The sequence below is a fragment of the Sulfitobacter sp. D7 genome (assembly GCF_003611275.1).
Taxonomy (GTDB): Bacteria; Pseudomonadota; Alphaproteobacteria; order Rhodobacterales; family Rhodobacteraceae; genus Sulfitobacter; species Sulfitobacter profundi.
In genome coordinates this window covers 1522235-1634132 of the sequence record NZ_CP020694.1, presented here as the reverse complement: position 1 = coordinate 1634132, position 111898 = coordinate 1522235, and the positions used below count along the sequence as shown (strand labels likewise).

The window sequence follows — 111898 nt, the reverse complement described above, 5'->3', positions numbered from 1 at the left end:
ATATCGACGCCATGCTCGCCCCCTTGGGCGACAACGAATTGAAGTTGGAGGAAAATTCATGAGCAATCTTACAATCGGTTTCATCGGTCTGGGCAATATGGGCGGGCCCATGGCCGCCAATCTCGCCGCCGCTGGTCATACCGTGCGCGGCAATGACGTGGCCGGCACCACCGCCGAAGGGGTCGCCGAGGCCAAGACCATCGCCGAGGCGGTCGGGGATGCCGATGTGGTCATCACCATGCTGCCCAACGGCGCAATCCTGCGCCAAGTGGCCGAAGAAGCGGTCGCACATATGGCAGCGGGCGCGCTGCTGATCGATTGCTCCACCGTCGACGTCGAAAGCGCGCGTTTCGCGGCAGAGGCGGCGCAGAAGGCCGGATTGCTCTTTGTGGATGCCCCCGTCTCTGGCGGGATCGGCGGCGCGCAGGGCGGCACGCTCACCTTTATGGCGGGCGGCGCGGAGGCGGCCTTTGAAAAGGCCAAACCGCTGTTCGACATCATGGGTCAGAAAGCCGTTCATTGCGGTGATGCGGGCGCCGGCCAAGCGGCGAAAATCTGCAACAACATGATCCTTGGCGCCACGATGATCGCCACCTGCGAAGCCTTTGCACTGGCTGACAAACTGGGCCTTGATCGCGAACGGATGTTCGATGTGGTCAGCACGTCTTCGGGCTATTCATGGTCGATGAACGCCTATTGCCCGGCCCCCGGCGTCGGCCCCCAATCGCCTGCCGACAACGACTACAAACCGGGGTTCGCGGCAGAGCTGATGCTCAAAGATCTGGGGCTGTCCCAGCAGGCCGCGGAAATGGCCAATGCCGACACGCCGATGGGCGCGCTGGCCAAGGAACTCTACACCCGTTTCGTCGAGGAAGAAGGCGGCAAGGGCAAAGACTTCTCTGCCATGCTGCCCCGTTTTGAGCAGCGCGGCTGGCAAGGTTAAGCCGACCGCCCCCCACGCGGGAACGACATGACCCGAGCAGGCGTTAACTTCAGAATGACCCCATCTGAGGAGATCACCTGATGCGACGCCTGCTCATTACCACAATCCTGACCACCGCCTGCGCGACCGGCCCGCTGGCCGCCGCCGGAACCGGCTTTGCCCCGGCCCAGCCCGCGGTTGCCTTTGACAGCAGCGGCCCTGAGACGCTTTGGCTCGCCAAAGACGACAAGGGCGATAAGGGCAAAGACAAGAAAGACAAAAAGGCCAAGAAGAAGGACAAGCAGGAAAAGAAGGCCGAGAAGAAGAGAGAAAAGCGCGAGGAAAAGGCCGAGAAGCACAAAGAGAAGAAGGCCAAAAAAGACAAGAAAGACGATAAGATCGAGATCAAAATCAACGGTGATAAGGTCAAGATCAAAGGCGATGAGGTCAAACTGCCCAAGGGCATGGACCGCGCCGACTTTGATGAGCGCGTGACCCGCTTTACGCAGGACCGCGAGACTGTGGTCACCCGTCTTTTGAACACCCCGGCGCCCGAAGGGCGTGACATGGCCGCTATCCTCGGTGCGGCGGCGCTTGCCTTGGCCGCGCCTGAATTGAACGCAGCCGCCGTGCCCGAGGACGAGCTGATTACCTATCGCAACTGCCCCCCCGGTCTGGCCAAGAAAGACCCGCCCTGCGTGCCCCCCGGACTGGCAAAACAGGGCGTGACCTATGAACAATGGGCCAGCTATTCCGACAACGAGCTGGACACTCTGCTGGAAGAGCGCCGCCAACCCTATCTTGAGGCCGATCCGCTGACGGAACGCGAGTTGCTCCTACTGGAGTCCAACCAGATCGCACAGCTCTACAGCCTTGATGCCGCGCCTGCTGGTCATCGCTACGCGCTGATCGATGGCCAGCCGGTGCTGCTGAGCAACGAAGATCACACCGCCCTGCTGCGTATCAACGAATTGGCGCGGGTGCCCACCATTGGCTCAGGTGTGAACATCGCTCCGACCGCCGCGCTGACGCAGGCGGACCTCATCAATCTCTACCGTCTGGCCGAGCCGGAAGAAGGCTATAACTACGCGGTACTGAATGGGCAGGTGATTTCGCTGCGCGATAGCGCTTATGAGACGCTGCAACTGATCCGCATCGCCCGTGCCGTGTTGTAAGGACACGCCGCAGGCCAAGCCAACCAAGTGGCGGCGGTTATTCCGCCGCCACTTTTGTCTGCTTATATAGCATCGGTTTGAGGTACTTCCCGGTATGGCTTTCGGCCACGTCCGCGACCTTTTCGGGCGTCCCTGTAGCCACAACCCGGCCACCGCCGTCACCGCCTTCAGGGCCGATATCAATAATATGATCGGCGGTTTTCACCACATCTAGGTTATGCTCAATCACAACCACGGAATTGCCCTGATCGACCAATTCGTGCAGCACTTCCAACAGTTTGCGCACGTCTTCGAAATGCAGACCCGTTGTCGGTTCATCAAGGATATAAAGCGTGCGCCCGGTGGAGCGTTTGCTCAACTCCTTGCTGAGCTTCACCCGCTGCGCCTCACCGCCCGACAGGGTCGTGGCCTGCTGTCCGACCTTGATATAACCCAGCCCCACGCGCATCAGCGCATCCATCTTTTCACGGATCGACGGCACGGCGGCAAAGAAGCTTTGCGCATCTTCCACCGTCATATCGAGAACATCGGCGATGCTCTTACCCTTGAACCTCACCTCCAGCGTCTCGCGGTTATAGCGCGCGCCTTTGCAGGTCTCGCATTCCACGTAAACATCAGGGAGGAAGTGCATCTCAATCTTAATGACCCCGTCACCCTGACAGGCCTCGCAACGCCCGCCTTTGACGTTGAAAGAGAAACGCCCGGGCTTATAGCCGCGCTCTTTCGCTTCCGGCAAACCGGCGAACCAATCCCGGATCGGCGTGAAAGCCCCGGTGTAAGTCGCTGGGTTCGAACGCGGAGTCCGCCCAATGGGCCGCTGGTCAATGTCGATGACCTTGTCGAGATGTTCCAACCCTTTGATGGTCTGACAAGGCGCAGGTGTCTGCCGCGCGCCATTCAGGTTCATCGAAGCGGTTTTGAACAGGGTTTCAATCGTAAGGGTGGATTTGCCGCCCCCCGACACGCCCGTAACACAGACGAATTTACCCAGCGGGAAATCTACTGTCACATTCTGCAAATTGTTGCCGGTGGCCTTCACGACCTGCAGCTTCTTCTTGTTCCCCTTGCGCCGCTTCGCCGGGACCGAGATTTCACGAACGCCGGTAAGATACTGACCAGTAACAGAATTCGGATCATTCGCCACCTGTTCTGGCGTGCCATGGCTTACCACTTGCCCGCCGTGAACCCCAGCACCCGGCCCGATGTCGAACACATAATCAGCCTCGCGGATGGCCTCTTCGTCATGCTCTACAACGATCACCGTATTCCCCTGATCCCGCAGGTTCTTCAAGGTATCCAGCAATCGGTCATTATCGCGCTGATGCAGCCCGATCGACGGTTCATCAAGCACGTAAAGCACGCCCGTCAGACCAGAGCCAATCTGGCTTGCCAAGCGGATTCGCTGGCTCTCGCCACCACTTAAAGTACCACTTGAACGCGACATCGTAAGGTACTCAAGACCCACGTTATTTAGAAACCCAAGACGTTCCCGAATTTCCTTTAAAATGGCTTTCGCGATTTCATTCTTCTGCGGGGTCAGATGGTCTGGTACCGCCTTGCACCAGTCAAAGGCTTCACGGATCGACATCTCCACCACCTTACCGATGTGGAGCAACTCGTTCTCATTGCCAGTCGTGGGGCCAATGCGTACCGCAAGCGCTTCGGGCCGCAGGCGATAGCCGCCACAGGTGCCACAGGGACGGTTGTTTTGATAGCGCTCAAACTCCTCGCGGACCCAGTTGCTGTCCGTTTCGCGGTAGCGGCGCTGCATATTGGGGATCACCCCCTCGAACACCCGCTTGACCTCATAAACGCGCCCGCCTTCGTCATAGCGGAAGGTAATCTCTTCTTTGCCGGAACCACGAAGGAACACCTCTTGCACCTTCTCAGGCAGGTCTTTCCAGCGGGTCTTTTGGTCAAAATTATAATGTTTCGCAATGGCTTCGATGGTTTGCTTAAAGTACGGGGACTTCCCCTTACGCCAAGGCGCCAAGGCCCCGTCATAGATTTTCAGGTTCTGATCCGGCACCACCAAACGCTCGTCAAAAAAGAGCTCGACACCAAGGCCATCACAAGAGGGGCAAGCCCCAAAAGGCGCGTTGAAGGAAAACAGTCGCGGCTCAATCTCGGGAATCGTGAAGCCACTGACAGGGCAGGCAAATTTTTCCGAAAACGTATGACGCTCGGGCTCGCCTTCACTGGGCGCCGTTTCGAGAATGGCGATGCCATCGGCAAGGTCGAGCGCCGTGCGCAGCGAGTCCGCCAGGCGCGTTTCCAGCCCTTCGCGCACCACGATCCGGTCGACGACAACATCAATGTCATGGCGGAATTTCTTGTCCAACGTCGGCGGCTCATCCAGATCGTAGAATTCACCGTTCACCTTGACCCGTTGAAAGCCTTGCTTGCGCAATTCTATGAACTCTTTGCGGTATTCGCCTTTGCGGTCGCGAATAATCGGCGCCAGCAGATAGGCCCGCGTGCCCTCTTCCATGGTCATGATCCGGTCGACCATGTCCTGCACCTGCTGGGCTTCGATAGGTTTGCCGGTGGCCGGGCTATAGGGAGTGCCGACGCGGGCGAACAAAAGCCGCAGATAGTCGTAAATCTCGGTCACTGTGCCGACGGTGGATCGGGGGTTCTTTGAGGTGGTCTTCTGTTCGATTGAAATCGCGGGGCTGAGACCGGAAATGTGATCCACATCCGGTTTTTGCATCATATCAAGGAACTGCCGCGCGTAGGCCGACAGTGATTCCACATAGCGCCGCTGCCCTTCGGCATAGATCGTGTCGAAGGCAAGGCTCGACTTGCCCGAGCCGGAAAGCCCGGTAATTACAACCAGTTGGTCACGCGGAATATCCACGTCGATGTTCTTTAGATTGTGCTCGCGCGCGCCGCGCACTTCGATGTTCTTCAACTCAGCCATGACATGCCCCTCTTAACGGTTTGTACATAGGTGCTGATGCAGTGTTTTCCAACGGAAAAGTGAGAACTAAACAGGAACGCACCGACTGCGACGTCGGGCCGCACCAAGGAGGAGATGTGCCACCAGCCCCATAACAAAGGCCCCACCCGCCAATAACGGCAAGGCCGCGCCGCCAAAGCTCGCCAAGCCAAATGCCATAACAGGTGTGCCAAGGCTGTTTCCAAGGTTCCCCATCTGCGCCACTGCGCCGTTTGCCTGCGCCTGCGCGGCGGGGCCGCTGTTGAGTTGCGCGACCGCGGTAAAACTTGCGCCTTGAATCAGCCCCATGGCCCCAGCCAGTGCCAAACAGGCCAAGGGCGCGCCGGGCGCGAGCCAGAGCCAAAGCATAGAAAGGGCGGAAAGGGCAAAACCAGTTTGCACAACAGAGACCGCCGGTAGACGGCGGAGCAACGCGACGCCGATGGTCATCGAGACCGCGATGCTGGTCAGCGGCATGGCCGCCATGGTGGGCGCGCGCCATGCTTCCGGGAGGTAGGGCGGCAAGACAGTGAGGATGGAAACGAAACTGAATGTATAGAACAGCCAACCCGCCGCCGGGGCGGAAAGGAAGGGAGAGCGGTAGATCGCGAGGTGATCACGCAGTATCTGCGGCAAAGAGAATGGCGGCTGAGGGCCCTCGTCCGGCAGGCTGCGTAAACTGCCGGAAAGCACCAGCGCACAGCCCGCCATATAGAGCGCGTGGACGGCGAAAAGCGCAGGCACGCCCCATGTCAGCGCAAGCGGGCGGCCTATGAGGGTCAGGATCGCGAAAGCCACGCCAAAGAAGGTGCCCCAGAGGGTCAGGGTAAACCCACGGTCCTTCACGGTACTGAGTTGCGCAATCAACGTCGGCGCAGCAACGACGATGGCCAGATGCGACAGCCCTTCGACCACGCGGCTGGCCAGCATCCAACCGAAATCCGGCAGCACTGCCTGAAAAGCCGATACAGCCGCGCCAAGCCACAGGGCAAATAGCAGCGCGCGACGGTAGCGGATACGGGCGACCACCAGCCCCGCCACAACGCCAAGGAGGATACCGACACCGCCCACCATTGAAACCAAGAAGCCCAGCGACGCTCCGGCCTGCGGATAAATCTTTGGAAGCAGGTCGAAGATGACGCTCATCTTCCCATATTGCGCCGCCGCCCCCAGGCCCGCGGCCCAAAGCGCGAACACGCGCGGAAAGGAGGTTTGGTCAGCCATTAGCTCTCAGTTCTTCTGGGCCAGCGCCCAAGCGCAAAGCGGCATTTCGGGATCGTTAGTCAGGTCATCCGTGTTTTTATCGAAACGCGGCGGCCAGTCGGGTTCAAGATTGCGGGCGGCGGCGGCACGGTTACCCCATTGTCGCGCGATGACCCGGCTCTCGTCGAAGCCGGCTTCGATCAGCAAGTTCTTCAGCCCCCGTGCGGACCAGCGCGAATTGTCATTGGGGGCCGCATGAAAGGGGATGAAAAACGGAACAGCGATCCAGAAATACCCGCCCGCTCTGAGCATCTGTTGCACATGGGCCAGCGACGTATAAGGCCGGTCAAGATGCTCCCAGACCTGATTGGCGAGGATCAGATCAAACTGCCGCACGGCACTGATTTCGGGGTCGGTAAATGGACCTGCGCAGATGTCATAAGCCGGGTAGCCAAACTGGATATAGCTCTTGAATGCGAAGCGCTTACCGAACCTGCCAGAGATTTCGGCGGCATCCAGCGTCGCCGGGTTCAAACGGCCAATCAGCCGACGGCTGCTGCGGTGCATGACGACACGGTTAAGGCTGACCACGACATGGCTCCCGACGGATTGGCCAAATTGCGGCGGGGCGAGGCGCGGTCAATGCACCCTGCCCCGCCCGCGTTACATGTGGATCACGCGGTCAAAGGCGTCGAGCACGGATTCGTGCATCATCTCGCTGAGTGTTGGATGCGGGAAGACGGTGTTCATCAGGTCTTCTTCGGTGGTCTCCAACTGGCGGCCCACGACGTAGCCTTGGATCAGCTCGGTCACCTCGGCCCCGACCATATGCGCGCCCAGAAGTTCGCCAGTTTTGGCATCAAAGATGGTTTTCACCAGCCCTTCCGGCTCCCCCAAGGCCACGGCCTTGCCATTGCCGATAAAGGGGAAGCGACCAACCTTGATGTCATAGCCTTGCTCTTTGGCCTTCGCCTCGGTCAGGCCGACAGAGGCGACCTGCGGGTGGCAATAGGTGCAACCGGCGATGCTTTCGGGTTTGACGGGATGTGGTTTCTGGCCCGCGATGAGTTCGGCCACCATCACCCCTTCATGGCTCGCTTTATGCGCAAGCCACGGCGCACCAGCGATGTCGCCGATGGCATAGAGCCCGTCGACACCAGTGCGGCAATATTTGTCCGTCACCACATGGGTCCGGTCAACTTTGACGCCAAGTTCTTCCAGGCCCAGAGCTTCGGTATTGCCGACAATGCCAACCGCAGAGATCACGGTGTCGAACTCAAGCTTTTCGACTTTGCCGTCACGTTCGATATGGGCGGTAACCTTGTCGTCCGCACGGTCGAGTTTCTTGACCGTGGCCTTTTGCATGATGGTCATGCCCTGCTTCTCAAACGCCTTCTTGGCGAATTTAGAGATTTCTTCATCTTCTACTGGCAGAACACGGTCCATCACCTCGACCACGGTCGTGTCAGCGCCGAGTGTGTTGTAGAAGCTGGCGAATTCGATCCCGATGGCGCCGGAGCCGATGACCAGCAGCTTCTTGGGATCATGGACGGGCTGCAAGGCGTGGCGGTAGGTCCAGACGCGCTTGCCATCCGCCTCGAGCCCCGGCAGTTCGCGGGCGCGGGCGCCGGTTGCCAGAACGATATTCTTGGCCGTCAACTCTTCGCTGCCCTTGTCAGTTTTGACAGAGACCTTGCCCTTTGCCGGGATCGAGGCTTCGCCCATGAAGACGTCGACCTTGTTCTTCTTCAGCAGATGTTTGACCCCGCCTTCCATCTGCTTGGCGACGCCACGCGAGCGTTTGACCACCGCTTCGAGATCATAGTCGATCTTATCCGCTGCCAGACCAAAGTCCTTGGCGCGGTGCATCAGGTGAAACACTTCGGCAGAGCGCAGCAGCGCCTTGGTGGGGATACAGCCCCAGTTGAGGCAGATGCCGCCCAGATTTTCTCGCTCAACAACCGCGACCTTCAGGCCTAGCTGTGCGCCACGGATGGCGGCGACATAGCCGCCCGGCCCCGCACCGATCACGATCAGATCAAAGGATTTGGCAGCCATGGCAAGGACCTCGCGTTAGGGTTTGCAAATATAGTTTACCGCTAAACCATATTTGCAATCGCCACAACCACGCGAATTTACCCTGCCCTGCCGAAGCTCAGGCCGCTTGCAGATTTTCACGCAGCTGTTTGACGGTCCGGCCATATCCGCCCTCGTCGATATAAGAGGTCTCCTGCGCGGTGAAACTGCGCGACAGCGCCGCGTTTCGGTAGGGAAAGCGGCCAAACTGACGGATCACTTCGCGGTGCGCGCGGGCGTGCAGCAGGTTGCTGCCATTGCTTTCCGGCATCCGTTCGCACATCAAACGCACGCAACGGTCCTGATCGCAGAGGTTCTCTGAATGCATCAGCGGCAGGTAGAAAAACTGCCGCTCGGGCGCTTCCACGCGCATGTCCCAGCCCTTCTCGATCCCCAGCTTCGCGGCCGCGAGCGCGATACGATCGCTGGCAAATGCCTTGCCGGTATCGCGGAACATATTGCGCGGGAATTGATCGGTCACGATCAAAAAGGCCAGCGCGTCGGTAGGATTGGTCAGCCAATGGTTCAGCTTGCCCGCCTCTGCCTCACTCCAGAGCCCCTCGAAACGGCTGCGGATCTCGGCGTCCAGCGCATCGGAACTATTGTACCATCCCGCCGGACCCACGTCCTTGAGCCAGAAATTCAGTACATCTTGGGGTTCTGCATTTGTGGCAGCCATCCCGCACACTCCTTTGCCGTCATCTGGGCGTTTCGTTAAAGTTAAGAACGTCTTACCCCAAAAGCCTAGTCACGTTTTATGTCATCCGCGACATCGTTATCGCTATCAGGGGCGTTTTTGTCAGCTTCGGCGTTTTCTTGGGCAGCTTCTTCGGCGGCTTCCTGTTCCGATTCAATGGCATACTCTTGCGCGATTTCCACGGCCACAGCGGTGGCAGAGGGGTAAATCGGCACGTAGTTGCCCGTTTCGTCCACCGGAACCGCAGCACGCTGCGTCTTACGGTAGGAAGCATAGCCGGCCAGCGCGGCAAAGAGCACGGCGGTAAAGAGGTAAAAGCCCCCCGGCCCCAGAGCCGTGCCCATCATCCAACCGGTAATCACCGGGCCGAGGACGGCACCTAAGCCGTTGATAAACAACATCCCACCCGAGGCCGCGGCCATATCCTCTTGTTCGAGGAAATCGTTGGTATGGGCCATGATCAGCGAGTAAAGCGGGTTCGACATGCCGCCCACAACAAAGGCCGTGGCGAGCAAGATCGGGAAAATATGCCCCAGCATCATGCCGACCATGGAGCCCGCGCCACCGATCAGCGCGGTGATGACGATCAGGCTGCGTCGGTCCATCCGGTCAGAAATCCAGCCGATGGGATATTGCAGGATCACCGAACCGACAAAGAAGGCCGCCACGAAAAGTGAGATCTGCGCGACGCTCAGCCCTGCCTCGGCACCGTAAACCGCCGCCATCCCGAACTGCGCCGAGAAAACACCGCCCAAAAGGAACATGCCGACACAGCCGAGCGGAGAGGTCTCCATCAGGGTGCTCAAGCTCATCGGTTTGGTGGTGCCGAAGGGCGGTGTGGGGCTGATCGACAGCAGGATCGGCGTGACCGCGATGCTCACCAAAACCGAAGGAATGACAAAGAGCACAAAGCCCGACGGGTCAGCCGTCAGCAACAGCGCTTGGGCGATGACGATGCCGAGTGTTTGCACGATCATATAGGCCGAAAGCGCCTGCCCCCGGTTCTCGTTGGTGGCGGCATTGTTGAGCCAGCTTTCAGCGGTCACGTAAACAGCCGAGAAACAAAAGCCGATCAGCACCCGGCCCAGCGACCAGACGATGGTATTGGGGAATGTCGGGTAGAGGATCATCACCGCCGAGATCAGCGAGGCCAGCGCCGCAAAGACCCGCACGTGGCCCACACGCCGGATCATCCCCGGCGCCATCCGCGACCCGCCTAAAAAACCGACGAAGTAAGCCGACATGACGATCGACATTTGCAGGGTCGAAAACCCTTCGATGCCGCCGCGAATACCCAGCAAAGTGCCCTGCATGCCGTTGCCGACCATCAACAGGCACATGCCCAGCAATAGCGCCCATGCGCTTGAAACCACTTGAATCATCGGTCAATTCCTTGTTCGCCCAAGCCCTCCCATGGACGGCAATCGCAGGCTAGTCACCCCCTAGAACGACATTCAAGCGGGTTTTTGCGCCTCAGGCAGCAGAAGAGAGGAATCGCCGTATGAAAAGAAACGGTATTTTTCGGCGATGGCATGGGCATAAATGTCTTTTACCTGCTGCACGCCCATCAGGGCCGAGACCAGCATCATCAGCGTGGATTTGGGCAGGTGAAAATTCGTCATCAGCCCATCGGTCACATTGAAGTCGAACCCCGGCGTGATGAAAATATCGGTATCCCCTTCCCACGCCGCGATCTGCCCGCCGCGCGCCGCTGTTTCGATCAGGCGCAGCGCGGTGGTGCCCACGGGGATCACGCGCCCTCCGGCGGCACGGGTGGCGGTGATCTCTTTGGCGGCCTCGGCGCTCACCCGGCCCCATTCGGCGTGCATTTTGTGCTCGGAAATGTCATCGACCTTGACCGGCAGGAAGGTGCCCGCCCCGACATGCAGGGTGACATGGCTAAAGGTGACCCCCTTAGCCGCCAGCGCCCCGAGCAGCGCTTCGTCGAAATGCAGCGAGGCCGTGGGGGCCGCGACCGCGCCTGCGTGGCGGGCAAAGACGGTTTGGTAATCCGTCATATCCTGCGCGTCAGCCGCGCGCTTTGCGGCGATATAGGGCGGCAGCGGCATGGCCCCGGCCGCGTTCAGCGCAGCATCGAAATCATCACCTGTGCAGTTGAACCGCAGATGCCCTTGCCCGTCTTCCACCGCCTCAAGCGTGGCGCGCAGATCGTCGGAAAAGACGACTTCTTCGCCGATTTTCAGCTTGCGCAGGGGTTTGATCAACGCCGACCACGTGCCATCGCCGCGTGGCTCTAAAAGCGTGACTTCGATTTTGGCCTGCACCGCCCCTTGGGCCGAGGCACGGTGGCGCAGCCCAGAAAGCCGCGCCGGGATCACGCGGGTGTCGTTCAGCACCAAACGGTCGCCGGGGCGCAGCCAGTCTGTCAGGTCGGTCACGCGGCGGTCATGCAACTGATCCCCCGCGGCCACCAGCAACCGGGCGGAGCCGCGCGGATTGGCGGGGCGCGTGGCAATCAATTCCTCGGGCAGGTCGAAATCGAAATCGGAGAGCTTCATCGGTCGGCGTTCCTATTGGTCTGGCAGCATAGGTCGCCCGGCGCTTAGCGGTCCTCTGGCACCCGGGCAACCGGATTCGCTTGGCCCTGCACCGCCGGGGGTGTTGGGGGCGGGCGGCGGAACAACTCGCGGAACATGCCGGGCGTGAGCGCCGAGAGCGGATTGACCGAGACGCTCGGCTCTTTCGCGGCACCGGTCAGACGGTAGTTGAACCCGATCAGCCCCTCGCCCTTGCGGGTGAACAGCGACCCGATCCCGTTGAACATGTAGACCGGAGAGATCACGCCCTGCATGTCGATCAACCCACTGTCGAGCGCATAGACCCCATCCATCGACAGCCCCAAGGACGCGCCCACGGCGCTGGCCTCGGTCAGGGTCAGGCGGTTCGGGGTCAGGCGAAACTTCGCCTCCACATCGTCAAAGTAAATGCCATCGCCGTTGAGTTCGTTGATCAACCCCACGACCGAAATGGCATTCACCAGCGCCGCGATCCCGGGCGCGTCTTGAATGGCGACATTGCTGACCTCAAGCTGCCCATCAAAGGCCCCGCCTGACCCGACAGGCAGCAGGGTAAGCGACAGATTGCCCCCGACGACCTGTTTCACCAGCCCGGCCGAGCGCAGTATCCCGCCCGCATCATCCGAGACCACGCGCACCGCGCTGCGCCCGCCTTGGGGCAGGACACGCCCTTGCACAGGCGTGCCGCCGTTGAGCCGCGCGGTAAAGGATCCGTCCATCCCCTTGGCCGTGTCAAAGGTGCCTGCAAGGTTCGTGAGGTAAATCGTATCGGTGATCTGCAACCGGTCCAGCGCCACGCGCATCGGCGGTCCGGCTTGCCCCCCGGCCCCGCCAAACTCCGCCCGGCGCATGTCCAGCGTGCCGCCGCCCAGCACCACCTGCACCGGATTGCCCTTGCCACGCCCGATCAGTTGCACGGGGATATCAAGCCAGTCGCCGCGCCGCAGCCGGTCGATCCGCACGCGGTCCAACGCGCCGCCGGGTTTCAGGTCGATGGAGCCTGCCACCCGCAGCCCCGGCGCGTTCAGTTGAAAGGCGTCGATGTTCGGCGTCTCGCCCAACCGTCCGGCCAGCCGCAATTCGCCTTTGGTCGCCGGTGCTTTGGACCACGATAGCTGAGGCACGGAAACGCCCAAGCCCGCCAAATCGCTTCGCAGTGAAAACCGCGGTGCCGCGCCTTTCTTGAGGTCCACCGCAATCTGTCCGCTGCTCTCCCCGCGAAGGCTGCCGGGGGGCAGTGCGACGCCAAAAGCTTCGAGCCCGGCAGGAGTCAGCGCCACTTGGGCAGTCAGCCTGCTTTCGTCAGAGCCGGGCGCAATCGCCTGCGACCATTCCCCGTCGAAACCCACGCCATCGATACGTCCTTCGCCGCCGATGGTGATCCGATCATTGCTGGCGGTGATGGCCAGTTTGCTGGCCTGAAGGCTGCGGTTCTTGACCAGCGTATCGGTCGAAAGCGACAGCAAATCCCCCGCGAAGTGATAGCGCACATCTTCGGGCTTGCCGCCCTTTTTCAACGGCAGCGCCAGCGTGCCCTTCAGCACTGCCTCCCCATCCGCAAGCGTCACCGGCAGCCCGGCCTTGTCCATCACCCGCATCGGCGGCTGGTTCAGCAGCGACAGCGCGGCGGTCAGGGTTGACCGGGTATTGAGCCGGATCACCGAAGGGCTGCCGTCTTTCACGCGCACATCCGGGATGATGAAAGACGACCCATCCAGCGTCACCGCCCCGCCCTGCGGCGCGATCACCTCGCCTGCGTCCACCGTGACGACAAGACGATTATCGAGCAGGCTCATATGGCCGCTGCCGTCGGTGATATGCGGCAGGGTTTTCAAAAACCGCACCTCGGCCCCGGCGTAGTCGAAGGCCACATAGGTCTGCGGCACCTGCCCCGGTGCCATGCGCAGCGCCAGATCAAGGTTGCGCATCCGGCCTGAATGAAGGTTCTCGTCCAGCCATTTGCGGGTCTTGGGTTTCACCCCCTCGGGCCAGAGCGCCAGCAGACGCTCCGGGCTCAGCCTGTCCATGCGCCCATCTAGCGACAGGTTCCAGCCCTCAGGCTCGGCCACAAGCGCCCCATCAAGGCGCAGGCTACGGCCCTGATCGCTGATCTCCAAACGGCCCAGTTTCAGGCGAAACGGGTTGAGGCTGAGTTCAAAGTCGATATCCGCCTGATCCAAGGCCACCGTCTCGGGGTAGACTTCCGCCGGATTGGCGCGCAGATCGCGTAAGGAAAACTGCCCCACCATCCGCCCCGGAATGCCCCCCGTGACATCGCCCAGTTGCGAAGTGCCGGTGATGTTGCCCGACACCCAAGGGCTGTCGAGTGACATCTCGTCAAAGCGCAAAAGCTGGCGCGCGGGGTCATAGCTGAAGTAGCTCTGCGCCCCATCAAAAGGGATCGGCTTGGTCTGTGAGTTGGGCTGCAACACGCCTTTGCCGATTTGCAGCGATGCGTTGATCGGCGCAAAGCGGCCCGCGCTGTCGATCCCGCTGCGCACCGCGCCCGAAATATTGGCGCGCAGCACCTCTAGCCATGAAAACGCAGGCCCCTGTGCTGCGATGTCGCGCGCATCGATCCCGTCGAATGTCACACCAAAGGTCGCGGCATTCTGGCCGATGCGGCTGCTGTAATTCGCGGTGAGCGTGGCCACATCGGCCCCACCGCTCAGCACCGCAAGATCGGCCGACAGGTCAAGCTGATCGCCGCTGCGCGACAGGCGCAGCCGCCCGCCATCGCCGGTCCAAGCCCGGCCCGCGCGGGCATCCTCGAACCGCAGGGTCAGGGCGCGCAGCTCAACCGAGCGTAGGGCCGAGAGCGCGGGTGCTGCCAGCACCTCGTCGATCTGACCGATGAGTTGCGGCAGGGTCGCGGCCTCACGCTCAGGCGGGGCGATCCCGGCCCCGGCAGAGAGGCTCACCCGGCCATCCGCCCCCCGGCGCAGGTTTGCCACCACGCCTGAAAGGGAAATCGCCCGCGGCTGTGCCACACCGCGCAGCAGTGACCGCATCGACAGGCTGGCCTTGAACTCATTGAAACTGACGATCTCGTCGCCTTCGGGGGTGGTGACAAAGATATCTTGCAGCCGCACGCGCGGCCGCCAGCCTTCGTCGACGACGAATTCCATCGCGCCGAAATCCACCCGCGCCTGCGGCAGCGCAGTCGCGATCCGCGCCTCGATCCGCTCTTGCACCCAAAGCGGCGCGGGGATCGGACGCCCGGTGAAATAGACCGCCGCCCCCGTCGCCAGCGCCGCCAATAGCACCAACACCACAACCAATGCGATCCCCGCGCGGCGGCGCGGCCTGCGGCGGGACGACCCTTCGCCGTCTGGCGCAGGGGGGCTGGAAGGGGATGGGTCGCGCATCGGGCTCCGGTTCGGATAGGGCGGCTTTCGGGGGCGGCTTTGACGTTGTCAAATCAGATGCAGTATGACAGCCCTGAACGACCCTTCACAAGCCAAAGGAACCGCCCCATGTCGCAGATCGGACCCCAGCCCGGCCAACCGGCCCCGGATTTCACCCTTCCCGTGACTGGCGGTGGCGAGATTACGCTGTCTGCGCAGCAAGGCGGCCCCGTGGTGCTGTTCTTTTACCCGCGCGATGACACGCCCGGCTGCACCAAGGAATCGATCGGCTTTTCCGAGCGGCTGTCGGAGTTTGCCGAGGCCGGTGTGCAAGTCTTTGGCATTTCGCGCGACAGCATGGACAAACACGATAAGTTCGCCGCCAAACACGCGCTGACCGTGCCGCTGTTGTCAGACACCGATGGCGCGGTGACGGAAGCCTATGAGGTCTGGGTCGAGAAGAACATGTACGGCAAGAAATCCATGGGCATCGAACGCGCGACCTATCTGATCGACGCGACAGGCCAGATCGCGCAGGTCTGGCGCAAGGTGAAAGTGCCCGGCCATGTCGATGCGGTGCTGGACGCGGTGCGCGGCGCATGATGCCGCTGGCGGAAATGGCCGAGGCGGTGCTGCGCACAGCGGATGGGCGCGAAAAGACCGCACTGTCGCGGAAATTCGCAGCGGAATGGCTCTCAGCCCGGGCCGAGGGAGCGCGCCCCGAGGTGGGCCGTGCCGATCCGCCGCTGCACCCTGCCCGCCCCGCCCAGCCCGAATTGCTCAGCCCGCGCGAAGTGCCTCGCCGCCGTCCCGGCACGCCTGAGGGGCGCGCGGCGCTGTTGCATGCCGTGGCGCATATCGAATTGAACGCCGTGGACCTACATTGGGACGTGATCGCGCGGTTTTCGCATGTGCCGCTGCCCTTGGGGTTCTTTGACGACTGGGTCAAAGCCGCGGATGACGAATCCAAACATTTCAACCTAATGTGCGACTGTCTTGAGGAAATGGGCAGTCATTACGGCGCCATGCCCGCCCATGCTGGCATGTGGCGCGCAGCCGAAGACACGGTGGACGATCTGATGGGCCGCCTTGCCGTGGTGCCCATGGTGCTGGAGGCGCGCGGACTGGACGTGACGCCGGGCATGATCAAGATTTTCCGCAATGCGAAGGCCGACAGTGCCGTGGCAGCCCTTGAGACTATTTACGCCGAAGAAGTCGCCCATGTCGCCTATGGCAGCAAATGGTTTCACTTCCTTTGTGGCCGCCATGACGAAGACCCGAAAGACCGGTTTCACGCCCTCGTGCGCAAGTATTTTCACGGCGATCTGAAGCCGCCTTTCAACGAAGAAAAACGCGCCGAGGCGGGAATCCCGCCCGATTTCTACTGGCCTCTCACGGCGGACGGGGGCCCAAGCTGATCCGGCCATAAAACAGCAAGTGCTTGGTATCGGCGGTTTTTTGCCAATGGCAAAGCGCTTTTTCCGGGGCGAATGGGGGATTGCCGCGCAGGCGCGGGCCGCTGCGGGTCAATAGGGTTGCCCCATTCGCGGGCACTGGCTATTGACGTTGGGCGCGGGCTGGGCGAGCCCTCCGCGCCGACGGGACGGGACAAAGGACGACAACGTGCGCACACGGATTGCCATCAAGACGCATGCTCTGCTTGAGCATTATTTTCCCGAACGCCGCGTCTTTTTGAAATCCGACAGCGATACACGTTTCATCCGCCTGCGCCCCGGCACCCAGATTATCGGGCTGGCGGGGTCGGCCTTCCTCGTGTCTTGGGCCATCATCGCCACGGCGATCATTTTGATGGACAGCATCGGCTCGGGCAACTTTCGCGAGCAGGCCAAACGCGATCAGCGCACCTATCAGGCGCGTCTGAACGAGCTTTCCGCGCAGCGTGATCTGCGGGCCGAAGAAGCACTGGCCGCACAAGACCGCTTTAACGCCGCGCTCACACAAATTTCCGTCATGCAATCCGAACTGCTGGCGTCAGAGACCCGCCGCCGTGAGTTGGAGACCGGGATCGACGTGATCCAATCCACTCTGCGCGACACGATGAAAGACCGCCAAAAGGCCCGGCTGAAGCTGGCCGAATTGGAAGGCAGCCTTGAGAACGGTGAAGCGGGCAGCCTGCGCGCCGATGCCGATCAAGCGCCGGTCGATTTCCTTGCCCAAGCTCTGGCACGCACCGCGGCAGAGCGCGACAAAGTTGTGGTCGACGCGCAGGATGCGCTGCTGCAGGCCGATGAAATGGCGCAAGAGATCGCGTTGATGCGCGATCAGAACGACGCGATCTTCCGCCAGCTTGAAGAAGCGATGAGCGTCTCTGTCGCCCCGCTCGATAAGATGTTCCGCAGCGCGGGCATGCCGACCGACCGTATCCTCGCCACCGTGCGCCGCGGCTATTCCGGCCAAGGTGGCCCGATGACGCCGCTGTCCTTCACCACCCGCGGCGAAGAGCTTAGCCCCGATACGCTGCGCGCAAACCGTCTGCTGAACCAGATGGACCGGTTGAACCTTTACCGCATCGCCGCCGAAAAAGCGCCTTTTGCGAACCCGGTCAAAAACGCTTTCCGCTTCACCAGCCAGTTCGGCTATCGCCGCGACCCCAAGACAGGTGGCCGCCGGATGCACAAGGGCGTCGACTTTGCCGCTGGCATGGGCACGCCGCTTTATGCGACCGCCGATGGTGTGGTGATTCACGCCGGCTGGTCCTCGGGCTATGGCCGTTTGGTCAAGATCCAGCACGAGTTCGGGATTGAGACCCGTTATGCCCACATGTCCAAGCTGCGCGTGAAAGTTGGTCAAAGAGTCTCGCGCGGGCAGCATATTGGTGATATGGGAGCATCAGGACGGGTCACCGGTGTCCATCTCCACTATGAAGTCCGCGTAGGTGGCAAGGCTGTTAACCCCATGATCTATATCAAGGCTGCAAACGATGTTTTCTAAAAGCAAAATCAACGATCCCGCGCCCCAGGATGCAGATGCGTCCAAACCGGCACCTTCCAGCGCTTCGACGGCCCCTGCGCCCTCCAAGCAGAGCGAGTTCAAGGCCAGCGCCCCCAAGGCGAAACCGCCCGCATCCGTTCTGTCTTCGGACCTGCATGTGACCGGCAACATGAAGACGACGGGCGATGTTCAGGTTGAAGGCACTGTTGAGGGCGACATCCGCGCGCATCTGTTGACCATCGGTGAAACGGCGACGATCAAAGGCGAAGTGGTTGCCGATGACGTGGTGATCAATGGCCGTATCGTGGGCCGCGTGCGTGGCCTCAAGGTACGTCTGACATCGACCGCACGGGTTGAGGGTGACATCATCCACAAGACCATCGCGATCGAATCCGGCGCGCATTTCGAAGGTTCGGTGCAGCGTCAGGACGATCCGCTGAACCCCGGCGCAAAATCCGCTCCGGCGCAGAAGCCGAACCCGGCGTCCTAAGACCCGCGGTCGGTTCACAGCATTCACGGGCGTCGCAGGAAACTGCGGCGCCCGTTCTCATTTCGGGCTTGCGGCGCGGGCTTAACGCGCCAGCATCCAAGTGCCATTTGGCCAGAAGGCATCAAAGGCGAAGGCAAACATCACATCATGCGGCACGTCGCTGCCGGCGCTGTCACGCACGCGGATGCTGCCCACGTCACGCCCCTGGCCGATCTGCCCCGCGTCCAACGCCGAGGCCTGCCCTGCCCGCCACGAGATCGTCACACCGGCCTCACGCACCTCGCCTTCCTCGGCCAGGCGGTTGAGCCGCCACGCCCGGTCTCCCACACGCACCACGCGCTCTAGCGGTGCAATTCCGTGCGGCGGCTGCGCGCCGTCGTAGAGGAAGGGTTTGGCCGAAGAATCATAGTTCCGGTAAGGGTTGCGGCCATAGTCGCGGTTGTAGGAAGGTTCCTCCATCACCAGCCCGTCGGGGTATCGCGCGGTGAAATCGGCCCAGCTTTCCAGCCAGCTTGGGAGGTGTTTTAGCTCGGTGCCCGTCAGCGCCCCCACGATGGCGCGGCCTTCGGCCTGTTGCCACCAGCTTTGGGTCTCGCGGTCATACATTACCATGTCGGAATGGCGCAGCTTCCCTGATACGCCAAAGCGCAGCACCTGCCCCGCGACGCGGCGGTCAAAGACCAGCGCAGAGTTGCACAGCGGGCAAAAGGTCACGGCGATGGGCTGGCCATTGACCCTATCGTTAACAATCTCATGCCATGTCAGATAGCGGATCGGATAGGCGCGCGGTTTGGCACCCTCTATCGCGACCGTGATGACTGGCTCGCGCGGGGCGATGCGGGTTTCGGCGCGCGCGGCTTTGAAACCCGGTGCATCGAGTGCCGGGATGCCATCCTTGGGCGGCCCGCCCGAGATGATCTCGGACCAATCTGTGATGCTTGTTTTGGAAAAATCGGTCTCAGGCCATTCCCCCTGCCAGCGGGCGGGATCGGCGAGAAGACTGTTGGCCGCAAGGCCAAGGCTTAGAACGATGGCGCTTAATTTTATCATGGCCCGAGCGTGCCGCATGCGGGGGTGAGCAAGCAAGCCCACCCCACGCAATCGGGAACAGATGTTACTCGGTCCCCGATGCGACTTGGGGCCGACGGTTACTCGGTCACAGTGACCTTTTGCATCACGTCCGGCGTGCCGACAACGGCACCGTTAGGGCCGGTCCCGCGTTTGATGGCGTCGACCACGTCCTGACCTTCGGTGACCTTGCCCACGACAGTGTACTGACCGTCAAGGAAGGGGGCTTCGTCGAACATGATGAAGAACTGACTGTTGGCGCTGTTCGGGCTCTGGCTGCGGGCCATGCCCACGACGCCCTTCTCATAGGCGATGTCCGAGAACTCCGCCTCAAGGTCGGGCTTGTCGGAGCCGCCCATGCCAGCACGCGCGGTGTCGCCATCGGCGCGGCCAAACTGCACGTCGCCGGTCTGCGCCATGAACCCGTCGATCACGCGGTGGAAGACCACCCCGTCATAGGCGCCTTCTTCGGCCAGTTCGGTGATCTGCGCGACATGGGCGGGTGCCACATCTTCCAGCAGGTCGATCTTGACGGTGCCATTGGCCTCGCCCGCAACTTCGATCTCAAGCCCGGTGGCCATGGCCGCCGAACCGAGGAGCGCCAAAACGGCGCTGGTGCCTACGAGCTTACGCATCTGCGGCCACCTTGACGGAGATCATGCGGTCGGGGTTCGCAGGCGGCTCGCCCCGTGTGAGCGCGTCGACATGTTCCATGCCCGAGATGACTTGCCCGTAAACGGTGTACTGACCGTTGAGGAAATCATTGTCCTTGAAGTTGATGAAGAACTGGCTGTTGGCGCTGTCGGGGTTGGCCGAACGAGCGGCGCCGATGGTCCCACGCGCGTGGGGAACCTTGGAGAATTCCGCGGGCAGGTTCGGCAGGTCGGAGCCGCCGGTGCCAGCCGCACGCAGGTTGAAGTTGTCTTCCATGTTGCCGTTGGCCACATCGCCCGTCTGGGCCATGAAACCTTCGATCACGCGGTGGAAAGCCACGTTGTCGTATTTCCCGGCGCGGGCCAGTTCTTTCATGCGCTCGACGTGCTTGGGCGCAAGGTCAGGCATCAACTCAATAGTGACGGTGCCGCCTTTGAGTTCCATCAGGATGGTGTTTTCGGGGTCTTTGATCTCGGCCATTGGGCAATCCTTTGGTTTGTCTTTGCCAGATACCTAAGGAGCTTGGCCGCGATTGCCAAGCCGCGCATTGACCTGAGCCAAGATAACAGCAAAACACAGCGCAACGGATTGGATTGGGAGAAGACCGATGGGCTGGAAGTCACTGGACGATATGGAACTGGACGGCAAGCGGGTGCTTTTGCGCGTCGACATCAACGTACCGGTCGAAAATGGCCGCGTTACCGATGCCACACGGATCGAGCGGATCGTGCCCACGGTGACCGACATCCTGTCGCGCGGCGGCAAGGTGACGCTGCTGGCGCATTTCGGACGGCCCAAGGGCAAGGCCGTGGACGAGATGAGCCTGAAACAAGTCCTACCCGCGCTGGAAAAGGCATTGGGCCGCGATGTGGCTTTCGTCTCCTCGCTGGATGCCGCTGCCGAAGCGCAGGGTGATCTGCAACTTTTGGAAAACATCCGCTTTTATCCCGGCGAAGAAGCCAATGACGAAGGTTTCGCCCGCCAACTGGCCGCGCTTGGCGATATCTATTGTAACGATGCCTTCTCTGCCGCCCACCGCGCCCATGCCTCGACCGAGGCGCTGGCGCGGCTGTTGCCTGCCTGCGCGGGCCGTTTGATGCAGGCGGAACTCTCGGCGCTTGAGGCAGCCCTCGCTAAGCCTGAGCGTCCTGTTGGCGCTGTCGTTGGGGGGGCCAAGGTCTCGACCAAAATCGCGCTTTTAGAAAACCTCGTGAACCGGCTGGATGTTCTGGTGATCGGCGGCGGCATGGCGAACACTTTCCTCGCCGCGCTCGGTGCTGATCTGGGCAAGTCGTTGGAAGAGCCGGATTATTACGACACGGCCAAAGACATCATGGCGCAGGCCGAAAAGGCGGGCTGCCGGGTGATCTTGCCGGTTGACGGTCTGGTCGCGCGTGAGTTCGCCAAAGGGGCCGCGCATGAGGTGGCCCAGCTCGGCCCCGATGCCAGCCTCGCCAAAGACCAGATGGTGCTGGATGCGGGCCCCGATACGGTCGCCTTGGTCGAAACGGCTTTTGCCGGGCTGCGGACCTTGATCTGGAATGGGCCGATGGGGGCCTTTGAAATTCCGCCTTTCGATACCGCCACCGTCGCCGCGGCCCGCGCAGCAGCGGTCAAGACGCGCGAAGGCACGCTGACCTCGGTCGCCGGGGGCGGTGACACGGTTGCCGCGCTAAACCAAGCGGGCGTGGCGGATGATTTCACCTATATCTCAACCGCCGGGGGCGCTTTCCTTGAGTGGATGGAAGGCAAAACCCTGCCCGGCGTTGCTGCTCTGGGCGGCTAAGCCGCGCAAAATCGTGATTTCGCGCTAAAAACAACGGGTTTCCCGCAATTGTGGGATTCCCATGTCGAATCGCCTGTGTCATACTGATGTCACGTCCGCCAAGAGACGCAGAGGCAGAACCATGACACGCAACACCCGTCCGGCTTTCGGCACATTGCTGTTTTTCGCAATCGCTTTTGCGCTGAGCCTGTATTTCACCTTTGCCGCCGTGCAAGGGGATTTCGGCCTGTTCCGCCGGACCGAGATCGTGGCCGAGAACCAAAAGCTGAGCGACCGTCTGGCCGAGGTCCGCGCCGAGGTTGCGCGGATGGAGAACCTGACCCGTCGCCTGTCGGACGATTACCTTGATCTTGATCTCTTGGACGAACGCGCGCGCAAGGTGCTGGGCATGGTCCGCACCGATGAGATCGTCATTCGCTGACCTTTCGCCCCTGATCGCCCTGCCCCGCGCCTGCGGCCTTGCAATCACTTAAAATCTCTGGCCTCCTTCGCCTTGTCAGCCGTGGCGCGCGCGCCACGTCACAAAGTCTCTCGCAATCCATTCCGGAATGCGCTAGGGAATAGTTTAACGCTAAACTACTTTTGGCACCTGACCAAAGCCGACGGAGGAGACGTCCATGGCCGCGAGGAAATCGAGCAAGAAACCCAATGTCTCTGCGGAGGAGCTGACCAGCTACTACCGCGACATGCTGCTGATCCGGCGGTTTGAAGAGAAAGCCGGACAACTATACGGCATGGGGCTGATCGGGGGGTTCTGCCACCTCTATATTGGGCAAGAAGCTGTTGTTGTCGGCCTTGAGGCCGCCGCCGAAGAAGGCGACAAGCGCGTCACTTCCTACCGCGATCACGGCCATATGCTGGCCTGTGGCATGGACCCGAACGGCGTCATGGCCGAGTTGACGGGCCGCGAGGGTGGCTACTCCAAGGGCAAGGGCGGGAGCATGCATATGTTCTCGAAAGAAAAGCATTTTTACGGCGGCCACGGCATTGTCGCAGCGCAGGTGCCGCTCGGCGCGGGGCTGGCCTTTGCCGATCAGTACAAGGGCAACGGGCGCGTCACTTTCACCTATTTCGGCGATGGTGCGGCGAACCAAGGTCAGGTCTATGAGACCTTTAACATGGCCGCCCTTTGGAAGCTGCCGGTGATCTTTGTGATCGAGAACAACCAATACGCCATGGGCACATCGCAGCAGCGCTCGACCTCCTCTGCCGAGATTTGGGAGCGCGGCAAAGCCTTTGGTATCCCCGGTGAGGCCGTCGATGGGATGGACGTGCTGGCGGTGAAAGAGGCCGGTCAAAAGGCCGTGGCCCACGCCCGTGAGAACGGGCCGTATATTCTGGAGATCAAGACCTACCGTTACCGTGGCCACTCCATGTCCGACCCCGCGAAATACCGCACCCGTGAAGAGGTTCAGAAAATGCGCGACGAGCGTGACCCGATTGAATCGGTCCGTACCCTGTTGCTGGAAGGCAATCACGCCAGCGAAGAGGACCTCAAGGCCATCGACAAAGAGATCAAGAAGATCGTGAACGAGAGCGCCGATTTCGCCAAGGAAAGCCCGGAGCCCGCGCTTGATGAGCTCTGGACCGATATCTACGCAACCGAAGTTCCGCAGGAGGCCTGAAGCAATGGCAACCGAAATTCTCATGCCCGCCCTCAGCCCCACCATGGAAGAAGGCACGCTGGCCAAATGGCTGGTCAAGGAGGGCGACGAAGTCTCCTCTGGAGACATTCTGGCTGAAATCGAGACCGACAAGGCCACGATGGAATTTGAAGCCGTCGATGAAGGCACCATCGGCAAGATCCTGATCAGCGAGGGCACCGAAGGCGTCAAGGTGAACACCGCCATCGCCGTGCTGCTGGAAGAAGGCGAAGATGCCTCCGACATCGACACGGCAAAATCCGCCCCCGCCGAGGCCAAAAGCGACGACGCCGAAGCCAAGTCGGGCGACAACGACGACAGCGACCGCGCCACCCCCGCCGAAGGCAAGAAACAGCCCGAGCCCGACACCAGCCCCGACTGGCCCGAAGGCACCGAGATGAAGCAGCAGACCGTCCGCGAAGCGCTGCGTGATGCCATGGCCGAAGAGATGCGCCGCGACGAAGATGTCTTCCTCATGGGCGAAGAAGTCGCGGAGTACCAAGGCGCCTATAAAATCACCCAAGGGATGTTGGACGAATTCGGCCCCAAACGGGTGATCGACACGCCGATCACCGAACATGGCTTTGCCGGGATCGGTGTTGGTGCGGCCTTCGGCGGTCTGCGCCCGATTGTTGAGTTCATGACCTTCAACTTCGCCATGCAAGCGATGGATCAGATCATCAACTCCGCGGCCAAGACGCTCTACATGTCCGGCGGCCAGATGGGCGCGCCCATGGTCTTCCGTGGCCCCAACGGTGCCGCCGCCCGCGTTGGCGCGCAGCACTCTCAGGACTATGCCGCGTGGTTCATGCAGATCCCCGGCCTGAAGGTCGCGATGCCCTATTCGGCGAGCGATTATAAAGGCTTGATGAAAACCGCCATCCGTGACCCGAACCCGGTGATCTTCCTTGAGAATGAAATTCTCTATGGCCGCAGCTTCGACGTGCCGGATATTGAGGATTACACCGTGCCCTTCGGCAAGGCTCGCATCTGGCGCGAAGGGTCGGACGTGACCATCGTCAGCTTCGGCATTGGCATGACCTATGCGTTGGAAGCGGCTGAGAAGCTGGCCGAAGAGGGTATCGAGGCCGAAGTCATCGACCTGCGCACCCTGCGCCCGATGGACACCGACACGATCCTGAAATCGGTCATGAAGACCAACCGCTGCGTCACCGTCGAAGAAGGCTGGCCGCAGGGCTCGGTCGGCGGCTACATCAGCGGCGTGATCATGCAAGAGGCGTTCGATTACCTCGACGCTCCGGTCATCACCTGCACCGGCAAGGACGTTCCCATGCCCTATGCCGCCAACCTTGAAAAACACGCGCTGGTCACCACCGACGAGGTGATCGAAGCCGTGAAATCAGTCACCTACCGGTAAGGAGCGGATCATGCCCACAGAAATTCTCATGCCCGCCCTATCCCCCACGATGGAGGAAGGCACGCTTGCCAAATGGCTGGTCAAGGAAGGCGACGAAGTCTCCTCTGGTGACATTCTGGCCGAGATCGAGACCGACAAGGCCACGATGGAATTCGAAGCCGTCGACGAAGGCACCATCGGCAAGATCCTGATCAGCGAAGGCAGCGAGGGGGTGAAGGTCAACACCCCGATCGCCGTACTGCTCGAAGAAGGCGAAAGCGCCGACGACATCGACAGCAGCGCCGCTCCGGCCAAGGAAGAAAAACCGCAGGCCGAAGCAGCGCCCAAAGCCGCAGAGGCCGAGACGCCCGAAGCAGGCTATGGCCGTGGGGCAACGGAAGCGAATGAGGCGACGGGCAATAGCGAAAGCAAAGCCCCCGCCGCACCGAAAAGCGATAAGGGCGAGCGTATCTTTGCCTCCCCCCTCGCCCGCCGGATCGCCGCCGACAAGGGGTTGGACCTGTCGCAAATCGACGGCAGCGGCCCGCGCGGTCGGATCGTCAAAGCGGATGTCGAAAACGCACAGCCAACTGCGGCGAAATCCGAAGGCGCCGCGCCTGCCAAAGATGCCGCCCCGGTCGCCCAAGCCGCGGCAACCGGCCCATCTGCCGATGCGGTCGCCAAGATGTACGAGGGCCGGGAGTACGAGGAAGTCACCCTCAACGGCATGCGCAAGACCATCGCCGCGCGCCTTACCGAGGCCAAGCAAACCGTGCCGCATTTCTACCTGCGCCGCGACATTCAGATCGACGCGCTGCTTTCCTTCCGCAGCGATCTGAACAAGCAGTTGGAATCGCGGAGGGTAAAGCTCTCGGTCAACGACTTCATCATCAAAGCCTGCGCGCTGGCCCTGCAATCGGTGCCGGATGCCAATGCCGTCTGGGCCGGTGATCGCATCCTCAAGCTGAAACCCTCGGATGTGGCCGTGGCCGTGGCGATCGAAGGCGGTCTCTTCACCCCCGTGTTGCAGGACGCCGACACCAAGTCGCTCTCGACCCTCTCGGCGCAGATGAAAGACCTTGCCACCCGCGCCCGCGACCGCAAACTGGCGCCGCATGAGTATCAGGGCGGCAGCTTTGCGATTTCGAATTTGGGAATGTTCGGCATCGACAATTTCGATGCGGTCATCAACCCGCCGCATGGCGCGATCCTTGCCGTGGGCGCTGGTGTCAAAAAGCCGATCATCGGCAAGGATGGTGAGATCACTGCAGCGACGGTCATGTCCGTGACCCTGTCGGTCGACCACCGCGTGATCGACGGTGCCCTCGGTGCGCAGCTGTTGAATGCGATTGTCGAGAACCTCGAAAATCCGATGATCATGCTGGCCTAAAGCCCGCACCCTCGAAACGAAAAAGCCGGGGCATGCCCCGGCTTTTTTTATTGCAACGCTGGCGTCTGCGCCTACTCGGCGTCTGGCCCAAAAAGATGGTTCATCGACATCGACGGCTGATCGCAGCCCGCCTCTCCCACGATCCGCGCCGGAATCCCGGCGACAGTTTTGCAGGCAGGCACAGGCTCCAGCACGACCGAGCCCGCGGCGATCCGGCTGCAATGGCCGATGGTGATGTTGCCCAACACCTTTGCGCCTGCGCCAATCAACACGCCGTTCCCGATTTTGGGGTGGCGGTCTTCTTCTTCCTTGCCGGTGCCGCCAAGGGTCACCGAATGCAGCATCGAGACGTTGTCGCCCACCACCGCCGTCTCACCGATGACGATGGAATGCGCGTGGTCAATCATAATGCCCTTGCCCATCTTGGCCGCCGGGTGGATATCAACGCCGAAAATCTCGCTCACCCGCATTTGGATGAAATAGGCCAAATCGCGTTTGCCCTTGGCATAGAGGTAATGACCAACCCGGTAGGCCTGCACGGCCTGATAGCCTTTGAAGTACAGGATCGGCTGCAACAGCCGATGGCAGGCCGGGTCACGGTCATAGATCGCCACCAGATCGGCGCGCGCCGCGGCGACGAGGTCCGGGTCTTCGGCATAGGCTTCCTCGACCATTTCGCGCACGACCATCATCGACATCTCATTCGACGACAGCTTCGCAGCGATGCGATAGGAAAGCGCGTTCTCGATGGATTTATGGTGCAGGATACAGGCGTGAACAAAGCCGCCGATCAGCGGCTCATCACGCACCGCATCCTCAGCTTCTTGCTGAATCTGATCCCAGACCGGGTCCACTTTCGAGATATTTCTGTGTGTCTGCGCCATGGCACGGGCTCCTTCACTCTGCCGCTAGGGTAGCTCATGCAATAGCGTAGGACCATTTGTAAATCCGCACATGCTCAAAATCGTGATAACGCGCGGGCCTATCCGGGCACCACCAAACCTGCGGCAAGCCCCGCGCCGTAGCTGGCAGAGACCTGCGCCACCGTTACCTCAAACGCCCCGGTCAGCCCATCGGCCGCCCGTGCCGCAGTGCTGTAGGTCCACCCGGGCGTATCGAGCAGTACGTCCCGCAGGTGCTGACCGCCTGCAAAAACGCGCAGAAGATACCGCTCACTTTCTTCGCCAAGCGGCACTTCTGGCCCGTCCCAAGCTTCCCCGTCGATCCGCGTGCGTCGGATCCAGCTAAAGGTAATATCACCACCGGGCAGCGCCTCGGCCCGCAGATGGCACGGGTTGTAGGGCCGCAGGCCATTCCCGTCAAACGCATGTACCTGATGCAGATAGGACGGATCATCCACGGGGCGCCGGGCAGGACCTATGCGGTAGTGCTGGGCCACGCGGCGCAGATGCGGGCTGAACTCGACCTGTTGCGGTGTCCCATTCATCAGCACAAAGCGCGACCCCACGGGCCAAACCTCCGGCATCAGCCCATCACTTCCCGCCTGCCCGCGCAGACGTCCCGTCAGCCAATAGGTCGCAGGGGCGACAAGCTGCGCCTCCTGAAATTGAAACAACTCCCATCGGTCCGCGCTTCCATCGCCGATCGCGGCAAGGTTCGCCCCATTCAAAAGCGCCTCTTTGCTGACCGATTCAAGGCTGCCGCTGCTGAGTTTGACTTCCAGCACCGGTCCTGCGTCGATCACCCCCGGCCGCGCCGCGCGCAGGGCCGTTTGGGTGACCCCCATGATGGACCGACTGGAAACGACGCCGTTGAGCGCATAATCAGCATCAACCGTAGAGCGATAAACGGCGACTGACCCCGGCCAAGGGGTTGCCGTCACCGCCAGATGCGGCGCATGGGGCACCTCATCCCCGCGCAAAAGCGGCAAGTCCATGAACTGGGGCAAGACCGGCAGCGGCGGCGCGAAAGGCCGCAGAGACGCCAGTTCTTCTTCAAGCGGCGCGGGGTCATAGACTTCGGGTTCAATCCGTACGGCATCGATCAGCTGGGAACCGGCCTGTTCGACGCGGTCAATGCGGTAGCGCCCCGGCCCCTCCGCGCCATCGCCCGGCAGTTCGATCACATCCCCCGTCCCGATAGCCATCTGCGATGGCGGCAGCGCCAGCCGCAGCGTCTCACGGGCGACACGCGCCTCGGTCAACCAGCGCTCGGCTACTTGCCGCCCCTCGCCCCGGGTCAGGGCCATGTTCAGTTCGGTCCCGGTGACCGCATGGGTCGCCTCATCCGGTAGAACCGCCTCTTCCGCGATTGCGTCGAAATCCGCATCAGCCTGAATGAACCGCAGCCGTACACGGCCCGAGACTTCGGCCTCAGCCTCGCGCTGCTGCTCTGTCAGCCCGCCGAGGTCGGGGTGAATGGCCAGCTTGCCGGGGTCAAGTGGTACCGCATCCGTCCCATCACGCATCCGAAACTGCAAAACCCCATCGCGTTCAATCGCGTCGAACCCATAGCGCAGCATCAAAGGTTGCAAGGCGGCGCGCGCCTCTCCGACCACGTCCACGGTGTAGCCGCGGACATAGCCGAAAAGCTGAGAGGTATCGAAATGCATCACACCCGCACGGCGGCAAATCTCCCCGACCACCGAGGCCAGCGAACGCGCCGAGACCCGTCCGTTCAGCCAATGACCCCGGCTGTAATTCTCCCCATCGCTCCATAGATCGACATTGTTGGGAAAGAAGGGAAAGGGCCGCGTGTCCCAAGCCCAAACGAAGGCGCGCGACATATCCAGCATTGGAGCGCCATATTCGTCCGAGATCGGGTTGCGCGCTGGATCACGCCAATATTCCGACAGCGCGCGCAGATATTGCATCTGCATCAAATCGTCCCGTGCGCCGGAGGAATGATGCGGCAAGGCGCTTTCCGAGCTTTTCAGATCGAGGAACTTGTTGGGTTGGTTCGCGCCTTTGTCGATGGCGGCACAGCCGTACTCCGTGAACCAGATCGGCTTGGACATGGGCTGCCATTCCGTGGGTGCTCCCTGCCGCTCTCCACCGATGCGCGGATGGTGATGGTTCTGCCACCAACGGCGCAGGTCTTTGTAACGATAGACCCAAGGTTCATCATGGGCGCCATCAGTGATCGGCGTTCGGATCTGTGCCGCACGGGCTTCGGGCGAATGGTAGTACCAGTCATACCCCTCACCGCCTTCGATGTTGGATTTTAGATAGCCGACATCGTAAATCGCGGGCCAGTCTTCCCCATCGACATGCCCCTCCTCATCGCGCCAATCGGCCAGCGGCATGTAGTTGTCGATCCCGATGAAATCGATCTGCGGATCGGCCCACAGCGGATCGAGGTGAAAGTAAACATCACCACTGCCATCCTGCGGCTGATAGCCAAAATACTCCGACCAATCAGCGGCATAGCTGATCTTCGCATCCGGCCCGAGCAAGCCACGCACCTCTCCGGCCAAGGCCCGCAGCGCGGTGACCGCAGGGAAGCTATTCCCCGCCGCGCGTATCTGGGTCAGGCCTCGCATTTCAGAAGAGATGCAAAAGGCTTCGACCCCGCCCGCCGCGGCGCAGAGTGCGGCGTAGTGCAGGATGAACCGCGAAAGGGTCCATTCCGCTGGGCCATCGTAGCTCACCGCGCCCTCGGTCACCGTGAAATCCGCCGCAGTGGCTGTGCCGAAAAACGCGGCAACTTCTGCCGCCGCCGCCGCTGACCCATCCGGGCTGCCCGGCCGCCCCGGTGCGACCGAAAGGGTGATTCGCCCGCGCCACGGCAAGCGGGGTTGATCCTCGGCATCGCTATAGGGGTCTGGCAAGCCGTTGCCTTCGGTCTGATCCATCAAGATGAACGGGTAGAACATCACCGACTTGCCCGCCGCCTTCAGCGCGTGAATGGCCTCAACCACCGCGGCATCGGCTGGCGTGCCGCCATAGATCGGGCGCGCGCCGTGCTGGGTGATGACCTCGGCCGTGCCGCGCGTCACCCCAGACACCCGCCACGGCATGTTCTCCCCATCAATGTCCGGCTCTTCCACCTTGGGGCGCAGGCGGCAATCGCCACAGCGCAGATCGCTGCCGAACCATGACACAACGAGAGAGGCCGCTTCTAGCCGGGGCAGTTCCTCTGTCAGTGCCTCCAGCGACACCGAGAAATCAGTCTTGGCCGCCGGTGAATTCACATTCGCGCTCCAGCGGCTGCCGGGGCCATCGGTATAATGGACCGGCGTGGTCGCGAGCGCATATTCCCCCGTGCCGGGGATCAAGGCGACCCCCTGCACACCAAAGGCAGGCGCATGTTCCCACCCCGGGGCCTGCGGCTGTTCGGGGCGCATAACCTCGAAAGAGAACTGCGGCACGCGGTTGCCGAACTGCGCCAAGGCGAGGTCTTCCATCACCACATAAGCCGTGCCGCGATAGGCTGGCACCCGGTCCGCGCCCTCAATCGCGGCGATGGTCGGGTCGGGCTGCTGATCCGCCTCGCCCCTGTAGACGCGCATGTTCAGATCGTCCGGGGCAATCTCTTCCCCATCCGCCCAGATGCGCCCGACGCTGGTGATCTCCCCTTCGCAAAGCGCGATGGCAAGGCTGACGGTATAGCTGTACTCGGTCGTCTTTGGCGTCGGGGGACCGCCCTTGCCGCCCCCGCTGACATGGGTGACCTCTTGGAACTGCGACGCCCAGATGACATGCCCAGCCAGTCGCATCCGGCCATAAAGCTGCGAGATCGCCGCCCCCTCGCCCGAGCCCGTCAGCCGAAAGCGATCAACCTTGCCGGTCTCGACCGCCTGCCCACCTTGGCCCAGCAAGCGTTGATCGACCAGTCGCCCAAGGCTCGCCCCCACCGCCCGGCCCACTGCGACAGAAGACAGCCCCGCCAGCGTGCCCCCGATGGAGCCACCAACCGCGGCACCCGCTGCCGAAAGAACAATCGTCGCCATCAGGAGACCTCCTCAGGAAATATAAATCGCGCCACGATGCGCCGCTGCCATGGCAGGCTAAGGGGGCTTTCAACGACCCCGTGCCGTGCATAGGCGTGAATAAAACTGGGACTGGCGCCGATGCGCGCCTGCAACCCAAGGTGTTTTGCCACAGCGCCGTGGCGCATTCGGAATAGCAGCACATCACCGGGCGCGGGCGCACCGCTGTTCTTCACCGCCATATGCCGCAGCGCCGCCGCCCAAAGCTGTTCCTCCCCCTGCGGCTCGGACCAGTCCATCGAATAGGGCGGCACCGCTTCGGGTTCAGCCCCCATCCGTTCACGCCAAAGCCCCCGGATGAGGCCGAGGCAGTCGCAGCCCGCCCCCTTCGCCGCAGCCTGATGCACATAAGGCGTGCCGATCCACCCGCGCGCCGCATGCAGCAACGGTTCCCCCCCGGCGCTCATCTGCGCGACCCGCCCGCGTTCGCACCGTCTGAGCGCGGGACGGCCATCATCCAATCCTCACCCGGCAGATCCGGAAAACCTTGATAGTTCAGCAGGTTGTTGAATTTTAGCCGGCAGGTCTCCATCCGCTTGTCGCAGCCTGCCGTAAGCCGCACGCGGGTGCCCTCCGCCACCACTCCGCGGATCGGCTCCCAAAGCTCGATCACCCGCTGCCCGTCCTCATGGTAGTCACGTTTGACTATGCCCCAGAGCCCCGCCGCCGGGCCATCCAACACGTCAAGCCGCCCACGGGCGAACCAGCCCTCATCATATCCCGGGAATGCGGCCCAGCGGAAACACTGCGCCTCTGCCACAGTCTCAACCGCGCGTTCCTCGGCATAGCCCGGCGTGGTGAGATCGAAGCGGCAAACGCCATCCCCCAGAACCGCCGAACAGGGCTTTTGAAAGACCCGTCCCAAGGGGCGGTTCAGCGGCTCCGTCAGCCCGCGCAGTTCAGCACGAAAGCTGCCGCCCGTGCGGTGCAACTCGCCGATCGATCCACGAAACTGCAGCACCCGCTGCGCAGGCTCCGCCCAGTTCACCAACCACGCCTGAACCTCGGCCCCATCGAAACGTCCCTGCTCGATCTCATCCTCGCGGATCGCATCATCGCTTAGCGCGCCAAGCGCCTCGGTGTTGTCGACCGACAGCCCGCTGGTTTGGGCCAGCGCCCGCGCACTCAGCCCCGTATCAGCGCGAAAAGTGACCCCCGCGAATGCCAGCGGCATATCGTGATCGGTAAAGGCAAACACCGCCCCATCCGCCCGCGTCACCTGCCAACAATGGCAAAGCGTTGTCACACCGGGCGCAATATGGTTTGCAAACCCTGTATTGAACCCCGCCATCAGACCCGCACCTCGATTACCGGCACGTCGGGCACCTGCCCGGCCTGAAAACTCTCGACCGAGATAAGAATGCGGTCCGTGTCAAAGCGCACGGGCACGTCGAACTCGAAGCCCGCGAAGATCTCCATCTCAGGGTCCGGCGGATGGGCAAATGTTACAATCCCCGTGCTTGCGTCGATCTCGTATTCGACACCCTCGCGCAGCTCGTCTTGCTCCACCCCCACACGCACCGTTCCGGCCACGGGTTTGGTGATCGGACGCCGGTAGGAATGCGCGCCGGAGCGGTAAGTCTTGGTCAGCTGAAACGCCGCCCGAACCCCGTCTCCATAGCCGATGCTCTGGTCGTCAAAGGCCACCTGAAGCGCCGTCTTGCCCGTTTTATAGTCGGCCCAGTCCTTCCAGCGAAACCCGTACATCTGCCCCAGTCGCGCTTCGAAAAAAGCAATCAGCAACTGAAGGTCATCGATAGAACGCATCCCCAGCCCCGCATCATAGACCCGCCGAGAATGGGCCCAAGGCGTGTTGCGTTCCTCATGACCGTTGGCCAGCGTGACCACATCCGTTTGCCGCTGCGGCCCCCCGACTGATCCAAAGCTCAGCGAAGGCGGAAATCTGACATCGTGAAATTGCATGATCTGCTCCTTTAACCGCCGCGCGGCTTATCGGTTGCGGTTGCCCGTGCTGAGAGCGCGGCTTAGTTGAGCGGCAATCTGGCTTTGGCTGCGCTGAAACCCCTGCACATCGGGCGTGGTGATGTTCATCACGATTGTGGTCGCACCCCCGCCATTGCCGCGCACCCCCAGCTTGCCATCCGCCCCCCGGGCCAGCGGCATGATCGCCTCTGGCCCGGCCTCTCCCATCAGCCCCGTGCCGCCGCGCATCGGAAACGCGGTGGCCGAAGTCACCACCCCGCCCTGCGCAAACGGCATGACCTTGCCTTGGGAAAAGGGTGCGCCATTGGCGAAGGGCAAAATGCCTTCCACAACACTGCCCACCCCCTCGCTGATCAGCCCGCCGAAATGATCGGTCACCGGGCGCATCGCGGCGTTGTAGGTCGTGCGGATCATCGATTGCGCCAAGTCGCTCAGCGCGTCCGACAGTTTGGCGCCGTCAAAAACTACCCCGTCGAACGCCCGGCGCAGCCCACGGCTCAGCCCTTTTTCGAGGGTCGCCACATCTTTGCCCGTTGCGGAAAGCGCGCTGCGCATGCGCCGCAACTCACCATCGAACCCGGCAACCAAACCGCTGGTTTGAGCCAGCGTCTCATTCAGCCCGTCAGCGCGGCTCTCAAGGTTCTCGAAATCATCAAAGTCAGCCATCATCGGCCCCTTTCATCTCGTCTGGATAGGCGGCCATCAGCGCGGCGAGGCCCTCACTCAGCAGCGGCGCTGCCGCGGACGGTGGGCCCAGCATCAACTGCAACTCCGCCGGCGTCAGCGCCCAGAATTGTTCCGGCGGCAGGCGCAATCGCGACAGGCCCACCCGCAGCAGGGCGGGCCAGTCAAAGCCCTGCGCCGTGCTCACGCCTGCACCGTAAAGGCCCGCGCCAGCAATTCCGCCGCCGCTCGTGCCGCCGCCATCGGCCCGCCCTCAATCTGCGCATGTTCAAGCGTTGCGGCGTCCATCACCGCTCCGCCCCCGCGCAGCCCGGCAAGCAGCAGGGCCAGCACATCGCGACTGGAAAAGCGATTGCTTTCAAACCGCTCCACCAAGGCCACAAGGCTGTCGGCCTCCAACGTCGCCTCCAACTCGGCCAAGGCGCCAAGGGTCAGCCGCGCCTGATGCCGCTTGCCATCGATCACCGGGCTCACCTCGCCGCGCCATGGGTTTGCCATGGTCACACCACCACGTCGGGGGTAAAGACCAGCTCTCCCGCAGATTGCAGGCTCAACTCAAACGTGGCCTCCCCATTCAGGGACCCCGCGTATTCCAGGGCGGAGACCTGAAACGGCCCCTGCACCACACCGAAATCCGGGATGATGACCTGAAAATCCGGCGTCAGCCCGTTAAAGAACAACTGCCGCGCCCGTTCATCCGTGCCCGCATCGCGAAACACCCCCGAGCCACTGATCGCGGCCGAGCGTACCCCCGCGCCCGCCAGCAACTCCCGCCAACCCCCGCTTGAATCGAGCGAGGTCACATCCACCGTTTCGGCGTTGAAACTCACCCGCTTGGCCCTCAGCCCGGCGATCGTCTCGAACTGACCATCGCTGGTCATATCCACTTTGACCAAAAGGTCTTTGCCCGCTTGCACTGCCATCTCTATCTCCTCGCACCAATCTAGAATCTGAAGTCTTACGCATCCGCGACCCGGGCGCGGAATTGCAGGTCGATCTGCCGCCCCGCGGCCCCGTCGATCCGCCGTGCCGTCGCTTTGAGAAAGGCCATATCCACCACATGCCCGCGGCTAAGCGCTGGCTGCGCCCCATGCAGCAAATCGCAGATCACAGCCGCGCAGCCCTTCGCCGTGCTGAACCCAAGCGCGCTGGTGATCACCGACAGGGTGAGGCGGTGGTCCGCGCCCGCGCCCTCGGGGTCAGACGCATCCTTCGCCATCTCCTGCCCCAGCAGAACGTAGGTCTCGGGCAAGCTCCCCCCCGGCACCGCGTCATAGACCGCATCGCCGATCATGGCCGTGAGCCCCGGATCACTCTGCAACAGGTCATAGACCGCCGCCTGCAAAGCCCCTGAAAGCGCGTAGGTCATACCGCCACCTCCTCATCGGCAAAGCAGGTCAGATACCGCCCGCCTGCATCGCTCTCGGCCACCGCCCGGATCACGAAAACCCGCGTGCCTTCCCGAAACCGCTGATCCGGCGTCGGCCTGTCGGGCGCGCCCTGCGGTGCCGCGCGGACCGTGATTTTGAACCCCATCCGGCTGACGGCCACCCCGCCTGCGGTGGTTTCCCGCCCCGTCCGCGCGCGAACCTCTGCCCAAAGGGTGCCCAAAGGCTGCCAGACTTCGGTATGCCCCCCCGCGCCATCGCTCACCCGTTGTGGGGCTTCCAAGGCCAGCGGGCGGTTCAAATGCGGGCGGCTCATGCCGCACCACCAAAGCCGACACGTACGCGGCGGTAGCGCTCAATCAGGCTGCTGACACCAAAGGGCATGCACCCTTCGCCAAGCGCCGTATCGTCGCGGTATTCATAATAATGTGCCGCCAGCAGCATCACCGCTTGGGCCAGATCATCCGGCAGTCCGGCCCAATCGGCGGCCATGCCTGCGTCGAAACTGATCAGCGCGGCCCCGGCACTCGGGATGCGGGGCAAGGCGGCTGTGCTGGCGCGCAACCGCGGCGCTTGCGCATCGCGCTCCAGCCAATAGCGGTCGGGGTCAACCAGCGTCTCTGCCCCATCACGCGCGACCAATGCCACCCGCGCGACCTCCTGCACGGGCGCCACCGGCAAAACCTGCGCCGCCGCATCGCGCCAAAAGGTCAGCGACAGGGCAAAACGCCGGGTGATCAACACCTTCCCCGTCCGCGCCTCCACCGCCGCGATTGCCGCACGCAGGAAACTGCGCAACACCGGCTCCTGAAGGCCGTCCTGCCCAAAACCGCTGCCAAGGCGCAGATGCATTCTGAAGGCCTCAACCGGCAAGACCGCATCCGGCACATTTGTCTCTTCGATCAACATCATCGAAAGTCTCCAAAATTCGCTCCCTCGCCCCATGGGGCCATGCGCTTATTCCCGGACGCGCACCGGTTGCATTGCTCGGTCGGAGGGGAGCAGCTAGACAACACAACCTTGCAGGCGCACGTCCGGACCGGGGCCAAGTTGCCCCGGCCCCGGCTTCGGCACCGGCTTACGCCAGGCCGAATTTCATCAGCTTGATCGCCGCGAAATCGCTCACGTCACCGCCGACACGTTTGGTCGCATAGAACAGCACATGCGGCTTGGCGCTGAAGGGATCGCGCAGGATCCGCAGATCGGGGCGCTCAGCCACCGTGTACCCGGCCGAGAAGTCACCAAATGCGATAGCCATCGCATCCGTCGCCGGGTCGGGCATATCCTCGGCCACCAGCACCGGATATCCCATCAACCGCGCAGGCTCTCCCGCGGCCAGCCCATCCGACCACAGAAAGCGCCCGTCGGTGTCTTTCAACTTGCGCACCTTGGCCGTGGTCTTGGAGTTCATCACGAAGACCGCGTTCTTGCGGTAAGCCGCGCCAAGGGCGTAGACCAATTCAATGATCGCATCCGCCTCGGGATTGGCGTTGGTGCCGCTGGGGACATAGCCCAGATTGCCCCAGCTCCAGACGTCGTTATCGACCGCCGGATGGCTCAAAAAACCGGTCGGTTTGTCGATCCCATCACCGCTGACAAAGGCCGCCGCCTCGGCCCGTGCGAATTTGTCGGCGATGCGGCCCGCGAGCCAGCCTTCGATATCAAAGGCGCTGTCGTCCAGCAGCCGTTGGCTCGCCTTGGGCAGTGCACTCAACTCATGCAGCGGCACGGTGATCCGGTCGATCTGCGGCGTGTCCGTCTCGGCCTGCGCACCACTTTCGGTGGCCCAGCCCGCCCCCACATCGGCATGATCGACCAGCACGTCATAAGACGTGGCCTCGACCTGCACCACCGCCGCAATCGCGCGGATTGATGCGCCGGAATTCAGCACCGATTGCACCCGCTCCGATGTCTGCGGATCCACCAGATAGCCGCCATCCGAGTTCACCGCCGTCGACATCGATTTGCCGTCCAGTTCCAGCCCCCGCAGCCCATCGTCATCGCCATTGCGCAGATAGGCGTCAAAGGCTTTCTTATGCGGTGCATCTTGCTCAATCGCGCCGCCCAAAGGGCTGCGGGCAGGCAGGGTCATCTTGCGGTCCATCATGGCAATTCGCTCTTCTGATTGTTGAAGTTTCGTATTGATCTCGGCCCGAAAGCCGTTGAAGTCACTGACAAAACCGCTCACGGCCTGCCGCACTTCCTCCGCCGGGGACAGGTCTGCGCCCGCCTTTGTGCTCATCTCGCTCTTGGTCATTGCTTTTCCTCTGATCTTGCTCAGTCAAACTCAGGCTCAGCCGCGCGCCATATCGCGCCGCGCCGCGTCAAAGGCCGCCGCCATGTCCCGCAGAACATCACCCACAGCCTTGAAATCCCCCTTGGCCCCCACCCGCGCCGAGGGCAGCATCGGAAAGGTCACCAAAGACACCTCCCAAAGCTCCAACTCCGTCAGCAGCCGTTGCCCCTTAGTATTCTTGCCCGCCTTCACGGTGCGGTAGCCGATGCTGAGCCCGTCGATGGCTCCTGCCTCAATCAACGCGGCCGCTTCCCGCCCCTTGGCAACACTGCTCAGGATGCGCCCCTTGACCCACAGGCCCCGGCCATCTTCATGCACCTCGTCCCAGACCCCGATGGGCTGGCCGGGATCATGCTGCCACAGCATTTTGACGCTGCGCCCGGCTTTCGTGACTTGGGCAAGGCTCGCCGCATAGGCGCCGGCTTCCACCACGTCGCCCCCCTGATCCACCGCACCAAAAAGGCTGGCGTATCCGCTGATCTCCAGCCCGCCCTCCACCTCAGCCACCGTGCCGAAACGGGCGAACTTATGTTCCAAAGCGGCCCCAGCACACAGACCTTCCCCGTTCTCCGGCAGAGCGCCGGAGTTTATTATCTGATAACCCATTGTTATTTCCTCTTTTTCAGCCCGCTACGGCGCCACCACCAGAAAGGATTGCACCGCCTGCGCCAAGATCACCGCGACCACGCCGTAAACCGTCAACCACAAGCGCCGTTCCAGCCGTTCCATCATCTGCTCAATCCGGTCGAGCCGCTTTTGCATGTTCTCGCGGTGTACCGCGCTCAGCGTCTCATGCGCCTGAAGCCGCAATCCCGGCGCGCATTCGAACCGCTCGATCTCGCGCAATTCAGGCATCATTCGCCACCGCAGGCAGCCCCAACAGGGCGCGCTTTTCCGCATCGCTCAAGAACGCCGCTGCCGAGACCCGCGACCATTGCGCATCCCTCTCGGCCGCCAAGGCCGGCACTTGGTCCAAGTCCGGCTTCAAACTCACCGTCTCGCCCAGATACCCGCTTAACCACTCCGCCAGCGCAGCCGTCACCCGTGTCGCCAGCGGCAGAACGGTCAGACGATAGAATGCCCGATGCGCCTCCTGATAATTGGCATAGGTCGCATCCCCCTGCACCCCGATCAGCATCGGCGGCACCCCAAAGGCGAGCGCAATTTCACGCGCGGCACTTTCCTTAGTCTTCTGAAATTCCATGTCCGAGGGCGAAAACCCCATCGGTTTCCAGTCAAGCCCACCTTCCAGCAGCATCGGTCGCCCCGCATTGCGCGCGCCCTGATGATGGCTCTCCATCTCGCTCACCAGCCGATCATACTGATCCTCACTCAGCTTGCCCTGCCCCTCGGCCCCGCGGTACACAATCGCCCCCGACGGCCGCGCCGCATTGTCCAAAAGCGCCTTCGACCAGCGGCTCGCCGCGTTATGCACATCCATCGCCATCGCCGCCGCCTGCATGGGGCTGAACCCGTAGTGGTCGTCCTGCGGGTGAAAGTTGCGGATATGACAAACCGGCGTCACCGCCCCGCTGGCGTCAAAGCGATGCTTGCGCCCGCCCACCGCATATTCATAGGCCACCGGCCATCCATCCGCCCCCGGCACCACGCTCATCCGGTCCGAGCGCAGCACATGCAACTCAATCGGCAGACCGCCTTCGCCGCCCACCGCCTCGACATAGCCATCGCCGCTGAGAAGCATCTGCCCGTAGAGCGCCTCGAACAACTCGGCCCGGCCCTGCCCCGCATTCGGGCGGCGCATCAGCGACATCAGCGGATGATCGCCATAGCGCCGCGCCGCGTCCTGCACGACCAGCGGCAAGGCCGCCGCCGCCTCGGCAATCAGCTTGACCGAGCGAAACCCAACCGGATTGCCGCAAAAGCCCGAGCGCGTCAGGCTCACACTGTCCCGCGGGCTCCAAGCGACACGACCCGAGGTCTGATAGGCCACGACCGGCCCGGTCGCCGAAGCTTTCTGCTCAACGGTCTCAGCCGCGCCGCGCCGTAGAAAATCGAATACCATCTGTCGCTCCTCGTTCTGCCCGGCCTTTGCAGCGGCGTGATCCTCTGCTGCCCGGCGTTGTCAGACTGTCTCAATAAAATATTAAAGGCCGGGTAACCGACCGCACGCTCCCCTGCGCAACGCCCGCCCTACAGGCTCCGCACCCCCGGACTGCGCCACTGCGATGCAGGCTCAATCATCAGCTCATGCAGCGCCCAGACCAGCGCATCGACCCGGTCCGGGCTGCCTTTGCCCTCGTACCCCCGCGCCGTCATCAGACACATCTGATCCTCCAATGCATCCAGCCCCGGCAAATGGCTCACCCGCCCCTGCTCATAAAGCGCGGCCACAGGCTCCGCCCGCGCCACCTTGCCCCGTGCCGCATGAACGGTCTTGAGTGACACCAACGGATCGACCTGCCGCAAGACCTCACTGACCAACTGCCCCCCTTGGTTCACCTCGGCCACCAAACGGTCCGCCCCATAGCGCGTCATCGCCGCTATCGCCGCCTGCGCCCAGCCGTTCGGCGTGGCGCCCCGCACCGTGCAATCGGCCAGCACCACCGCCCGCCAATCCTGCGGCGGCCCTTTGGTCTGCGCGCCCACTACAACGATCCCACATTCATCCGAGCCCGCCCCGCTGGTCGTCGCCGGGTCCAAGCCCACCACGATCCGATCCAACTCCGGCGCCGCGCGCAACCGGCCCGCTTCCAGCAAAGCCGAGGTCCAGAGCGCGCCCTCCGCATCCGCCAGCAACACTCCGTCCAACTCCTGCCGACCGAGCCGCGTGCCGCGGTACCGCGCCCGCACCTCTTCAAGGAAAGACCCCGCCAAGTTCGCCGCATTCGCCTCCGTCGGCGCATGGGTCGTCACCGTGGACGGCGCGGCCAAAAGCGCCTTCAACACATCCACATTGCGCGGCGTCGTGGTGACACAGACCTGAGGCCGCTCCCCCAAGCGCAGCGCAAATTGCAACTGATCCCAAGCCTCCTGCCCGCGTTTCCATTTCGCCAATTCATCCACCCAAGCCGCATCAAACTGCGGCCCGCGCAGCCCTTCGGGATCATGCGCCGTATGCACCGTCGCAATCGCGCCGTTGGGCCAGACCAACCGCTTGCGCGTCGCCTCCCAATCGGGCCGCCGATCCGGCGGGCTACAGGCCAGAATGCCGCTGTCGCCAAAGATCATCACCTCGCGCACCTGCTCAATCGTCTCGCCCACCAGCGCCACGCGGCTGCACTCCCCAGCATCCAACGGCCTACTCCCCTCAACCTTGCTGCGCACCCATTCGGCCCCGGCGCGGGTCTTCCCCGCACCGCGACCGCCCATGATCACCCATGTCCGCCAATCACCCTCGGGCGGCAGTTGATGGTCCAACGCCCAGAACTCGAACAAAAAAGGGAGAGCCAGTAGCTCTCCCTCATCTAGGTCATTCAGAAACTGCGCCTGGGTCAGAGCATCGGCGCAGGCGATCCAGCTTGCACCCGATGTCAGCCCGCGCTTTGTCCATGTCGAGGGCATAGCCCCCGCGCGCGATTCCAGCTTGTCGGTTTCGACAGTCATTCAGCGTATTCTCCGCTTTCAGGCAATGCGCCAGCAAACCCGCCACTTTGGACGTGTTGCTAGACACCGCAGTTTCCTTGAGTTCCCCCCCGGACCGGGTCTGTTCAGTCAGACCTTCGATTTCCCGACGCAGCGCGCCGATTGCTTCTTGAAGACCGCGCAGGATGTCTGCGCTGTCTTGCGTCTCTTGCTCCGGGGTAATTATCGTCATCGCTTTACCTCTCGTTGGTTTTCCCCAACCGAGCAGGCACAAAAAAACGACCACCGGGTCACCCCGGGGCCGTTCGCCCATGTCTTCTAGCGTGCAACAAGTCCTACGTTAGACCGTGCGCAAAGTCAAGAAAAACTATGTTAACAAGACCTTACGCCGCCGCGCGGAGACCCCCATCGGCAAGCAAAAACCCCGCTGTCTCCAGCGGGGTCTCTAGTCGTTTCAGTTACCACCTGTTGAGGCATTCCCCGCCGCTTCCGCGCCACGCTCCGCCTCGATCTGACGCCAACGCGCCACGTTGCGGTTATGCTCATCCAAGGTCTCGGCAAAAGCGTGCCCCCCGGTGCCATCCGCCACGAAGAAGACGAAATCCGTCTCCGCCGGTTGCGCCGCGGCCATCAGGCTTGCCCGGCCCGGGTTCGCGATCGGGGTCGGCGGCAGACCGTTGATTACATAGGTGTTCCACGGCGTCTCTGCCCGCAGCTCAGAGCGGCGCAAACCGCGGCCCAACACGCCCTTACCCTCGGTCACACCATAGATTACCGTCGGGTCCGTTTGCAGACGCATGCCTTGGTTCAGACGGTTCACGAAAACGCTCGCCACCTGCTCACGCTCCGCCGCCACACCGGTTTCCTTTTCGATGATCGAGGCAAGGATCAACAGTTCCTCCGGCGTCTCAATAGGCAGATCAGGGTCGCGGGCCTCAAAAGCGTTTGCCAACAGCACCCGCTGCGCTGCCGTCATCCGCGCGATCACCTCGGCGCGGTCATCACCGGGGCGCACCTCATAGCTGTCAGGCGCAAGGCTGCCCTCAGCGGGCAACTCTTCAACCTCACCGGTCAATTGCTCGACCTGTTTCAGCGCTTCGACAACCTGCCAGCTTGTCACGCCCTCGGCCAATGCCACCCGAAACCGCGTGTCGTTCTTGCTAGAGATTTCGGAGTATGCCTCAGGGGTTTCTGCCTCACCCGGCGTGAACTCCGCGCGCTCAACAAACCGGCTTGTGACCGGGTCCAACTCGCGGACCTGCACGCTTACGCGGTTCACGCCCACGCGGTACACAACCTCGGTGCCGCAGGTGCTGGCCCCGCCTTGGGTCACGATATCCACGATCCCCTGCATCGACGTGCCGGGCTGCACAAGAAAGCTGCCCGCTTTCAGGCTGCTCGACTTCTCCTCGTAATCCGCGCCCATGCGAAAGAGCGCGGGCGAAGAGACCGCGCCCTGTTCCTCAAGGCTCTGGCTCACCTGCCGCATGTTCGAGCCGCGCTCGACCTGCACACAGATCGCCTGCTCCAATGGCCCTTCGGAGACATAGGTCGTCTTGCCCCAGAGGATGATCCCCCCAAGCAGAAACAGGCCGACCAACAGAAACGTCACGGCGTTAGAAGCGATATGACGCCACATTTAGCGGACTTTCCCGAACAGTACCGATGCGTTTGTGCCGCCAAAGCCGAACGAATTGCTCAGCGCCACGTCGATCTTGCGCTCAACCTTTTTGTTCGGCGCCAGATCAATCGGTGTCTCAACCGCTGGGTTATCAAGGTTGATGGTCGGCGGTGCCACCTGATCGCGGATCGCAAGCATGCAGAAAATCGCCTCAATCGCGCCCGCAGCCCCCAAGAGGTGCCCGGTCGCGGATTTGGTAGAGGACATGGTGACCTTGTCCGCCGCATCGCCCATCAAACGCTCAACCGCTCCCAACTCGATGGTGTCGGCCATGGTCGAGGTGCCATGCGCGTTGATGTAATCCACATCCGCTGGCTCAAGACCCGCGTTCTTCAGCGCCGCACGCATGGAACGTTCGCCACCTTCGCCGTCTTCCGATGGAGCCGTGATGTGATGCGCGTCGCCCGACAGGCCATAGCCCAGCACTTCGGCATAGATTTTCGCACCGCGCGCCTTGGCGTGCTCATACTCTTCCAGCACCACGATGCCCGCGCCCTCGCCCATAACGAAACCGTCACGGTCTATGTCATAGGGGCGGCTGGCTTTCTTGGGGTCGTCGCCGCGTTTGGTCGACAGCGCCTTACAGGCATTAAAACCCGCCATGCCAATCTCACAAATCGCCGCCTCTGCGCCGCCTGCAATCATCACATCCGCATCGCCGTATTTGATCAGACGCGCCGCGTCACCGATGGCATGCGCCCCGGTGGAGCAGGCGGTCACGACCGAATGGTTCGGCCCCTTGAAACCGTAGCGGATCGAGACCTGACCCGAGATCAGGTTGATCAGCGCGCCGGGCACGAAGAACGGGCTCACGCGGCGCGGACCCTTTTCGGCCATCATCACGGCGGTATTGGCAATGGAGTTCAACCCGCCGATGCCCGAGCCGATCAACACGCCAGTACGCTCTTGATCTTCCTTCTCGGTCGGCATCCACCCCGAATCCTCAACCGCCTGCTGGGCGGCGGCCATGCCGAACAGGATGAAAGTATCGACTTTCCGCTGCTCTTTCGGCTCCATGTATTTATTGGCGTCAAAGGTGCCATCACTGCCATCGCCCAATGGCACTTCGCAGGCGTATTGGGTCACCAATTTGCTGGGATCAAAGCCGGTGATCGGTCCGGCCCCGGATTGCCCATAAAGGATCCGTTTCCAGCTTTCTTCCACGCCGTCCGCGAGGGGGGTAACCAAACCCAAACCCGTTACTACAACTCTGCGCATCTTAGTGCCCCTTGCCGATAATCTCTCGGCGAACCTCTTACCCTGCAAAAGCCTGTAGGCACAAGCATATCGGCGGTGGTCCGCAGGCATAGCACAAAAACGCCGATCCTCAGATTCACGCGGCTATTGCCCCGAATGACGGGATCGCGGCAGGCTCACCCCGGCGGGCCGCGCCGTGTTAACAAATGTACCGGGCCGCCCTCAGTGCTTGCCTCACGTAGCGGCTGATATCCAAGCGCGCCCGCGATCCGCAATGCCGCTTCGTTCTTGGCAGAGATCACACAAACCGTCCGCCCCGTGATGACCCGATCAAACCACTCATGCGCCGCCCGCGCTGCTTCAACCCCTAAACGCTGATCCTGTGCCTGTGGGGCCAAGACCAGTCGCGCTTCGGGGTAAGTATCGAAATCCTCACCAAAATTGCGCGAGCCAAAGACGAAACCGGTTTGGCCCAACATCTCTCTCTGCCGATGAAGTTGCACCGCCCACTGCCCGAATCCGGTGATCTGCCAATGGCCTGCATTGCGCAGGAAGGCGTCCCAAGATTGCGCCTTCGCCCGAGGCCGATCAAGTATCCGGTCCGCCACATCCGGCATCGCCCAGATCTCAGCGTAACGCTCAAAATCCTCGGCCCGCATGGCGCGCAGGGTCAGTCTGGCTGTGTTGATGGTCGGGATCGTTCGGGACATGGGGTGAATTGCCTTCACACTTGAAACTTCTTGGCGAAGACATGCGGCCTCAGCACCAGAGGGACAAGCCCAGCCAGTTGCGGCAAATAAAAACGGCGTCATTCCGCTAGGAACAACGCCGCTTTCAAATCTCAATTCTGCCGGTTGCCCGGCAAAGCCTTAGGAGGCTTCTTTGATGAACTTGACCGCATCGCCAACGGTCTGGATGTTCTCAGCGGCGTCATCGGGGATCTCGATGCCGAACTCTTCTTCGAACGCCATCACCAGTTCCACTGTGTCAAGGCTGTCAGCGCCGAGATCGTCGATGAACGACGCATTCTCAGTCACTTTGTCCTCTTCCACGCTCAGGTGTTCTACAACGATCTTTTTCACGCGGTCTGCGACGTCGCTCATAATAAGTCCTCATGTCTTCGGGCCATTCAGGCCCCTTTTGGTTTCCGCCCGCCGATGATCAGCGTTTGGAGGATGCCCCAAAAGGGGCGGCTATTTTCCTTGTTCGCACAAGGCGGAGGGGGCAATCAAGCACCCTTCGTTTCGATTCTGCGCCCCCTTTAGCACATGCCGAAGGCTTGGCAAACGCTATTGCAGCGCAGGGTCACAACATGGCCATACCGCCGTTCACATGCAAGGTGGTCCCTGTCACATAAGCGGCCTCGGCACTGGAAAGATAGACCACGGCGGCGGCGATCTCATCCGGATCGCCCATGCGACCGGCGGGAATTTGCCCCATGATTCCAGACTTTTGCTCGTCCGTCAGCTTGTCTGTCATGGCGGTGGTGATAAAGCCCGGTGCCACGGCATTCACCGTGATCCCACGGCTTGCCACCTCATAGGCCAGCGACTTGGACATGCCCACAACACCCGCTTTGGAGGCCGCGTAGTTCGCCTGACCGGGGTTGCCCGTGGCCCCCACCACGCTGGAGATATTCACAATCCGGCCCCAACGCGCCTTCATCATGCCGCGCATCACGCCTTTGCACAGCTTAAACGTCGCGGTGAGGTTCACGTTCAGCACCGAATTCCACTCATCATCCGACATCCGCATGAAAAGATTGTCGCGGGTGATGCCTGCGTTGTTCACCAGAATATCAACTGAGCCCAACGCCTCTGCCGCCTGTTTCGGCAGCGCATCGACAGCTTCCATATCGCTCAGGTTGCACGGCAGCACATGTGCGCGCTCGCCCAGTTCGGCCTTCAGCGCCTCCAACGGCTCGGTCCGCGTGCCCGACAGGCCAACAGTCGCGCCCTGAGCGTGCAATTTACGGGCGATATCCGCACCAATGCCGCCCGAAGCGCCGGTGATCAGGGCATTCTTTCCTGTAAGATCGAACATGTCTCTTCCTTTATTCTATCAGTCAGGGCCGCGTCAGCAGCCCGTAGCGGCGAATTTCATCCGCTGTCATCTTGTGTATCCTGTCAGATGGCGCTGCCTGCAAGGTAAACCAGTAAAAGCCGTCATTGCCCAGCATCTCGGCCATATAGCGCCGTGTCATCTGGTGTTTGGGCGATTGCCGTGGATAGCTGCTGCCCTCGCGGTAGCCATTGCGCCATGAATGCACCCGCAGCGCCGCCCCCGGTGCCATGCGCCGCTCGGCCCCCGCGATGAAGAGCTCCACACCGCCAGAATCAACCACACTGCCCGACCGCAGCTCGGTCGCCAGTCCCAATCTGCGAATCTGTCGCCCCATACGGTGCGTCGCTGCCGCATCAATAGAGCCGTCGATCCGCCCCAGCACCACCGTATCAATCCGCGGATTCTCGGCCAGATGCCGCGCGAAAGCCGCAGGCGTCCGGCTGGTGATCGTGCCGGACATCAACAGATACGGCCCCTGAACCTGCATCCGCGTGCCATCGCTGGCATTCTCAAGCGTGCCGCAGGCCACGACCGAAAGCAGCAGTGCAAAGACGGCAATCAGCCGCCTCATGCGTCACTCCCCAGCGGCGTCCGCTCGCCCAAGATATAACGCAGCACATCCACCACATCGAAGGCCAGCGAGATCAGCAAGGTGACCAAGATCACCCGGATGATCCACCGCGCCGCGATGGGCATGGCATCCTTGGCCTGTTTGCGGAACAGATAGAATGCCAGCGGCCCCCAGATCAGCAGATGCGGCAGACCGAGAAGTTTGACGTATCCCATTTGCCGGAACATGCCGTAGACTGCCGCCCCGGTAAGGATACTGGCGGCCACGGCAATCACCCCGACCTTGCGGCTCTGCGGCCAGATCAGCAGCGCCAAGGGCAAGATCGCCACGCCAAAGACCAGCCAGTTGAACCACCAGATCAGCCATTCCGGCAGCAGCGTCAGGGTTTCTTGCATCGTCATCTCGGCCCTCCGGGGCGTTACGCCTCTTTCGCGGCTGTGACCTCATCCGGCGTGCCGATGCTGCGGGTGGCGACGGATTTGTCGATCCGGCGGATCATGCCCGACAGCGCCTTGCCCGCGCCGATCTCCCATGCTTCGGTCACGCCCTGCGCGGCCATCCACTCAACCGAAGACCGCCAGCGCACCCGGCCTGTGACCTGCTCGACCAGCAACTCGCGAATCTTCGCGGCATCGGTGACGGCCTGCGCAGTGACATTGGCGACCAGCGGCACGACGGGATCATTAAACGTAACCTCACCCAAAGCGCGCGCCATCTCATCCGCCGCAGGCCCCATCAACGGGCAATGGAAAGGCGCAGAGACCGGCAGCAGCAACGCCCGTTTGGCGCCAGCATCCTTGGCCATGGCCACAGCACGTTCCACTGCGGCTTTGTGGCCCGACAATACGTTCTGACTGGGGTCGTTCTCATTGGCGACCTGACAGACCTCGCCCTCGGCGGCGGCTTCGGCCAGTTTCTCGGTCTCTTCGATGCCAAGGCCAAGGATCGCCGCCATGGCCCCCTCACCCACTGGGACAGCGGCCTGCATCGCCTTGCCGCGAATGCGGAGCAGCCGTGCGGTGTCGGCAAGCGACAGCGACCCTGCGGCGCAAAGCGCGGAATACTCGCCAAGACTATGGCCCGCCACAAAGGCCGCTTTGCCAACCTCGATCCCTTCGGCCTTCAGCGCGGCCATCGCCGCCATCGACGTGGCCATTAACGCAGGCTGGGCGTTCAGTGTGAGGGTCAGCGTCTCGATGTCCCCCTCCCAGATCAGGTCAGACAGTTTTTCGCCAAGGGCGTCATCGACTTCTTGGAAAACGGCGCGGGCTTCAGGATAGGCTTCGGCCAGATCGCGGCCCATGCCGATGGTCTGGGCACCCTGGCCCGGGAAAACGAATGCAATGCTCATGGTTGCGGCCTCTCTTATGCGTTTTGCCTGATGTATCCTCTGCGCCCCAGCCGAACAAGCCTTGCCGCAGGCGCTTGGGGCTTGCCGTGCGGCGCAAACCGTGTATACGGGCGCTTCCTTGCAAAGCATATGAACCGCGCAGACTCTCGTGGTGGGGTCGCAAGGATTTTGCCCCGCCTATGAAATGCGCCTTGATATAAATATAGGAGTGCACATGCCGCTATATGAGCATGTTATGATTGCGCGTCAGGACCTGTCCAACACGCAAGCAGAAGGCCTCATCGAACACTTTGGCACCGTCCTCGCGGACAACGACGGCAAGCTCGTCGACAGCGAGTACTGGGGCGTCAAAACGATGGCCTACAAGATCAACAAAAACCGCAAGGGCCACTATGCCTTCCTGCGTTCGGACGCCCCTGCGACCGCCGTGCAGGAAATGGAACGCCTGATGCGCCTGCATGACGACGTGATGCGCGTTCTGACCATCAAAGTTGATGAGCACAAAGAACTGCCGTCCGTACAGATGCAAAAGCGTGACGAGCGGCCCGACCGCCGCGAACGCCGTTGATCAACGCTTGAAGAAAAGGACTTAAATCATGGCTGCAAAACCATTTTTCCGTCGTCGTAAAGTGTGCCCTTTCTCGGGCGACAACGCACCTGCGATTGACTACAAGGACACACGTCTGCTGCAACGCTACATCTCTGAGCGTGGCAAGATCGTTCCTTCCCGTATCACCGCCGTATCGGCCAAGAAGCAACGCGAACTGGCCCGTGCCATCAAACGCGCTCGTTTCCTCGCCCTGCTGCCCTACGCCGTTAAGTAAGGAGAGAGCACATGCAAGTTATCCTTCTGGAACGTGTGGCCAAACTGGGCCAGATGGGCGAAGTCGTCGACGTGAAGTCGGGCTACGCTCGCAACTACCTTCTGCCCCAAGGCAAGGCGCTGTCGGCCTCCAAGGCCAACGTCGAAGCCTTCGAAGGTCAGAAAGCCCAGCTTGAGGCGCAAAACCTCGAGACCAAAAAAGAAGCCGAAGCCATGTCGGAAAAGCTGAACGGTCAGCAATTCGTCGTGATTCGCTCTGCTTCCGACGCTGGCGCGCTTTACGGCTCTGTCACCACACGTGACGCCGCCGAAGCAGCAACAGCCGAAGGTTTCTCGGTCGACCGCAAGCAGGTTGTTCTGGGCCAGCCCATCAAAGATCTGGGTGTCCACGAAGTTCAGGTTGTTCTGCACCCCGAAGTGACCGCCACAATCGAGCTGAACGTTGCACGTTCGCCCGAAGAGGCCGAGCTTCAGGCGTCGGGCAAATCGATTCAGGAACTGGCCGCCGAAGAGGAAGCCGCAGCTGAATTCGAGATCTCCGAACTCTTTGACGACATCGGCTCTGCCGCTGACGAAGACGGCGACTCGGACGTGGTGCGCACCCCTGAGGGCGACGCGCAGGACGACAGCAACAGCTGATCCGACCTGTCCGATCTGACATAAAACGCCGCGCGGCTTTCCGCGCGGCGTTTTTTTATGCGCTAGCCTGTCGCAAGGCCCGCCTGCACCTCTCGCGCGAAATCCTGTAAAAACAGTCCATTCTGTGCTATGCTACCTCCATTCAGCATGGAGGATGACACATGCGTTACATCACCATCACCACCTGGGAGATCGCCGACGGGGCGGATTACGACGTGGCCCTACGCGCCATCGAAGAAAAGCGCCTGCCCGCCCTCAAAAGCTTTGGCGCTAGCCGCGTTACCGTGGTCCGCACCTCTGAGCGCACCAGTGCCGCAATCACCGAATGGCCCGACAAGGCCACGCGCGACGCTGCCGAACTCAAGATCGACGAGGTTCGCCGCTCGGTGAAGCGCGAAGATCAGACCCGCATGACCGGTGAAATGAAAGGCGAAATCGTCGCTGACGTCTAAGCGTGGCGGAAAGCCGCGCTTTGCGCCCCAACCGCTGGGCAAGGGGCCGCGTATGTTTTGCCGACACGCTTGCCCGAAAGGCCCGCAGCGGTGATCTTCGCGCCGATATAACAAGCCTCGGTGCATCATGCCTCAGACAACACGCCGCATGTTTCTCTCTTTCATCGCTGCCAGTACGATCACCGCGTGCAGCGCTGCGCCCGAAGTCTCTCCCACGCCCCCGCAGCGCCCGGCCCTGCCCCTGCACCCGAATGAGACACCCGACCTGCGGCGCAAGATCAACCACTGGGCCGACTTCTACGATCTGCCGCGCCCTCTGGTTCATCGTCTGGCCATCCGCGAAAGCACCCATAACCCGCGCGCCCGCAACGGCCCATATTACGGCCTGCTGCAAATCCTGCCCGCCACCGCCCGCTCCATGGGGTTCCAAGGCAGCGCGTCTGACCTTTTGGACGCCGACACCAATCTGAAATACGCCCTGAAATACCTGCGCGGCGCTTGGCTTTTGTCCGACGGAGACCACGGCACCGCCATCAAGTGGTACGCCCGCGGCTATTATTACGAAGCCAAGAAACGCGGTATGCTGGTGGAAACCGGCCTGAGGGGCGGGTGATTAATTTTTAGGCTTGCGCGGCCTCTCGCTTCGCCGCAGGTAGGTGTTAATCACGTTAAGAAGGAACGCCGCATGACCCTCCGCCTCAACCGCCGTCACTTTCTCGCCGGCTCTGCCGGACTGCTGGCCCTTCACCCCTTCTCTCTCCGCGCTGCCGCCAATCAAGCGCACCTGCGACTGATGGAGACGACGGATCTGCATGTGCATGTCTTTCCCTATGACTATTACGCCGACAAAGAGGTCGACACCGTCGGGCTTTCCCGCACCGCCAGCATCGTCAAGTCGATCCGCGCCGAGGCGACCAATACGCTGATGCTCGACAACGGCGACTTCCTGCAGGGCAACCCGATGGGCGACTACATCGCCTATGAGCGCGGCATGAAAGAAGGCGACATGCATCCGGTGATCCAAGCGATGAATACGCTTGGCTTTGACGCCTCGACCTTGGGCAATCATGAATTCAACTACGGGCTTGATTTCTTGATGAAATCCCTCGCCGGGGCCGACTTCCCGGTGGTCAGCGCCAATGTCGTCAAAAAGGTCGGGGCCAAGCCCAGTGACGATGACACGCTGGTCAAACCCTATGTCTTACTGGACCGAATGTTGACCGATGGCGCGGGCGAGGCCCATCCAATCAAGATCGGCATCATCGGCTTTGTCCCGCCGCAGATCATGGCATGGGACCGCCGCCATCTCGAAGGCAAAGTGCAGGCGCGCGACATCCTCGAGACCGCCCGCGCTTGGGTGCCGCAGATGAAAGAGGCTGGCGCCGATATCATCATCGCGCTGTCGCATTCGGGCATTGGGGCCGCCAAAGAAGAAGACATGATGGAGAACGCTTCCGTCCCCCTCGCCGCCGTTGACGGGATCGACGCCATCATGACCGGGCACAGCCACCTCGTCTTCCCCTCGGGCAGCTATGCGGACTATCCCGGCGTGGATGTGAGCGCCGGCACGATCCACGGCAAGCCCGCCACCATGGGCGGCTTCTGGGGCAGCCATCTGGGCCTTATCGACCTGATGTTGGAACGCGACGCGGGCGGTTGGCGCATCGCCAGCCACAGCGCCGAGGCGCGGGCCATTTCGCAGCGCAACGAAGACCGCTCGGTCATGCCGCTGGTGGAAAGCGACGCAGAGGTTCTGGCCTCGGTTCAGCAAGACCATGACGAAACGCTCGCCTATGTCCGCCGCGCCGTGGGCAAGACCGACGCCAATCTACACAGCTATTTCGCGCTGGTGGCCGATGATCCGTCGGTGCAGGTCGTCTCAAACGCGCAGCGCTGGTACATCGCACAGATGCTGAAAGGGACCGAGCATGAGGGGCTGCCGATCCTGTCTGCCGCCGCCCCCTTCAAGGCCGGTGGCCGGGGCGGGCCAGAGTATTACACCGATGTCCCCAAGGGTGATGTGGCGATCAAGAATGTGGCTGACCTCTACCTCTATCCCAACACCGCCCGCGCCGTGCGCGTCACCGGTGCGCAGGTGAAGGATTGGCTTGAGCGGTCAGCGGGCATGTTCAACCAGATCACCCCCGGCGAGGCCAACCAGCCGCTGCTGAACCCAGAGTTCCCCAGCTACAACTTCGATGTGATCGACGGCGTAAGCTATCAGATCGACCTCAGCCAGCCGTCCAAATTCGGCCCCAAGGGAACCGTGGCGAACTCTGAGGCGAACCGGATCGTGAACCTTGAGTTCGAAGGGCAACCGCTTGATCCCAATGCCGAATTCATCATCGCCACCAACAACTACCGCGCCAGCGGTGGCGGCGCATTCCCCGGCGCGAAGGGCGATACCATCGTCTTTGAAGGGCCCGACACCAACCGCGATGTGATTGTGCGCTATATCGTCGAAAAAGGCACCATCAGCCCCCGCGCCGATGGCAACTGGCGCTTTGCCCCGATGGAGGGCACCAGCGTGATGTTCGAAACCGGACCGAAGGCCGCGGATTACGTGGATGAGGTGACCGGCGTGGCGATGGAGCAGGTCAGCGATACGGAAAACGGCTTCGCCCAGTTCCGGATCACGTTGTAAGCTGTACGAAGCCTTGCCTGTCGGGGGTGGCCCACAGCGGGCCGCCTCTCTCCGCCGCCACTCAAGTTTCGACGTTGCCACAGAGGGCATCACCCTCCCCGGGGGGCGTTGCTACGCTTGGGTTCCCCGGTAATATGCCGAAACCGCTAACGCGCCAACCATCTGACGTTGCAAAATCGCCCTCCGGAGGGAAAGCGATGCCCGGTGTACCACCGGGGCGGGACATCTGTGATCCGTGGCTGATGTTCCTGCCAAGGTTCGGTAAACCTTCTGGCTCAGTCATTGGAGGCGGCAAGAAGGCCAGCAAACCGACTCTCACCACTGCCAAGTTTGGACATAGCGAAACCGCCCTCTGCAACTGAGGGTGATGCCCGCCATCCCGCCGGACGGCCCATTTCAACAACAACACCCCCCAAACGAAACAAGGGCGACGGTTGCCCGTCGCCCCTGCCCCGTAATCCGATCCGGTAAGACTTATTCGTCTTCCAGTTCCTCAACAGCCTTCTGCAGCTCTTCTTTCGAGATTTCTTTCTCGGTCACTTTGGCCTGTTCGACCACGTGATCGACAACCTTGTCCTCAAAGATCGGCGCGCGCATCTGCTGCTGCATCTGTTGGTTTTGCTGAACGAATTCAAAGAACTGGCGCTCTTGACCCGGGTACTGACGCGCCTGGTTCATGATCGCTTGGGTCATCTCGGCGTCGGTCACCTGAACGTCGGCCTTCTGGCCCAGTTCGGCCAGCAGCAGGCCAAGACGCACACGGCGCTCGGCCAGTGTCTTGTGCTCGTCTGAGGGCTCGATCTCGGGGTGATCGTGGCCTTCTACGTCAGGGTTTTCCTCGTGCCACAGCTGATGTGCGATCTGCTTGGCTTCGGCGTCAACCAGCGAGGGCGGCAGGTCAAAGCTGACTTCTTTGTCCAGCGCGTCCAACAGGTTACGCTTCATCACGGCGCGCGAGGCACCGGCGTATTCCGCTTCCAGACGCTCGGCGATCTGACCTTTCAGCGCGTCGAGATCCTCGGCACCGAATTTCTTTGCCATCTCGTCGTTCACTTCAGCAGCGACGGGCTCTTTCACTTCTTTGACGGTGCAAGCGAAGGTCGCTTCCTTACCGGCCAGATGCTCGGCCTGATACTCTTCGGGGAAGTTCACGACGACGGACTTTTCTTCGCCCGCCTTAACGCCGACCAGCTGCTCTTCAAAGCCGGGGATGAAGGAGTTGGAGCCCAGAACCAGCGGGTAATCTTCGGCAGCGCCACCTTCGAATTCTTCACCGTCGACGGAGCCTTTGAAGTCGATCACAACCTGATCGCCATCTTCCGCCTTGGCGCCCTCTTTGCGGGCTTTGAAGTCTTGTGCGGTTTCGGCAAGGCTTGCCAGGGCTTCTTCGACGGCGGCGTCATCGGCCTTGACCACCATCTTTTCCAGTTCGATCTTGCTCAGATCAACCTCGGGAATTTCGGGCAGCTTTTCGTAAGCCATGGAGACTTCGACGTCGTCGCCTTCTTTCCAGTCCTCATTGGTCATTTTGACCTCGGGCTGCATTGCGGGGCGGTCGCCGGACGTCTCAAAATGCTCTGCCATGGCGCCATCGATGCTTTCCTGCATCGCTTCGCCCATGATCCGCTGGCCGAACTGCTTTTTCAACAGCGCCATGGGAACCTTGCCCTTGCGGAAGCCCTTCATCTCGACTTCGGGCTGCGCTTCGGCCAGCTTTTCGTTGACCTTGGCTTCGAGTTCGGCGGCGGTCACGGTGATGTTGTAACCGCGTTTCAGACCTTCGTTCAGCGTCTCGTTGACCTGCATGTGTGCTCCATAGGGTAAGGCCGCGCGGCGGGGGCGCGGGCGAAAATTTGTGCCCTTCTATGGGGGTTGAACCGCCTGCGCAAGGGGGTCCGCGGTCCATCGCACCACATCCGCAGAAAACGCCCCCGCCCCTACGGCGGAACCCGCCCAGACCTCAGACCAAGAGCACCGCAATATAGCCCGCATAGGCCAATGCAAAGGCCGCCCCCTGACCGCGCGTCACGCGCCCGCCAAAGGCCGCGCAGGCGATCAGCGCCACGCTGGCCCCCAGCATCACCCAGATGTCGAGTGTGGCGATCTGAGCGGCCACATTGACCGGCTGGATCACCGCCGTGACCCCCAGCACACCAAGGATGTTAAAGATATTGGAGCCGACCACGTTGCCCAAAGCCACATCGCTCTGCCCGCGCCGGGCGGCGATGACCGATGTGACCAATTCCGGCATCGAAGTCCCCACTGCCACGATGGTCAACCCGATCACCGCCTCAGAGAGCCCCACGGCCTGCGCCAAGGCGACCGATCCCGTGACCAAAAACCGAGCCGAGACGATGGTTAGAACCAGCCCACCCAACAACCACAATAACGCCAGCCCGATCCGTGCTTGATCCGGCAAAGGCTCCGCCGCCTGCTGGCTGTTTCGATCACTGCGAAAGGTATAAATCAGGTAGGTCGCCAACCCCACGAGGGCCAAAATCCCCGCCAGCCGGTCGATGCGGCCCAGCATCACGAGGCCCAGACAAAGCAAGCTTGCCGCCAGCATCACTGTCCCGTCGCGCGCAAAGCTGCGCCGCGCGATGCCAATCGGCGCGATTAGTGCGGCAAGGCCGAGAATCAGCAGAATATTCGCGATGTTCGACCCGACGACATTGCCAAGCGCGATGTCCGGTGCCCCCAGCAAAGCCGCCTGAACAGAAGTCACCAATTCAGGCGCCGAAGTGCCAAACCCCACGACCGTCAGACCGATCACCAGTGGCGATAGCCCAACCCGCTGCGCCAGCGCCACCGCACCGCGCACCAGATACTCACCACCGAGCACGAGCCCCAGCAAACCGCTAAGGACAAACAGAATGTTCACGAGAAAAACTCACCGGTCTCAGACCATCGGGCGTCGCGGAGACCGCGCAGACGCCCGATGCAAATGGGCACGGGTGACAGGCATTCAAGGCCGCGCGGAAAATTCAGTTCCGCTGCGGCCGGGCGCTCACATGCCCAAGGCTTCTTTATACATCTCCATCACCGCTTCTTCTTCGGCGATGTCGTCCTTGTCACGCTTGCGCAGGGCGATCACCTTGCGCAGCACTTTGGTGTCGTAGCCGCGCGATTTCGCTTCGGACATCACCTCTTTTTGCTGCTCGGCGAGGTCTTTCTTTTCGGCGTCCAAACGCTCGATCCGCTCGACGAACTGGCGCAGCTCATTGGCGGTGACCCGGTAGGTCGCATCGCCTTGGGATTCGACGACATCGGGGTTGGTGCTGGTATCGCTCATGGAAAGTCCTCACGGATTGGCTGGCTCTGGCGGGTGTGACTACAGGCTGGATGCCCAGCCCGCAAGCGGGACTTGCCCCCCTTGGCGGTTTGGCGTAGCTCTGCCGCCATGGAAAGCGCAAACACATCTATTTTCGATCTCATGGTCTGGGGCGGCGCGGGTCTGTCCCTTCTGGGATTGCTCGGTCTTGGCTGGTGCATCGTCAAAGTGAGCCGTGCCAAACGCGCGCAGCTGGACGATGAGGCGATGCGCGTTGTATTGCGCAAAGTGGTGCCGTTGAACATGGGCGCGCTGTTTCTATCCGTCATCGGCCTGATGATGGTGATTTTGGGCATCTCTCTGGGCTGATCGGCGGGCGGTCGCGGCGGGTCTTAGCCGTCTCTGGACAGGGCCGCTGCATCTGCTTAAATCGACGCATGGATATTCGCCAAATCACCCCCCGCTATTTCGTCGCCCCGCAGATCGAGCCCGGTGACATGGAAAGCCTGCGCGCTCATGGCATCACCCGCATTCTGTGCAACCGCCCCGATGCGGAAGTGCCGCCCAGCCATCAAGCCGCCGCCATGCGCGACGCGGCCGAAGCGGCGGGCATCGCCTTTGCCGAGCAACCGCTGACCCATCAGACCATGACCCCCGATGTCATTGCCAACAACCGCGCCCTTGGGGTCGAGACGGATGACACCGTGCTGGCCTATTGCGCCTCCGGCACCCGTTCGACCATCGCTTGGGCCTTGGGTCAAGCCGGTGAGATGGACAGCGACGCGATCATCGAAGCGGCGCGTCAGGGGGGCTATGACCTTGAAAACATGCGCCCGATGCTGGGCCAGAGCTACAGCTAAGACCGCGTATCGGCCCCGACCACGGGGCCGACTACTGGGCCGGTGTCCTTTGCAGGCGGTGTCAGGACGCTCTGCGGCAATTGCACCCGGAACGCCGTGCCGGGCACATTCCCCAAAAAGCTGATCTCGCCGCCCAAGCGGCACATGATCTCGCGACAGATGGCAAGGCCGAGCCCCGCGCCATCGCCCTCTCCGGTGATGCGCGAAAATTTCTCGAAAATCAGCGCCTCTGAGCCCGCGTCGATCCCGTGGCCGTTGTCGACGAAATCGATCACCAGCCCCTGCGCCGTGACCTGTGCCGAGATCACCAGTTGCGGCTGATCTGCAGCGCAGTATTTGCGCGCATTGGTAACAAGGTTGATGAACACCTGCACCAGCCGGTCGAGGTCGCTGGTCAGGGTGATATCCTCAGCCTGCGGATCGCGCAGCACCTTAAGCGGTCGCGTGGCCCCGGCCTGCGCAGTGGTCACCGCCAGATCAAGCAGATCGCGCAGCTTGCCCTCCCGCTGGTTCAGCGTCACCTGCCCGTTCTCCAGCACAGACAGGTCCAGCAGATCGTCCAAGAGCCGGGTCAGGCGGATCGTCTCGCTGTGGATGATCGTGGCGTAGCGATTCTTATCCGCGTCCGTGAGACCCGGCGCGTCGCGTAGGATTTCCGAAAACGATCGGATCGACGTCATCGGCGTGCGCAGTTCATGGCTGATCTGGCTCAGAAAACTGTCCTTTTGCAGCGACAATTGAGTGAGCTTTTCATTCGCCGCGCGCAGCTGCGCCGCCGTTTCGGTCAACTCGCGCGATTTGGTTTCAAGCTGGCTGGAATACTCCAACATCTGCGCGGATTCGTCGGCCACGGCGAGCAGGTCTTGCACCGAAACAGACGCCCCGCCGACGATCTGCGCCACCATCGCATGGGCCGTCGCCGCCCCGACAGAGGCCGCCAACTCCCGCTCCAACGCCTGCACGAATCGCGGTGTGGGTTCCGGCAAGCGTTGCCCCTGCCCCTGCCGCTCGGCCTCACGGGTGAAAAACGCCTGCGCCTCCCGCGCGCCCAAGATCCGCTGCGCCATGATCATCAGGTCTTCGCTGCCCGCGACCGATGCCGTCCACCCCCGCGCCGGGCCGGAGTGGTCAAAGACATTGACGAATTGCGCGCCCTGAAGCCGCTCCAGCGGCGCGGGGAAACTGAAAAGTGAGACGACCACAAAAACCAGCGTGTTCAGCGCAAGGCTCCAGACCACCGCATGCACGGTCGGATCGATCCCGGCGATGCCGAACAGCGCCTCGGGGCGCAGCCATGCCAGCCCCCAAAGCCCGCTCTCCAAGGTCGCGCTCGACAATGCCACATCCGCGCCGAAACTGGGCAGCAGCATGGTGAAAACCCAGAGCACAAAACCCGTGCCCAGCCCACAAAGCGCGCCTGCCCGCGTGGCACCGCGCCAGAGCACGCCGCCCAGCATCGCTGGCAAAAACTGCGCCACCCCGCCGAAAGAGATCGTGCCAATTGCCGCCAGCGCCCCGCTGCCGCCCGAGGCGCGGTAGTAAAGATAGCCCAAGCCTACCACGCAAAAGATCGACAGCCGCCGCGCGAGGATCACGATATTGCGTACATCTCCCGACTGCGTGGCCCCATCGCGCCGCAGCGCCAGCCAGATTGGCATGACGATGTGGTTGCTGACCATCGTCGACAGCGCCAGCGTGGCGACGATCACCATCGACGTGGCCGAGGAAAAACCGCCCAAGAAGGACAGCATCGCCAGCCCGTTCTGCCCTTGGCTAAGCGGCAGACTGAGGACAAACAGATCGGGGTTCGCGCCTTCAGGCATCAAGTCCAGCCCCACAACCGCGATTGGCACGACGAAAAGGCTCATCAGCATCAGATAAAGCGGGAAGGCCCAACTGGCGATCTGCAACTGGCGCTCGTCGTCATTCTCAACGACCATCACCTGAAACATGCGCGGCAGGCACAAAAGCGCGGCCCCCGAAAGGACCGTCAGCGCGGCCCAACGACTGCCCTGCACCTCCCACTGGCCAATGTCCGAGGCATCGATCCGCGCCAAGGTCTCACCCAAGCCTCCGGCAAGACCCCAGATCACGTAGATACCGACCGCCACCAGCGCCAGCAGCTTGACCACAGCCTCCACCGCGATGGCGATGACAACGCCGTGGTGCCGCTCGTTCACGTTCAGGTTCCGTGTGCCGAAAAGCACCGTAAACAGCGTCAGCCCCGCCGCCACCCACAGGGCGGCCTGCCCGCGGTTGATGACATCGCCCCCCGCCTCGGCCAGCGGCACATCGGGGGCGGCGAAAATCGACAGAGACAAGATAACTGATTGCAATTGCAGCGCAATATAGGGCGTCACGCCGATCACGGCCATGACCGTCACCACGATCGCCAGCGTGTTGGATTTGCCGTAGCGCGACGAAATCAGGTCAGCGATTGAGGTCACCCGGTGGCTCCGCCCGATGCGCACCAGCCGTCGCAAGCCCCACCACCAGCCGATCATCACCAGCGACGGGCCGAGGTAGATCGTCACATACTCCAACCCTGAGCGCGCGGCGTAGCCCACCGCGCCGTAAAAGGTCCAAGCGGTGCAGTAGATCGACAGCGACAGGGTATAGACCAACGGTGAGCGCAGCAGCCAGCCGCCCTGCCCGCGCAGGGCCGCGCGTTCGGCGGCAAAGGCCACGATGAACAGCCCCGCGACATACATCAGACAAACCGCTACCAACTGGTTGAGCGACACCATCAGCGCGGCCCGTCCTTGGTATCGGCACCCCCGTCCGTCGCCACATCGCGCGTGCGCCGCCAGAGCGCCCATGTCGCCAAGATCAGCAACGCCCAAACCCCAAAGAGATAGCGCAGCGCCACGCTCATCGCGATTGTCGGCTTGCTGGGTTCGAGGGTGGCGTCAGGCAGGATCTCTGGCACGGGCCACAACAACGGCACCATCCACAGCATCAGCCCCAGAAACGGCAGCAACCGCACCGCATCCATCATGCGCCGCTGGCGGTAGCCGCGTTTTTCCAAAAAGATCGGAGGGCGTGGCATGGTGGGTTAACTGGCGATCAGGTCGCGCACCGCGTCCAGCATCTCTGAGTTCGAAAACGGCTTGGTCATAAAGCGGCTGACCCCGGCCTTCTCGGCCATGGCGCGGTCCCGGCTTTGGCCGCGCGCGGTCAGCATCAGAACCGGCAATTCCCCCATCGCCGGGTCGCCGCGCAGCTCATCGAGTATTTCAAACCCGCTTTTGCCCGGCAGCATGACATCCAGCATCACCAAATCGGGCGATGCCTTGCGGATCACCTCTACCGCACCCGATCCATTGGCCAGCGTCTCCACCCGCCAGCCCTCTTGGCCCAACAAAAAGCGGATGGCCTCGGCGATATTCACCTCGTCCTCCACCAGAACTACGAGTTTGCTCATCGGCAAAAAATCTCCCCCTCGGTGTACGTTCGCCCCGTCTTGTTGCGGGGTCACGCGCACCGGGGCGAGCATGCATCGGTTTGGCAGCGCTGTCAAAAACTGCCTGAACCCCTGCTAGATTCCGTCGCGCAGGATCGACGGCTCACGCCGCGCGCGGCATCCTTCCACCGGACAAATGCGGCAGGTTGCGCCCACGGGCTGCGCGGGGGCCGCCCCTGATGGCACCGGCAAAAGCAACATGACCGATTGGCTCAAGGGCGGCGTATTGTAGGCGGCAGCGGCTTGAACCTCGCAGGTCGCGATCGCTTCGAACTGCGCCTGACCCCGGCCCATCTGCATGACGCGGGATTTCATCACCAGCCCCGGCTGGCCCTGCACCGCAAAAAGCGGCCAAAGCGGGCAACAGGCCCCAAAGCGTGGCACGGTGAACCCTTCGATCGATTTGGCAAAGGTCACGCTGCCCGAGCGGTCACAGACCACCAGCCCCGCGCCCAAATCGGGCAAAGACGCCAAGCGCCGCAGCACCCGGCCCATCGGCTGGTCCAACCGGCGCGCCAATTCGGCTGGGTCATGGCCCGTCTCCTCAACGGTCCGCTCCAAACGCGCCAAGGGCAACGCCGCCGCGTCCCGGGCGATCTGCTGCAACACCCCCGTCGCGATATGCTGCGCGGCCTTGGTCTTGAGCGCATCGGCCTGCGCCACAAGCGCCGCGATTGCCTCTTGCGGGGCGCGGGCCTGCTCCAACGGGTCAAAACGGTAGTCATGCGCGGCGAGGAAGGTTTCCACCTCCGCCTGCGGGGAATGGGCCACCTCACGGGTCTCGGCGGCATTGTCGAAATAGGTGACCAGCGCCTGCGCGCTGTCGGACAGGCGGCGGCTGTCTTGGTGGATATTCGTATGAAACCTGTCGCGCCATTCGGGTTGCAGACTGTCCGTCTCTGCCAAAATAGAGGCGGTCGAGCGGATGGCGGCGGCCGTACTCAGCAATTCATGCATCGACGTGGCAAGCTGCGGGTCATGGGCCAAACGGTCAGACAGCGCCTCAACCGTCTGCTCTAGGGCCGCGATGCGACGCTGGCTGCTGGCAAGCACCTTGGCCCAGCCCGGAAACCGCCCGGCAAATTCATCCGCCCGGTCGCTCTCGGGCCCGGTAAGCGCTGCATCCTCTGCCGCTTCGCGCAGTGTGGCGATCAGCGCGGCTTCGGCCCCTTCGGTCAACGCCTGCGGCTCGACACCAAGCGCATGGGCGATATTGAGCAACAGCTTCCCGCCGATTCTGCGCCGGTTATGCTCGATCAAATTCAGATAGCTGGCCGAGATCCCGCTTTGTTGTGCCAGTTCGGCCTGTTTCAGCCCCGCCATCACGCGCCGCTCACGGATGCGGCTGCCGGTCAGCCCCTCACGCATGGGACCGCGCCGCGCGATAATTCATGCGTTGTTTCAAGGTCTTTCTGCGGCGCAACATCATATTCTTTACAAACCTCCCTGGACGGTTGCGAATATATTTACAAAAAAATCGTTTCGATCAAGCGCCTTATTGATCGGTTTTCAGTTTTCGCGCCATAGTTTCTTTGCACTATTGCGTGTTGTGGCATCGGGGGGAGGTTCCGGTGCCGCGACTTACAAAAATGGGAGGACTTCATGTCGTTTACGAAACTGACACGCCGCGGGCTGATTCAGACCGGCGCGGTTGCCGGTGCAGGGTTGGCGCTGCCGACCTATCTGCGCGCCGAGGCGCACGCGGGCTTTACCAATGCCCCCACGGGCAGCACGGTCACGCTGGGCTTTAACGTGCCCCAGACCGGCCCCTATGCCGAAGAAGGGCTGGACGAGTTGCGCGCCCAAGAGCTTGCGGTCGAGCACCTTAATGGCGGGGGCGACGGCGGCATGATGAACACCTTCAGCTCCAAGGCGCTGAAAGGGAACGGCATTCTGGGCAAGAAGGTCGAATATGTCACCGGCGACACCCAGACCAAATCCGACGCCGCCCGCGCATCCGCCAAGGCGATGATCGAAAAAGACGGCGCTGTGATGATCAACGGCGGCTCGTCCTCGGGCGTGGCCGTGGCGGTTCAGGGCCTGTGTCAGGAAGCGGGCGTGATCTTCATGGCCGGTCTGACACACTCCAACGACACCACGGGCAAAGACAAAAAGGCCAATGGTTTCCGTCACTTCTTTAACGGTTACATGTCCGCCGCCGCCCTCGCGCCGGTGCTGAAAAACGCTTACGGCGAGGACCGCCGCGCGTACCATCTGACAGCCGACTACACATGGGGCTGGACCCAGCAGGAATCCATCGCCGCCGCGACCGAAGCGATGGGCTGGGAGACTGTGAACAACGTGCTGACGCCGCTGGCGAGCACGGATTTCAGCTCCTACATTGCGCCGGTTCTGAACTCCGGTGCCGATGTGCTGGTGCTGAACCACTACGGCGGAAACATGGTGAACTCGCTCACCAACGCGGTGCAGTTCGGCCTGCTGGACAAAGAAGTGAACGGCAAGAAATTCGAGATCGTCGTGCCGCTCTATTCCGAGCTTATGGCCGCAGGTGCCGGTGCCAACGTGCAGGGCGTTATCGGCTCGATGAACTGGAACTGGCAGCTGCAGGATGAAGGCTCCAAAGCCTTTGTGAAATCCTTTGGTGAGAAATATGGCCGTCCGCCTTCCAACTCCGCGCACACCTGCTACGTGCAGACGCTGCTCTATGCGGATGCGGTGGAACGCGCGGGCACCTTCAACCCCTGCGGTGTCGTTGAAGCGCTCGAAGATTTCGAGTTCGACGGTCTGGGCAACGGTCCGGTGCTGTATCGTGGCGACGACCACCAGTGTTTCAAAGACGTGCTGGTCATGAAAGGCAAGGAAAACCCGACCAACGAATATGACACGCTGGAGATCGTCGAGGTCACCCCGCGTGCACAGGTCGAATACGCCCCGGATCACCCCATGTTCGCCGGCGGCGAATTGGGCAAGTGCAACCCGGGCGCCTGATCCACTGAACCTTTGGGGGCGCATCGGCCTTGCGCCGCGCGCCCCCTTTTCTCACCACATGGGGCCCGCCCTCATGTGAACGCATCCCTAACAGGTGGGGTCCATGGACGCTGTTCTTCTGCAAATACTTAACGGGCTCGACAAGGGCTCGGCCTATGCGCTGATTGCGCTTGGGCTCACATTGATCTTTGGCACGCTTGGCGTAGTTAACTTCGCTCATGGGGCGCTGTTCATGATCGGGGCCTTCTGCTCGGTCACGCTGCAACGGCTACTGACGCTGAGTTTCGATACCATCGACGAGACCCAGAAGGATTTTCTGGGCAATCCGCTGAAGGTCAAAACCCCCTATGTCGAAAACTGGTTCGGTCCCGAGATGGGACAGGCCATCATCGACTGGTCGGTGCCGCTGGCGATCCTCTTTGCGATCCCAGTGATGCTGTTGATCGGCTTTGTCATGGAACGTGGGTTGATCAAGCATTTCTACAAACGCCCCCATGCGGATCAGATCCTTGTGACCTTTGGCCTCGCCATCGTGTTGCAAGAGGTGGTCAAGTATTTCTACGGCGCCAATCCGATCCCCACGCCCGCGCCCGAAGTGTTCAAAGGCAGCTTTGACTTCGCGCCGCTCTTGGGCTTGGACACGTCGCTGGCCTACCCCTACTGGCGTCTGGTCTATTTCGGCTTTTCCACGGTTATCATCGCCGCCGTCTTTGCTTTCTTGCAATTCACCACCTTCGGCATGGTTGTCCGCGCCGGCATGGCAGACCGCGAAACCGTTGGGCTTTTGGGCATCGACATCGACCGCCGCTTTACCATCATGTTCGGCATCGCCGCCGCCGTGGCGGGGCTTGCGGGCGTGATGTATGCGCCGATCAACTCACCCAATTATCACATGGGCATGGACTTTCTGGTGCTGAGCTTCGTTGTCGTCGTTGTCGGTGGCATGGGCTCTCTGCCCGGCGCGGTGCTGGCGGGGTTCCTGCTGGGAATCCTCGAAAGTCTCGCCTCCATGAATGAAATCAAAAGCATCATCTACGGTATCGACCAGATCATCATCTACGTCGTTGCCATCGTGATCCTGCTGGTCCGCCCGCGCGGTCTGATGGGGCGCCGCGGCGTGATGGAGGAATAAGACATGTTCGGACTGGAAAAACGCGATACGCTTCTCTTGGGGGTCGTGGTCGTTCTCACGCTCTTTGCCCCCTTCATCCTCAACCCCTTTCCGGCGGATTCGGGCCTTGCGCAATTCAACGCAGGCTACCCCGACCTGATGCAACGCTTTGTGATCTTTGGCATCTTTGCCATCGGGTTTAACATCCTCTTTGGGCTGACCGGCTATCTCTCCTTTGGTCACGCGGCCTTTCTGGGTGTCGGTTCTTACTCTGCCGTCTGGATGTTCAAACTGCTCAGCTACAATGTCGTGCCCGCGCTGGTACTGGCCGTCATCATGGCGGGGCTGTTCTCGGCGCTCATCGGCTTTATCAGCCTGCGGCGGTCGGGCATCTACTTCTCCATCCTGACGCTGGCCTTTGCGCAGATGTCGTTCAACCTCGCCTATTCGGTGCTGACGCCGATCACCAACGGTGAGACGGGTTTGCAGATCTACAACTCTGACCCGCAATATCTCCAGTCCGTCGACGCGCCTTCATTCCCCAACCTCTTTGGCGCGGCGATGAACTCTTCGACGACGCTGTTCTTCGGCGGATGGACCTTTACCTTTTCCGTTGGCTACTACTTCTGCGCAATCTTCCTGATCCTCGCCTTCTATCTGGCGATCCGCATCTTCCGCTCGCCCTTTGGGATGATGCTGCGGGCGGTGAAGTCGAACCAGCAGCGGATGAACTACACGGGCCTGAACACCCGGCCCTACACGCTGGCGGCATTTGTGATCTCTGGCATGTATGCCGGGCTGGCCGGTGGCCTGCTGGCCGCGATGGACCCGCTTGCCGGGGCTGAGCGGATGCAGTGGACGGCCTCAGGCGAAGTGGTGCTGATGACCATCCTTGGCGGCGCGGGCACCTTGATCGGGCCGGTGCTGGGCGCAGGGTTCATCAAGTACTTTGAAAACATCTTTGCCAAGATCAACGACAACGTGCTGCACGGCTGGTTCGCCTTCATGCCAGATGGGATCGAAGACGCGATGGTCGCGATCATCCACCCCTTCGTCGGCAAGGGCTGGCACCTCACGCTGGGCTTGCTGTTCATGCTGGTCGTGATCTTCCTGCCCGGTGGGCTGGTCGAAGGTGGCCAACGTCTGGGCCGTGTCTTCCGCCGCCGGGACAAGAATGCAGGCTCGGTCGAGGCCGACGCCGCCCAACGCCGCAGCGAAGCCGCAGAATAGGAGAGACATCATGTCCATTCTGGAAGTCAAAAATGTCGGCAAACGCTTTGGCGGTCTGCAGGCGCTGAGCGATGTGAACCTGAGCGTGGCGGAGAACTCCGTCCATGCGATCATCGGCCCCAACGGGGCAGGCAAATCCACCCTGCTGAACTGTCTGGTGGGCAAGCTTATCCCCGATACCGGCTCGGTCATGTTCGACGGCCAGTCGGTGCTGGGGCGCAAACCCTATGAGATCAACCAGATGGGCATCAGCCGCGTATTCCAAACGCCTGAAATTTTTGGCGATCTCACGGTGATGGAGAACATGCTGATCCCCTGCCTTGCCAAACGCGACGGGGCATTCCAACTCAACGGTTGGTCGCGCGTCGTGGGCCAGCAAGATGTGATCGACAAGGCCGAGGAAATGCTGCGCGACATGAACATGATCGACAAGCGACATATGCATGCGGCGTCCCTCTCGCGGGGGGACAAACGGCGGCTGGAGATCGCGATGTGCCTTGCCCAAGATCCGCGCCTGCTGCTGCTGGACGAACCTACCGCGGGGATGGCGCGGGCCGATACCAACAATACGATCGACCTGCTGAAACAGATCAAGGACGAGCGCGACATTACCATCGCAATCATTGAACACGACATGCATGTGGTCTTTTCGCTGGCCGAGCGGATCACCGTGCTGGCCCAAGGCACGCCGCTGGTCGAAGACACCCCCGACCGGATCAAGGGCCACCCCAAGGTCCGCGAAGCCTATCTGGGCGAGAGCCAAGACGCTGCCTGATCTATCCTGTTGCCGAACCCCAAGGACACCCCGATGAGCACCGACACGCTAGACAAAAACGCCAACCACGCCCAAACCGCCCCGGCCTTCCTCTCGGTCTGGGACATTCACGCCTATTACGGCGAGAGCTATATCGTGCAGGGGGTGAGCTTTAACGTCCACGAAGGCGAAATTCTCGCGCTGCTGGGCCGCAACGGCGCGGGCAAGACCTCAACCCTGCGGGCCATCTCAAGGGTCAGCGACCCGGAACTCAAGCGCGGCGAGATTTGGCTCGATCATCAACCGCTGCACAATATGGCCAGCCACCAAGCCTCGGCTGCGGGGCTGGCGCTGGTGCCCGAAGATCGGCGCATCATTTCTGGCCTCACGGTCGAAGAGAACCTCAAGCTGGCCCAGATCGCCCCGCCCATCGGCTGGTCACTCGACCGGCTCTATGACCTCTTCCCGCGCCTGCGCGAACGGCGGAACCAAGAGGGGGTGACCCTTTCGGGCGGGGAGCAACAGATGCTCGCCATCGCCCGCGCCTTGGCCCGCGACATTAAGGTGCTGCTGCTGGATGAACCCTACGAAGGTCTTGCCCCGGTGATCGTAGATGAGATCGAAAAGACGCTGGGGCTGATCAAGGCGCAGGGCATCACCACCATTCTGGTTGAGCAGAACGCCGTGCGCGCCCTGAAACTGGCCGACCGTGCGGTGATCCTTGATACCGGCGGCGTGGTCTTTGACGGCACCGCGGCAGAGGTGTTGGACAACGCGGAACTGCGGGCGGAATACCTCGCGATCTGACCCTAGGTGACCTTGACCCGGTGCGCGAAGATGTGGCGCGGCCTCATTCTTGCGCCCCGGGGCCATTGCGCGGCAAAAAACCGATCCTACCCCCTAGACAACAGTTGGCTTTTCATGGCTTTGCCCATGCCCTATAAGCGAGCCAATCAATCGCGCAGCGACGGGCTGCCGGCCTGTCGAAATCTTCGAGGATCCAATGACAAAAAACACCCATGACAGTGACGTGGCCTTCATCAAGGCCCTCGCCGAGCTGCTGAACGAAAACGACCTGACAGAGCTTCAGGTGAAACGCGACTATGCCGAGGATGACAGCCTGAACGTGCGCGTCAGCCGCAAGCCGCCGCAGCAGGTCATGGCCGCCCCCCAGCAGCAGTATCAAGCCGCCCCCGCGCCTGCCGCTGCACCGGCCCCCGCCGCTGCTGCCTCCGCAGCCGCCGCACCTGCCGCTGACGCCGATCCGGCTGATCACCCGGGTGCTGTGACATCGCCCATGGTCGGCACCGTCTACCTGCAGGGTGAGCCGGGCGCGCCTGCGTTCATCTCCGTTGGCGCTTCGGTTTCCGAAGGCGACACGCTGCTCATCGTCGAGGCGATGAAAACCATGAACCACATCCCCGCGCCCCGCGCCGGCACCGTCAAGCGCATCCTCGTCGGCGACGGCGATGCCGTTGAATTCGGTGCCCCGCTGGTGATCCTGGAATAAGGGCCGGACATGTTCAGCAAAATCCTAGTCGCCAACCGGGGAGAGATCGCGCTGCGCGTCATCCGCGCGGCCCGCGAGATGGGCATCCAGACAGTCGCGGTGCATTCCACCGCCGACAGCGACGCGATGCATGTGCGCATGGCCGACGAATCCGTCTGCATCGGCCCGCCCTCCTCCACCCAATCCTACCTCTCGATCCCCGCGATCATCGCGGCCTGTGAAATCACCGGGGCCGAAGCGATTCACCCCGGCTACGGTTTCCTGTCGGAAAACGCAGGCTTTGTGCAGGTGATCGAAGACCACGGTCTGACCTTTATCGGCCCCACCGCCGAACACATCCGCGTCATGGGCGACAAGATCACCGCCAAGGACACGATGAAAAAGCTCGGCGTGCCTTGCGTGCCCGGCTCGGATGGTGGCGTCGCATCGCTCGAAGACGCCAAGCGCTTGGGCGAAGAAATCGGCTATCCGGTCATTATCAAGGCCACGGCAGGCGGCGGCGGCAAGGGCATGAAAGTCGCCCAAACCGCCAAAGACATGGAAAAAGCCTTCCAGACTGCGCGGGCCGAGGGGAAATCGAACTTCGGCAATGACGAAGTCTATATTGAAAAATACCTCACCACCCCCCGCCACATCGAGATTCAGGTCTTTGGGGATGGCAAGGGCAACGCGGTCCATCTGGGCGAGCGCGACTGCTCGCTTCAGCGCCGCCACCAGAAGGTTTTCGAAGAGGCCCCCGGCCCCTCGATCACCGAAGAGGAACGCGCGCGGATAGGTAAGGTCTGCGCCGACGCCGTGGCCAATATCAACTACATCGGCGCGGGCACGATCGAATTCCTCTATGAGAATGGCGAGTTCTATTTCATCGAAATGAACACCCGTCTTCAGGTGGAACATCCGGTGACCGAGGCGATCTTTGGCGTCGATCTGGTGCGCGAACAGATTCGCGTGGCCGAAGGGCTGCCGATGTCCTTTACCCAAGACGATCTGACCATCAATGGCCATGCCATCGAAGTCCGCATCAACGCCGAGAAACTGCCAAATTTCGCGCCCTGTCCGGGCAAGATCACGCAGTATCACGCCCCCGGCGGGCTTGGCGTGCGGATGGATTCGGCGCTTTATGACGGCTATTCGATCCCGCCCTATTACGACAGTCTCATCGGTAAGCTGATCGTGCATGGCCGCGACCGCCCCGAAGCACTGGCGCGTCTTGGTCGGGCCTTGGGTGAGCTGATCGTGGATGGTGTCGATACCACCGTGCCGCTGTTCCACGCGCTGCTGGCCGAAGAAGACATCCAGTCGGGTGGCTACAACATCCACTGGCTTGAGCATTGGCTGGAAACCAACCTCGGTAACGCCTGACACCGATGTCGGATCTGACACCAGAGATCCTGCTCCACGGCTATTCCATCGGGATATTCCCCATGGCCGAACACCGCGACGACCCAGAGATTTTCTGGGTCGATCCGCGGCGTCGGGGGGTGATGCCGCTCAATGGCTTCCACATCTCGCGCTCGCTCACCCGCGCCATGCGACGCAGCACTTTTCACCACACGATCAACCGCGATTTCGATGGGGTCGTCGCCGGCTGCGCAGACCGCGAAGACACATGGATCAACGCCGAGATCACCGCCCTCTACACCGCACTGCACCACGCAGGCCACGCCCATTCGCTTGAGGTTTGGGATGGCACAGCACTGGTGGGCGGGGTCTATGGCGTAACGCTGGGCCGCGCGTTTTTCGGCGAAAGCATGTTCTCCCGCCGGACCAACGCCTCAAAAATGGCGCTGGCGGCGCTGGTGGATCGGCTTCGCCATGCGAGTTTTACCCTCTTTGACACGCAGTTTCTGACCGATCACCTTGCCTCTCTCGGGGCGCAAGAGATCAGCCGCGCGGAATATCACGCGCAGCTCGATGTGGCCAAACGCGGCACTGCACGGTTCGACGCGGGGGGTTTAGTCAGTTTTCAGGACGTGCTGCAGCGCATGACCCAGATGTCATAGCGAAAATGCTCCAGCGCGTGCAGCGCCGGGGCCGAAGCGATCATCCAGCCAGAAAAAAGCGCGCCGCTGCTGCCCTCTTCGGTGATCTCAAGCGCGGCATAGGCATTGGCCGCCGGATCGCCCGCCGGATAGCGGCAATCGACCATGGAGATCTGCAAATTGCCCAAAGAAAGGCTGTCGCCCTTGGCAATCTCCAGATCGATCGTATCGCCGGAAATCTTGTCCAAAGCGCGCAAAACGCCACCCGTGGCACTGGCGATCTGTGCGCCCTCTTGGGCATGCAGCGGCGCGGCCAGCAAAAGCGCGGCCAAGAGAAGCTTTTTCATTCATCCACCCGGATTGCGTGAAACTTGGGGCCGCACCTCAGGCGCGGCCAACCGATCATTCAGGCTGCCAGGCCTCATAGTCCTTACGCTCGACAGGTTCGGCGCGGCGCAGCGACCCGGCGGGCGCATAGGCCATGGCGGTGCCGGTGCGATTCTCGACATGCGCCTTTTCCCACGGCTTGTGGATCAGCGGCTTGTCGGTTGGCGGCTCGTCCCATGTGCGGTGCAGCCAGCCATGCCAATCGGGGCTCACGCGGCTGGCCTCGGCCTCACCGTTGAAGATGACCCAGCGTTTGCTGTCATCGGCGTTGCGGTAATAGATATTGCCCTGCGCGTCTTCGCCCACCTTGCTGCCCTTGCGCCAAGTGAAAAGCTGGGTGTTCAGCGTCTGGCCGTTCCACCAAGTGACGCCGCGCAGAAGTGAATTGAGAATGCCCATCGAGGTCTCCGTTCCTGTTGTCCATTATATGCACCATGGAGGCTTTGGCGTCCAGCCTCACCGCAAAGGAGCTTGGCGCGCGGGCGACCTCTGGCTAGGGTTGGGAAAACGAAAGAGGGCAGCGATGACTGAGGCAAGAGGGGCCGCACCGGCAGCGGCGGAATGTCATGGCATCAATGTGCCCCAGTCGCCCTTTCTGAACGAGACGCGCATCCAGCGGATCAATGCAGGCCGCTACGAGCGCCAAGAGATCGAAGGCGCGCTGGCGGTCGTCCGCCCCGGTGACCGGGTGCTTGAGATGGGCGCGGGCCTGGGACTGGTGGGTGCGATCGTCGCCAAAAAGGCCGCGCCCGAAGCGGTGCTGTCGTTCGAAGCAAACCCAAACTTGATCCCCCACATCCGCGCGCTCTATGCGCTCAACGGACTTCAAGAAAAAATCACTCTTCGCAATCAGGTGGTGATCTCGGCCCCCGACCGGCCAGAAACCCTGCCGTTTCACCTGCGCAACTCTTTCCTCGGCTCCTCTCTCATCGATAGCGACATGCGTGAGACGACGGAGGTTCAGGTGCCCACCGCAAGCTTTGATGACATCCGCCGCAGCTTTAAACCCGACGTGCTGTTGATGGATATCGAAGGCGGCGAGTTAGAGTTTCTGCGCCATGCCGCGCTCGACGGGCTGCGCGCCGTGGTGATGGAATTCCACCCCGAGGCCTATGGCCGCGAGGGGATGCGCGAATGCAAACGCATCCTTGAGCGCGCCGGATTTCGCAAATCACCCGGGCATTGCACCCGGCAGGTTTGGGCCTGTACTTTTGATCCCGCCGAGCGCCCGCCCGTCCCAGAGGGGGGCTGGTCGACCGAGATCACGGCCTTGGATAATGCGCTGGTCATCCTGCCTGAGGACAGCGGGTTGGTGCAGCCCGCCGGGGTGTTGCACAGCGATGGACGGCCCTGCCCCCAAGCCGCACTTTGGCGCAACGGTCGCGCGCTGACCACGCCGCCAGAAGCACCGCAGGGCAAGGTGGCTGAGCGCAGGGGCACATGGCTTTGGGGTGGTGTCCTCTGGCTGCATTTCGGGCATTTCTTGGTTGAAAGCACCGCGCGTCTTTGGGCGCTGGATCACCTTGAAGAGGAGATCGACGGCATTCTCTTCATCCCCAAACGCCCCCGCAACGGCGGAGAGGTGGCAGGGTATCAGCGTGATTTCCTTGCCCTTCTGGGCTGCGATAAGCCGCTGGTGAGTTTAGACGCACCGACACGGGTCGAGCGGTTGATCGTACCGGGGCAAGGCTTTGGTCTGGGAAGTTTGATCACCGGCACAGAACCCTACCGCAACACCATCGCCAATCGGTTCGCGCAAGAGATCGCGCCCGAGGGGCCAGAAAAGCTCTATATCAGCCGCAGTAAATTGCCCGCAGGGCGCGGCAACCTGATCGGGGAAGAGGCGTTGGAAACCCGTCTCGCGGCACAGGGCTACACGATCTTTCACCCCGAGAAACACGGGCTGCGCGAACAGATCGCGGTCTATAAGGCGGCAAAGCAGATCATCGCCGCCGAAGGGTCGGCCTTGCATCTCTTGGGAATGGTCGCCCGGCCCATGCAGCAAGTGGCCATCGTCGTGCGCCGCCCGTCCTCTGCCACGCGCGGGTTGGAACAGCACCTCCAGAGTTTTGCGGGGATCACCACCGCCACGCTCTGCCACCTTACCCGCTCGTGGAAACCGCTCGGAAAAGCCAAGGCGCGGCTTTGGATGGGGGAGCTTGATATGCCCGCGTTGCAGGATAGCCTACGGGAGACGGGTTTTATCGACGACAGCGGGCCGCTTTGGGCAAACCTTGATCCCGCAGAGGTGCGCGCCCGGCTGGGGGATGACTTTGAACTGGTGCCCGAGAAAGACTAGCCTTCTACCCCCGTGCGCAGCATCGCGGTGACTTCGATCTCAATGCGGTATTTGGGGTCAATCAGCCCGCATTCGATCATCGTCGCCGCAGGCGGGGTCGCGCCAAATGCCGCGCGCAAAAGCGGCCAGCAAGGTTCAAACTCCGTAGCGTCGGGCAGCATGTAGGTGACGCGGACCACATGGGCGAAATCACTGCCCGCCTCTGCCAGTGCCCGCTCAATCGCCGCCAATGCGGCTGCGCATTGCGCTTTGACATCAGCCCCTTCACCGACGCAGCCCGAAACATAGACCATGCCGCCCGCCATCACGGCGCGGCTGTAGCCGATCTTTTCCTCATAGGCGCCGCCCGATGAAATCCGCTTCATGATCATCCCTTTCATGCAAAAGGGCGGACCCTTTGGCCCGCCCTCTATCTTTCTGCCTAGCGTCGCGTCTTAGCCCGCGCTGGCTGGCTCTTTGCTTTCGCTGTCGGCGTGGATCATCAGCGGCTTGGCCTCGGATGTGACGGCCTCTTCGTTGACGACCACCTCGGTCACCGTCTCCAACCCCGGCAGTTCGAACATCGTGTCGAGCAGGATGTCTTCGAGGATGGAGCGCAGGCCCCGCGCGCCAGTTTTCCGTTCAATCGCGCGTTTGGCAATCGCCTGCAGCGCGTCATCGGTGAAGGTCAGCTGCGTGTCTTCCAGTTCGAACAGACGCTGGTATTGCTTGACCAAAGCGTTCTTCGGCTCGGTCAGAATGGTGACCAGCGCGTCTTCGTCCAGATCTTCGAGGGTCGCCAGAACCGGCAGACGACCGACGAATTCCGGGATCAGACCGAACTTCAACAGGTCTTCCGGCTCAAGATCGGTGAAAATCTCACCGATGCCGCGCGCGTCATTGTCACGCACGTCAGCGCCAAAGCCCATGGCTGAACCCTTGCCCCGCGCCGCGATGATTTTGTCGAGGCCCGCAAAGGCACCACCGCAGATAAAGAGGATGTTGGTCGTGTCCACCTGCAGGAATTCCTGCTGTGGATGCTTGCGCCCGCCTTGCGGGGGCACAGAGGCCACGGTGCCTTCCATCAGTTTCAGCAGCGCCTGCTGCACGCCCTCGCCCGAGACATCACGGGTGATGCTGGGGTTTTCGGACTTCCGCGTGATCTTGTCGACCTCGTCGATATAGACGATGCCGCGTTGCGCACGTTCCACGTTGTATTCAGACGATTGCAGCAGCTTGAGGATGATGTTCTCCACATCCTCGCCCACATAACCGGCTTCGGTCAGCGTGGTCGCATCGGCCATGGTGAAAGGCACATCCAGAATGCGCGCCAGCGTTTGGGCCAGCAACGTCTTGCCGCAGCCGGTGGGGCCGATCAGCAGGATGTTGGATTTCGCCAATTCGATATCACCGCCCTTCTGGGCGTGGTTCAACCGTTTGTAGTGGTTGTGGACCGCCACCGAGAGCACGCGTTTGGCCATCGCCTGACCGATCACGTAATCATCCAGCACGCCGCAGATGTCGCGGGGTGTCGGCACGCCGTCGGTCGCCTTGAGGCCCGAGGCTTTGGTCTCTTCTCGGATGATGTCCATGCACAGCTCGACGCATTCGTCACAGATGAACACGGTCGGCCCCGCAATCAGCTTGCGCACCTCGTGCTGGCTCTTGCCGCAGAAGCTACAGTAGAGCGTATTTTTGCTGTCGTTGCCGGAATTATTCGCCATCTCAAACCTTTCAGGTCTGTCGTGTATGTTCGCCCCGAACGTGAGGCTGCGAGATTTGGCCTCAAGCTTAGGCCAGTGACCCCGGCGCTACAATCGCAAAATATGCAGCGCCGGGCCCCTCTATTACTTGTCTTTCTTGTCTTTGCCGCTGGCGGCGGCATCATCGGCCTTGCCACGGCTTTCGACGATCTCATCCAAGTGGCCCCATTCTTTGGCTTCTTCGGGGGTCATCCACAGGTCACGGTCGAGCGCTTTTTGAACGGTTTCCAGCGGCTGGCCGGAATGTTTGACGTAAAGCTGGTACATCCGCTCGCGGGTCCGCTCGATATGGCGGGCCGAGATCAGGATGTCTTCGGCCATGCCCTGCGAGCCGCCCGACGGCTGGTGGATCATCACTTCGGCGTTGGGCAGCGCGAAACGCATGCCTTTTTCGCCGCCAATCGCAATGACCGACCCCATGGAGGCCGCCATGCCGCAGATCAGGGTCGAGACCTTGGGTTTGATGTATTGCATCGTGTCATAGATCGACAGGCCCGCCGTCACCTCGCCGCCGGGCGAGTTGATGTACATGCTGATTTCCTTGGTCGGGTTCTCCGCCTCAAGGTGCAGAAGCTGGGCGACGACCAGATGGCTCATCCCGCTGTGGATCGGGCCGTTGACGAAAATGATCCGCTCTTTCAGCAAACGCGAGAAGATGTCGTAGGACCGCTCGCCCCGGCTGGTCTGCTCAACCACCATCGGGACAAGCGTATTCATATAGGTGTTGATCGGATCGTTCATGCGTGCCTGCCTCAGTTCCTGTTCGCGGGACCATACCCGCAAAACTGTTACCCAGAGATTAGTCCCCCCGGTATGGGGGTTCAAGGGGGGCAGGCACGTCAGTTTTCTCTAATCGCCGCAATCACTCCGACGCATCACGCAGGTAGGCGATCAGCGCGGCGATGTCTTCTTCTTTGCGCACACCGGGGAAAGACATTTTCGTGCCTTTCATATAGCCTTTGGGGCTTGCCAAAAACGCGCTCAGCTCACTTTCGGTCCAGACCAGCCCGGCCTCGGCGGCGGCGGCCATCGGCTTGGAATACCGGAACCCATCGACCGCGCCCGCCGGGCCATCCACGATGCCGTTCAGCACCGGGCCGACCCGGTTCTTGGCCTTGGCGCCGATCTGGTGGCAGGATTTGCATTTGCGGAACACCTTTTCGCCGGCTTTGATAAGCGCCGGGTCGGCGGCAGGAGCCTCGGCGACCTCAACCGCCGGTGCCTCGGCGGGCGGCGCTTCGGGGGTGGGTTCGGCGGCTTGTGCCTCTTCGGCCTTGGCGGCGGCTTTGGCGGCGGTTTCTTCGGGCGTCACATCCAACACGGCGGCGCGCATGGTGATTTCGACCGATGGTTTGCAGTCGCTCATGCAGGGGTCTTCTTTAAAGGCCGCAAACTCCACCTCTGCCCGGTCATCGGGCTTGAACGCCTCCTCATTCGGCAGACGCGCTTCGGCAAAGTTGTCCGAAGAGAGCACGAAATCCTCGTCCACCTCATCGTTGAGATAGAGCAGATAGGCCGTGATGGCATAGACCTCATCATCGGTCAGCGACTGCGCGTTGCCAAAGGGCATCGCCCGATTCACATAGTCGTAAACCGTTGAGAGATATGGCCAATAGCTGCCGATCGTCTTGACCGGGCGCGCATTGGTCAAGCTGCCCTGCCCGCCTGCCAGCACCGGCCAGCGGCCTGTGCCTTCGCCGAAGACCCCGTGACAGGCCGAGCATTTCTCGGTGTAGATACCGTCGCCCGTCATCACGTCGCCGCTGCCCACAGGCAGGCCCAGACCGTCGGGGCGCACATCGATGTCCCATAGAGCGATTTCCTCGGGCGTGGCGGCGCGACCTAGGCCCAGAGGCTCGGCGGCTAGGGGGCTGGCCATGGCGCTGGCCAGCAGCGCAAGTTTAAGAAATCTCGACATTTTCGGCCTTTCCGTCTGCGTCAACAGCCCAAGTCTGGATGCCATTGTTGTGGTAGATCGAATTCTCGCCCCGGATTTCGCGCAGGGCATTTTTGGTGGGCTGGACATAACCGGTGCTGTCATGCGCACGGCTTTGCAAAAGCAGCGGTTTTCCGTCCCATTCGAAATCATAGTAGAAACGGTGCAGCGCCTTGGGCGTGCTTGGCCCGTCCATCCGCGCCTGATGCCATGTAATACCGCCATCAAGGGTCACATCAACGCGCGGAATGGTGCCGCGACCCGACCACGCCAGACCTGTCAGTACGGTCGGCCCCGGCCCGTGGGTGATCGGAGCCTGCGGGCTCGGGCTGGTGATGACGGATTTCGCATCCATCTCCCAAGTGAAGCGCCGCGCCACGCCATCGGCCATGAGGTCGGTGTATTTGCTGGTTTCTTCACGGTGGTGCCAAGGTTGATCGCCCACTTCGAGGCGGCGCAGCCATTTCACCCACATGTTGCCCTCCCAACCCGGCACAACCAGACGCACCGGGTAGCCCTGTTCGGGGCGCAGCGCTTCACCGTTCATCTTGAAGGCGACGAGACAATCGTCGAGCGCCTTTTCCATCGGGATTGAGCGCGTCATGGCAGCGGCATCGGCCCCTTCGGCAAGCAGCCACTTGCCCTCGGGCTTGATTCCCGCCTCTTCCAGCACCAGCCGCAGCGGCACGCCGGTGTACATGACGTTATGGATCATGCCGTGGGTAAACTGGCAGCCATTAAGCTGTGAACCGCGCCACTCCATCCCGGAATTCGCTGCACATTCAAGGAAGTAGACGTGGTTCTGCCGGGGAAACCGCTTGAGGTCTTCCATGGTCAGCACCAAGGGCTTGTCGACCAACCCGTGGATCATCAACCGATGCTGGGCCGGATCAACGCGGGCAACGCCCGAGTGGTGACGTTCAAAACACAGACCATTGGGGGTGATCGTCCCGTCGAGGTCATGCAGCGGCGTGAAATTGATCGAGCTTACCGGATCGGCAGTGAGCCACTCCACTGTGCGGCGTTTCACATCCGCCTCATGCGGTGATGGCATCCCGTAAGGCGCGGCATCAACGCCGTCGCCCAATTCCTGCATCCACGGATGAATGGCAATTGCCGGGTCCGTCTGGGCGCTGGCGCGGCCCGCCAGCGTCCCTGCGGCCACCGCCCCTGCCCCTGTCAGAAAGGCACGGCGCGATGGCCCAGTTTGGTTTTCGTCGGTCATGTCGTGGCCCTCACATATTCAAATTCATTTTATTGAATTTGTTGGTGCGTGAGAACCCCTATTCTGCTTTTTCTCAGTCTGGCAGAACGATTTCCACTGGCGTGCGTGCGCCATCGGAAACCGTTCCCAATTTAGCGATATGGCTTTCGACCACATCCCAAATCGGCGGCCCTTCGGTGCCCTCGTTGACAGAGGCCCATCCGGCGACGACATAGTTCCGCTGCGGGTCAATCGGCTCACCGGAACTGAGCAAGGTCATGTCGCTGATCCGCTCACCCTGCGGCTTGGCGATGTCCATTTTAAAGCCCATGCCGCCGACGCGCACCATGTCGCCGCCCTGCTGGTAATAGGGGTCGGGGTTGAACAGGTTGTCGCCCACGTCTTCCAGCACGACCTTCAGAAATTCCCCTGTCATTTCCGTGCGATAGGCATTGGGATAGGTCATCGAGGTAACGTTAAAGATATCTTCGCGCGTGATGTCTTGGCCCGGCAGGATCGACGGCCCCCACCGCACACCGGGGCTCAGCGCGATCTCGGCATCGCGTTCGCTCAGCAGGGCGTCGCAGATGAGGTCATCCCACGTGCCGTTGAAGTTACCCCGGCGGTAGAGCAGCGCGTCGGACTGCCCGACCACATGGGTCAACTCATCCAGATAAGGCGCACGCTGCGCGTCGATCAACTTGGCCACCTCTTGATCGGGTGTGATGAGGTCCGAGAAAATTGGGATCAGCTTGTGCCGGATGCCCATCATCTTGCCATCGCGCACGTCCAGATCCACGCGGGAAACGAATTTCCCGTTCGAGCCAGAGGCGATGATATGCGTCTGCCCCACCAACACCGGTTCGGGCAGCGCGTCATGGGTGTGACCCGACAGGATCACGTCGATCCCCTTGACGATCCCGGCCATCTTCTTGTCGACATCAAAGCCATTGTGGCTGAGGCAGACGACCAGTTCGGCGCCTTGCGCGCGGACCTCGTCGACCATCTCCTGCATATGCTCATCGCGGATGCCAAAGGAATATTCGGGGAACATCCAGCCAGGGTTGGCGATGGGCATGTAGGGGAAAGCCTGCCCGATCACGGCGATCTTCACGCCGCCGCGCTCGAAAAACTCGTAGGGTTTGAACAGTTCCGCAGGCTCGTCCCATTCGCGGTCAAAGATGTTCTGGCCAAGGGCGGCAAAGGGCAGCCCCTCGACCATCTCCTGCACCCGTTCCGACCCCAACGTAAACTCCCAATGGAAGGTCATCGCGTCGGGCTTCAGCGCGTTCATCACGTTGACCATGTCCTGCCCTTGGGTCTTGAGACAGGTCATCGAGCCGTGCCACGTATCCCCGCCGTCCAAAAGCAGCGCATCAGGCCGGTCGGCGCGGATCGCGTTGAGCACGGTCGCTACGCGGTCAAGCCCGCCCACCTTGCCGTAGGCCTGCGCTTGGGCGACGAAATCATCATAGGTCAGCGCGTAATCCAGCGGCGTGCCGCCGCCGATGCCATAGCGAATGCGGAAATCCTCGCCGGTGATATGGGGCACCTTGCCGCGGTTGTCGCCGACGCCGATGTTGACCGATGGCTCACGGAAATAGATCGGCTTCAGCTGCGCGTGGATGTCGGTCACATGCATCAGGGTGACATTGCCGAACTTCTCGAATTCCAGAAGCGCGTCCTGATCGAAACGGTCCTGCGCCGCCAGCCGCGCCCAGTTGCCGAAGCCCGAGCCGCCGTAGATGGAGGCCGCAGCCATAGACATTTGCAAAAAATCGCGGCGAGACAGCATGTTACGCTCCATCACTTGAAAACAGGGAAAGGTCCCGCCCCCTCGTGAGGGGCGGGATCAGGTCAGGCAAAACGCCCGAATATGATATCAGTTACGCACCGAAGGCGCTTCGACCGACAGGCCGTTGCCGCGGCTGGCGACGTAAAGCTCAAGCGCCACGAACTCGGGGCTGCCGGGGCTAAAAGTCTCGGCTCGGGTGTCACGCACGCAACCCTTGAAACGCGCGTGGCTGCTGTTGAGCTTGGTGTTTTTCAGGCGGTACACCGGAAAGCCGTTGATCTGACCTTGGCTCAGATGGTCGGCGCGGATCATGTTGCCGTAGTTGTCTTCGTGACAATTGGCGCAGCTCAGCTCAAGTTGACCGTAGCGGGTGTAGTACATCTCTTTGCCCTGTTCCCAAGTGCTTTGGGCCGGGCCGTCGATCGCCACATTGACCGGCATGCCGCGTGACTGGACCGAGATCAGCGCCTCCATCGCGGTCATGTCGTTGCCAGTGTATTTATAAGGCTCTGCGCCCATCTGGTTCTCGCGGCAGTCGTTGATCTGCATCGCAAGCGTGCGCACTTCGCCCGCCTCTTCGTTCCACTTTGGATAGACCGCGCGGACGCCTTCCATCGATTCCACGTCATTGTGACACGACGCGCAGGACTTGCCCTCGCTGCCCTCTGCCGTGTCCCAAGCCGCTTGCGCTTGGTCGACAAAGATCATGCCGGGGTTGTCGAAGTCGTCCATCTGCGTTTGCTGGGTCTCTGCCGAACGAAAGCGCCAGCCAGACATGATTTCCGGCACTGCCCCCTCAAGATGTGCGGGCGCATCGGTTTTGGTCACCATCTCGATCTCGCCGTTGACGACAAGCTCGGCCTCCTCATCGGCCATCCCCAGCATGGGGGCGGCCACCAAAAGCGCCGCGACAGCGGTCATTGCCTTGAATTTCATGTCTTTCCTCCCTGTTCCACGCATGGTGCTGGCTGATGCGGGATCAGCCGACCGTGATGGATTTGACTTCTTCGTAGACCGAACCGTCGTCATCGTACCACGTGAATTTGAAGTCGCCGGCCTCTGGCACGGTGGCGTCAAATTCGAAATAGGGGTTGGTCGACATCGCCGGTTCCATCTTCACGTCGATCACGCTCTCGCCATTGAATTCGGCGGTGAAGCGGTTGATGATCGAACGCGGGATGACGTTGCCGTCGCCGTCTTTGCGCTGGCCCGATTCCATCGGGTGGCTGATAAGGGTCTTGATCGTGATGACCTCACCTGTCTCGGCTTTTTTCGGCACTTTGACGCGAGGGGTTACACCTTCTGCCATTTTGAAAACTCCTGAAAATTGGGGCGCGCGGGCTTAGCCGCCGCAGCCGCCGATTGTGACTTTGATCTCTGCGCTGGTGCGGGCGAATGTGCCGTCTTCCAGCTTGGCGATGGCAACAACGTCTTGGGTCGTGGCCAAACGAATGCGGGTGGAGGCGCTGCGGCTCCCTGCCAAGGGGCCGAAGTTGAAGGTGCCGACGGGCGGTGTCGGGTTGCCAGTGGCCAGCACCATGATCGCGGAAGCACCCGGCGCTTCGACCGAGATTGGCACGGTGTTGCCGTTCTCAGCAATTTCGGGGGCGGTCAGGGTCACGCCGGTGTCGGCCATATCGGCCCCGCCTGTGAATTCCGCGATCAGCTCGTCGACCGTGGCGGCAGAGGCCCCCACGGGCAGCATGGTCAGCGCCACGGCACCAAGGCCGAGGCCGAAAGTTTCACGTCTTGAGAAGTTCATCTCTCATCTCCTTATGCGTCAGCGGCGCTCTGCGCCGTTATTCCATTGCCGCGGTGCGCTGACCGCGATGATCTGTCGAGCCTTCCGCCGCCCCTTGGCTGCGACGGGCCCCGCGTTACTCTTTCAACGTGACCAAGAACGCCACGATATCTTCGATCTGCTGGGCGTCCAACAGGGGCGGCAGCGGCTCAGACGCGGCCTTGCCGGTGAAACCATCGCCGGGGCGGATGTACCCGCTCGTCTTGTAGTAAGACGGCATCATCGAGCCTTCGAAGGTCATTTTGCTGTTGGCAACGATGCCGCGCAGCTCTGCCTCGGTCCAGCGGTCGCCCGCCCCGTCAAGCATCGGGCCGATCTCACCTTGGAAAGGCACATCGCTGAGCGCGCCGATCTGGTGGCAGGCCACGCAGTTGCCCGCCTTTTTGTTGCCGACGATGGCGGCACCGCTGGCGGCGTCTCCGGCCGTGCCGGTCAAGGATTGTTCAACCGAACCATAGTCATCATAGGTCACGTCGGCAGGTGCCACGGTTTCAGCGGCGGCCAGAACGGGCGCGCCCGACACAATTGCGGCGGCGATCCATCTCATCATCGAAAACTTCCTCCCAGTGCCGATCACGGTGATGTGTGATCCGGTTTACCTGACCCTAAGACAGGGATGCGGCGCGGCGCAACAACAAATTCAAACTTTTGAATAGCTTTACCCGCGCAGCGCCGCTTTTCATCGGTCAATCCGTGCTGCCATTGTTGCGCTCTTGGATCATCCGCGCGTGGTAGCGTTGGAAATCCTCAGCCCCCTCAAGGGCGTAGCGTTCCTCATTGACCCACGTCAGCATATCCAGCGTCGTGCCCTTGCCAAATGCGCCCGGCATCACTGCCACCGCGGCTTGCGGCGCTGTCGCGCCTTCGGCCACCTCAGGCGGGAGGAACATCATCGTCGGGGTAAAGAGAATCCCCCATTTCCGCGCCATCTGCTTTTCCGAGAGGGTCTCGCCATCGAAATCGGTCACTTCGATATCGCCATGCAAGTTTAGCTGCACAACGAAGTAGTTTTCTTCGATGTAATCGGCGATCTCAGCGGCGGGAAAGACTTCCTCATGCATTTTTGTGCAGTAGATACAGCCGCGCTGCTCGAACATCAGCATCAAGCGCTTGTCCTCGGCCCCGGCCTCCTCCAGATCCTCGCGCAGGTCTTTGAAGGTGTCGCGCATCCATGCCGTCTTGTGCAGCCCGTCGTCGCCCAGTTCCGCCGCGGCCAATGGCCAAGCCAGCACCGCTGCCGCCACTGCGGCCCCTATCCTTGAGATAATCATCTTGGCGTCCTCCTCCTTGTTGCGGTTACCCTAACGTCGTGAAGCTGGGGAACCAACGGATCATCGCATCCGCGATCAATTGCACCCCGCCCGTCACGATCAGCACGGCAAAGAGGATCAGCATGACCCCCATCGCCTTTTCCACCTTTTGCACCAGCGCCATATGCCGCGCGGCCCAGTTGAGAAACGGCTTTGCAAACAGCGCCGCGACCACGAAGGGCGCGGTCATCCCCGCGCCATAGGCCGCCAACAGCAGCCCACCCCGCGTGATGTCACCCATGCCCGAGGCAATCATCAAGATCGCCGCCAGCGCCGGGCCCACACAGGGCGTCCAGCCAAAGCCAAAGGCCAACCCCATCACATAGGCGCCCCAGATCGACGTGGGCTTGCCGCCCCCCTCTAACCGCGCTTCGCGGTAGAGCAGCGGCACCTTGATGACGCCCAGAAAATGCAGGCCAAAGACCAACAAGATCGCCGCCGCCACCCAGCTCAGCGGCTCAAGGTATTGCGTAAACACCTGCCCCAAGGCTGTGGCCCCCATGCCCAAGAGCACAAAGATCGTCGAGACCCCAAGCGCAAAGAGCACCGAAGACAGCACCAACCGCCGCTGCGCCCCCGGCGCAATCGCGCCATCGCCACGCAATTCGGTCACGCTGAGCCCCGCCATATAGCTGAGGTAGAACGGCACCATAGGCAGAATGCAGGGCGTAAAGAAGCTGAGCAGCCCCGCCAGCAGCGCGCCTGCATAGGTGATGTCGAACATGTTACCCCCTGCCTGCGCCGACACATGCCGCCGCGCTTGAACAATTCACATATTCAAATTACGTTGAGTGTTGTCCAAACGTCAATCAGGCAAGCCAATGATCCGCACACTGACCGCCCTGAGCCTCGCGGCCTTTACCGCCCTGCCCGTTTGGGCGGTGGAACTGGTCATGGTCGAACAGCCCGGCTGCATCTATTGCGAACGCTGGGACAAAGAGATCGCCCCCGCCTATCCCAAAACCGCCGAAGGGGAGTTTGCCCCGCTGCGCCGCGTCGATATCTCTGTCGTCGAAGACAGCGTCACCCCCCAGCGCGCGGTGGTATTTACGCCGACCTTCCTGCTGGTTGAAGATGACACCGAACTGGGCCGGCTCGAAGGCTACCCCGGCGCGGAATTTTTCTGGCCCATGCTGAACATGCTATTGCGCGACAAGACCGATTTCGAGGAACCAACCGAATGACAGCCCTGCCCGTGATGACACCCGACATGTCTGAAGAAGACATGGACCGGATGCTGACCAATGCCGTGACCGCATCGAATTTCCTCAAGGCGATCAGCCATGAGGGACGGTTGATGATCCTGTGTCATCTCGTTTCGGGAGAGAAATCAGTGAGCGAGCTAGAGGCGCTGCTTTCGACCCGGCAGGCGGCAGTATCACAGCAACTCTCGCGGCTCAGGCTCGAAGGTTTGGTGACACCGCGGCGCGACGGTAAAACGATATACTACCGACTTGCCGATGATCGGCCCCGCAAAATGCTGGAACTGGTCTACGAATTATTCTGCAAGGATGATTGAGCTTCTGGGCCAGCCGCTGACCGCCGCCCTCTTGGGTGGATTGGGCGGCGTATTGCTGGGCCTTGCCGCACGATTGGGGCGGTTCTGCACTTTGGGCGCGATCGAAGATCTGCTTTACGGCGGCTCCAGCCACCGGATGCGCATGTGGGGTTTGGCCATCGGCGTGGCGATGCTGGGCAGTTTCACCCTAGGCGGTCTTGGCCTGATCAACATCGACCGCGCCTTTCACCTGACCATCGCTTTTTCTTGGGCGCCCGCGATCTTTGGCGGGCTGATCTTCGGCTACGGCATGGCACTGGCGGGCACCTGCGGCTTTGGCGCATTGGCGCGGCTTGGTGGCGGTGATCTGCGCGCCTTCGTCATTGTCTTGGTCATGGGGCTGGCGGCCTTTGCCGTGCTCTCTGGCCCCCTTGCCCCGGCGCGTGCGTTTCTCTTCCCCCGGCAGTTAAACGCAGGCCCGCCCGATGGTATCGCCCATGCGCTCTCCGCGCTCACGGGCGGATCGGTACCGCTGATCGGCGTGGCTGTGGGGATGGTGATCTGCGCCCTTATGCTGAGCGCCCGCGCCTTTCGCCGTGATTTCCGTATGGTCTTTTGGAGCGTGATCGCCGGTCTCGCCATCGTCTCGGGCTGGGCGGGCACGGCGTGGCTGGCGCAAACCGGCTTTGGCGCACAGACGCTCATGTCTCACAGCTATGCCGCCCCCGTGGGAGAGACACTGCTCTACGCCATGCAAGGCTCTGTCCGCCCTCTGAGCTTTGGCATTGGCTCCGTCTCGGGCGTTTGGATCGGCGCTTTCCTCGGCTCTCTCTGGCAAGGGCATTTCCGCTGGGAGGCCTGCGAAGACCCGCGCGAACTGCGGCGCCAGATATTCGGCGCGGGGCTTATGGGCGCTGGCGCAGTGATCGCCATGGGCTGCACCATCGGGCAAGGCATCTCGGCCATATCGGTCTTGGCCTTCAGCGGACCTGTCACCTTGGCGTCGATCTTTGCCGGGGCCGCGATCGGCCTGCGCCAACTGATTGTCGGATTTCGCAACAACCCGGTCTAGCGCGTCATAAAACCGTGACAGTCATGGTGCAGATGGGGGCCAGCCAAGTCACCAGAGGAAGCATGATGACCCGCCGCGAAATTCTCAACGACCCCGCCATCGGCAACAAGGCCGAAGCCTTTGAGGCCTTTGACGACATCCCCACGAACGCGAACCTTTCGCGCACCATCGGTGATGTAATCAACGCCCGCTATGGCCGCCGCGACATCCTGCGCGGCATGCTTGGGGTTTCCGCCACCACAGCACTTTTCGGCACCGCTGCCGCCATCGCCCCGTCCAAGGCCAATGCCGCCACCAGCCGCTATGTCTTTGATGAACTGGCGTGGGGCAATGATGAAACCCACCACGTCGCCCCCGGCTATGACGCGCAGATCCTGCTGCGATGGGGCGATCCGATCACCGCAGACGCGCCCGAGTTCGACGTGATGAACCAGACCGCCGCCGCGCAGCTCAAACAGTTCGGCTACAACAACGACTACGTGGGCTTTGTGCCCCTAAACGAAGACGGCAGCCGTGGCCTCCTGTGCGTGAACCATGAATACACCAACGAAGAGGTCATGTTCCCCGGCCTTGGCCGTCAGGACAAAGTCGACTTCAAAGGCATGACGCCTGAGTTGATCGACATTGAAATGGCAGCGCACGGTGGATCGGTCGTGGAAATTGCCCGCGATGATGCGGGCAAGTGGCAGGTGGTGCGCGACGGCAAGATGAACCGCCGTATCACCCCCCTCGACACAGCCATGACGCTCAGCGGCCCTGCGGCTGGTCACGCGCGGATGAAGACCAATGACGATCCCAGCGGCACCAACGTCATCGGCACTCTCAACAACTGCGCGGGCGGACTGACCCCTTGGGGCACATGGCTGATGGCCGAAGAGAACTTCCACGGCTATTTCTGGACCGACAAGCTGGATGCCGATGGCAATCCCGACATCACCGGTGCTGTGGAAGAGAAATCTTGGGACCGCTACGGCGTACCGGGCATGTGGTACGCTTGGGGCCAAAAGCACGACCGCTTCAACGTGGATGCCGAACCCAACATGCCCAACAAATTCGGCTGGGTTGTCGAGGTCGACCCAATGGACCCGACCTCAACCCCCGTCAAACGCACCGCTCTGGGCCGTTTCCGCCACGAAGGTGCCGAGACCACGGTCAGCAAGGATGGCAAGCTGGTGGTCTATATGGGAGACGACAACCGCTTTGACTACCAGTACAAATACGTTTCCGAAGGCACCGTTTCCGATGATCCGGCGGCCAATGGCTCTCTGCTGGACGATGGCACGCTCTATGTCGCGCGGTTTGAAGAGGACGGCTCGATCAACTGGCTGCCGCTGGTGCATGGCTCCGGGCCGCTGACCGCCGAGAACGGCTTTAGCGACCAAGGCGACGTGATGATCGACACCCGTCTCGCCGCCGACCTTCTGGGTGCCACCCCGATGGACCGTCCCGAAGACGCGCAGCCGCGCGGCGATGGCACGGCCTATATCCTGCTGACCAACAACACCAAGCGCAAAGAAGGCGACACCAACGCCGCCAATCCGCGCGCCGACAGCAGTTTTGGCCATATCATCGAGATCAAAGAGGCCGACGCCGACCACGCCGCCACAAGCGGCACATGGTCGATCCTTGTGCAATGCGGTGATCCAAAGATTGCCGAGGTCGGCGCGCAGTGGAACCCTGAGACTTCGGAAAACGGCTGGTTCGGCAGCCCCGACAACGCCGCGATGGACGCCGACGGGCGGCTCTGGATCAGCACCGATCAGGGCAGCAGCTGGGGCAAGACCGGTAAATCCGACGGGCTTTACGCGCTAGAGACCGAAGGCGAGGCGCGCGGCACCTCAAAGCTCTTCTTCCGCTGCCCCGTGGGCGGTGAGATGTGCGGTCCCTACTTTACGGAGGATGGCGAGGCGCTTTTCGTCGCGGTGCAACACCCCGGTACGGACGGGACCAAGGACATCCCCGGCTTTGAGCGGGAAAGCACGTTCGAAGACCCAGCCACCCGCTGGCCCGACTTCGACCCCAAGACGCCTCCGCGCCCGGCGGTGGTTGTCATCACCAAAGAAGGCGGCGGTAAAATCGCCGTCTGATCAGAATTCTATAAAAGTTATTTCAGCATGTAAGATGTGGTGCAGCTTCCCCGGCTGCACCACTTTTTCGTTTCGGCGCTAGGCTCAATCCGACAGGCAAGCGGCCATGCTCTCTGCCATGCCGCGCAGCAGATCGGCATAGAGCGCTGCGCCCGGTTCCAGATCAGCCCCCAGCGGGTCGAGCGTGCCGGTCCCGGTGCCCTGCCCTTCGGTCACCGCGGCGATCAGGCCGGGGTTGAACTGCGGCTCGGCAAAGACGCATTTCGCGCCGCTTTCGGCCACCAAGTCGCGCAGTTCAGAAACCCGCGCCGCGCCGGGCGCGCGGGCGTCATTCTCGCTGATGGCGCCGCGTGCTTCGATGTCAAAACGCGCTTCGAAATAGTGGTAGGCATCATGGAAAACGATGAAGGGGCGGCTTTTAACCGGGGCGAGGGTCTTGGCGATGTCCTCTTCCAAGGCGGCAAGCTCGGCCTGCGCTGCGGCGGCGTTCTCACGGTACTGTGCGGCGTTGTCGGGGTCTAGCTCGGCCAACGCCTCGGCGATCTGGCCCAGCCAAAGCTGACCGTTCTGCGGATCAAGCCAGACATGCGGGTCGACGCCGCTATGCGCATGAGCCTCATCATGCCCGTGATCGTCATGGTCTTCGTCAGGCGCTGGCGCGTCATGTCCTGCGTCGTCCTGCCCTGCGTGACCGTGCGCGTCGTGGTCATGCTGCTCATGGTCATGCCCTTCGTGATCATGCTCCTCATGCGCCTCGTCACCATGCGCGTCGTGGTCATGCTGCTCATGGTCATGCCCTTCGTGATCATGCTCCTCATGCGCCTCGTCACCATGCGCGTCGTGACCATGCGCTTCGTGATCATCCCCCTTTTCGGCATGCTCCTCCGCCCCGTGGTCTTCATCTCCCTCATCGCCGTGATCATGGGCTTCGAATGTCGCCCCCTCACGGAACGCCAAGACGCGGGTGCCCGGCTGCTCCAGCAAGGCCAGATGGCTCGCGCTGCTGGCCAGAGATTCCAGCGGATCGGCCAGCCAAGGGGTCAGCAACGGGCCGACCCAGACGACCAAGTCCGCCCCGCTCAGCGCCCGCGCCTCGGAAGGGCGCATCGCATAGCCATGTGGCGAACTGCGCGGCGGCACGATGAGGTCGGGCGTGCCAACCCCTTCCATCACCTGAGACACCAGCGCGTGAACCGGGGCGATATCCGTGGCGACTGCGGGCACATCCGCCCAAAGCGGCGATGCGGCAGAGGCAAGAATGGCAGCGGGGAGCGTGAAACGATACATGGCAGACCTTCAAATGTTATAGTATCACCTTGCTAACACCGCTGTTATAACATATCAATACCCAAACGAATTGAGGTCCCCCATGAGCGCCATCGAATTCCGCGATCACGATCATGCCGCCTGTATGCGCAGCACCATGCAGGCCGCCGAAGCACAATGCGCCGCGCGCGGGCTGCGGCTGACGCCGGTGCGCCGCCGCGCGCTTGAAATTTTGCTGTCAGAGCACCGCGCTTTGGGCGCCTATGACCTCTTGGCCCACCTCTCGGCCGAAGGCTTGGGCGCGCAGCCCCCCGTGGCCTATCGCGCGCTGGATTTTCTTGTCAAAGCCGGGCTAGCCCATAAGATCGAAGCGCTCAACGCCTATGTGGGCTGCGTGCATCCGGGCGAAGACCACGCGCCCGCCTTTCTGATCTGCCGCGGTTGCCGGTCGGTGGCAGAGGCCGAAACCTCACCCACCAAAAGCCGCCTTGGCGATGCCGCCCGGGCCGCAGGCTTCCGCATCGAGCGCAGCGTGGTCGAGGCCGAGGGTCTTTGCCCCGCCTGTCAGGAGACCGGCGCATGAGCCTGATTGAGACCCGTGGCCTGACCCTGCGCCACGACGGGCAAACCGCCCTGCGCGATGTGAACTTCAACATCGAACCGGGGGAGATCGTCACTATCGTCGGCCCCAACGGATCGGGCAAATCCAGCCTGCTGCGGGCGCTGATCGGGGCACTGAAACCGGCGGCGGGCAAAGTGTCGCGCAAATCGGGGCTGCGCATCGGCTATGTGCCGCAGAAGTTGCAGATCGATGCCACCCTGCCGCTGACCGTGCGCCGTTTCGTCAACCTGCCGCGCCGCCAAAAGCCCGAGGCGATCCGCGATGCCCTTGCCACCGCTGGCGTACCGGAATTGGCCGAGCGGCAGATGGTCGATCTTTCCGGCGGGCAGTTCCAGCGCGTCTTGCTGGCCCGTGCGCTGCTGGAAAAACCTGACCTGCTGATCCTCGATGAGGCGACCCAAGGGCTGGATCAACCCGGCTCTGCCGCCTTTTACCGCCAAATCGAAGCGGTGCGCCAAGATTTGGGCTGTGCCGTGCTGATGGTCAGCCATGATCTACACGTCGTCATGGCCGCCAGTGACCGGGTGCTCTGTCTCAATGGCCATGTCTGCTGCGAAGGCACGCCCGAAACCGTGGCCGACGCGCCTGAATACCGCGCGCTCTTTGGCAGCGGCACCCAAGGGGCGCTGGCGCTTTACCGCCATGATCACGACCATCACCACCACCATCACACCCACCACCACGGCGACGCATGTGATGGGCACCACAAAGAGACCGAGAATGCTTGACGATTTTATTCTGCGCGCAGCGCTTGCCGGGCTTGGCGTGGCGCTGGCCGCCGCGCCCTTGGGCTGTTTCGTGATCTGGCGGCGCATGGCCTATTTCGGCGATGCCACCAGCCACGCGGCCTTGCTGGGCGTGGCCTTGGCGCTGGCGACCGATCTGCCGATCACCGCAGGCGTGCTTTTGGTGGCGCTGGTGATGGCGCTGGTGATCAGCACGCTCTCGGGTCGCAATGTCAGCGCCGATGCGCTTTTGGGCGTCATGGCCCATTCCGCGCTGGCGCTTGGGTTGGTGGCCGTGTCCCTGCTGCCGGGGCAGCGGGTTGATCTGTCGTCCTACCTTTTTGGGGAAATCCTCGCCGTCACCCGCTTTGACCTTGCCGTCATTTGGGGCGGTGCGCTGGCCGTGGCACTGCTGTTGGCGTGGCGTTGGTCGGCGCTGCTGGCCGCCACGCTGAACCCCGATCTTGCCCAAGCCTCTGGCGGGAACCCGAAACGCGAGCAATTGATCCTGACACTGGCACTGGCGATCATGGTGGCCGTGGCCATCAAGGTCGTGGGCGCCCTGCTCATCGCCGCCATGCTGATCATCCCCGCCGCCACCGCGCGCCCCTTTGCCCGCACGCCTGAGACTATGGCGATTTGGGCGATGGGACTGGGCGCTCTGGCGGCGTTGGGCGGGCTGATGGCATCACTGGAATTCGACACGCCGACAGGGCCCAGCATCGTCAGCATCGCGGCAGGTCTCTTTGCGCTGTCCTCGGCCTTTTCGGCGGCGCTTCCGGCGCTGCGCCGCCGGGGCTGACCCCGGCGGCGGGATCGCTTAGCGGTTGATCACCGCATCGGCTTCGATCTCAAGCTTGGCGTCATCCTCGACCAATCCGGCGACGACCACCATCGCCATGGCCGGGAAATGCTTGCCCATGACCTCACGATAGGCACGGCCCACGTCCTTTTGCGCGGCAAGATATTCTTTCTTATCCGTCACATACCACGTCAGACGGGTGATGTCTTCGGGCGTGCCGCCAGCGGCTTCGACCACCTCGCGGATGTTTTGCAACGCCTGTTTCATCTGGCCGATAAAGTCATGGCATTCGAACTTCTGCTCGGCGGTCCAGCCGATCTGACCGCCGACGAACAGGTGACCATCCGCGCTCAGCACGCCGTTTGCATAGCCCTTCGCGGGGGCCCAGCCCTTGGGCTGAATGATTTGATGCGACATGTCGTGTTCCTTTTTGTTAACAGTCACACGCCGAGAAATTGATCGGCGATTTGGGAATCGAGCGCGGGCATCGGGCCAGACCAGACCGAGCGGCCACGTTCGAGAATGACGGCGTGATCGGCCACGCGGCGCAGCTCGGCGAGGGATTTGTCCACCACCAAAAGCGCCAGCCCGCTGTCGCGTTTAAGCTGCGCCACAGCGGCCCAGATTTCTTGGCGCACCACGGGGGCCAAGCCCTCGGTCGCTTCATCCAGCAGCAGCAATTTCGGGTTGGTCATCAACGCACGGCTAATCGCCAGCATCTGCTGCTCCCCGCCCGAAAGCGAGCCTGCCGCCTGATCGCGCCGCTCCCCCAGCCGTGGGAAAAGCGCCGTGACCCGCGCCTCGTCCCATGCACCGGGGCGAGCGGCGGCGATGAGGTTTTCGTGCACCGTCAGCGGCGCGAAACAGCGCCGACCCTCGGGCACCAGACCCACCCCGGCCTGCGCGGCCCGGAAACTGGGCAGGCCCGCGATGTCGCGCCCGTCAAAGCGCAGCCCACCGCCATCGTGTTTCAGCATCCGGCAGATCACCTTGATGGTCGAGGATTTGCCCATCCCGTTGCGCCCCATCAGCGCGCAGACCTCGCCCGCCTCCAGCGACAGATCGACGCCAAAAAGCGCCTGCGTCGGCCCGTAGGAGGCGGTGATGTCGTTCAACTCCAGCAAGCTCATGCTGCGTCCTCCTCGCCCAGATAGGCCACCCGGACCTGCGGATCGGCCTTGATCTCGGCCGCCGTGCCGCTGGCGATGATCTGGCCATAGACCAGCACCGAAATGCGGTCCGCCAGTGCGAAAACCGCGTCCATGTCATGTTCCACCAGCAGGATCGGCGCCTCGCGGCGCAGCCCGTCGAGAAAGCCTGTCATCTCCTTAGAGCCGCTGGCCCCGAGCCCCGCCATCGGTTCATCCATCAGAAACACCTTGGGCCGTAGGGTCAGCGCCACGGCGACCTCAAGCTGGCGACGTTGCCCATGCGACAGGTCCGCGGTGCGCTTGGCCGCGTGATCCGCGAGCCCTACCAACTCCAAGGCGCGCATCGCCTCTTCCCGCAACTTCTGCTGCCGCATCACCGGCGCGAAAAAGCGCATCACCCGGCCCGATTGGCCAAGCGCGCCTAGCACCGCGTTTTGCAGCACCGTGTATTCCATCGCCAGCGACGAAATCTGGAACGTTCGCCCCAGCCCCGCCCGCGCCCGCTGCACGGTGGTCATCGGTGTCACGTCCTGCCCGGCAAAATGGACCGACCCGCTGTCCGAGCGCAGCCCGCCCGCAATCTGCTTGATCAGCGTCGACTTGCCCGCCCCGTTGGGGCCGATAAGCGCGTGGATTTCGCCCGTCCGCAGGGTGAGGGAGACATCATCAGTCGCCTTCAACGCGCCAAAGCTCTTGTGCAGGTTGCGCACGTCCAACAGCACATCCGTCATCCCTTCAGTCATGGGCCACCTCCCGTCCGGCAACGAGGCCGATCATGCCGCCGCGCGCAAAGAGCACCACCAGCAACAGCAACAGCCCCAGATAGATGTGCCAGAACTCCGACAGCCCGCCCAAGACATGCTCAAGCAAGATGAACAGCGCCGCCCCGGCCACCGGGCCAAAGAGCCGCCCAACCCCGCCAAGGATCACGAAGATCATGATCTCACCAGAGGTCTGCCACGAGAACATCGTCGGGCTGACGAAACGGTTGAGATCGGCAAAAAGCGCGCCCGCCAGCCCCGTCACCGCTCCCGAGATGACAAAGGCCACCAGCCGCAGCCAGAAGGGCGCGAGGCCCACGGCTTCGACCCGCTCGGCGTTCTGCCGCGCCGCCGACAGCGCAAGGCCGAAAGGAGCCCGCGCCAGACGCCCTGCAAACAGCAGCACCAGCGCCAGCACCGCAAAGGCGATGGCAAAGAAAATCAGCGGATCAAGCGTGTTCAGCCCCGGAAAGCCGTTGCGCACATAGATCGACAGCCCGTCCTCGCCGCCATAGGCGGGCCATGAGATCGAAAAGTAGAACAGCATTTGCCCGAAGGCGAGCGTGACCATGATGAAATAGACGCCCGAGGTGCGCAAAGACAGCGCCCCGATCAGCAGCGCAGCAAGGCCAGAGACCGCAATCGCCACCAGCCAGATCACCGGCATCGACTTGGTGCCTTCGATCAGAAATGGGCTCTCCATGATCGGTGTGTAGCTCTGCGCATGGGCGGCGAGAATGCCCATGGCATAGCCGCCGATCCCAAAGAATGCTGCATGACCAAAGCTCACCAGCCCGCCGAGGCCGAGCGCGATGTTCAGCCCCACGCCCGCAAGGGCGAGGATCGCCGCCTTGGTGGCCAGCGTGATGATGAATGGCTCGTCCAACGCGAAAGCCGCCAGCGCCGTCACCGGCAGCAGCAGGAAGAGAAAGAGGTTTACGAGTTTTTCGCGCATCATGGCTCAGGCCTCCCCAAAGAGGCCGGTGGGTTTGAACAGCAAGACCCCCGCCATCAGAATGTAAATCGACATGGAGGCGAGCGAGGAGCCGACGGACGTGGCCGCCGAGGCCTCCATGAAATTCGCAAAAAAGAGCGGCAGCAGGACCGATCCCAGCGTGTCCGTCATCCCCACCAGTAGCGCCCCGATCAGCGCGCCCTTGATTGAGCCGATGCCGCCGATAACGATCACCACAAAGGCAAGGATCAGCACCGGCTCCCCCATGCCCACCTGCACCGACTGGATCGCGCCCACCAGCGCACCGGCGAGACCCGCAAGGGCGGCCCCAAGGGCGAAGATCAGCGTGTAGAGTTTGGCGATATCGACGCCAAGCGCCCCGATCATTTCGCGGTCAGCCTCACCTGCGCGGATCTGGATGCCGATGCGCGTGCGGGCGATCAGCAGGAACAGACCTGCAGCAATTACCAGACCGACGCCGATGATCACGAGCCGGTAGAGCGGATACTGGATGCCCCCCGGCAGGGTCACCGGGCCGGACAGGGCCGCCGGAATGTCGAGAAACAGCGGGAAGGAGCCAAAGAGAAACCGTGTGCCTTCTGAGAAAATCAGGATCAGCGCAAAGGTCGCCAGCACTTGGTCGAGGTGGTCGCGGTCATAGAGCCTGCGGATCACCGTCATCTCGATCAAGCAGCCCGCCAGCGCCGCCGCGGCCAAGGCCGCCACCAGCGCCAAGAGAAACGACCCCGTCGCCGCCGCAACCGCCGCGGCGGCAAAGGCACCGACCATGTAGAGCGAACCATGGGCAAGGTTAATGAGCCCCATGACCCCGAAGATCAGCGTGAGCCCCGCGGCCATCAAAAACAGCATGACCCCGGATTGGACTCCGTTCAGCACCTGTTCAATCAGCAGGATGAGTGACATTTGGCAAAGCCTCCCGGCGCGCCGGACGCGAGGACCGGCGTGAAAGCGTTGATACGTCGGCCCCGGCGCGCCAATTCGGCGCCCGGGGCCGCGCGGGATTACATTTTGCAGTCAGCCGCGTAGGCATCCGCGTGATCGGTCAACGAGGGGCCGATCAGCTTGTTGGTATAGACATCACCCTCTTTGACCACTTCGCGCACGTAGTAGTCTTGGATCGGGTGGTTGTTGTTACCAAACGAGAATTTGCCCCGCACGCTGTCGAAATCAGCCTCTTTCAGCGCCGCGCCAAAGGCTTCGGCATCCGACACATCCGCCTTCTCCATCGCGCTTAGCAGCAGGTTCGCGGTGTCATAGCCCTGGCTGGCGTAGAGCGACGGCAGACGGTCGTACTCTTCTTGAAAGGCTTCGACGAAGGTCTTGTTGGCTTCGTTATCGAGATCTTTGTTCCATTGGCTGGTGTTCTTGATCCCAAGAGCGGCCTCCCCCACGGCCTGCAAGATGCCTTGGTCAAAGCTGAAGGCCGGGCCGACAACAGGCAGATCCACGCCCGAGTTGGCATATTGCTTGAGGAAGGAAATCCCCATTCCGCCGGGCAAGAAGAAGAACACGCTGTCAGCGCCCGAGGCACGGATCTGCGCGATCTCGGCGGCATAGTCGGTTTGACCCAGATCAGTATAGACCTCGCCCGCCGCTGCGCCATCATAGGTCCGTTTGTAGCCCGTCAGCGCGTCCTTGCCCGCAGGATAGTTCGGCGCCAGCATAAATGTGTTTTCATAGCCCGTGTCATTGGCATAAGCGCCCGCCGCTTCGTGCAGGTTGTCGTTCTGCCATGCCACGTTGAAGTAAAGCGGGTTGCAACCCTTGCCCGCCAGCGCCGAAGGGCCCGCGTTGGGTGAGAGGTAGAATTTGCCCTGCGCGGTCGCCGCGGGCACCACGGCCATGGCGAGGTTGGACCAGATGATGCCGGTCATCACGTCGACCTTCTCGGACTGGATCATCTTGTCGGCCAGTTGCACTGCAATCTCGGGCTTGCGCTGGTCGTCTTCGACCACGACCTCTAGGTTCTCGTTCCCGGCCATCTTTGTGGCCAGCATAAAGCCATCGCGCACGTCGATGCCAAGGCCCGCGCCGCCGCCCGAGAGGGTGGTGATCATGCCGACCTTCACCTTTCCCTCTTCGGCCCATGCGCCGCCTGCCGCCAGTGCCGCGACCGAGGCCGCCATCACAAGTGATTTCATCTTCATTTCAGTCTCCCTTGGTTGGTTTGGGCCTCTTTACCGGGCCCGTTCAATTGGGTCGTCTTGCCAGCTTAGCGCCTGCGCCTGATGCTGTCAGGTCACCCGCGCGCGGGTCTTGTATTTTTCGTTATCCCAGAGACGGTTCTCCATCACATCGCGGATAATCGCGACCGCTTTGGAGACATCTTCGGCGTCGATATAAAGCGGCGTGAAGCCAAAACGCATGATGTCAGGCGCGCGGAAATCGCCGATCACGCCGCGGTCGATCACGGCCTGCATCGCGGCATAGCCTTCGTCAAAGCGGAACGACACCTGACTGCCCCGCTCGGCGCTGTTGCGCGGGCTGGCCAGGGTCAGCTGCGGCACGTCGCGCTCGATCTCTTTGATAAACTGCTCTTGCAGCGCGATAGAGGCCGCGCGCAGTTCTTGCATGTCCACATCCGCCCAAAGCTCCATCGCCACTTCAAGCGCGGTCAACTGGATCACCGGCGGGGTGCCGACGCGCATCCGCTCGATCCCCTGTCCGGGCTGGTAGCTCTGCTCAAAAGCGAATGGCTGGCGGTGCCCCAGCCAACCGGCCAGCGCAGGTTGCACGTGGTCGGTCAGATCGGCGCGGACGTAGATGAAGCCCGGCGCACCCGGCCCGCCGTTGAGATACTTGTAGGTACAGCCCACCGCGAACTCGCAGTTGCTGCCCGCAAGGTCCACCGGCAGCGCACCCGCTGAATGGGCCAGATCCCAGATCATCACCGCGCCATTGGCATGGGCCAATTCGGTGATCGCCTTCATGTCGTGCTTGCGGCCAGTGCGGTAGTCGACCTCGGTCAGCATCACCGCGGCGATGTCCTCGCCGATGGCCCCCGTCACCTCTTCTGGCGCCACGGTGCGCAGCTCATAGCCCTGCTCCAAAAGCCCCACCAGCCCCTCGGCCATGTAGAGGTCCGACGGGAAGTTGCCGCTGTCCGACAGGATCACCTTGCGGTTCGGGCGCAGCTTCAGCGCCGAGGCCAGCGCCTGAAAAACCTTGATCGACAGGGTGTCGCCCATCACGACCGAGCCTTCTGGCGCACCAACGATCCCGGCAACCATATTGCCAACGCGGGCGGGCTGTTCCATCCAACCGGCTTGGTTCCAGCCTCGGATCAACATCTCCCCCCATTCCGCAGTGATCATTTCCTGCACCCGCGCGGCGGCGGCCTTGGGCAATGGCCCCAGCGAATTGCCGTCGAGGTAGATGACGCCCTCCGGTAGGATGAACTGATCTTTTTTCAAAACAGACACTTACAGTGCTCCTCTCACATGCCAAAGCTCAGGGAAAAGCTCCACCTCAAGCATTTTGCGCAGATAGGTCACCCCAGCGGTGCCCCCGGTGCCGCGCTTGAAACCAATGATACGTTCCACGGTGGTCACGTGGTTGAACCGCCAACGCCGGAAGTAGTCTTCGAGATCGACCAGCTTTTCCGCCAATTCGTAAAGTTCCCAATGGGTTGTCGGGTCTTCATAAACCTGTTTCCACAGGGCTTGAACCTCGGCCTTCGGCTGCCAAGCTTGCGGCTCGGGGCTGCCGGCAAGCGACGGCTCCCCCAGCCGCGTGCAAAGCAGATCAATCGCCACCTGATAGAGGCTCGGCTGCTGCATTTCCGCCACCAGCGCCGCATGGGGTTCGGGCGTGTGTTCATGCAGTTTGGTCAGCGCCGCGATCCGGTTGCCCAGCAGGTATTCGATCAGACGGTACTGGTAGGACTGAAACCCAGAAGAGGCACCAAGGTGCGGACGGAACTGGGTATATTCGCTCGGCGTCATGGTCCGCAACACGTCCCAAGCCGAATTAAGCTGCTCGAAAATCCGTGCCACACGGGTCAACATCTTGAAACTCTGGCGCAATTCCCCTGCCTGAAGCGCCTTTCGGCAGGCGGTCAACTCATGGATCGCCAGCTTCATCCATAGCTCCGAAGTCTGGTGCTGGATGATAAAAAGCAGCCCGTCATGCGCCATGTCGAGCGGGTTCTCGGTGGTCAGGATTTGGTCCAGCCCAAGGTAATCGCCATAGGACTTGTCCTTGGCGAAATTCATCTTGGCGCCTTTGGAGGCTTCGTCGAAACTGCTCATGTATCCTCTCTCAGCGCGAAACGCTGGATCTTGCCGGTCGCGGTTTTGGGCAGTTCTTTGATGAAACGAATGTCGCGCGGGTATTTATAGGGCGCGATGGTCGCTTTAACATGATCCTGCAATAGCTTGATAGTATTGGCGTCTTCGGGCGTTCCGTCAACCAGAACCACATGCGCCTGCACGATAGAGCCGCGCGCGTCATCCGCGGCGGCCACCACCCCACATTCGCTGACACAAGGATGGCTCAACAGCGCCGCCTCGACCTCCGGCCCGGCGATATTGTAGCCAGAACTGATGATCATATCGTCGTTGCGGGCGGCGAAATGCAGATAGCCATCCTCGTCCATGGTGAAACTGTCGCCGGTGATGTTCCACCCGTCCTTGACATAATCCGCCTGCCGCTTGTCGCCCAAATAGCGGCAGCCGATTGGACCCCGCACGGCCAGACGGCCTACCTCGCCGCGCGGCACCTCGTTTCCGTCGGCGTCAATCACCCGCGCCTCATAGCCCGTGACGGGCTTGCCGGTGCAAGCGGCGCGGTGGTCGTCGAAGCGGTTCGAGATGAAGATATGGAGCATTTCCGTTGCGCCGATGCCGTCAAGCATGGGTTTACCGGTCTTTTCCTGCCACTCGTGATAAACCGGTGCAGGCAGCGTCTCTCCGGCGGAAACGGCGGCACGCAGGCTGCTGAGGTCCGCACCTTCATCCATCGCCTGCAACATCGCGCGATAGGCGGTCGGCGCGGTGAAACAGACGGTGGCTTTGTACTTCTCGATGATCTCGATCATGTTGGGCGGGCTGGCGGTCTCCAAAAGCGTCGCGGCGGCCCCGAAGCGCAGCGGGAAAACCGCGAGGCCACCAAGGCCAAAGGTAAAGGCCAAGGGCGGCGAGCCGACGAAAACATCCCTTGGCGTGACGTTCAGCACTTCGCGCGCATAGCCATCTGCGATGATTAGAAGATCCCGATGAAAATGCATTGTTGCCTTAGGGTTACCCGTCGTTCCTGAAGTAAATCCAAGCAGCGCCACATCGTCCTGCGCGGTGTCCACCGGCTCGAACTGCACCGGTTTTTCCAGCGCGAGACGGTCCAACTCGGCGTCGTGGTTGCTGGTGCCGTCAAAACCCGCGACCATTTTGAGGAATTTGGAGGTTTTGGCGCAGGCCGTCATCTCATCCATTAACCGCGTGTCGCAGAGCGCGTGGGTGATCTCGGCCTTGTCGACGATGGCCGCAAGCTCGCCCGCGCGCAGCATCGGCATGGTGTTGACCACAACCGCCCCCGCCTTGGTCGCCGCCAACCAGCAGGCCACCATCGCGGGATTGTTGGCCGAGCGGATCAACACCCGGTTGCCGGGTTTCACCCCCAAATCCTCGACCAGCGCGGAAGCCAGACGGTTGGTCCAGTCAGCCAGTTCCTTATAGGTTCGACGCCGCCCGTTGCCGATCAGTGCGGTGTGGTCGCCAAACCCTTTTTCCACCATCTTGTCAGTGAGTTCGACGCCGACGTTCAGGCGATCGGGATAGTCGAAGCGGTCCAACAGCAAGTCCGGCCACTGGTCGAAGGGCGGCAGGTTTTCACGGGCGAAGGTGTCTTCATGTCCGGTCGGGTGCAGCTTCATGACATGGCTCCCAAAGTCTGGCGGGCGATGACAATACGTTGCACGTCCGACGCGCCCTCGTAAATGCGCAAGGCCCTGATTTCGCGGTAAAGTCGCTCCACTGCCTCGCCATTGCGCACGCCGTCGCCACCGTGCAATTGAACGGCCTTATCGATCACCTTTTGCGCCTGATCCGTGGCGAAAAGCTTGGCCATCGCCGCCTCGCGGGTGACGCGCGGCGCGCCGCTGTCTTTGGTCCAAGCGGCGCGGTAAACCAGCAAAGCGGCGGCATCGACGTCAAGCGCCATGTCCGCGATATGGCCCTGCACCAGTTGCAATTCGCTCAGCGGCGCGCCCTGTACCTGACGGCTGGTGACGCGCAAAAGCGCCTCGTCCAGCGCACGGCGGGCAAAGCCGAGGGCGGCGGCGGCGACGGTGGAGCGGAAGACATCCAGCACCGACATGGCAATGGCAAAGCCGCGCCCCGCCTCACCCAGAAGCGCCGAGCCGGGTAGTTTCACGCCATCGAAATGCAAGGTGGCCAGTGGATGCGGCGCCATAACCTCTAGCCGTTCCTCGACCCTAAGCCCCGGTGTGTCGGCGGGCACGATGAAGGCCGACAACCCCTTGGCGCCCGGTGCCTCTCCGGTGCGGGCGAAGACGGTGTAGACATCCGCGATGCCGCCGTTGGAAATCCACGTCTTGCGCCCGTCGAGCACATAGCCATTGCCATCTGGCGTGGCCGTCATGGTGGAGTTTGCCACGTCTGAGCCGGACTGCGGCTCGGTTAGGGCAAAGGCCGAAATCGCCTGTCCCGAACGGGTCTTGGGGAGCCATTCGGCCTTTTGCTCATCACTCCCGAAAAGCGAGATCGCGCCGGTGCCAAGCCCTTGCATAGCAAAGGCAAAATCCGCCAACCCGTCATGGCGCGCCAGCGTTTCGCGGATCAGGCAAAGGCTGCGCACATCAAGCACCTCGTCCCCCTCCGCGCCGCTGTGGCGCAGCCAGCCGTCTTGGCCCATCATCGTCACCAGATCGCGGCAGGCCCCATCGGTGTCGCCGTGATCCACGTTCTTCAACTCGCGTGCCGCCCACTCGTCCAGAGCCAGCGCCAACTCCTTGTGCCGCGGCTCAAAAAAGGGCCAGTCGAGAAAACTCTTGTCAGCCATGGTTTACGCCTCCCCGCGTGTTTATCTTTTGGCTATTCGTATCTCAGTCCCCTTCGAAGACCGGGCGTTCCTTGGCGACGAAAGCGTTGTAGGCGCGTTCAAAATCGCCCGTTTGCATGCAGATCGCCTGTGCTTGCGCCTCGGCTTCGATCGCTTGTTCGATGGACATCGCCCATTCTTGGGCCAGCATCGTCTTGGTCATCATATGCGCGAAATTCGGGCCGGCTTGGATTTTCTGCGCCAGTTTAAGCGCCTCATCTTCCAGCGTCTCACCTGTCACCAGCCGGTTGTAGAAACCCCAGCGTTCCCCTTCTTCGGCAGACATGGCGCGCCCGGTGTAGAGCAGTTCGGCCGCCCGTGTCTGGCCGATGATGCGCGGCAGGATCGCGCAGGCGCCCATGTCGCAGCCCGCAAGGCCCACGCGGGTGAACAAAAAGGCGGTCTTGGCCTCTGCCGTTGCCAGCCGCAGGTCCGAGGCCATGGCGATGATCGCGCCCGCGCCCACGCAGACACCATCGACGGCGGCAATGACCGGCTTGCCACAGTTCACGATGGCCTTGACCAAATCGCCGGTCATACGGGTGAAACGCAGCAGTTCCTTCATGTTCATGCGGGTCAACGGACCAATGATATCATGCACATCTCCGCCAGAGCTAAAGTTACCGCCATTGGAGCCGAAGATCACCACATCGACATCATCGGCATAGACCAGATCGCGGAACCAGTCGCGCAGCTCGGCGTAGCTGTCGAAGGTCAGCGGGTTCTTGCGGTCAGGCCGGTCAAGCCGCACGGTGGCGATCCGGTCTTTGATTTCACATTGGAAATGCGTCACATCACTGCGCATTGGCTTTTTCCTTTTCTTCCGTTTGGGCGGCGAAAGCCTGCAAGCGGGCCGCCATGGCGCGGGCTTCCTCGGAGGAGATTCCGCGCAGTTTTTCGTTGATCCAGTCTTCATGCGCCTGCGCTTGGCGGGCGAATTGCGCCGTGCCCGCGGGGGTCAAGCGCAGCATCATCGCGCGGCGGTCGCCGGGGACCGGGATGCGTTCGACCAGCCCCTCCTCGCTCAGACGATCGGCGATGCCGGTGACATTGCCGTTGGACACGCGCAGCACGCCCGAAAGCTGGCTCATCTTCAGCCCTTCGGGATGGCGCGAGAGGGCCGACATTACGTCGAACCGCGGCAGCGTCGTGTTATGCTCACGCCGCAGCGTATCGCGTAACTCTTGCTCCAACCCCCGCACGACTTTCAGCAGCCGCAGCCAGAGGCGCACGCGATCCTTGGCCACGTCGCTCATACTTCGCCCCCCGATAGCGCCAGCGCGTGGCCGTTGACCGAAGCCGCGGCGCCCGACAGCAGGTAGAGCACAGCACCTGCGACCTCGGAGGTTTCGACAAAGCGGTTCTGCGGGCTTGCGCGTTTCAGCAAGGCGCGGGCCTCCTCGGCGCTTTTGCCGGTGGTCGCCGTGATATTCTCGACCGAGCGTTCCAAGAGCGGCGTGTCGATGAAGCCCGGGCATATTGCGTTCACGGTGATGCCGGTGCGCGCCAGTTCCAACGCCAGCGCGCGGGTCAGACCGACGACCCCATGTTTCGCCGCGACATAGCCCGCAACGTAAGGATAGCCCTTGAGCCCCGCGGTGGAGGCCACGGCGATCAAACGCCCCTGCCCGGCGTCTTTCATCTCCGACAGCGCGGCCTGCCAGACGTTAAAGACGCCGGTAACGTTCACCGCCATCATATCACTCATGTCCTGCGCTGTGATCTTGTGGAAAGGTGCGGAATGCGCCGCCCCCGCATTGGCGATGACGCCGGTGATCGGGCCATTTTCCGCGCGGGCGGCGGCAAAGGCCGCTTGTACGGCATCCGCATCGGTCACGTCGCAGGTCTGAAACGGCAGGCCCTGCTCGCGCAGGGGTGCTTCGCGGCGGCCCATGATCGTGACCTTGGCGCCGGTCCCGGCCACCGTATGGGCGATCTCGGCCCCTACGCCGGTGCCGCCGCCGGTGATGACGATATGGCTCATACTTTCTCCATCTCCGCCGCGCGGTCTGCCAGACGCCATGCCTGATCGCGGCCCGGGCCGTAAGGCAGCGGCCAAGCGGCGTGGCGGTCGCCGATGGCGGCGGCGGCGTGCAAGGTCCAATAGGGATCGGCCAGATGTGGCCGGGCAAGGCAGACCAGATCGGCACGCCCCGCCATCAGGATCGAGTTGACGTGGTCGGCCTCATAGATGTTGCCCACGGCCATGGTCTTGATGCCGCCATCGTTGCGGATGCGGTCGCTGAACGGGGTCTGGAACATGCGGCCATAGACGGGCTTGGCCTGTTTCGAGGTCTGGCCTGCCGAGACGTCGATGATATCGGCCCCCGCGTCGCTGAACATACGGGCGATTTCAACGGCTTCGTCGGGGGTCACGCCGTCTTCTTCGACCCAGTCGTTGGCCGAGATGCGCACCGCCATCGGCTTGCCTTCGGGCCAAGCGTTGCGCATCGCTTTGAAGACCTCAAGCGGGTAGCGCATGCGGTTTTCAAGACTGCCGCCATAGGCATCCTCGCGCTGGTTCGACAGCGGCGAGATGAAGGACGAGATCAGATAGCCGTGCGCGGCATGCAGTTCGACCATGTCGAAGTTGGCGCGCTCGGCCATGCGGGTGGCTTCGACGAATTCGTCGCGGATCGCGTCCATGTCTGCGCGTGTCGCCGCTTTGGGCAGGGCATTATTTTCCGACCACGGGATCGCGGAAGCCGAGATGATGTCCCAGTTGCCCGCCTTGAGCGGCGCGTCCATCTCTTCCCAACCCAGTTGGGTGGAGCCCTTGCGGCCCGAGTGGCCAATCTGGCAGCAAATCTTCGCCTCGGTTTCGGCATGAACGAAATCGGTCAGGCGCATCCACGCGGCCTCGTGCTCGGGTGCATAAAGGCCCGGACAGCCCGGCGTGATGCGGCCCTCGGGCGAGACGCAGGTCATCTCGGTGTAGACCAGCCCGGCCCCGCCCTTGGCGCGTTCGGCGTAATGCACGAAATGCCAGTCGGTTGGGCAGCCGTCGACGGCCTTGTACTGCGCCATCGGCGAGACGACGATGCGGTTTTCAAGCTTCATGTCACGCAGTTGGAATGGCGCGAACATCGGCGCGCGGACGGGGCCATTGCTGTCGGCACCCGCCTGGTCGAGGAACCATTTCTCGGCTCCTTCCAGCCACTTGGGGTCACGCTCGCGCAGGTTTTCGTGGCTGATCCGCTGGCTGCGGGTCAGCATGGAATAGTTCAACTGCACCGGGTCGAGATCAAGGTAACGCTCAACATCCTCAAACCATTCAACCGAGTTGCGCGCCGCCGATTGCAGACGCAGCACTTCAAGGCGGCGGGCTTCTTCGTATTTCTCGAACGCCGTGGTCAGGTCTTTGTCGTCGCTGACATGTTTCGCCAGCGAGATCGCAGACTCCAGCGCCAGTTTCGTCCCCGACCCGATCGAGAAATGCGCCGTGGCCGAGGCATCGCCCAGAAGCACGACATTCTCGTGGCTCCACTTTTCGCAAAGCACGCGGGGGAACTTGATCCAAGCCGAGCCGCGGATGTGGCTGGCGTTGGTCATCAGTTTGTGGCCGTCGAGGTGGTCCTTGAAGATCTCTTCGCAGATCGCGATGGTCTCTTCTTGGGTCTTTTCACCAAATCCATAGGCGTCAAAGGTGTCTTGGCTACATTCGACGATGAAAGTCGCCGTGTCTTTGTCGAACTGATAGGCGTGGACCCAGATCCAGCCTTTGTCTGTCTTTTCAAAGATGAAGGTAAAAGCGTTGTCGAATTTCTGATGCGTGCCGAGCCAGACGAAGGGGCAGCGGCGCACGTCGATGTCTGGTTTAAAGGTTTCTTCGAATTCCATCCGGGTTCTGGAGTTCAGACCGTCGGAGGCGACCACCAGATCGTAGTCATCCATGTATTCGGAGGCATCCTTGACCTCGGTCTCGAACTGCAGGTTCACGCCCAACGCGCGCGCCCGCTCTTGCAAGATCAGCAGCAGCCGCTTGCGCCCAATACCGCAGAAACCATGGCCGGTGCTGTGGATCACGTTGCCCTTGTGGTGCAGGGCGATATCGTCCCAATAGGCGAAATGGCTGCGGATTTCGCGTGCCGAGACGGGGTCGTTAACCTCAAGATTATCCAGCGTTTCATCCGACAGCACAACGCCCCAGCCGAAGGTATCATCGGCGCGGTTGCGTTCCAGCACCGTCACATCGGCCTCGGGCTGGCGCAGTTTCAGCGAAATCGCGAAGTACAGCCCCGCAGGACCGCCGCCAAGACAGATTGCACGCATCGAAATTCCCCTCTGGTTCGCTTTGGAACGGAGCCTAGGCTGAGTCGCTTTTTCGTTCAAGGATAAATATTTTAGGCTTGAAGTAATCGGGCAGTCTCACGGCTGACAGGGCATCAGACGCATTGAACCCGCAGCCCACAGGGCCTATGCCAGACGGAAATTCACGACGAGAGGCGGTGCGATGACCGATGTAAGCAAAGCAGACTGGCTGGCGGTTGAGGTCGAAGACGCGCGGTTGCAGGTCTGGGCGATGCAGGGCGGATCGGCGCTTGAGACCGCCACGGCGGAGTGCGACCCGGCGGGCCTGACCAGCGCTTCGGCCTTTGACGCCACGCTCAAGACACTCACCGCGCCGTGGCAATTGCCGCGTTTGCCGGTCTTCGTGGCGGGCCTGCCCGTAGGCTGGACCGACGCCGCGCCCCGCATGGTGCCCTGCACCGCCACTGCCGAAGGTGCGACGCCTCTCCCCACGGATAACTTCGACCTTCAGGTCATCCCCGCCCTGCGGCAGCAAAGCCCCAGCGGGCTGCTACGAGGGGCCGAGACACGGATCGCGGGCTTTCTGAGCCTCAACAAAGACTGGGACGGGGTGATCTGCTTGCCAGGCGCGACTTCGGTCTGGGCGCAGATCAGCGCGGGCGAAGTGGTGAGCTTTCAGACTTTCCTGACCGGGGAATTGCTGGACCTTTTGGGCGACGGCACCCCAGCCGAGGGCACGGCGCTGGACGACACGGCCTTTGACGATGCGCTCAGCGATGGGCTGTCGCGGCCCGAGCGGCTGGCGGGGCGTTTGGCCTCCATCCGGGCTGATCTGGCTTTGAACGATATCCCGCCGCCCACGGCAGAGGCGCGGTTGGCTGGCACGCTGATCGGCGCGGAACTTGCGGCGGCGCGGGCCTATTGGCTGGGGCAAACGCTGGCGGTGATCGGCACAGGCGGCGCGGCGCAGCTTTACCTGCGGGCCCTGACCCAGCAGGGTGCCCCGGCGACAGAGGCCGAGGGCAGCCGCATGGCGCTGGCCGGAATTTGCGCGGTGCGGCGGGCAGCAAAGGGGGGCTAACCCCCCCTACGCGTCAGTCTTTCTTTGGCCCGTCAGTCTTTTTCTGCATGTCCAGATTAACGAGGTCTTCGAGCATATCCAGCAGGTCTTCCATTCGCTGCTTGCCGAAACGGGCTTCGAAATCCGAAAACAGCGCGGCGGCGTCGCCCGCGTGGTCTTGCAGCACCTGCTGGCCCTGATCGGTGATCGTGACGATAGATTTGCGCCCGTCGTCGGGGTCACTGGCACGGCTTAGCAGACCTTCTTGCTCCATCGCGCGCAGCATGCGGGTCAGGCTCGGCAGCAACAAACAGGCTTGCTGCGCCAGCGCTGTCTGCTCCATCGGGCCGGATTCCTCGACCACGCGCAGAACGCGAAACTTCTGTTCCGAGATGCCGCTTTCGTTCAGGATTTCCCGGATCGGCCCCATCACCCTTTCCCGCGCGCGCAAAAGCGCAATCGGAAGGGAGCGGGCAGTGCGGCGCAGGGGGGGCATTGTGGCCATTCTTGACGGTTTCCTGATCGCTACTTACCAAGTCAAAGAGCGCCCAAAAGGGCGTGACGATCACCATAACCGCTGCGGCATCATTCTTGAAGAGGCCAAGCCGCGCGGAACAACAGTGAGACAATACAACAACATGGGGCACAGATCACGTATGACAACCAAGATTATAGGCCAAAGGAGCCGCGGATGAACTGGGAGGATTTCCGCCAGTGGGGCCGCCGTGCGGCCGATTGGGCCGCAGACTACCACGCGGGCCTGCGCAATGAACCCGTCCGCGCACAGGTCGCCCCCGGCGCGGTGCTCTCTGCCCTGCCCGATGCGCCGCCCGAGGGGGCCGAGGCGATGCAGGCGATTTTCGACGATTTCGAACAAACCATCCTGCCCGGCATGACCCATTGGCAGCACCCCCGGTTCTTTGCGTATTTCCCGGCCAATGCCGCGCCTGTCTCGGTGCTGGCGGAATATTTCGTCTCTGCCATCGCAGCGCAGTGCATGCTGTGGCAGACCTCTCCGGCGGCGACAGAGCTGGAAACCCGCGTCTGCGATTGGATGCGCCAAGCGATCGGTCTGCCCGATGGGTTCACCGGCGTGATCCAAGACAGCGCCAGTTCCGCCACGCTTTGCGCCGTGCTGACGATGCGTGAGCGGGCATTGGATTGGCAGGGCAACAAGGCAGGTCTGTCGGGCCAGCCGCGCCTGCGGGTCTATTGCTCGGCAGAGGTACACACCTCGGTCGACCGCGCCATTTGGATTGCGGGGCTGGGCGAAGAGAACCTTGTGCGCATCCCTACCCACGGCCCAACCCGCGCGATGGATGCCGATGCCTTGCGCGCCGCCATCGCCGCCGACCGCGCGGCGGGGCATCAGCCCGCGGGCATCATCGCCTGCACCGGCGGCACCAGCGCGGGGGCCAGCGATGATATCGCCGCCGTGATGGATGTGGCCGAGGCCGAGGGGCTTTATACCCATGTTGATGCCGCTTGGGCCGGATCGGCGATGATCTGCCCTGAGTTCCGCAGCCTCTGGGCCGGGGTCGAGCGGGCCGATTCCGTGGTCATGAACCCGCATAAATGGCTCGGCGCGCAGTTTGATTGCACCACACATTTTCTGCGCAATCCCGACGATTTGGTCAGGACTTTGGCGATCCAGCCGGAATACCTGAAAACCCACGGCGCGGATGGGATCGTGAACTATTCCGAATGGTCGGTCCCACTGGGCCGCCGCTTTCGCGCCCTGAAACTATGGTTTCTGATCCGCGCCCATGGGCTGGAAGGGCTGCGCGAAATGATCCGAAACCATGTGACATGGGCACAGGATTTGGCCGCGCGGCTGGAGGCGACTGAGGGTTTTGAGGTCGTTACCCAGCCGATGCTCTCGCTCTTCACCTTCCGCCACCTCGCGACCGCAGACCTTGATGCGCATAACCAAGACCTGCTCAATCGCATCAACGACGATGGCCGCATTTACTTGACTCAGACCCGTATCGACGGGGCATTGGTGATCCGCTTTCAGGCAGGTGCCTTCACCGCCACGGCCGAGGATGTGGCCAAGGCCTATGATGTGATCACCGAATTGGCCGCCGCTGGCACTTAAGGCGCGATCAGGCTGACGCCCGGCATGACGCGGATGACTTCGACATCCGCGTCATAAAGCGCCGTCATCCGCTCGACCAATTCCTCGGTCCAGCCGGGCATGTCGAGTTCTTCTTCGATCTCTTCTTCCAGCGCGTATTTATCGAGAAACGCCGTGATCACACGCCGTTTCTGCGCCTCGGACATCTCTGGATGGGTGTCGAGATAGCTGCGGAACCGTCGCATCCCTTCTTCGGACATGATGGCGTGCAGAAGATCAAAGCCGCCTTTGATCTTGGTCTCCGGCTCCAATCCGGCCATCTCGCGGATGATCTGCGCCCAGATCAGCGGCGTGTCTTCGTTGCACCAGACCGTGATCGGAATGCCCGGCGCCGCTTCGCGCAATTGGGCAATCGTCTCAGACCAGCGCAGGTCTTCCGGCCCCCGCTCCCCCCAGAAGGCCGCCGAAGTCTTGTCCGCCGCTTTGTCATAGAGCACCGGCACCAGCGACGCGGGGTTTCGGATCGCCATAAAGATGCGAATCTCGTCCTCGGGAAACAGTTGCGCCATGCGCAACATCCGAACGGCGGCCGCGGGATAGAGCACCCCCTCTTGCAACGCCGTGGCCGGCGAGCGAAAGAAGTTCGCATCCGACAGGATCACTCGGCTGGCTGCGTCCTCATCGAGAATCGCATCAAGCAGAACATCCCGCGCCACCTCAGAAGGCTCTGCCTTGTGCATCGCGTTGAGCGTATCGCGAAACAGATTGCGATAGGTGCTGGGCCCGGGCACTTTGACGCCGGTTTTGGCAAAATCATCCTGATTGCGCAGCAGGCATTTCAGCAGCCGCTCGTCTTCCGTGAAATGAACACCTGTGTGCAAAACGAGCTGCATGATACTCCGCTCAACCTTGAAAATCTTGGCGATGAATAGCCCGTCCCGCGCCGCGTGTAAAATCCGAAAGAAACTCTCATTTCCCCTCTTGCACCCCCCGCGCCATTTCTCTAAATGAGCCCTCAGTGCCCCTATAGCTCAGCTGGTAGAGCAACTGATTTGTAATCAGTAGGTCCGCGGTTCGAGTCCGTGTGGGGGCACCACTTTTCCCGCCAGATGAAACACTTATCCTCACGCTGATCCGATACCTGCCGCCCGCGGTTTACGGATGCCTGTGCGCATTGCTCGCCCCCAAGGCCCCGCGATCACACCAGTTTCGGCGAACGCGGGGCCGTGGCGCTTACCCCATCAGCTTGGAACTGTAGCTGCCCGGCGATGCCGGAAAGACCACGGTTTTATTCCCGTTCAGAAAGACCCGTTGATGGGCATGGGCGTGGATCGCCCGCGCCAGGACGCTGGCCTCAACGTCACGGCCCAGCGACACATAGTCAGAGGCGCTTTGCGCATGGGTGACCCGCACGGTATCCTGTTCGATAATCGGCCCTTCGTCCAAATCGGCGGTGACGTAATGCGACGTGGCACCGATCAATTTCACGCCCCGCTCATAGGCCTGTTTATAGGGGTTCGCCCCCTTGAAAGACGGCAGGAAAGAGTGGTGGATGTTGATGATCCGGCCCGACATTTTCTGACACATTGCATCCGACAGGATCTGCATGTAGCGCGCCAGCACGACCAGTTCCGCGCCGGTATCCTCTACCACCTCCATGATCCGCGCCTCTGCCTGCGGCTTGTTGTCCTTGGTTACCTTGATGCAGTGAAACGGAATGTCATGGTTCGCCACCACCTTTTGATAGTCCATGTGGTTCGAAATCACGGCGACGATCTTAATCGGGAGGGCGCCGATCCGCACCCGGTAGAGCAGATCGTTCAGACAATGGCCAAAGCGAGAGACCATGACCACGACCTTCATCGTGGTGTCTTGGTCGTGGAAATCATAGGTCATGCCAAAGGGTTCTGCGACCGCATCAAACCCGTCGCGCAGGCTCTCAAGCGTGGCCCCGGTTTCCGCCTCTGCGCTGATGCGCATGAAAAACTGGCCGTTCTCCGTGTCGTCGAACTGCGCGCTGTCGGTGATATTGCACCCGGTTTCGGCGATGTAATTGGCGATGGCGGCGACGATCCCCCGTTTCGAGGGGCAAGTCACGGTCAGGCAGAACTGGGTCATGGGGTGGTCCTTTGGGCGGTTGTACGTGGCGGCAGGGGGCCTGTTTTGCTTACGCAACGGATTGCAGGCTCCACGCGGGAAGGCAAGCGATAGCGGGCTCACGGCGCCGCCAAAGCGGCCCATACCAAATGGTGAGCATCTGTTATCGCTTGAAATCTACGCGGCGGCCTTAAATTTGCCCATAGTGGACCCTGTCTGCGGACCATCAAAGGAGCGCCCGAAATGAACGCCAAACCCCAGCCGATGTCCCCTGATGAGGCCTTGAGCCTTTTCGCCACCACCCGCAGCCGGACGCAGGCTTTGGCAGCGCCGCTTTGTCCCGAAGACATGATGCTGCAAAGCATGGAGGATGCCTCTCCGGTGAAATGGCATCTGGCCCATACGACGTGGTTCTTTGAGGAGTTCATCATCAAACCCCGGGTCGCTGACTATCGCTCGCCCGATGACCGTTTCGCGGTGCTGTTCAACTCCTACTATGTGCAGGCTGGACCGCGTCATGCGCGTGACAAACGCGGATTGGTCTCGCGCCCCGATGGCGCTGCGGTGGGGGCCTATCGCGATCATGTGGAGAACAGCCTGAACGATCTGATGAACGCCAGCCGCGACGATGCCGATGAGATCGCTCAACTGGTTGAACTGGGCTGCCACCATGAGATGCAGCATCAAGAGCTGTTGATCACCGACCTGCTCCACGGGCTGAGTTTTAACCCTTTGCTGCCCACCTACAAAGACCCCGAGCCGCTGGCGGTCACCGACGAAATGCCGCTCAACTTCAGCCGCTACAGGGGCGGTCTTGTTGAGATTGGCCATGAGGGGGGCGGCTTTGCCTATGATTGCGAAGGGCCGCGCCACAAGGTCTGGCTCGATCCCTTTGAGATTGCCGACCGTCCGGTGACCAACCGCGAATGGATTGCTTTCATGGAGGACGGCGGGTACAGCGACGCGCGGCTATGGCTGATGGAAGGCCATGCCGTAGCGCAGCGCGAAGCATGGGCGCATCCGCTCTACTGGTGGCAGCAGGATGGCACATGGTGGACCTTTTCCCTGCGCGGGCCGCAGCCTGTCGCGCTTGATGCGCCGGTGGTCCACGTCAGCTATTATGAGGCCGAAGCCTTTGCCCGTTGGGCCGGGGGCCGTTTGCCCACCGAAGCCGAGCATGAAGTTGCCTTTCGCGATTTGCCGATCAACGGCAATCTGATGGGCGATGCCGATGCCATCGGCGCCCTACGCCCCCTGCCCGGCAATGGCATTTGGGGCGATGTCTGGGAGTGGACCGCCTCTGACTTTGCACCCTACCCCGGTTTCCGCCCGCCTGAGGGTGCCTTGGGCGAATACAATGGCAAGTTCATGGTCAACCAGCGCGTGCTGCGCGGCGGATCTTGCGCCACGCCAAAGCAGCAGTTGCGCCCGAGCTACCGAACGTTTTTCTATCCGCATCAACGTTGGCAGATGATGGGTCTGCGGTTGGCGTGCGACGCGGATTAAGGCCTGAGCGGAGTAAGGCCCCGGCGGGAAAAGCCCCGGCGGGAAAGACCGGGCGGAAAAGGCCGAGCGGAAAAGGCCGAAACGCCGGAGCATCGCGGCGCCCCGGCATGAGCCTTGCCGCTGGGCCCGCGGCCTATTGAATGCCAACCCTGAACTGCACTGCCCCGGTCTCACCCGGCAACATCTGCCCGGTGCAGTTCCACTCGATCGCCCCGGCATAGCCTGCCAGGTTGCTTGCTGGCCGCACCAAATCACAACTGAGGTTGGGTGAGACCTGTTGCGGATCGACGATGGATTCCGACAGCTCCGTATAGGGTGGGGTCATGTCGTAAATCTTGACGTTTGATGCCTGGGTGGTCGCATTGTTGCGCAGGTATATTCGGTAAAGCAGGATATCATTCACACCGCCAAGGTTGATGGTCCCTTCACCGGTGCCTTGGGTCTCATTCTCCACCGTTTTGCGCAGCTCGATCTGGGTCGATTGCCCCCCGACCGAGACTTCGTCGGTGTTGCTGGCCGAACTGGTCACCGTGGTGCGCGCAAAGGCCGTGGCCGCCAGCACCTGATAGACATAGGTACTGCCCTGCCCAGCGCCAGACCCGGCAGAAACCCGCGAGACGATACAGACGGTTTGCCCCGTCGTGACCGCGATGGGACCGGTGATCGGCCCATCGACACTGTCGTCACAGCCGATGTCTTGGAAAAGTGCCGCGCTGAACGCGCCGGTTGGGGTCGAGGTGGCACCGGCGTAGGAGAAGGTCACCTGCCCTTCGGAGGTTGCGGTATAGATATGCGGCAGGGTCGCGACCTGCCCCTGAGCG

The 111898-nt window shown here is 61.9% G+C and carries 115 protein-coding genes and 1 tRNA gene (3 of these 116 running past the window's edge); 40 read left to right on the top strand and 76 right to left on the bottom strand.

Features of this window, described 5'->3' with window-relative positions; genetic code table 11:
- Positions 1-62: the 3' end of an enoyl-CoA hydratase/isomerase family protein gene (locus B5M07_RS07925; protein ID WP_120350898.1), read on the top strand. 982 nt of this gene lie to the left of the window's left edge; the window shows 62 of its 1044 coding nt (coding positions 983-1044); the start codon falls outside the window, past its left edge; its stop codon occupies positions 60-62.
- A protein-coding gene (gene mmsB / locus B5M07_RS07920) for a 3-hydroxyisobutyrate dehydrogenase (RefSeq protein ID WP_236627378.1) crosses the window boundary here: on the top strand, positions 1-943 show its 3' portion. Its footprint begins 35 nt before the window's first position; 943 of the gene's 978 nt are visible here — the last part of the coding sequence; the start codon falls outside the window, past its left edge; its stop codon occupies positions 941-943. Before B5M07_RS07925 ends, mmsB begins: the two co-directional genes overlap by 97 nt.
- Positions 944-1023: 80 nt before the next feature.
- Positions 1024-2097: a transketolase gene (locus B5M07_RS07915; RefSeq protein WP_205570916.1), complete on the top strand. Its 1074-nt coding sequence runs from the start codon at positions 1024-1026 to the stop codon at positions 2095-2097.
- Positions 2098-2134: 37 nt separating this feature from the next.
- Here B5M07_RS07915 and uvrA read toward each other — a convergent pair whose 3' ends face one another.
- From uvrA to B5M07_RS07875, 8 genes are all read right to left on the bottom strand, one after another.
- A complete protein-coding gene (uvrA, locus tag B5M07_RS07910) occupies positions 2135-5020 on the bottom strand; it encodes an excinuclease ABC subunit UvrA (protein ID WP_120350897.1) in 2886 nt (961 codons plus the stop codon).
- Between the two features lie 66 nt (positions 5021-5086).
- On the bottom strand, positions 5087-6262 hold the full coding sequence (locus B5M07_RS07905) for an MFS transporter (RefSeq protein ID WP_120350896.1): 1176 nt from the start codon (positions 6260-6262) through the stop codon (positions 5087-5089).
- A gap of 6 nt (positions 6263-6268) precedes the next feature.
- Positions 6269-6832 carry a methyltransferase domain-containing protein gene (locus B5M07_RS07900; RefSeq protein WP_254693979.1) on the bottom strand — a complete coding sequence of 188 codons (564 nt, stop codon included), beginning with the start codon at positions 6830-6832 and terminating at the stop codon, positions 6269-6271.
- A 72-nt stretch (positions 6833-6904) separates the two neighbouring features.
- The gene (gene lpdA / locus B5M07_RS07895; RefSeq protein ID WP_120350895.1) at positions 6905-8299 is read right to left on the bottom strand and encodes a dihydrolipoyl dehydrogenase; all 1395 of its coding nucleotides are present in this window, start codon (positions 8297-8299) and stop codon (positions 6905-6907) included.
- Between the two features lie 97 nt (positions 8300-8396).
- A complete protein-coding gene (locus tag B5M07_RS07890) occupies positions 8397-8996 on the bottom strand; it encodes a DUF924 family protein (RefSeq protein WP_067626556.1) in 600 nt (199 codons plus the stop codon).
- A 65-nt stretch (positions 8997-9061) separates the two neighbouring features.
- Positions 9062-10396, bottom strand: coding sequence for an MFS transporter (locus B5M07_RS07885; RefSeq protein WP_067938394.1), 1335 nt, complete (start codon positions 10394-10396; stop codon positions 9062-9064).
- Positions 10397-10468: 72 nt separating this feature from the next.
- Entirely contained in the window at positions 10469-11533 is a 1065-nt protein-coding gene (queA, locus tag B5M07_RS07880) for a tRNA preQ1(34) S-adenosylmethionine ribosyltransferase-isomerase QueA (RefSeq protein ID WP_120350894.1), read from the bottom strand.
- A gap of 44 nt (positions 11534-11577) precedes the next feature.
- Complete coding sequence (locus B5M07_RS07875) at positions 11578-14919, bottom strand: YhdP family protein (protein ID WP_120350893.1); 3342 nt, start codon at positions 14917-14919, stop codon at positions 11578-11580.
- 108 nt (positions 14920-15027) lie between these two features.
- On the opposite strand from B5M07_RS07875, the gene B5M07_RS07870 reads away from it, so the two are divergent.
- From B5M07_RS07870 to B5M07_RS07855, 4 genes are all read left to right on the top strand, one after another.
- Complete coding sequence (locus B5M07_RS07870; protein WP_120350892.1) at positions 15028-15501, top strand: peroxiredoxin; 474 nt, start codon at positions 15028-15030, stop codon at positions 15499-15501.
- Positions 15498-16316, top strand: coding sequence for a ferritin-like domain-containing protein (locus tag B5M07_RS07865; protein ID WP_120350891.1), 819 nt, complete (start codon positions 15498-15500; stop codon positions 16314-16316). The genes B5M07_RS07870 and B5M07_RS07865 overlap by 4 nt, the downstream gene beginning before the upstream one ends.
- Before the next feature lie 205 nt (positions 16317-16521).
- Positions 16522-17850: a M23 family metallopeptidase gene (locus tag B5M07_RS07860; protein WP_067623553.1), complete on the top strand. Its 1329-nt coding sequence runs from the start codon at positions 16522-16524 to the stop codon at positions 17848-17850.
- Positions 17840-18340, top strand: coding sequence for a bactofilin family protein (locus B5M07_RS07855; RefSeq protein ID WP_120350890.1), 501 nt, complete (start codon positions 17840-17842; stop codon positions 18338-18340). Before B5M07_RS07860 ends, B5M07_RS07855 begins: the two co-directional genes overlap by 11 nt.
- A gap of 81 nt (positions 18341-18421) precedes the next feature.
- Here B5M07_RS07855 and B5M07_RS07850 read toward each other — a convergent pair whose 3' ends face one another.
- From B5M07_RS07850 to B5M07_RS07840, 3 genes are all read right to left on the bottom strand, one after another.
- Positions 18422-19390 (bottom strand): DUF3179 domain-containing protein, encoded by a 969-nt coding sequence (locus B5M07_RS07850; protein ID WP_120350889.1) that lies wholly within the window; start codon positions 19388-19390, stop codon positions 18422-18424.
- Between the two features lie 98 nt (positions 19391-19488).
- Positions 19489-20043 carry a peptidylprolyl isomerase gene (locus tag B5M07_RS07845; protein ID WP_067623546.1) on the bottom strand — a complete coding sequence of 185 codons (555 nt, stop codon included), beginning with the start codon at positions 20041-20043 and terminating at the stop codon, positions 19489-19491.
- Positions 20036-20542 (bottom strand): peptidylprolyl isomerase, encoded by a 507-nt coding sequence (locus B5M07_RS07840; RefSeq protein ID WP_067623544.1) that lies wholly within the window; start codon positions 20540-20542, stop codon positions 20036-20038. The genes B5M07_RS07845 and B5M07_RS07840 overlap by 8 nt, the downstream gene beginning before the upstream one ends.
- 127 nt (positions 20543-20669) lie before the next feature.
- Here B5M07_RS07840 and B5M07_RS07835 point away from each other — a divergent pair, with 127 nt between their 5' ends.
- From B5M07_RS07835 to B5M07_RS07815, 5 genes are all read left to right on the top strand, one after another.
- Positions 20670-21848, top strand: coding sequence for a phosphoglycerate kinase (locus B5M07_RS07835; RefSeq protein WP_120350888.1), 1179 nt, complete (start codon positions 20670-20672; stop codon positions 21846-21848).
- Positions 21849-21969: 121 nt separating this feature from the next.
- Entirely contained in the window at positions 21970-22269 is a 300-nt protein-coding gene (locus B5M07_RS07830; RefSeq protein ID WP_067265383.1) for an FtsB family cell division protein, read from the top strand.
- Positions 22270-22465: 196 nt separating this feature from the next.
- Positions 22466-23473, top strand: coding sequence for a pyruvate dehydrogenase (acetyl-transferring) E1 component subunit alpha (pdhA, locus tag B5M07_RS07825; RefSeq protein WP_120350887.1), 1008 nt, complete (start codon positions 22466-22468; stop codon positions 23471-23473).
- A gap of 4 nt (positions 23474-23477) precedes the next feature.
- Entirely contained in the window at positions 23478-24869 is a 1392-nt protein-coding gene (locus B5M07_RS07820; protein WP_120350886.1) for a pyruvate dehydrogenase complex E1 component subunit beta, read from the top strand.
- 10 nt (positions 24870-24879) lie between these two features.
- On the top strand, positions 24880-26238 hold the full coding sequence (locus B5M07_RS07815; RefSeq protein WP_120350885.1) for a pyruvate dehydrogenase complex dihydrolipoamide acetyltransferase: 1359 nt from the start codon (positions 24880-24882) through the stop codon (positions 26236-26238).
- 71 nt (positions 26239-26309) lie between these two features.
- Here B5M07_RS07815 and cysE read toward each other — a convergent pair whose 3' ends face one another.
- From cysE to fabD, 25 genes are all read right to left on the bottom strand, one after another.
- Positions 26310-27122: a serine O-acetyltransferase gene (gene cysE / locus B5M07_RS07810; protein WP_120350884.1), complete on the bottom strand. Its 813-nt coding sequence runs from the start codon at positions 27120-27122 to the stop codon at positions 26310-26312.
- A 98-nt stretch (positions 27123-27220) separates the two neighbouring features.
- Complete coding sequence (locus B5M07_RS07805; RefSeq protein ID WP_120350883.1) at positions 27221-31150, bottom strand: baseplate multidomain protein megatron; 3930 nt, start codon at positions 31148-31150, stop codon at positions 27221-27223.
- Complete coding sequence (locus tag B5M07_RS07800) at positions 31150-31596, bottom strand: NlpC/P60 family protein (RefSeq protein ID WP_120350882.1); 447 nt, start codon at positions 31594-31596, stop codon at positions 31150-31152. Before B5M07_RS07800 ends, B5M07_RS07805 begins: the two co-directional genes overlap by 1 nt.
- Positions 31593-32480 carry a DUF2163 domain-containing protein gene (locus tag B5M07_RS07795; RefSeq protein WP_120350881.1) on the bottom strand — a complete coding sequence of 296 codons (888 nt, stop codon included), beginning with the start codon at positions 32478-32480 and terminating at the stop codon, positions 31593-31595. The genes B5M07_RS07800 and B5M07_RS07795 overlap by 4 nt, the downstream gene beginning before the upstream one ends.
- On the bottom strand, positions 32480-33112 hold the full coding sequence (locus B5M07_RS07790) for a DUF2460 domain-containing protein (RefSeq protein ID WP_120350880.1): 633 nt from the start codon (positions 33110-33112) through the stop codon (positions 32480-32482). The genes B5M07_RS07795 and B5M07_RS07790 overlap by 1 nt, the downstream gene beginning before the upstream one ends.
- Before the next feature lie 27 nt (positions 33113-33139).
- A complete protein-coding gene (locus B5M07_RS07785; protein WP_120350879.1) occupies positions 33140-33799 on the bottom strand; it encodes a phage tail tape measure protein in 660 nt (219 codons plus the stop codon).
- The gene (locus tag B5M07_RS07780) at positions 33792-34004 is read right to left on the bottom strand and encodes a rcc01693 family protein (RefSeq protein WP_120350878.1); all 213 of its coding nucleotides are present in this window, start codon (positions 34002-34004) and stop codon (positions 33792-33794) included. The genes B5M07_RS07785 and B5M07_RS07780 overlap by 8 nt, the downstream gene beginning before the upstream one ends.
- On the bottom strand, positions 34001-34315 hold the full coding sequence (locus B5M07_RS07775; RefSeq protein WP_120350877.1) for a gene transfer agent family protein: 315 nt from the start codon (positions 34313-34315) through the stop codon (positions 34001-34003). The genes B5M07_RS07780 and B5M07_RS07775 overlap by 4 nt, the downstream gene beginning before the upstream one ends.
- A gap of 2 nt (positions 34316-34317) precedes the next feature.
- The gene (locus B5M07_RS07770) at positions 34318-34740 is read right to left on the bottom strand and encodes a phage major tail protein, TP901-1 family (protein ID WP_067624345.1); all 423 of its coding nucleotides are present in this window, start codon (positions 34738-34740) and stop codon (positions 34318-34320) included.
- A 35-nt stretch (positions 34741-34775) separates the two neighbouring features.
- Positions 34776-35186, bottom strand: a complete 411-nt coding sequence (locus B5M07_RS07765) for a DUF3168 domain-containing protein (RefSeq protein WP_120350876.1) — start codon at positions 35184-35186, stop codon at positions 34776-34778.
- Positions 35183-35521 (bottom strand): phage head closure protein, encoded by a 339-nt coding sequence (locus B5M07_RS07760; protein ID WP_120350875.1) that lies wholly within the window; start codon positions 35519-35521, stop codon positions 35183-35185. The genes B5M07_RS07765 and B5M07_RS07760 overlap by 4 nt, the downstream gene beginning before the upstream one ends.
- Positions 35518-36117 carry a head-tail connector protein gene (locus tag B5M07_RS07755; protein ID WP_120350874.1) on the bottom strand — a complete coding sequence of 200 codons (600 nt, stop codon included), beginning with the start codon at positions 36115-36117 and terminating at the stop codon, positions 35518-35520. Before B5M07_RS07755 ends, B5M07_RS07760 begins: the two co-directional genes overlap by 4 nt.
- Positions 36118-36283: 166 nt before the next feature.
- Positions 36284-37462 (bottom strand): phage major capsid protein, encoded by a 1179-nt coding sequence (locus B5M07_RS07750; RefSeq protein ID WP_205570915.1) that lies wholly within the window; start codon positions 37460-37462, stop codon positions 36284-36286.
- Positions 37463-37498: 36 nt separating this feature from the next.
- Positions 37499-38107, bottom strand: coding sequence for an HK97 family phage prohead protease (locus tag B5M07_RS07745; RefSeq protein WP_205570914.1), 609 nt, complete (start codon positions 38105-38107; stop codon positions 37499-37501).
- Between the two features lie 24 nt (positions 38108-38131).
- Positions 38132-38359, bottom strand: coding sequence for a GTA head formation protein, RCAP_rcc01685 family (locus B5M07_RS07740; RefSeq protein WP_386283658.1), 228 nt, complete (start codon positions 38357-38359; stop codon positions 38132-38134).
- Positions 38349-39524: a phage portal protein gene (locus B5M07_RS07735; protein ID WP_120350873.1), complete on the bottom strand. Its 1176-nt coding sequence runs from the start codon at positions 39522-39524 to the stop codon at positions 38349-38351. Before B5M07_RS07735 ends, B5M07_RS07740 begins: the two co-directional genes overlap by 11 nt.
- 128 nt (positions 39525-39652) lie before the next feature.
- A complete protein-coding gene (locus tag B5M07_RS07730) occupies positions 39653-41023 on the bottom strand; it encodes a DNA-packaging protein (protein WP_441351408.1) in 1371 nt (456 codons plus the stop codon).
- Positions 41024-41498: 475 nt separating this feature from the next.
- Positions 41499-42683 (bottom strand): endolytic transglycosylase MltG, encoded by a 1185-nt coding sequence (mltG, locus tag B5M07_RS07720; RefSeq protein ID WP_120350871.1) that lies wholly within the window; start codon positions 42681-42683, stop codon positions 41499-41501.
- Positions 42684-43943 (bottom strand): beta-ketoacyl-ACP synthase II, encoded by a 1260-nt coding sequence (gene fabF / locus B5M07_RS07715; protein ID WP_120350870.1) that lies wholly within the window; start codon positions 43941-43943, stop codon positions 42684-42686.
- Between the two features lie 155 nt (positions 43944-44098).
- Complete coding sequence (locus tag B5M07_RS07710) at positions 44099-44632, bottom strand: GNAT family N-acetyltransferase (protein WP_120350869.1); 534 nt, start codon at positions 44630-44632, stop codon at positions 44099-44101.
- A gap of 159 nt (positions 44633-44791) precedes the next feature.
- On the bottom strand, positions 44792-45025 hold the full coding sequence (locus tag B5M07_RS07705) for an acyl carrier protein (RefSeq protein ID WP_067261852.1): 234 nt from the start codon (positions 45023-45025) through the stop codon (positions 44792-44794).
- A gap of 202 nt (positions 45026-45227) precedes the next feature.
- Positions 45228-45965: a 3-oxoacyl-[acyl-carrier-protein] reductase gene (gene fabG, locus B5M07_RS07700; protein WP_120350868.1), complete on the bottom strand. Its 738-nt coding sequence runs from the start codon at positions 45963-45965 to the stop codon at positions 45228-45230.
- A gap of 22 nt (positions 45966-45987) precedes the next feature.
- Positions 45988-46557 (bottom strand): alpha/beta hydrolase, encoded by a 570-nt coding sequence (locus tag B5M07_RS07695; RefSeq protein ID WP_120350867.1) that lies wholly within the window; start codon positions 46555-46557, stop codon positions 45988-45990.
- Entirely contained in the window at positions 46554-46958 is a 405-nt protein-coding gene (locus B5M07_RS07690) for a hypothetical protein (protein ID WP_120350866.1), read from the bottom strand. Before B5M07_RS07690 ends, B5M07_RS07695 begins: the two co-directional genes overlap by 4 nt.
- A gap of 17 nt (positions 46959-46975) precedes the next feature.
- On the bottom strand, positions 46976-47908 hold the full coding sequence (gene fabD, locus B5M07_RS07685) for an ACP S-malonyltransferase (RefSeq protein ID WP_120350865.1): 933 nt from the start codon (positions 47906-47908) through the stop codon (positions 46976-46978).
- Positions 47909-48122: 214 nt separating this feature from the next.
- Between fabD and rpsF the strand changes: the two genes are divergently transcribed.
- The 6 genes from rpsF (at position 48123) to B5M07_RS07655 (ending at position 52466) form a co-directional block, all read left to right on the top strand.
- The gene (rpsF, locus tag B5M07_RS07680; RefSeq protein WP_007119975.1) at positions 48123-48476 is read left to right on the top strand and encodes a 30S ribosomal protein S6; all 354 of its coding nucleotides are present in this window, start codon (positions 48123-48125) and stop codon (positions 48474-48476) included.
- A 28-nt stretch (positions 48477-48504) separates the two neighbouring features.
- The gene (gene rpsR / locus B5M07_RS07675) at positions 48505-48732 is read left to right on the top strand and encodes a 30S ribosomal protein S18 (protein WP_005852865.1); all 228 of its coding nucleotides are present in this window, start codon (positions 48505-48507) and stop codon (positions 48730-48732) included.
- A gap of 11 nt (positions 48733-48743) precedes the next feature.
- On the top strand, positions 48744-49370 hold the full coding sequence (gene rplI, locus B5M07_RS07670) for a 50S ribosomal protein L9 (RefSeq protein ID WP_120350864.1): 627 nt from the start codon (positions 48744-48746) through the stop codon (positions 49368-49370).
- A gap of 161 nt (positions 49371-49531) precedes the next feature.
- Positions 49532-49822 (top strand): hypothetical protein, encoded by a 291-nt coding sequence (locus B5M07_RS07665; RefSeq protein ID WP_067626666.1) that lies wholly within the window; start codon positions 49532-49534, stop codon positions 49820-49822.
- Positions 49823-49949: 127 nt separating this feature from the next.
- On the top strand, positions 49950-50435 hold the full coding sequence (locus B5M07_RS07660) for a lytic transglycosylase domain-containing protein (protein ID WP_240791532.1): 486 nt from the start codon (positions 49950-49952) through the stop codon (positions 50433-50435).
- A 72-nt stretch (positions 50436-50507) separates the two neighbouring features.
- Positions 50508-52466 carry a bifunctional 2',3'-cyclic-nucleotide 2'-phosphodiesterase/3'-nucleotidase gene (locus B5M07_RS07655; RefSeq protein ID WP_120350862.1) on the top strand — a complete coding sequence of 653 codons (1959 nt, stop codon included), beginning with the start codon at positions 50508-50510 and terminating at the stop codon, positions 52464-52466.
- Between the two features lie 474 nt (positions 52467-52940).
- Here B5M07_RS07655 and tig read toward each other — a convergent pair whose 3' ends face one another.
- From tig to B5M07_RS07640, 3 genes are all read right to left on the bottom strand, one after another.
- Positions 52941-54272, bottom strand: coding sequence for a trigger factor (gene tig / locus B5M07_RS07650; RefSeq protein WP_120350861.1), 1332 nt, complete (start codon positions 54270-54272; stop codon positions 52941-52943).
- A 154-nt stretch (positions 54273-54426) separates the two neighbouring features.
- Positions 54427-55347 (bottom strand): calcium/sodium antiporter, encoded by a 921-nt coding sequence (locus tag B5M07_RS07645; RefSeq protein ID WP_120350860.1) that lies wholly within the window; start codon positions 55345-55347, stop codon positions 54427-54429.
- A gap of 126 nt (positions 55348-55473) precedes the next feature.
- Positions 55474-55758 (bottom strand): DUF2312 domain-containing protein, encoded by a 285-nt coding sequence (locus B5M07_RS07640; RefSeq protein ID WP_067938722.1) that lies wholly within the window; start codon positions 55756-55758, stop codon positions 55474-55476.
- A 108-nt stretch (positions 55759-55866) separates the two neighbouring features.
- Between B5M07_RS07640 and B5M07_RS07635 the strand changes: the two genes are divergently transcribed.
- Both B5M07_RS07635 and B5M07_RS07630 read left to right on the top strand, forming a co-directional pair.
- The gene (locus tag B5M07_RS07635; RefSeq protein ID WP_205570913.1) at positions 55867-56106 is read left to right on the top strand and encodes a hypothetical protein; all 240 of its coding nucleotides are present in this window, start codon (positions 55867-55869) and stop codon (positions 56104-56106) included.
- A 68-nt stretch (positions 56107-56174) separates the two neighbouring features.
- Positions 56175-56597, top strand: a complete 423-nt coding sequence (locus tag B5M07_RS07630; protein WP_120350859.1) for a TIGR01244 family sulfur transferase — start codon at positions 56175-56177, stop codon at positions 56595-56597.
- Here B5M07_RS07630 and B5M07_RS07625 read toward each other — a convergent pair.
- The 4 genes from B5M07_RS07625 to B5M07_RS07610 form a co-directional block, all read right to left on the bottom strand.
- Positions 56594-59344: an ATP-binding protein gene (locus B5M07_RS07625; protein ID WP_254693978.1), complete on the bottom strand. Its 2751-nt coding sequence runs from the start codon at positions 59342-59344 to the stop codon at positions 56594-56596. The genes B5M07_RS07630 and B5M07_RS07625 overlap by 4 nt on opposite strands.
- Positions 59344-59646, bottom strand: coding sequence for a hypothetical protein (locus B5M07_RS07620; RefSeq protein WP_120350858.1), 303 nt, complete (start codon positions 59644-59646; stop codon positions 59344-59346). The genes B5M07_RS07625 and B5M07_RS07620 overlap by 1 nt, the downstream gene beginning before the upstream one ends.
- Positions 59647-59652: 6 nt before the next feature.
- The gene (locus B5M07_RS07615) at positions 59653-60021 is read right to left on the bottom strand and encodes a response regulator transcription factor (RefSeq protein WP_067628389.1); all 369 of its coding nucleotides are present in this window, start codon (positions 60019-60021) and stop codon (positions 59653-59655) included.
- 114 nt (positions 60022-60135) lie between these two features.
- Positions 60136-61428: a helix-turn-helix domain-containing protein gene (locus B5M07_RS07610; RefSeq protein WP_120350857.1), complete on the bottom strand. Its 1293-nt coding sequence runs from the start codon at positions 61426-61428 to the stop codon at positions 60136-60138.
- A gap of 234 nt (positions 61429-61662) precedes the next feature.
- Between B5M07_RS07610 and B5M07_RS07605 the strand changes: the two genes are divergently transcribed.
- From B5M07_RS07605 to aat, 8 genes are all read left to right on the top strand, one after another.
- A complete protein-coding gene (locus B5M07_RS07605) occupies positions 61663-63009 on the top strand; it encodes a substrate-binding protein (protein ID WP_067628327.1) in 1347 nt (448 codons plus the stop codon).
- 103 nt (positions 63010-63112) lie between these two features.
- A complete protein-coding gene (locus B5M07_RS07600) occupies positions 63113-64141 on the top strand; it encodes a branched-chain amino acid ABC transporter permease (RefSeq protein WP_120350856.1) in 1029 nt (342 codons plus the stop codon).
- Between the two features lie 3 nt (positions 64142-64144).
- Complete coding sequence (locus B5M07_RS07595; RefSeq protein ID WP_120350855.1) at positions 64145-65350, top strand: branched-chain amino acid ABC transporter permease; 1206 nt, start codon at positions 64145-64147, stop codon at positions 65348-65350.
- Positions 65351-65360: 10 nt separating this feature from the next.
- Complete coding sequence (locus B5M07_RS07590; protein WP_120350854.1) at positions 65361-66125, top strand: ABC transporter ATP-binding protein; 765 nt, start codon at positions 65361-65363, stop codon at positions 66123-66125.
- Between the two features lie 33 nt (positions 66126-66158).
- Positions 66159-66911 carry an ABC transporter ATP-binding protein gene (locus tag B5M07_RS07585; protein ID WP_067628335.1) on the top strand — a complete coding sequence of 251 codons (753 nt, stop codon included), beginning with the start codon at positions 66159-66161 and terminating at the stop codon, positions 66909-66911.
- 196 nt (positions 66912-67107) lie between these two features.
- Positions 67108-67614, top strand: a complete 507-nt coding sequence (gene accB, locus B5M07_RS07580) for an acetyl-CoA carboxylase biotin carboxyl carrier protein (protein WP_120350853.1) — start codon at positions 67108-67110, stop codon at positions 67612-67614.
- Positions 67615-67623: 9 nt separating this feature from the next.
- The gene (accC, locus tag B5M07_RS07575) at positions 67624-68976 is read left to right on the top strand and encodes an acetyl-CoA carboxylase biotin carboxylase subunit (RefSeq protein WP_120350852.1); all 1353 of its coding nucleotides are present in this window, start codon (positions 67624-67626) and stop codon (positions 68974-68976) included.
- A 5-nt stretch (positions 68977-68981) separates the two neighbouring features.
- Complete coding sequence (aat, locus tag B5M07_RS07570) at positions 68982-69617, top strand: leucyl/phenylalanyl-tRNA--protein transferase (RefSeq protein ID WP_120350851.1); 636 nt, start codon at positions 68982-68984, stop codon at positions 69615-69617.
- Here aat and B5M07_RS07565 read toward each other — a convergent pair.
- On the bottom strand, positions 69581-69943 hold the full coding sequence (locus tag B5M07_RS07565) for a DUF2155 domain-containing protein (protein WP_067628342.1): 363 nt from the start codon (positions 69941-69943) through the stop codon (positions 69581-69583). The two genes, aat and B5M07_RS07565, sit on opposite strands and share 37 nt — an antisense overlap.
- A gap of 55 nt (positions 69944-69998) precedes the next feature.
- Positions 69999-70382, bottom strand: coding sequence for an NADH:ubiquinone oxidoreductase subunit NDUFA12 (locus B5M07_RS07560; RefSeq protein WP_067628344.1), 384 nt, complete (start codon positions 70380-70382; stop codon positions 69999-70001).
- Between the two features lie 124 nt (positions 70383-70506).
- Here B5M07_RS07560 and B5M07_RS07555 point away from each other — a divergent pair, with 124 nt between their 5' ends.
- The gene (locus B5M07_RS07555) at positions 70507-72282 is read left to right on the top strand and encodes an FkbM family methyltransferase (RefSeq protein ID WP_120350850.1); all 1776 of its coding nucleotides are present in this window, start codon (positions 70507-70509) and stop codon (positions 72280-72282) included.
- Here the strand turns inward: B5M07_RS07555 and B5M07_RS07550 are convergent.
- From B5M07_RS07550 to B5M07_RS07495, 12 genes are all read right to left on the bottom strand, one after another.
- Positions 72279-72653 carry a Rid family hydrolase gene (locus tag B5M07_RS07550; protein ID WP_120352187.1) on the bottom strand — a complete coding sequence of 125 codons (375 nt, stop codon included), beginning with the start codon at positions 72651-72653 and terminating at the stop codon, positions 72279-72281. The genes B5M07_RS07555 and B5M07_RS07550 overlap by 4 nt on opposite strands.
- A 63-nt stretch (positions 72654-72716) precedes the next feature.
- On the bottom strand, positions 72717-73985 hold the full coding sequence (gene clpX, locus B5M07_RS07545) for an ATP-dependent Clp protease ATP-binding subunit ClpX (protein WP_067939575.1): 1269 nt from the start codon (positions 73983-73985) through the stop codon (positions 72717-72719).
- 123 nt (positions 73986-74108) lie between these two features.
- Positions 74109-74765 carry an ATP-dependent Clp protease proteolytic subunit gene (locus B5M07_RS07540; protein WP_067939572.1) on the bottom strand — a complete coding sequence of 219 codons (657 nt, stop codon included), beginning with the start codon at positions 74763-74765 and terminating at the stop codon, positions 74109-74111.
- Positions 74766-74886: 121 nt separating this feature from the next.
- Complete coding sequence (locus B5M07_RS07535) at positions 74887-75942, bottom strand: c-type cytochrome (RefSeq protein ID WP_120350849.1); 1056 nt, start codon at positions 75940-75942, stop codon at positions 74887-74889.
- Positions 75926-77185 (bottom strand): sulfite dehydrogenase, encoded by a 1260-nt coding sequence (gene soxC / locus B5M07_RS07530; protein WP_120350848.1) that lies wholly within the window; start codon positions 77183-77185, stop codon positions 75926-75928. Before soxC ends, B5M07_RS07535 begins: the two co-directional genes overlap by 17 nt.
- Positions 77186-77258: 73 nt before the next feature.
- Positions 77259-78959, bottom strand: a complete 1701-nt coding sequence (soxB, locus tag B5M07_RS07525) for a thiosulfohydrolase SoxB (RefSeq protein ID WP_120350847.1) — start codon at positions 78957-78959, stop codon at positions 77259-77261.
- An 87-nt stretch (positions 78960-79046) separates the two neighbouring features.
- On the bottom strand, positions 79047-79895 hold the full coding sequence (soxA, locus tag B5M07_RS07520; protein WP_120350846.1) for a sulfur oxidation c-type cytochrome SoxA: 849 nt from the start codon (positions 79893-79895) through the stop codon (positions 79047-79049).
- 43 nt (positions 79896-79938) lie between these two features.
- On the bottom strand, positions 79939-80268 hold the full coding sequence (gene soxZ, locus B5M07_RS07515; protein WP_120350845.1) for a thiosulfate oxidation carrier complex protein SoxZ: 330 nt from the start codon (positions 80266-80268) through the stop codon (positions 79939-79941).
- Positions 80269-80301: 33 nt separating this feature from the next.
- A complete protein-coding gene (gene soxY / locus B5M07_RS07510) occupies positions 80302-80721 on the bottom strand; it encodes a thiosulfate oxidation carrier protein SoxY (protein WP_067628363.1) in 420 nt (139 codons plus the stop codon).
- A gap of 115 nt (positions 80722-80836) precedes the next feature.
- Entirely contained in the window at positions 80837-81310 is a 474-nt protein-coding gene (gene soxX, locus B5M07_RS07505) for a sulfur oxidation c-type cytochrome SoxX (RefSeq protein WP_441351407.1), read from the bottom strand.
- A gap of 136 nt (positions 81311-81446) precedes the next feature.
- Positions 81447-82031: a thioredoxin family protein gene (locus B5M07_RS07500; protein WP_120350844.1), complete on the bottom strand. Its 585-nt coding sequence runs from the start codon at positions 82029-82031 to the stop codon at positions 81447-81449.
- Positions 82032-82056: 25 nt separating this feature from the next.
- Positions 82057-82794 carry a cytochrome c biogenesis CcdA family protein gene (locus B5M07_RS07495; protein WP_120350843.1) on the bottom strand — a complete coding sequence of 246 codons (738 nt, stop codon included), beginning with the start codon at positions 82792-82794 and terminating at the stop codon, positions 82057-82059.
- A gap of 97 nt (positions 82795-82891) precedes the next feature.
- Here B5M07_RS07495 and B5M07_RS07490 point away from each other — a divergent pair, with 97 nt between their 5' ends.
- The 4 genes from B5M07_RS07490 (at position 82892) to B5M07_RS07475 (ending at position 86727) form a co-directional block, all read left to right on the top strand.
- A complete protein-coding gene (locus B5M07_RS07490; RefSeq protein ID WP_120350842.1) occupies positions 82892-83254 on the top strand; it encodes a hypothetical protein in 363 nt (120 codons plus the stop codon).
- On the top strand, positions 83251-83589 hold the full coding sequence (locus B5M07_RS07485) for an ArsR/SmtB family transcription factor (RefSeq protein WP_067628371.1): 339 nt from the start codon (positions 83251-83253) through the stop codon (positions 83587-83589). The genes B5M07_RS07490 and B5M07_RS07485 overlap by 4 nt, the downstream gene beginning before the upstream one ends.
- Positions 83582-84640, top strand: coding sequence for a YeeE/YedE family protein (locus B5M07_RS07480; RefSeq protein ID WP_120350841.1), 1059 nt, complete (start codon positions 83582-83584; stop codon positions 84638-84640). The genes B5M07_RS07485 and B5M07_RS07480 overlap by 8 nt, the downstream gene beginning before the upstream one ends.
- A gap of 65 nt (positions 84641-84705) precedes the next feature.
- Positions 84706-86727, top strand: a complete 2022-nt coding sequence (locus B5M07_RS07475; protein ID WP_120350840.1) for a PhoX family protein — start codon at positions 84706-84708, stop codon at positions 86725-86727.
- An 84-nt stretch (positions 86728-86811) separates the two neighbouring features.
- On the opposite strand, the gene B5M07_RS07470 is transcribed toward B5M07_RS07475, so the two are convergent.
- Complete coding sequence (locus tag B5M07_RS07470; RefSeq protein ID WP_120350839.1) at positions 86812-88014, bottom strand: metal ABC transporter solute-binding protein, Zn/Mn family; 1203 nt, start codon at positions 88012-88014, stop codon at positions 86812-86814.
- An 82-nt stretch (positions 88015-88096) separates the two neighbouring features.
- Here B5M07_RS07470 and B5M07_RS07465 point away from each other — a divergent pair, with 82 nt between their 5' ends.
- From B5M07_RS07465 to B5M07_RS07455, 3 genes are read left to right on the top strand one after another with little or no spacing between them, the layout of a single operon-like run.
- Positions 88097-88576, top strand: a complete 480-nt coding sequence (locus B5M07_RS07465) for a Fur family transcriptional regulator (RefSeq protein WP_093925919.1) — start codon at positions 88097-88099, stop codon at positions 88574-88576.
- Complete coding sequence (locus B5M07_RS07460; protein ID WP_120350838.1) at positions 88573-89343, top strand: metal ABC transporter ATP-binding protein; 771 nt, start codon at positions 88573-88575, stop codon at positions 89341-89343. Before B5M07_RS07465 ends, B5M07_RS07460 begins: the two co-directional genes overlap by 4 nt.
- Entirely contained in the window at positions 89336-90142 is an 807-nt protein-coding gene (locus tag B5M07_RS07455; RefSeq protein ID WP_205570912.1) for a metal ABC transporter permease, read from the top strand. The genes B5M07_RS07460 and B5M07_RS07455 overlap by 8 nt, the downstream gene beginning before the upstream one ends.
- Before the next feature lie 18 nt (positions 90143-90160).
- Here the strand turns inward: B5M07_RS07455 and B5M07_RS07450 are convergent, their stop codons facing one another.
- The 14 genes from B5M07_RS07450 to B5M07_RS07385 form a co-directional block, all read right to left on the bottom strand.
- Positions 90161-90559: a RidA family protein gene (locus tag B5M07_RS07450; protein ID WP_120350837.1), complete on the bottom strand. Its 399-nt coding sequence runs from the start codon at positions 90557-90559 to the stop codon at positions 90161-90163.
- A gap of 23 nt (positions 90560-90582) precedes the next feature.
- Complete coding sequence (locus tag B5M07_RS07445; protein ID WP_120350836.1) at positions 90583-91272, bottom strand: ABC transporter ATP-binding protein; 690 nt, start codon at positions 91270-91272, stop codon at positions 90583-90585.
- Positions 91269-92024 carry an ABC transporter ATP-binding protein gene (locus tag B5M07_RS07440; protein WP_120350835.1) on the bottom strand — a complete coding sequence of 252 codons (756 nt, stop codon included), beginning with the start codon at positions 92022-92024 and terminating at the stop codon, positions 91269-91271. Before B5M07_RS07440 ends, B5M07_RS07445 begins: the two co-directional genes overlap by 4 nt.
- 4 nt (positions 92025-92028) lie before the next feature.
- Complete coding sequence (locus B5M07_RS07435) at positions 92029-93012, bottom strand: branched-chain amino acid ABC transporter permease (protein ID WP_120350834.1); 984 nt, start codon at positions 93010-93012, stop codon at positions 92029-92031.
- 3 nt (positions 93013-93015) lie between these two features.
- Entirely contained in the window at positions 93016-93933 is a 918-nt protein-coding gene (locus B5M07_RS07430) for a branched-chain amino acid ABC transporter permease (protein WP_120350833.1), read from the bottom strand.
- Between the two features lie 98 nt (positions 93934-94031).
- Positions 94032-95177: an ABC transporter substrate-binding protein gene (locus tag B5M07_RS07425; protein ID WP_067941293.1), complete on the bottom strand. Its 1146-nt coding sequence runs from the start codon at positions 95175-95177 to the stop codon at positions 94032-94034.
- Between the two features lie 87 nt (positions 95178-95264).
- Positions 95265-96452: a kynureninase gene (gene kynU, locus B5M07_RS07420; RefSeq protein WP_120350832.1), complete on the bottom strand. Its 1188-nt coding sequence runs from the start codon at positions 96450-96452 to the stop codon at positions 95265-95267.
- Entirely contained in the window at positions 96453-97280 is an 828-nt protein-coding gene (locus B5M07_RS07415; RefSeq protein WP_120350831.1) for a tryptophan 2,3-dioxygenase, read from the bottom strand.
- A complete protein-coding gene (locus B5M07_RS07410; RefSeq protein ID WP_120350830.1) occupies positions 97277-98899 on the bottom strand; it encodes an AMP-binding protein in 1623 nt (540 codons plus the stop codon). Before B5M07_RS07410 ends, B5M07_RS07415 begins: the two co-directional genes overlap by 4 nt.
- Positions 98896-100047 (bottom strand): acyl-CoA dehydrogenase family protein, encoded by a 1152-nt coding sequence (locus B5M07_RS07405; protein ID WP_120350829.1) that lies wholly within the window; start codon positions 100045-100047, stop codon positions 98896-98898. Before B5M07_RS07405 ends, B5M07_RS07410 begins: the two co-directional genes overlap by 4 nt.
- A 43-nt stretch (positions 100048-100090) precedes the next feature.
- Positions 100091-100891: an enoyl-CoA hydratase family protein gene (locus B5M07_RS07400; RefSeq protein ID WP_120350828.1), complete on the bottom strand. Its 801-nt coding sequence runs from the start codon at positions 100889-100891 to the stop codon at positions 100091-100093.
- On the bottom strand, positions 100881-101342 hold the full coding sequence (locus tag B5M07_RS07395; protein WP_067627975.1) for a MarR family winged helix-turn-helix transcriptional regulator: 462 nt from the start codon (positions 101340-101342) through the stop codon (positions 100881-100883). The genes B5M07_RS07400 and B5M07_RS07395 overlap by 11 nt, the downstream gene beginning before the upstream one ends.
- Positions 101339-102070 (bottom strand): SDR family NAD(P)-dependent oxidoreductase, encoded by a 732-nt coding sequence (locus B5M07_RS07390; RefSeq protein WP_120350827.1) that lies wholly within the window; start codon positions 102068-102070, stop codon positions 101339-101341. The genes B5M07_RS07395 and B5M07_RS07390 overlap by 4 nt, the downstream gene beginning before the upstream one ends.
- On the bottom strand, positions 102067-104358 hold the full coding sequence (locus B5M07_RS07385; protein WP_120350826.1) for a bifunctional salicylyl-CoA 5-hydroxylase/oxidoreductase: 2292 nt from the start codon (positions 104356-104358) through the stop codon (positions 102067-102069). Before B5M07_RS07385 ends, B5M07_RS07390 begins: the two co-directional genes overlap by 4 nt.
- A 181-nt stretch (positions 104359-104539) precedes the next feature.
- Between B5M07_RS07385 and B5M07_RS07380 the strand changes: the two genes are divergently transcribed.
- Positions 104540-105418: a 2-dehydro-3-deoxygalactonokinase gene (locus B5M07_RS07380; protein ID WP_120350825.1), complete on the top strand. Its 879-nt coding sequence runs from the start codon at positions 104540-104542 to the stop codon at positions 105416-105418.
- Between the two features lie 13 nt (positions 105419-105431).
- Here the strand turns inward: B5M07_RS07380 and hpaR are convergent, their stop codons facing one another.
- On the bottom strand, positions 105432-105902 hold the full coding sequence (hpaR, locus tag B5M07_RS07375) for a homoprotocatechuate degradation operon regulator HpaR (protein WP_236627358.1): 471 nt from the start codon (positions 105900-105902) through the stop codon (positions 105432-105434).
- A gap of 186 nt (positions 105903-106088) precedes the next feature.
- Between hpaR and B5M07_RS07370 the strand changes: the two genes are divergently transcribed.
- Positions 106089-107495: a pyridoxal phosphate-dependent decarboxylase family protein gene (locus B5M07_RS07370; RefSeq protein ID WP_120350824.1), complete on the top strand. Its 1407-nt coding sequence runs from the start codon at positions 106089-106091 to the stop codon at positions 107493-107495.
- Here the strand turns inward: B5M07_RS07370 and B5M07_RS07365 are convergent.
- Complete coding sequence (locus tag B5M07_RS07365; RefSeq protein WP_120350823.1) at positions 107492-108367, bottom strand: hypothetical protein; 876 nt, start codon at positions 108365-108367, stop codon at positions 107492-107494. The genes B5M07_RS07370 and B5M07_RS07365 overlap by 4 nt on opposite strands.
- A 127-nt stretch (positions 108368-108494) precedes the next feature.
- Here B5M07_RS07365 and B5M07_RS07360 point away from each other — a divergent pair.
- A tRNA-Thr gene (locus tag B5M07_RS07360) sits at positions 108495-108570 on the top strand.
- 137 nt (positions 108571-108707) lie between these two features.
- Here B5M07_RS07360 and purU read toward each other — a convergent pair.
- Positions 108708-109592, bottom strand: a complete 885-nt coding sequence (gene purU, locus B5M07_RS07355; protein WP_120350822.1) for a formyltetrahydrofolate deformylase — start codon at positions 109590-109592, stop codon at positions 108708-108710.
- Between the two features lie 222 nt (positions 109593-109814).
- Here purU and egtB point away from each other — a divergent pair, with 222 nt between their 5' ends.
- Positions 109815-111077 (top strand): ergothioneine biosynthesis protein EgtB, encoded by a 1263-nt coding sequence (egtB, locus tag B5M07_RS07350; protein ID WP_120350821.1) that lies wholly within the window; start codon positions 109815-109817, stop codon positions 111075-111077.
- Positions 111078-111210: 133 nt separating this feature from the next.
- Here the strand turns inward: egtB and B5M07_RS07345 are convergent, their stop codons facing one another.
- Positions 111211-111898: the 3' portion of a DUF11 domain-containing protein gene (locus B5M07_RS07345; protein WP_120350820.1), read on the bottom strand. The gene runs 4532 nt beyond the window's last position; only the last 688 of its 5220 coding nucleotides appear in the window; the start codon falls outside the window, past its right edge; the stop codon is at positions 111211-111213.

Bases quoted from the DNA above. Each gene is read 5' to 3' on its own strand.
- clpX (WP_067939575.1), bottom strand. From the start codon at position 73,985: ATGGCGAATAATTCCGGCAACGACAGCAAAAATACGCTCTACTGTAGC.
- B5M07_RS07705 (WP_067261852.1), bottom strand. From the start codon at position 45,025: ATGAGCGACGTCGCAGACCGCGTGAAAAAGATCGTTGTAGAACACCTG.
- B5M07_RS07555 (WP_120350850.1), top strand. From the start codon at position 70,507: ATGACTGAGGCAAGAGGGGCCGCACCGGCAGCGGCGGAATGTCATGGC.
- B5M07_RS07480 (WP_120350841.1), top strand. From the start codon at position 83,582: ATGATTGAGCTTCTGGGCCAGCCGCTGACCGCCGCCCTCTTGGGTGGA.
- rpsF (WP_007119975.1), top strand. From the start codon at position 48,123: ATGCCGCTATATGAGCATGTTATGATTGCGCGTCAGGACCTGTCCAAC.
- accB (WP_120350853.1), top strand. From the start codon at position 67,108: ATGACAAAAAACACCCATGACAGTGACGTGGCCTTCATCAAGGCCCTC.
- B5M07_RS07730 (WP_441351408.1), bottom strand. From the start codon at position 41,023: ATGCCCTCGACATGGACAAAGCGCGGGCTGACATCGGGTGCAAGCTGG.
- mltG (WP_120350871.1), bottom strand. From the start codon at position 42,683: ATGTGGCGTCATATCGCTTCTAACGCCGTGACGTTTCTGTTGGTCGGC.
- B5M07_RS07890 (WP_067626556.1), bottom strand. From the start codon at position 8,996: ATGGCTGCCACAAATGCAGAACCCCAAGATGTACTGAATTTCTGGCTC.
- B5M07_RS07840 (WP_067623544.1), bottom strand. From the start codon at position 20,542: ATGGCCGAGATCAAAGACCCCGAAAACACCATCCTGATGGAACTCAAA.
- B5M07_RS07870 (WP_120350892.1), top strand. From the start codon at position 15,028: ATGTCGCAGATCGGACCCCAGCCCGGCCAACCGGCCCCGGATTTCACC.
- B5M07_RS07495 (WP_120350843.1), bottom strand. From the start codon at position 82,794: ATGTTCGACATCACCTATGCAGGCGCGCTGCTGGCGGGGCTGCTCAGC.
- B5M07_RS07710 (WP_120350869.1), bottom strand. From the start codon at position 44,632: ATGTCCCGAACGATCCCGACCATCAACACAGCCAGACTGACCCTGCGC.
- B5M07_RS07615 (WP_067628389.1), bottom strand. From the start codon at position 60,021: ATGAGCAAACTCGTAGTTCTGGTGGAGGACGAGGTGAATATCGCCGAG.
- B5M07_RS07470 (WP_120350839.1), bottom strand. From the start codon at position 88,014: ATGTATCGTTTCACGCTCCCCGCTGCCATTCTTGCCTCTGCCGCATCG.
- B5M07_RS07465 (WP_093925919.1), top strand. From the start codon at position 88,097: ATGAGCGCCATCGAATTCCGCGATCACGATCATGCCGCCTGTATGCGC.
- B5M07_RS07450 (WP_120350837.1), bottom strand. From the start codon at position 90,559: ATGTCGCATCAAATCATTCAGCCCAAGGGCTGGGCCCCCGCGAAGGGC.
- B5M07_RS07565 (WP_067628342.1), bottom strand. From the start codon at position 69,943: ATGAAAAAGCTTCTCTTGGCCGCGCTTTTGCTGGCCGCGCCGCTGCAT.
- B5M07_RS07500 (WP_120350844.1), bottom strand. From the start codon at position 82,031: ATGATTATCTCAAGGATAGGGGCCGCAGTGGCGGCAGCGGTGCTGGCT.
- B5M07_RS07605 (WP_067628327.1), top strand. From the start codon at position 61,663: ATGTCGTTTACGAAACTGACACGCCGCGGGCTGATTCAGACCGGCGCG.
- B5M07_RS07695 (WP_120350867.1), bottom strand. From the start codon at position 46,557: ATGAGGCGGCTGATTGCCGTCTTTGCACTGCTGCTTTCGGTCGTGGCC.
- B5M07_RS07595 (WP_120350855.1), top strand. From the start codon at position 64,145: ATGTTCGGACTGGAAAAACGCGATACGCTTCTCTTGGGGGTCGTGGTC.
- soxA (WP_120350846.1), bottom strand. From the start codon at position 79,895: ATGAAATTCAAGGCAATGACCGCTGTCGCGGCGCTTTTGGTGGCCGCC.
- B5M07_RS07760 (WP_120350875.1), bottom strand. From the start codon at position 35,521: ATGAGCCGCCCGCATTTGAACCGCCCGCTGGCCTTGGAAGCCCCACAA.
- tig (WP_120350861.1), bottom strand. From the start codon at position 54,272: ATGCAGGTCAACGAGACGCTGAACGAAGGTCTGAAACGCGGTTACAAC.
- B5M07_RS07415 (WP_120350831.1), bottom strand. From the start codon at position 97,280: ATGAGCAGTTTCGACGAAGCCTCCAAAGGCGCCAAGATGAATTTCGCC.
- B5M07_RS07845 (WP_067623546.1), bottom strand. From the start codon at position 20,043: ATGCGTAAGCTCGTAGGCACCAGCGCCGTTTTGGCGCTCCTCGGTTCG.
- B5M07_RS07915 (WP_205570916.1), top strand. From the start codon at position 1,024: ATGCGACGCCTGCTCATTACCACAATCCTGACCACCGCCTGCGCGACC.
- B5M07_RS07425 (WP_067941293.1), bottom strand. From the start codon at position 95,177: ATGAAGATGAAATCACTTGTGATGGCGGCCTCGGTCGCGGCACTGGCG.
- B5M07_RS07865 (WP_120350891.1), top strand. From the start codon at position 15,498: ATGATGCCGCTGGCGGAAATGGCCGAGGCGGTGCTGCGCACAGCGGAT.
- B5M07_RS07745 (WP_205570914.1), bottom strand. From the start codon at position 38,107: ATGGGTTATCAGATAATAAACTCCGGCGCTCTGCCGGAGAACGGGGAA.
- B5M07_RS07795 (WP_120350881.1), bottom strand. From the start codon at position 32,480: ATGGCGGGGTTCAATACAGGGTTTGCAAACCATATTGCGCCCGGTGTG.
- B5M07_RS07405 (WP_120350829.1), bottom strand. From the start codon at position 100,047: ATGGCTGACAAGAGTTTTCTCGACTGGCCCTTTTTTGAGCCGCGGCAC.
- B5M07_RS07370 (WP_120350824.1), top strand. From the start codon at position 106,089: ATGAACTGGGAGGATTTCCGCCAGTGGGGCCGCCGTGCGGCCGATTGG.
- B5M07_RS07635 (WP_205570913.1), top strand. From the start codon at position 55,867: ATGGAAAGCGCAAACACATCTATTTTCGATCTCATGGTCTGGGGCGGC.
- B5M07_RS07905 (WP_120350896.1), bottom strand. From the start codon at position 6,262: ATGGCTGACCAAACCTCCTTTCCGCGCGTGTTCGCGCTTTGGGCCGCG.
- B5M07_RS07790 (WP_120350880.1), bottom strand. From the start codon at position 33,112: ATGCAATTTCACGATGTCAGATTTCCGCCTTCGCTGAGCTTTGGATCA.
- B5M07_RS07435 (WP_120350834.1), bottom strand. From the start codon at position 93,012: ATGATGCGCGAAAAACTCGTAAACCTCTTTCTCTTCCTGCTGCTGCCG.
- B5M07_RS07380 (WP_120350825.1), top strand. From the start codon at position 104,540: ATGACCGATGTAAGCAAAGCAGACTGGCTGGCGGTTGAGGTCGAAGAC.
- hpaR (WP_236627358.1), bottom strand. From the start codon at position 105,902: ATGGCCACAATGCCCCCCCTGCGCCGCACTGCCCGCTCCCTTCCGATT.
- queA (WP_120350894.1), bottom strand. From the start codon at position 11,533: ATGAAGCTCTCCGATTTCGATTTCGACCTGCCCGAGGAATTGATTGCC.
- B5M07_RS07815 (WP_120350885.1), top strand. From the start codon at position 24,880: ATGCCCACAGAAATTCTCATGCCCGCCCTATCCCCCACGATGGAGGAA.
- B5M07_RS07785 (WP_120350879.1), bottom strand. From the start codon at position 33,799: ATGGCTGACTTTGATGATTTCGAGAACCTTGAGAGCCGCGCTGACGGG.
- uvrA (WP_120350897.1), bottom strand. From the start codon at position 5,020: ATGGCTGAGTTGAAGAACATCGAAGTGCGCGGCGCGCGCGAGCACAAT.
- B5M07_RS07445 (WP_120350836.1), bottom strand. From the start codon at position 91,272: ATGAGCTTGCTGGAGTTGAACGACATCACCGCCTCCTACGGGCCGACG.
- B5M07_RS07460 (WP_120350838.1), top strand. From the start codon at position 88,573: ATGAGCCTGATTGAGACCCGTGGCCTGACCCTGCGCCACGACGGGCAA.
- B5M07_RS07620 (WP_120350858.1), bottom strand. From the start codon at position 59,646: ATGCCACGCCCTCCGATCTTTTTGGAAAAACGCGGCTACCGCCAGCGG.
- B5M07_RS07690 (WP_120350866.1), bottom strand. From the start codon at position 46,958: ATGACGATGCAAGAAACCCTGACGCTGCTGCCGGAATGGCTGATCTGG.
- rpsR (WP_005852865.1), top strand. From the start codon at position 48,505: ATGGCTGCAAAACCATTTTTCCGTCGTCGTAAAGTGTGCCCTTTCTCG.
- B5M07_RS07385 (WP_120350826.1), bottom strand. From the start codon at position 104,358: ATGCGTGCAATCTGTCTTGGCGGCGGTCCTGCGGGGCTGTACTTCGCG.
- B5M07_RS07765 (WP_120350876.1), bottom strand. From the start codon at position 35,186: ATGACCTACGCGCTTTCAGGGGCTTTGCAGGCGGCGGTCTATGACCTG.
- B5M07_RS07835 (WP_120350888.1), top strand. From the start codon at position 20,670: ATGGGCTGGAAGTCACTGGACGATATGGAACTGGACGGCAAGCGGGTG.
- B5M07_RS07665 (WP_067626666.1), top strand. From the start codon at position 49,532: ATGCGTTACATCACCATCACCACCTGGGAGATCGCCGACGGGGCGGAT.
- B5M07_RS07430 (WP_120350833.1), bottom strand. From the start codon at position 93,933: ATGTCACTCATCCTGCTGATTGAACAGGTGCTGAACGGAGTCCAATCC.
- purU (WP_120350822.1), bottom strand. From the start codon at position 109,592: ATGACCCAGTTCTGCCTGACCGTGACTTGCCCCTCGAAACGGGGGATC.
- lpdA (WP_120350895.1), bottom strand. From the start codon at position 8,299: ATGGCTGCCAAATCCTTTGATCTGATCGTGATCGGTGCGGGGCCGGGC.
- B5M07_RS07850 (WP_120350889.1), bottom strand. From the start codon at position 19,390: ATGATAAAATTAAGCGCCATCGTTCTAAGCCTTGGCCTTGCGGCCAAC.
- B5M07_RS07535 (WP_120350849.1), bottom strand. From the start codon at position 75,942: ATGTCGAGATTTCTTAAACTTGCGCTGCTGGCCAGCGCCATGGCCAGC.
- B5M07_RS07630 (WP_120350859.1), top strand. From the start codon at position 56,175: ATGGATATTCGCCAAATCACCCCCCGCTATTTCGTCGCCCCGCAGATC.
- B5M07_RS07600 (WP_120350856.1), top strand. From the start codon at position 63,113: ATGGACGCTGTTCTTCTGCAAATACTTAACGGGCTCGACAAGGGCTCG.
- B5M07_RS07400 (WP_120350828.1), bottom strand. From the start codon at position 100,891: ATGCGCAGTGATGTGACGCATTTCCAATGTGAAATCAAAGACCGGATC.
- fabF (WP_120350870.1), bottom strand. From the start codon at position 43,943: ATGCGCAGAGTTGTAGTAACGGGTTTGGGTTTGGTTACCCCCCTCGCG.
- soxY (WP_067628363.1), bottom strand. From the start codon at position 80,721: ATGAACTTCTCAAGACGTGAAACTTTCGGCCTCGGCCTTGGTGCCGTG.
- B5M07_RS07750 (WP_205570915.1), bottom strand. From the start codon at position 37,462: ATGACCAAGAGCGAGATGAGCACAAAGGCGGGCGCAGACCTGTCCCCG.
- B5M07_RS07655 (WP_120350862.1), top strand. From the start codon at position 50,508: ATGACCCTCCGCCTCAACCGCCGTCACTTTCTCGCCGGCTCTGCCGGA.
- B5M07_RS07740 (WP_386283658.1), bottom strand. From the start codon at position 38,359: ATGATGCCTGAATTGCGCGAGATCGAGCGGTTCGAATGCGCGCCGGGA.
- B5M07_RS07875 (WP_120350893.1), bottom strand. From the start codon at position 14,919: ATGCGCGACCCATCCCCTTCCAGCCCCCCTGCGCCAGACGGCGAAGGG.
- aat (WP_120350851.1), top strand. From the start codon at position 68,982: ATGTCGGATCTGACACCAGAGATCCTGCTCCACGGCTATTCCATCGGG.
- B5M07_RS07390 (WP_120350827.1), bottom strand. From the start codon at position 102,070: ATGAGCCATATCGTCATCACCGGCGGCGGCACCGGCGTAGGGGCCGAG.
- B5M07_RS07820 (WP_120350886.1), top strand. From the start codon at position 23,478: ATGGCAACCGAAATTCTCATGCCCGCCCTCAGCCCCACCATGGAAGAA.
- B5M07_RS07550 (WP_120352187.1), bottom strand. From the start codon at position 72,653: ATGATCATGAAGCGGATTTCATCGGGCGGCGCCTATGAGGAAAAGATC.
- B5M07_RS07560 (WP_067628344.1), bottom strand. From the start codon at position 70,382: ATGGGCATTCTCAATTCACTTCTGCGCGGCGTCACTTGGTGGAACGGC.
- B5M07_RS07540 (WP_067939572.1), bottom strand. From the start codon at position 74,765: ATGAACGATCCGATCAACACCTATATGAATACGCTTGTCCCGATGGTG.
- cysE (WP_120350884.1), bottom strand. From the start codon at position 27,122: ATGGCGCAGACACACAGAAATATCTCGAAAGTGGACCCGGTCTGGGAT.
- egtB (WP_120350821.1), top strand. From the start codon at position 109,815: ATGAACGCCAAACCCCAGCCGATGTCCCCTGATGAGGCCTTGAGCCTT.
- B5M07_RS07585 (WP_067628335.1), top strand. From the start codon at position 66,159: ATGAGCACCGACACGCTAGACAAAAACGCCAACCACGCCCAAACCGCC.
- B5M07_RS07775 (WP_120350877.1), bottom strand. From the start codon at position 34,315: ATGGCAAACCCATGGCGCGGCGAGGTGAGCCCGGTGATCGATGGCAAG.
- B5M07_RS07770 (WP_067624345.1), bottom strand. From the start codon at position 34,740: ATGGCAGTGCAAGCGGGCAAAGACCTTTTGGTCAAAGTGGATATGACC.
- B5M07_RS07485 (WP_067628371.1), top strand. From the start codon at position 83,251: ATGACAGCCCTGCCCGTGATGACACCCGACATGTCTGAAGAAGACATG.
- soxC (WP_120350848.1), bottom strand. From the start codon at position 77,185: ATGACCGACGAAAACCAAACTGGGCCATCGCGCCGTGCCTTTCTGACA.
- accC (WP_120350852.1), top strand. From the start codon at position 67,624: ATGTTCAGCAAAATCCTAGTCGCCAACCGGGGAGAGATCGCGCTGCGC.
- soxX (WP_441351407.1), bottom strand. From the start codon at position 81,310: ATGATGAGATGGATCGCCGCCGCAATTGTGTCGGGCGCGCCCGTTCTG.
- B5M07_RS07805 (WP_120350883.1), bottom strand. From the start codon at position 31,150: ATGGCGACGATTGTTCTTTCGGCAGCGGGTGCCGCGGTTGGTGGCTCC.
- B5M07_RS07410 (WP_120350830.1), bottom strand. From the start codon at position 98,899: ATGAAGCTGCACCCGACCGGACATGAAGACACCTTCGCCCGTGAAAAC.
- soxZ (WP_120350845.1), bottom strand. From the start codon at position 80,268: ATGGCAGAAGGTGTAACCCCTCGCGTCAAAGTGCCGAAAAAAGCCGAG.
- B5M07_RS07475 (WP_120350840.1), top strand. From the start codon at position 84,706: ATGACCCGCCGCGAAATTCTCAACGACCCCGCCATCGGCAACAAGGCC.
- B5M07_RS07640 (WP_067938722.1), bottom strand. From the start codon at position 55,758: ATGAGCGATACCAGCACCAACCCCGATGTCGTCGAATCCCAAGGCGAT.
- B5M07_RS07800 (WP_120350882.1), bottom strand. From the start codon at position 31,596: ATGAGCGCCGGGGGGGAACCGTTGCTGCATGCGGCGCGCGGGTGGATC.
- B5M07_RS07625 (WP_254693978.1), bottom strand. From the start codon at position 59,344: ATGGTGTCGCTCAACCAGTTGGTAGCGGTTTGTCTGATGTATGTCGCG.
- B5M07_RS07395 (WP_067627975.1), bottom strand. From the start codon at position 101,342: ATGAGCGACGTGGCCAAGGATCGCGTGCGCCTCTGGCTGCGGCTGCTG.
- pdhA (WP_120350887.1), top strand. From the start codon at position 22,466: ATGGCCGCGAGGAAATCGAGCAAGAAACCCAATGTCTCTGCGGAGGAG.
- B5M07_RS07830 (WP_067265383.1), top strand. From the start codon at position 21,970: ATGACACGCAACACCCGTCCGGCTTTCGGCACATTGCTGTTTTTCGCA.
- B5M07_RS07660 (WP_240791532.1), top strand. From the start codon at position 49,950: ATGCCTCAGACAACACGCCGCATGTTTCTCTCTTTCATCGCTGCCAGT.
- B5M07_RS07365 (WP_120350823.1), bottom strand. From the start codon at position 108,367: ATGCAGCTCGTTTTGCACACAGGTGTTCATTTCACGGAAGACGAGCGG.
- B5M07_RS07855 (WP_120350890.1), top strand. From the start codon at position 17,840: ATGTTTTCTAAAAGCAAAATCAACGATCCCGCGCCCCAGGATGCAGAT.
- B5M07_RS07440 (WP_120350835.1), bottom strand. From the start codon at position 92,024: ATGACGGATGTGCTGTTGGACGTGCGCAACCTGCACAAGAGCTTTGGC.
- rplI (WP_120350864.1), top strand. From the start codon at position 48,744: ATGCAAGTTATCCTTCTGGAACGTGTGGCCAAACTGGGCCAGATGGGC.
- soxB (WP_120350847.1), bottom strand. From the start codon at position 78,959: ATGCTGTCTCGCCGCGATTTTTTGCAAATGTCTATGGCTGCGGCCTCC.
- fabG (WP_120350868.1), bottom strand. From the start codon at position 45,965: ATGTTCGATCTTACAGGAAAGAATGCCCTGATCACCGGCGCTTCGGGC.
- B5M07_RS07885 (WP_067938394.1), bottom strand. From the start codon at position 10,396: ATGATTCAAGTGGTTTCAAGCGCATGGGCGCTATTGCTGGGCATGTGC.
- B5M07_RS07755 (WP_120350874.1), bottom strand. From the start codon at position 36,117: ATGATGTTGATCGAAGAGACAAATGTGCCGGATGCGGTCTTGCCGGTT.
- B5M07_RS07455 (WP_205570912.1), top strand. From the start codon at position 89,336: ATGCTTGACGATTTTATTCTGCGCGCAGCGCTTGCCGGGCTTGGCGTG.
- B5M07_RS07590 (WP_120350854.1), top strand. From the start codon at position 65,361: ATGTCCATTCTGGAAGTCAAAAATGTCGGCAAACGCTTTGGCGGTCTG.
- B5M07_RS07735 (WP_120350873.1), bottom strand. From the start codon at position 39,524: ATGGTATTCGATTTTCTACGGCGCGGCGCGGCTGAGACCGTTGAGCAG.
- fabD (WP_120350865.1), bottom strand. From the start codon at position 47,908: ATGAGCATTGCATTCGTTTTCCCGGGCCAGGGTGCCCAGACCATCGGC.
- B5M07_RS07490 (WP_120350842.1), top strand. From the start codon at position 82,892: ATGATCCGCACACTGACCGCCCTGAGCCTCGCGGCCTTTACCGCCCTG.
- B5M07_RS07610 (WP_120350857.1), bottom strand. From the start codon at position 61,428: ATGCGTGAGGGGCTGACCGGCAGCCGCATCCGTGAGCGGCGCGTGATG.